Annotated in this window: 79 protein-coding genes and 2 tRNA genes; 35 read left to right on the top strand and 46 right to left on the bottom strand. The window is 44.2% G+C overall.

Going from position 1 to position 97,828, the window contains the following annotated elements; translation table 11 throughout:
- The coding region (locus tag A3738_RS02090; RefSeq protein WP_156503885.1) for a DUF4402 domain-containing protein at positions 1–268 on the bottom strand (268 nt) is incomplete at its 3' end.
- 605 nt (positions 269–873) lie between these two features.
- Between A3738_RS02090 and A3738_RS02085 the strand changes: the two genes are divergently transcribed.
- A complete protein-coding gene (locus A3738_RS02085) occupies positions 874–1,320 on the top strand; it encodes a hypothetical protein (RefSeq protein WP_068502845.1) in 447 nt (148 codons plus the stop codon).
- A gap of 58 nt (positions 1,321–1,378) precedes the next feature.
- On the opposite strand, the gene recD is transcribed toward A3738_RS02085, so the two are convergent.
- From recD to recC, 3 genes are read right to left on the bottom strand one after another with little or no spacing between them, the layout of a single operon-like run.
- Positions 1,379–3,337 (bottom strand): exodeoxyribonuclease V subunit alpha, encoded by a 1,959-nt coding sequence (recD, locus tag A3738_RS02080; RefSeq protein ID WP_068502840.1) that lies wholly within the window; start codon positions 3,335–3,337, stop codon positions 1,379–1,381.
- A complete protein-coding gene (gene recB / locus A3738_RS02075; protein ID WP_068502838.1) occupies positions 3,334–7,089 on the bottom strand; it encodes an exodeoxyribonuclease V subunit beta in 3,756 nt (1,251 codons plus the stop codon). The genes recD and recB overlap by 4 nt, the downstream gene beginning before the upstream one ends.
- The gene (recC, locus tag A3738_RS02070) at positions 7,089–10,703 is read right to left on the bottom strand and encodes an exodeoxyribonuclease V subunit gamma (RefSeq protein WP_068502835.1); all 3,615 of its coding nucleotides are present in this window, start codon (positions 10,701–10,703) and stop codon (positions 7,089–7,091) included. The genes recB and recC overlap by 1 nt, the downstream gene beginning before the upstream one ends.
- 292 nt (positions 10,704–10,995) lie before the next feature.
- Here recC and A3738_RS02065 point away from each other — a divergent pair, with 292 nt between their 5' ends.
- The 5 genes from A3738_RS02065 (at position 10,996) to A3738_RS02045 (ending at position 14,797) form a co-directional block, all read left to right on the top strand.
- A complete protein-coding gene (locus tag A3738_RS02065; protein ID WP_068482064.1) occupies positions 10,996–11,928 on the top strand; it encodes an SPFH domain-containing protein in 933 nt (310 codons plus the stop codon).
- 9 nt (positions 11,929–11,937) lie between these two features.
- Positions 11,938–12,411, top strand: coding sequence for an NfeD family protein (locus tag A3738_RS02060; RefSeq protein WP_068502832.1), 474 nt, complete (start codon positions 11,938–11,940; stop codon positions 12,409–12,411).
- Positions 12,412–12,911: 500 nt separating this feature from the next.
- Positions 12,912–13,463 carry a hypothetical protein gene (locus tag A3738_RS02055; protein ID WP_068500346.1) on the top strand — a complete coding sequence of 184 codons (552 nt, stop codon included), beginning with the start codon at positions 12,912–12,914 and terminating at the stop codon, positions 13,461–13,463.
- Positions 13,464–13,547: 84 nt separating this feature from the next.
- Positions 13,548–14,069: a Pycsar system effector family protein gene (locus A3738_RS02050; protein WP_068500344.1), complete on the top strand. Its 522-nt coding sequence runs from the start codon at positions 13,548–13,550 to the stop codon at positions 14,067–14,069.
- Positions 14,069–14,797, top strand: a complete 729-nt coding sequence (locus A3738_RS02045) for an adenylate/guanylate cyclase domain-containing protein (RefSeq protein WP_068502828.1) — start codon at positions 14,069–14,071, stop codon at positions 14,795–14,797. The genes A3738_RS02050 and A3738_RS02045 overlap by 1 nt, the downstream gene beginning before the upstream one ends.
- Before the next feature lie 219 nt (positions 14,798–15,016).
- On the opposite strand, the gene A3738_RS02040 is transcribed toward A3738_RS02045, so the two are convergent.
- Both A3738_RS02040 and A3738_RS02035 read right to left on the bottom strand, forming a co-directional pair.
- Positions 15,017–15,313, bottom strand: a complete 297-nt coding sequence (locus tag A3738_RS02040) for a HigA family addiction module antitoxin (protein WP_068502825.1) — start codon at positions 15,311–15,313, stop codon at positions 15,017–15,019.
- Positions 15,313–15,591: a type II toxin-antitoxin system RelE/ParE family toxin gene (locus A3738_RS02035; protein WP_068501247.1), complete on the bottom strand. Its 279-nt coding sequence runs from the start codon at positions 15,589–15,591 to the stop codon at positions 15,313–15,315. The genes A3738_RS02040 and A3738_RS02035 overlap by 1 nt, the downstream gene beginning before the upstream one ends.
- A 112-nt stretch (positions 15,592–15,703) precedes the next feature.
- Here A3738_RS02035 and A3738_RS02030 point away from each other — a divergent pair, with 112 nt between their 5' ends.
- On the top strand, positions 15,704–16,327 hold the full coding sequence (locus A3738_RS02030) for a tyrosine-type recombinase/integrase (RefSeq protein WP_068501250.1): 624 nt from the start codon (positions 15,704–15,706) through the stop codon (positions 16,325–16,327).
- 1,263 nt (positions 16,328–17,590) lie between these two features.
- On the opposite strand, the gene A3738_RS02025 is transcribed toward A3738_RS02030, so the two are convergent.
- The 3 genes from A3738_RS02025 to A3738_RS02015 all read right to left on the bottom strand — a co-directional run bounded on the left by A3738_RS02025 (position 17,591) and on the right by A3738_RS02015 (position 20,237).
- Positions 17,591–17,890, bottom strand: coding sequence for a hypothetical protein (locus tag A3738_RS02025; protein ID WP_068501252.1), 300 nt, complete (start codon positions 17,888–17,890; stop codon positions 17,591–17,593).
- Positions 17,891–18,016: 126 nt separating this feature from the next.
- Positions 18,017–19,231: an argininosuccinate synthase gene (locus A3738_RS02020; RefSeq protein ID WP_068479331.1), complete on the bottom strand. Its 1,215-nt coding sequence runs from the start codon at positions 19,229–19,231 to the stop codon at positions 18,017–18,019.
- Positions 19,232–19,328: 97 nt separating this feature from the next.
- Positions 19,329–20,237 carry an OmpA family protein gene (locus A3738_RS02015; RefSeq protein WP_068482024.1) on the bottom strand — a complete coding sequence of 303 codons (909 nt, stop codon included), beginning with the start codon at positions 20,235–20,237 and terminating at the stop codon, positions 19,329–19,331.
- A 143-nt stretch (positions 20,238–20,380) separates the two neighbouring features.
- On the opposite strand from A3738_RS02015, the gene rnt reads away from it, so the two are divergent.
- Positions 20,381–21,043, top strand: a complete 663-nt coding sequence (gene rnt / locus A3738_RS02010) for a ribonuclease T (RefSeq protein WP_068482021.1) — start codon at positions 20,381–20,383, stop codon at positions 21,041–21,043.
- Between the two features lie 65 nt (positions 21,044–21,108).
- On the opposite strand, the gene A3738_RS02005 is transcribed toward rnt, so the two are convergent.
- Together A3738_RS02005 and A3738_RS02000 are read right to left on the bottom strand one after the other, a co-directional pair.
- Positions 21,109–21,711 carry a peroxiredoxin gene (locus tag A3738_RS02005; RefSeq protein ID WP_068479869.1) on the bottom strand — a complete coding sequence of 201 codons (603 nt, stop codon included), beginning with the start codon at positions 21,709–21,711 and terminating at the stop codon, positions 21,109–21,111.
- 184 nt (positions 21,712–21,895) lie between these two features.
- On the bottom strand, positions 21,896–23,884 hold the full coding sequence (locus A3738_RS02000; RefSeq protein ID WP_068482091.1) for an SDR family oxidoreductase: 1,989 nt from the start codon (positions 23,882–23,884) through the stop codon (positions 21,896–21,898).
- Positions 23,885–24,151: 267 nt separating this feature from the next.
- Here A3738_RS02000 and A3738_RS01995 point away from each other — a divergent pair, with 267 nt between their 5' ends.
- The gene (locus tag A3738_RS01995; protein ID WP_068502060.1) at positions 24,152–27,007 is read left to right on the top strand and encodes an insulinase family protein; all 2,856 of its coding nucleotides are present in this window, start codon (positions 24,152–24,154) and stop codon (positions 27,005–27,007) included.
- A 6-nt stretch (positions 27,008–27,013) separates the two neighbouring features.
- Here the strand turns inward: A3738_RS01995 and acs are convergent, their stop codons facing one another.
- Positions 27,014–28,966 carry an acetate--CoA ligase gene (gene acs / locus A3738_RS01990; RefSeq protein WP_068482015.1) on the bottom strand — a complete coding sequence of 651 codons (1,953 nt, stop codon included), beginning with the start codon at positions 28,964–28,966 and terminating at the stop codon, positions 27,014–27,016.
- A 119-nt stretch (positions 28,967–29,085) separates the two neighbouring features.
- Positions 29,086–30,654 (bottom strand): P-loop NTPase, encoded by a 1,569-nt coding sequence (locus A3738_RS01985; protein ID WP_068482012.1) that lies wholly within the window; start codon positions 30,652–30,654, stop codon positions 29,086–29,088.
- A gap of 263 nt (positions 30,655–30,917) precedes the next feature.
- Between A3738_RS01985 and A3738_RS01980 the strand changes: the two genes are divergently transcribed.
- Together A3738_RS01980 and A3738_RS01975 are read left to right on the top strand one after the other, a co-directional pair.
- Complete coding sequence (locus tag A3738_RS01980) at positions 30,918–32,960, top strand: HDOD domain-containing protein (RefSeq protein ID WP_068502063.1); 2,043 nt, start codon at positions 30,918–30,920, stop codon at positions 32,958–32,960.
- 111 nt (positions 32,961–33,071) lie between these two features.
- The gene (locus A3738_RS01975; RefSeq protein ID WP_231876499.1) at positions 33,072–35,204 is read left to right on the top strand and encodes a bifunctional diguanylate cyclase/phosphodiesterase; all 2,133 of its coding nucleotides are present in this window, start codon (positions 33,072–33,074) and stop codon (positions 35,202–35,204) included.
- A 70-nt stretch (positions 35,205–35,274) separates the two neighbouring features.
- Here A3738_RS01975 and murI read toward each other — a convergent pair whose 3' ends face one another.
- Genes murI through A3738_RS01955 form a run of 4 tightly spaced genes read right to left on the bottom strand, consistent with a single transcriptional unit; the run spans position 35,275 to position 39,608 of the window.
- Positions 35,275–36,066 carry a glutamate racemase gene (gene murI / locus A3738_RS01970; RefSeq protein ID WP_068482003.1) on the bottom strand — a complete coding sequence of 264 codons (792 nt, stop codon included), beginning with the start codon at positions 36,064–36,066 and terminating at the stop codon, positions 35,275–35,277.
- Positions 36,067–36,074: 8 nt separating this feature from the next.
- Positions 36,075–37,937: a Gldg family protein gene (locus tag A3738_RS01965; RefSeq protein ID WP_068482000.1), complete on the bottom strand. Its 1,863-nt coding sequence runs from the start codon at positions 37,935–37,937 to the stop codon at positions 36,075–36,077.
- A gap of 10 nt (positions 37,938–37,947) precedes the next feature.
- Positions 37,948–38,682: an ABC transporter permease subunit gene (locus A3738_RS01960; protein ID WP_068481997.1), complete on the bottom strand. Its 735-nt coding sequence runs from the start codon at positions 38,680–38,682 to the stop codon at positions 37,948–37,950.
- Complete coding sequence (locus A3738_RS01955; RefSeq protein WP_068482087.1) at positions 38,679–39,608, bottom strand: ABC transporter ATP-binding protein; 930 nt, start codon at positions 39,606–39,608, stop codon at positions 38,679–38,681. Before A3738_RS01955 ends, A3738_RS01960 begins: the two co-directional genes overlap by 4 nt.
- Positions 39,609–39,843: 235 nt before the next feature.
- Between A3738_RS01955 and plsB the strand changes: the two genes are divergently transcribed.
- Entirely contained in the window at positions 39,844–42,321 is a 2,478-nt protein-coding gene (gene plsB, locus A3738_RS01950; RefSeq protein WP_068482084.1) for a glycerol-3-phosphate 1-O-acyltransferase PlsB, read from the top strand.
- 41 nt (positions 42,322–42,362) lie between these two features.
- Here plsB and A3738_RS01945 read toward each other — a convergent pair whose 3' ends face one another.
- From A3738_RS01945 to ppc, 7 genes are all read right to left on the bottom strand, one after another.
- Positions 42,363–43,175 (bottom strand): class I SAM-dependent methyltransferase, encoded by an 813-nt coding sequence (locus A3738_RS01945; RefSeq protein ID WP_068481992.1) that lies wholly within the window; start codon positions 43,173–43,175, stop codon positions 42,363–42,365.
- 5 nt (positions 43,176–43,180) lie between these two features.
- Positions 43,181–43,483 (bottom strand): hypothetical protein, encoded by a 303-nt coding sequence (locus tag A3738_RS01940; RefSeq protein WP_068481990.1) that lies wholly within the window; start codon positions 43,481–43,483, stop codon positions 43,181–43,183.
- Between the two features lie 49 nt (positions 43,484–43,532).
- Positions 43,533–44,360, bottom strand: a complete 828-nt coding sequence (locus tag A3738_RS01935; protein ID WP_068481986.1) for an undecaprenyl-diphosphate phosphatase — start codon at positions 44,358–44,360, stop codon at positions 43,533–43,535.
- 16 nt (positions 44,361–44,376) lie between these two features.
- On the bottom strand, positions 44,377–45,084 hold the full coding sequence (tsaB, locus tag A3738_RS01930) for a tRNA (adenosine(37)-N6)-threonylcarbamoyltransferase complex dimerization subunit type 1 TsaB (RefSeq protein ID WP_068481983.1): 708 nt from the start codon (positions 45,082–45,084) through the stop codon (positions 44,377–44,379).
- A 96-nt stretch (positions 45,085–45,180) separates the two neighbouring features.
- Positions 45,181–45,837, bottom strand: a complete 657-nt coding sequence (gene adk, locus A3738_RS01925) for an adenylate kinase (RefSeq protein ID WP_068481980.1) — start codon at positions 45,835–45,837, stop codon at positions 45,181–45,183.
- A gap of 215 nt (positions 45,838–46,052) precedes the next feature.
- Positions 46,053–47,447 carry an aminoacyl-tRNA deacylase and HDOD domain-containing protein gene (locus tag A3738_RS01920; protein WP_068502069.1) on the bottom strand — a complete coding sequence of 465 codons (1,395 nt, stop codon included), beginning with the start codon at positions 47,445–47,447 and terminating at the stop codon, positions 46,053–46,055.
- A gap of 146 nt (positions 47,448–47,593) precedes the next feature.
- Complete coding sequence (gene ppc / locus A3738_RS01915) at positions 47,594–50,269, bottom strand: phosphoenolpyruvate carboxylase (protein WP_082878452.1); 2,676 nt, start codon at positions 50,267–50,269, stop codon at positions 47,594–47,596.
- A gap of 194 nt (positions 50,270–50,463) precedes the next feature.
- On the opposite strand from ppc, the gene A3738_RS01910 reads away from it, so the two are divergent.
- A complete protein-coding gene (locus A3738_RS01910) occupies positions 50,464–50,811 on the top strand; it encodes a type 1 pili tip component (protein ID WP_068481974.1) in 348 nt (115 codons plus the stop codon).
- 40 nt (positions 50,812–50,851) lie between these two features.
- On the opposite strand, the gene serB is transcribed toward A3738_RS01910, so the two are convergent.
- Positions 50,852–52,066: a phosphoserine phosphatase SerB gene (serB, locus tag A3738_RS01905; RefSeq protein WP_068482079.1), complete on the bottom strand. Its 1,215-nt coding sequence runs from the start codon at positions 52,064–52,066 to the stop codon at positions 50,852–50,854.
- Between the two features lie 75 nt (positions 52,067–52,141).
- On the bottom strand, positions 52,142–54,439 hold the full coding sequence (parC, locus tag A3738_RS01900) for a DNA topoisomerase IV subunit A (protein ID WP_068481972.1): 2,298 nt from the start codon (positions 54,437–54,439) through the stop codon (positions 52,142–52,144).
- A gap of 171 nt (positions 54,440–54,610) precedes the next feature.
- Between parC and upp the strand changes: the two genes are divergently transcribed.
- The 7 genes from upp to A3738_RS01865 all read left to right on the top strand — a co-directional run bounded on the left by upp (position 54,611) and on the right by A3738_RS01865 (position 60,749).
- Positions 54,611–55,237 carry a uracil phosphoribosyltransferase gene (upp, locus tag A3738_RS01895; protein WP_068481969.1) on the top strand — a complete coding sequence of 209 codons (627 nt, stop codon included), beginning with the start codon at positions 54,611–54,613 and terminating at the stop codon, positions 55,235–55,237.
- A 40-nt stretch (positions 55,238–55,277) separates the two neighbouring features.
- Positions 55,278–56,519 carry a uracil-xanthine permease family protein gene (locus A3738_RS01890; protein ID WP_068481964.1) on the top strand — a complete coding sequence of 414 codons (1,242 nt, stop codon included), beginning with the start codon at positions 55,278–55,280 and terminating at the stop codon, positions 56,517–56,519.
- A gap of 260 nt (positions 56,520–56,779) precedes the next feature.
- Entirely contained in the window at positions 56,780–57,583 is an 804-nt protein-coding gene (gene minC / locus A3738_RS01885; protein ID WP_082869091.1) for a septum site-determining protein MinC, read from the top strand.
- 87 nt (positions 57,584–57,670) lie between these two features.
- Positions 57,671–58,489: a septum site-determining protein MinD gene (gene minD / locus A3738_RS01880; RefSeq protein WP_068481961.1), complete on the top strand. Its 819-nt coding sequence runs from the start codon at positions 57,671–57,673 to the stop codon at positions 58,487–58,489.
- Positions 58,486–58,734: a cell division topological specificity factor MinE gene (gene minE / locus A3738_RS01875; protein WP_068481957.1), complete on the top strand. Its 249-nt coding sequence runs from the start codon at positions 58,486–58,488 to the stop codon at positions 58,732–58,734. Before minD ends, minE begins: the two co-directional genes overlap by 4 nt.
- Before the next feature lie 69 nt (positions 58,735–58,803).
- Positions 58,804–59,280 (top strand): HPP family protein, encoded by a 477-nt coding sequence (locus A3738_RS01870; RefSeq protein WP_068474368.1) that lies wholly within the window; start codon positions 58,804–58,806, stop codon positions 59,278–59,280.
- A 71-nt stretch (positions 59,281–59,351) separates the two neighbouring features.
- On the top strand, positions 59,352–60,749 hold the full coding sequence (locus A3738_RS01865) for a PhoH family protein (protein ID WP_068481953.1): 1,398 nt from the start codon (positions 59,352–59,354) through the stop codon (positions 60,747–60,749).
- A 71-nt stretch (positions 60,750–60,820) separates the two neighbouring features.
- On the opposite strand, the gene moeB is transcribed toward A3738_RS01865, so the two are convergent.
- Genes moeB through hemA form a run of 4 tightly spaced genes read right to left on the bottom strand, consistent with a single transcriptional unit; the run spans position 60,821 to position 64,815 of the window.
- Positions 60,821–61,588 carry a molybdopterin-synthase adenylyltransferase MoeB gene (moeB, locus tag A3738_RS01860; protein ID WP_231876498.1) on the bottom strand — a complete coding sequence of 256 codons (768 nt, stop codon included), beginning with the start codon at positions 61,586–61,588 and terminating at the stop codon, positions 60,821–60,823.
- On the bottom strand, positions 61,581–62,426 hold the full coding sequence (prmC, locus tag A3738_RS01855) for a peptide chain release factor N(5)-glutamine methyltransferase (RefSeq protein ID WP_068481950.1): 846 nt from the start codon (positions 62,424–62,426) through the stop codon (positions 61,581–61,583). The genes moeB and prmC overlap by 8 nt, the downstream gene beginning before the upstream one ends.
- Positions 62,427–63,512: a peptide chain release factor 1 gene (prfA, locus tag A3738_RS01850; protein WP_068481947.1), complete on the bottom strand. Its 1,086-nt coding sequence runs from the start codon at positions 63,510–63,512 to the stop codon at positions 62,427–62,429.
- Between the two features lie 43 nt (positions 63,513–63,555).
- Positions 63,556–64,815 carry a glutamyl-tRNA reductase gene (gene hemA, locus A3738_RS01845; RefSeq protein ID WP_068481945.1) on the bottom strand — a complete coding sequence of 420 codons (1,260 nt, stop codon included), beginning with the start codon at positions 64,813–64,815 and terminating at the stop codon, positions 63,556–63,558.
- Positions 64,816–64,974: 159 nt separating this feature from the next.
- Here hemA and A3738_RS01840 point away from each other — a divergent pair, with 159 nt between their 5' ends.
- The 11 genes from A3738_RS01840 to A3738_RS01790 all read left to right on the top strand — a co-directional run bounded on the left by A3738_RS01840 (position 64,975) and on the right by A3738_RS01790 (position 75,174).
- The gene (locus A3738_RS01840; RefSeq protein WP_197472365.1) at positions 64,975–66,795 is read left to right on the top strand and encodes a tetratricopeptide repeat protein; all 1,821 of its coding nucleotides are present in this window, start codon (positions 64,975–64,977) and stop codon (positions 66,793–66,795) included.
- Between the two features lie 42 nt (positions 66,796–66,837).
- The gene (gene lolB / locus A3738_RS01835; protein ID WP_197473516.1) at positions 66,838–67,404 is read left to right on the top strand and encodes a lipoprotein insertase outer membrane protein LolB; all 567 of its coding nucleotides are present in this window, start codon (positions 66,838–66,840) and stop codon (positions 67,402–67,404) included.
- Positions 67,389–68,273: a 4-(cytidine 5'-diphospho)-2-C-methyl-D-erythritol kinase gene (gene ispE / locus A3738_RS01830; RefSeq protein WP_068502042.1), complete on the top strand. Its 885-nt coding sequence runs from the start codon at positions 67,389–67,391 to the stop codon at positions 68,271–68,273. Before lolB ends, ispE begins: the two co-directional genes overlap by 16 nt.
- Before the next feature lie 48 nt (positions 68,274–68,321).
- A tRNA-Gln gene (locus A3738_RS01825) sits at positions 68,322–68,396 on the top strand.
- 71 nt (positions 68,397–68,467) lie between these two features.
- Entirely contained in the window at positions 68,468–69,412 is a 945-nt protein-coding gene (locus A3738_RS01820) for a ribose-phosphate pyrophosphokinase (protein ID WP_068481080.1), read from the top strand.
- A 147-nt stretch (positions 69,413–69,559) separates the two neighbouring features.
- Positions 69,560–70,201: a 50S ribosomal protein L25/general stress protein Ctc gene (locus A3738_RS01815; RefSeq protein WP_068481083.1), complete on the top strand. Its 642-nt coding sequence runs from the start codon at positions 69,560–69,562 to the stop codon at positions 70,199–70,201.
- A gap of 53 nt (positions 70,202–70,254) precedes the next feature.
- Complete coding sequence (gene pth, locus A3738_RS01810) at positions 70,255–70,845, top strand: aminoacyl-tRNA hydrolase (RefSeq protein ID WP_068481086.1); 591 nt, start codon at positions 70,255–70,257, stop codon at positions 70,843–70,845.
- A gap of 96 nt (positions 70,846–70,941) precedes the next feature.
- Positions 70,942–72,036: a redox-regulated ATPase YchF gene (gene ychF, locus A3738_RS01805; RefSeq protein ID WP_068481088.1), complete on the top strand. Its 1,095-nt coding sequence runs from the start codon at positions 70,942–70,944 to the stop codon at positions 72,034–72,036.
- 123 nt (positions 72,037–72,159) lie between these two features.
- A tRNA-Met gene (locus tag A3738_RS01800) sits at positions 72,160–72,236 on the top strand.
- 333 nt (positions 72,237–72,569) lie between these two features.
- Entirely contained in the window at positions 72,570–73,322 is a 753-nt protein-coding gene (locus tag A3738_RS29040) for a cyclin-dependent kinase inhibitor 3 family protein (RefSeq protein ID WP_197472367.1), read from the top strand.
- A 37-nt stretch (positions 73,323–73,359) separates the two neighbouring features.
- Positions 73,360–75,174 (top strand): phosphotransferase, encoded by a 1,815-nt coding sequence (locus A3738_RS01790; RefSeq protein ID WP_068481090.1) that lies wholly within the window; start codon positions 73,360–73,362, stop codon positions 75,172–75,174.
- 112 nt (positions 75,175–75,286) lie between these two features.
- Here A3738_RS01790 and A3738_RS01785 read toward each other — a convergent pair whose 3' ends face one another.
- The 5 genes from A3738_RS01785 to A3738_RS01765 all read right to left on the bottom strand — a co-directional run bounded on the left by A3738_RS01785 (position 75,287) and on the right by A3738_RS01765 (position 80,918).
- On the bottom strand, positions 75,287–76,021 hold the full coding sequence (locus A3738_RS01785; RefSeq protein WP_068481093.1) for a Tim44-like domain-containing protein: 735 nt from the start codon (positions 76,019–76,021) through the stop codon (positions 75,287–75,289).
- 139 nt (positions 76,022–76,160) lie between these two features.
- The gene (locus A3738_RS01780) at positions 76,161–77,105 is read right to left on the bottom strand and encodes an NAD(+)/NADH kinase (protein WP_156502797.1); all 945 of its coding nucleotides are present in this window, start codon (positions 77,103–77,105) and stop codon (positions 76,161–76,163) included.
- The gene (locus A3738_RS01775; RefSeq protein ID WP_231876497.1) at positions 77,102–78,238 is read right to left on the bottom strand and encodes an SPFH domain-containing protein; all 1,137 of its coding nucleotides are present in this window, start codon (positions 78,236–78,238) and stop codon (positions 77,102–77,104) included. Before A3738_RS01775 ends, A3738_RS01780 begins: the two co-directional genes overlap by 4 nt.
- Before the next feature lie 140 nt (positions 78,239–78,378).
- Positions 78,379–79,797: a nicotinate phosphoribosyltransferase gene (locus A3738_RS01770; RefSeq protein ID WP_068481096.1), complete on the bottom strand. Its 1,419-nt coding sequence runs from the start codon at positions 79,795–79,797 to the stop codon at positions 78,379–78,381.
- 77 nt (positions 79,798–79,874) lie between these two features.
- Positions 79,875–80,918: a bifunctional nicotinamide-nucleotide adenylyltransferase/Nudix hydroxylase gene (locus tag A3738_RS01765; protein WP_068481099.1), complete on the bottom strand. Its 1,044-nt coding sequence runs from the start codon at positions 80,916–80,918 to the stop codon at positions 79,875–79,877.
- 273 nt (positions 80,919–81,191) lie between these two features.
- Here A3738_RS01765 and A3738_RS01760 point away from each other — a divergent pair, with 273 nt between their 5' ends.
- The 3 genes from A3738_RS01760 (at position 81,192) to A3738_RS01750 (ending at position 83,381) form a co-directional block, all read left to right on the top strand.
- On the top strand, positions 81,192–81,932 hold the full coding sequence (locus A3738_RS01760) for an NUDIX domain-containing protein (RefSeq protein WP_068481102.1): 741 nt from the start codon (positions 81,192–81,194) through the stop codon (positions 81,930–81,932).
- A gap of 31 nt (positions 81,933–81,963) precedes the next feature.
- The gene (locus tag A3738_RS01755; RefSeq protein WP_068503062.1) at positions 81,964–82,395 is read left to right on the top strand and encodes a methylglyoxal synthase; all 432 of its coding nucleotides are present in this window, start codon (positions 81,964–81,966) and stop codon (positions 82,393–82,395) included.
- A 65-nt stretch (positions 82,396–82,460) separates the two neighbouring features.
- The gene (locus tag A3738_RS01750; protein WP_068479459.1) at positions 82,461–83,381 is read left to right on the top strand and encodes an ADP-ribosylglycohydrolase family protein; all 921 of its coding nucleotides are present in this window, start codon (positions 82,461–82,463) and stop codon (positions 83,379–83,381) included.
- 356 nt (positions 83,382–83,737) lie between these two features.
- Here the strand turns inward: A3738_RS01750 and A3738_RS01745 are convergent, their stop codons facing one another.
- On the bottom strand, positions 83,738–85,186 hold the full coding sequence (locus A3738_RS01745) for a 2OG-Fe(II) oxygenase (protein WP_068479456.1): 1,449 nt from the start codon (positions 85,184–85,186) through the stop codon (positions 83,738–83,740).
- The gene (locus A3738_RS01740) at positions 85,183–85,818 is read right to left on the bottom strand and encodes a hypothetical protein (RefSeq protein WP_068479454.1); all 636 of its coding nucleotides are present in this window, start codon (positions 85,816–85,818) and stop codon (positions 85,183–85,185) included. The genes A3738_RS01745 and A3738_RS01740 overlap by 4 nt, the downstream gene beginning before the upstream one ends.
- A 124-nt stretch (positions 85,819–85,942) precedes the next feature.
- Between A3738_RS01740 and A3738_RS01735 the strand changes: the two genes are divergently transcribed.
- On the top strand, positions 85,943–86,539 hold the full coding sequence (locus tag A3738_RS01735) for a TetR/AcrR family transcriptional regulator (RefSeq protein WP_068481105.1): 597 nt from the start codon (positions 85,943–85,945) through the stop codon (positions 86,537–86,539).
- 15 nt (positions 86,540–86,554) lie between these two features.
- On the opposite strand, the gene A3738_RS01730 is transcribed toward A3738_RS01735, so the two are convergent.
- The 9 genes from A3738_RS01730 to A3738_RS30395 form a co-directional block, all read right to left on the bottom strand.
- A complete protein-coding gene (locus tag A3738_RS01730; protein ID WP_068481108.1) occupies positions 86,555–87,253 on the bottom strand; it encodes a hypothetical protein in 699 nt (232 codons plus the stop codon).
- A gap of 104 nt (positions 87,254–87,357) precedes the next feature.
- A complete protein-coding gene (locus A3738_RS01725) occupies positions 87,358–87,861 on the bottom strand; it encodes a TIGR00645 family protein (RefSeq protein WP_068474249.1) in 504 nt (167 codons plus the stop codon).
- Between the two features lie 374 nt (positions 87,862–88,235).
- A complete protein-coding gene (locus A3738_RS01720; protein ID WP_068474252.1) occupies positions 88,236–88,532 on the bottom strand; it encodes a hypothetical protein in 297 nt (98 codons plus the stop codon).
- A 17-nt stretch (positions 88,533–88,549) separates the two neighbouring features.
- Positions 88,550–88,789 (bottom strand): hypothetical protein, encoded by a 240-nt coding sequence (locus tag A3738_RS01715; RefSeq protein WP_068475591.1) that lies wholly within the window; start codon positions 88,787–88,789, stop codon positions 88,550–88,552.
- Between the two features lie 22 nt (positions 88,790–88,811).
- Positions 88,812–89,351 (bottom strand): hypothetical protein, encoded by a 540-nt coding sequence (locus tag A3738_RS01710; protein ID WP_068475589.1) that lies wholly within the window; start codon positions 89,349–89,351, stop codon positions 88,812–88,814.
- Between the two features lie 40 nt (positions 89,352–89,391).
- A complete protein-coding gene (locus tag A3738_RS01705) occupies positions 89,392–90,231 on the bottom strand; it encodes a zinc-dependent peptidase (RefSeq protein WP_068475587.1) in 840 nt (279 codons plus the stop codon).
- Positions 90,224–90,823 (bottom strand): rhomboid family intramembrane serine protease, encoded by a 600-nt coding sequence (locus tag A3738_RS01700; RefSeq protein WP_068475585.1) that lies wholly within the window; start codon positions 90,821–90,823, stop codon positions 90,224–90,226. Before A3738_RS01700 ends, A3738_RS01705 begins: the two co-directional genes overlap by 8 nt.
- Before the next feature lie 9 nt (positions 90,824–90,832).
- Positions 90,833–96,283 (bottom strand): DNA repair ATPase, encoded by a 5,451-nt coding sequence (locus A3738_RS01695; RefSeq protein ID WP_068503053.1) that lies wholly within the window; start codon positions 96,281–96,283, stop codon positions 90,833–90,835.
- Positions 96,284–96,373: 90 nt separating this feature from the next.
- Positions 96,374–97,828 (bottom strand): hypothetical protein (locus A3738_RS30395; RefSeq protein ID WP_068763310.1); only part of this gene is annotated, 1,455 nt, incomplete at its 5' end.

The raw sequence follows: 97,828 nt of genomic DNA, 5'->3' as shown, positions 1-97,828 counted from the left end.
TACCTGCTACGTCTATAACACCTTCTACACCGTTTGTTGCTGCATCAAAACAACCAGTACCTGAACGCGCACCACCTGCAGCTAGCGTACAAGTTACCGCATCAGCTGAAGGGTCGATTTGACCAAGGTTCATTTGCGTATTTTCAGTCAACTGAAGTGGCTCAACGATTTGAAGTAGAGCCTGGAAAGTATCAGCGTGAGCCATACCTGCGCCAAGACCTGAAACTAGAGTTGTTGCGATTGCTGCTTTTTTGAATACGTTTTTCATGGATAGTATCTCCGAACACTTATTTAGTTTTGAAATTGCTGAATTAAATTTTTATATCGTGACCTTAGGGCCATCTTGTTTGTCTCTCTTTCGAAAGACCTTTCATATTTACTACTTTCGCACTTACTGCTTGTACTGCTTGCTTCCTGCTCTTAACTGCAAGCTGCTTATATGCAGCTTTAAGCGAGGCTTGTGGCCTCTACAACATCACGATTAGATATTTCGTCACGTTGTAAGCAGCGCGTTTTTTAAAATGTTTTGCATTTCGTTTGCGCTTAATTTCAGCTTAGCTAGATCACAGAACTTGCACGCCGAAAAACAGGCCGTTTTGTAGCGAAGTGTTACAAGGTGTTTGCACAATGTGTCGATACTCGTCCGCGATGTAAAAAACGAACCTTTTTTACACAAGGTTCAGCAACAGATTGCAACAAAGCGCCGATTTATAAATTTTCGACAGACTGAATAATTACTGTTGAATGCAAATCAAGAAGAAGAGACACTGTTCAAAAATAATACTACCGCCCTTTTTAATCGTTTTTCTGAGTAAAGGTTCGACGTTGCAGCTTAAGTCTTTAACAACTTTCTTATTGGTATGTTGTCTTGCTATGTTCAACACAACGGCTAAAGCAGAGGTTACCATTACAGAGATAACCCCCATTCAATTTCCAGACGCGGTCTTAAATCCGAGCAAAACTGCTCGTCTGCGGGTGACATGGAAAGGCCAATTAAGAAATGTAAGAAACACTCAAGTACTTGGCGATGTGTATAATGAGGCGGAATTTCTAGTAACAAGTGATACGAACAATCTTATCACTGTTGATATGACGAGCGTTGGTGACGTGCCGGGCGTCATCCTCAAAACCTTTCAGTTCCGCTATAAAAACGAAACCTACACGAAGTTCCCAGTGACCGGGCTAGCTAACCCAGGGGTAGATGGCGAAATTGTGCAAGTAGGCATGCGAATTCAGTACACTAAGAACACAAGCACGGGAGGCATCACTCCCAGTTACGACATTACAATCACCGAAGAAGAACCGATCGTTGTGCCTTGATCGGCTGACGGGGACCATAATTTCCGAGGTCAGAGTACTTTTACTCCGACCCCAATATTTAATTCATTAATCTATCCAATGACTCATCATTAAGATACAGCGTGCATTTCTGCTTCGCACGCGTCACAGCGGTATATAACAAGGCGCGGGTCAGTAACTCTGGCGCATATGGCGCAAGCAACACACCAACGTGATCATATTCTGAGCCCTGACTTTTATGCACTGTCATCGCATATGCCAGATCGTACTTATCAATCTGCGAGGGCAATACTGTGATGTCGCGTCCTTCCCCACCTCGGTAAAACATCGCAACAAACTGGCTTTCGTGGTTTTGATTTACGTTTTCGATATAAAAACCCACGTCTCCATTGTACAAATCGAGTTTTGGATAATTACGCTCCAACATAATCGGCATACCGTGATACACACCAGTGCGGCTTGATGAAAATCGACTCTGTGCTTTTGTGTGAACGGCCTCGTTGAGCTGATCCGTCCCTAAAGGCCCCTGTCTCGTTGAACAAAGAATTTGGAACTGATCGAAGCATTTTTGCAGTTCAGCCAATGAGGCTTTTGTTTCAGCGAGCTCTACAAAGTCTTGATAATGAGCCATCAACGCACCGAGTTCTTGCTGGGCTCTGCCCTCAACCCAGTGGTACCTAATAGCTTCGTCAGTGTTCGTTGTCAGGAAATGACGCAAAGCCTCTACTGGCTCATCACGAATAAGGCGCGCAACATCCGCTAAAGCACCGTGAAAACGATAGCTCTTTTGCAATGTCACGAGAGGATTGATCTGTTCAGACTCCGATGGTTCAACATTCATATCAAACGGCAGTAGGTGAATTAGCTGCCCTAACTGCTCAGCAGATATGGCATTACGCTTACAGCGTTTTACCCAACGCGCAAAAAAATCGCCAGATTCCACCGCAGGCAACTGATAATGATCACCCAACAGCACTACGCACGTTTGCGGATGCAAAATCGTGCTTAAACGCTCCATTAAAGCTAAATCAATCATTGAAGATTCATCAATTACGAGCACATTTGGAATCGCTGAGGTTTCGAGCTTGCCAAACAAACGTTCGTTATCACTGAGGTAGTCATCGTCATCAAAGTCGCTCATCGACACATCGTTTTCAATCAAATATCGATGAACGGTTTTACCCCGTTTTGGCAGTGCAGAGCGTAAGTGTTGAATCAAGTCTTCTTCAAACGGCAAGCTAGACAATAAAGATTCAGCTTGAGAACTTAGCGACGATGCTAAGCGTTGTGCAGCCTTGCCAGTAGGTGCCAAGCAAACCGTCGATGACGCACGCCTACTTTCTATGCCCTTCTCTATGGCCCTCTCTATGCACTTCTCTGCAGACAAACGCGCTAAGATAATTTTTGCAGCCGTTGTCGTTTTACCCGTACCGGGCCCACCACTCACCAGCACAAGATTTGAAAGAAGTGATTGCGCAACCGCCCAAGCTTGATAATCAATGTCAGTAGAATCTAAGTCAGGAAATAAGGCATTCAATGCCTCCTTACCGCGAGCTAAATCAATAGATTCATTAGGATCCACATCAGAGGATATGTTTGACGATAGTTGATCCGACAACCATCGATCAGTTTTATCACAGAGATTCCAGAGTCGACGCAAATAGAGCTCCGCTTCATCGTTGAGAACTTTAACGAAAACACTTGAGCCCTCGCCTGAAATTAAGATCGATTCGGGCAAGGCTTGCGTCGAAGTCATCAAACTTTGATCACGATGAAACACCGTTAACGATAAATGCTCATCTAGCTCATCGAGCCTGACACACTGTTTGCCAAGGCCTGATGCGTAAGACAAAACTAAAGCTAAATCAAAAACCACTTCGAGCACAGTTGATGGCAGCGCAGAATCACTTGCGCTCAGCACTTCGTTTAATGCTGCGTCTGCCGCATAAAAATCAATCCACGACACCAACGACTCGCCGCGACGTAAACTCTGCTTTAAGAAACGTATACGCTGAGAAATGTTTGATGGAAGACTCATTGAGCACCTCCATCAGTAAAAAGCTGATCTAAACCTTCAATCAAACTCTGTTCTGGCTTTATAAAGTAAACGCCCGCTGGGTTATCTCCATCTGCGTCTAAACCAAGTCCTCTTAAAAACAAATACACTACACCACCAAAATGTGCCTGATAGCTATAAGCATTTCCCATTCGTGCTTTTAACAGACGATGAATGGCTAAGCTATACAGCAGGTATTGCACATCATAACGATGCTCATTGATCGCTGCTTCTAGTTTGTCGTGCGTATAGTTGTCTGCGCTAAAACCAAGATGATTCGATTTATAATCCAGCACAAAATAAGCGTCTTGCGCTCGGAACAATAAGTCGATCGCCCCTTTAATATGCCCTTCGAATGCTTCAAAACTCAAAGCGTCTGCATTCGGATTGTACTGACGAAGTAGCGAATTAAAGTTCGACAAAGAGAAATCATCTACCGAGAAATAAAACTTGGCTTCAACGCGATAATCGTTTTCGTCTAATTGTGCTAAAGCAATTGATGCTCCAGAAGCGCTGCCGATTTCTATCAGCGGCAGCGCAAGCACTTGTTGAACCCATTGCTCGAGATAAGCCGCCCATGCTTGTTCATGCCGCTCTGGCACTAAGGCATACTGCTGCAACAAATTACAGATGTGCTCTTCTAAATTAGTGGCTGGGACATTGGTGTTTAGCTCGCCCGTTGCGAATTCAATATCCTCGAATAAGCGGTGCAAGAAAGTACCTGCCTGACTACCCTTGGGGAAATTCATAATATCAATCGCGTTAGCTGGCGGGGCTTCGCCGAGATCATCCATTGATCGATGAGTATGCTCACTATGCGGGTTTAGTGCTCTGTGCTCATTAAGCAATCCGGTAAAGCTTTGGACCTTCCATGATTGTTTTAATTGAGGAGCGAATAACTCGTCTGAGAGCTCAGAAGCCGATTGAGAACTTTGATCAATCAACAATCGACTCGAGCGATTGAGCGCGTGTACTTCTTCAAACGTGAGATATTGATATGAAGTAGAAAAATCAGTGTGCTTCGTAAAACGAGAGATTGCGTCTTGCAGCCATCCTTTTTCAAGATCATCGGATAACTGGCCCTGTGATAACAAATAACCAAGCGCAGTGGAGTACATTTTGGGCGATCGACTCCCACTAAACTCCGCGGTGCCGATATAACAATGATATTGTGCGCGCGTTAAAGCGACATATAGTAAACGCATTTCTTCCGCTAAACGCTCTCGATCAGCCGCTGTTTGCTGTTGCTCGTTCGGCTCTAATGCTAAACATAAGCGTCCAGCCTCATCATAGAACCAAGCCTGTTGCGCATCTCTTGTCGTAAACAGAAACGGTAAAAACACAATTGGGTATTCCAAGCCCTTTGACTTATGAATCGTCACGATACGAACCAAGGCCTCGTCGCTTTCTAAACGAAGCTGATGCGTCGCGAGTTTTTCGGCTGATGGCTGCGCAGTCTGCCCAATGCACTGCCAATACCAACGTAACAAGGCGCTTTCTGATCGCAATGTGCGTGCTTTTTCTTGTAAAAGTTCAGCTAACTGACTGATGTTAGTTAGGCTGCGCTCCCAATCTAGCGTTACAGTGTCCTGTGACGTCGCCGCGTTATGCCAATGCTTTAGAATTGAAAACTCATCAATGGCTAAGCGCACCATGCTAAGCACACCAAAACGCTGCCAATGATGTTGTAGATTCTGAAAACGGTCTACCCATGTCTGTAAAGCAAACTCATCCTCTGTGATGCGAGACAGCTCGGCATCTGTTACCTGCCAAAATGGATCTTGCAGTACAGAACGTATCGCGCGCTTCTTTGTTGGGTTTTGCGCTGCCTCTAACAAAAATGCCAAAGACATAGCCTCCGCACTTTCAAACACAGAAGCATCGTCATCAAAGCAAGACTTAACACCGACCTGCGCTAGCACCTGCTTCACTTGTCGCGCTTCATTTTTAGTGCGCACAAGTATCGCTAAGTCAGAGCTATTCAGTCCTAGCGTTTTATCATTGAGTACTTCGCATACTTGCGAAGCCAACAACAAGCTTAAGCTATCCGATATATCAGCCTTTGATAAAGCCTTCCCCTCTTCATCAAATGCCTCAACTTCAGAATATCGTAAGGCACTGCCAAAAGGTGTTTCTGACGAGCCCTTTGCGGCATCGACATGAATATAGGGAATCTCTTTTTCAAGAAATGGATTGCTATGTGCACCAAACAAGGCATTTAAACTGGACACCATTTCTGTCGATGAACGCCAGTTCTTATCCATGGTAAATACACTGCCGAGCTCAGCGTTTTCTACATCATGCTTCGCACGCAGATAGGTCGCCATATCACCACCACGAAAACCATAAATCGCTTGTTTTGGGTCGCCGATTAATACAAGTGATGGAGCAATATCTAAATCATTGTTCGTGCACTCTGTGCCGAATAAGCGAGAAAATATAGGGTACTGATTCGCGTCGGTATCTTGGAATTCATCAATCAAAGCTACCTGATATTGCTTGCGCAAACTAAGCGTTAATTTCTTCGCTAGATGCTCATCATCTGTCGCCTGCTTGAGCTGCAAAATAAGATCATCAAAATCGAGTATTTGTTCAGAACGTTTGCGCGCCTCAAATATCTCATTTATCTGCTTAAACACTGCCTGAACAAATATTGGTTTCGGGTCTGCGGGTTCGTTTACAAAGTGTTTTTCTAGAAATACAAAAAAAGCATGCTCGGGTGGTTGCTTGCCCTTTTTCGTTTCACTAGGAAGATGACTTTCGAAGAATTTATCAAACTTAAGGGAGCTATCTGGCAGACCACTCGCACTATCTTCCGCCCAAGATCTAATTTTATTTAGCCAAGTTAATTTGTTGTTGAGACGAGTGAGGTCAGACTCCCCGACTAACTTCGTCGCATCATCAATATGCACCAGAACTAAGGTTTTTAAATCTTCAACCCACTGTTCTATTTGCGCATAATCATCTTGCCATTGACGTATGGGAGATAGTCCATCGTCATCAAAACTCACTGCTGGATAGATACGTTCTGGAATACGCGAGCTGAACACAGAAAGTGCCGACAGTAATGTAGCTGGGTTACCCCAATTGTTTAGCACATAGCGCAACACGCTTGGCTTCAGTTTTAAAATTTCACTACGCCAAACATCCTGACAAACCTCTAAACGCATTGGCTTAAGGTCTTCTTTAAGCTCTTGGTTCGAAGGAACATTCAAAAGCACTGAATTGTCGCGCCCGACCTTTTGACAGAAACCGTGAATCGTATGAATCTCGGCAAGATCGATACTCTGTTCGGCGATTTTTAAAGCCAATAAGCTTTGGTTTAGATTATCCAAGCGGCCAATAATATTGCGCGCTAAAGCGTCAGGAATAAGCGACTCTAATTGCGCAGCATCTATATCTGATCTGCTCTCACTTACTGCTTCACTACTGCCATCACTATCGACTTCCAGCTCATCATAAAACTCAATTAAACGCTCAAGATACTTAATGTACTGAACAATATTCGCCCGCACCCGAACACGGAGTTCTTGTGTCGCGGCATCGGTAAACGTCACTATCAAGATCTGCTCTATCTGATAGTTTTTCTCGAGAATGTAACGCAGAACCAAATTCGACAAGGCATAGGTTTTACCCGTGCCTGCACTCGCTTCAATTAAGGTAAGTCCCTCTAAAGGAAAGGTATTTAGATCTAGTGTTTCTGGCGCTAATGAGTTCATTGGAGTCTCATTCATTATCGATCCTCCTCTACCGTAATACGTTCAACGTCATCATTGGCCGCAATGTCAGAATCATCATCTTTCTTTTTGCTACGAGATTTTTTAACCGGCGCATGACGCAGAATTTGCTGCATCAACACATACTCATCTGGCTCTGGAATAAATTTGCCTAGCTCTGTGTCCTCACTCAACTCACCTAAACGATTCCATACCAACGCAGACTCATTACCGAGCTCGCATTCGTTATAAGCTTTTTCGGAACTATCAAAATACGCAAACGCTAGCTTGTAAGCCTGCTCAGGAAGAAACGGCAATGGGCTATTTGAGAATTGCACAAGGCATTGCACAAGCTCGCTCAAGTAGGTGCCAGCTTGCTCCGCAGTTAAGGCTGGGAACACAATTTGGCCCTTACGCCAGATGTTCGTTGTTTTTAGGGGAAGACTGGTCGGATTATTTTCAGCGCTAGCTTTATTCTTAGAAACGTCGTTGCCTGAATGCACATGTGCATTCCAAGCCACGTGTTTTGCCCAAGCACCGAATATCCATTTATGACAGTACTTTCCAAATCGCACATCGATGGCAGTCTCGGGGGCTAAGAACACATCTCCCTGCATTGAGCTGCCAGTTAGGTTTTCCGGTAACGTTAACTCAAATGAATAAGGAATAACTTTGCTAGCCTCAGCGTCGCATGAAGCCTTAGCAATGCGCTCGATAAAATTTCCATAACTAGATTTGAGACTGTCGAGTTTTAACTCAGCAACTAAGCCTTGTGGTAGTCGTCCAAGCAAGGCCAATTCTTTTTGTTTACGTGCTTCATCCTCTGCTCGATCGTGTAGCCAAAATGGCGCTAGCTCTTGCGCCACTTTATAAGCGTCTAAGCCAAACAAATCAAAGGGCTCGATTGCTTCCACCACCTCCTCAGCGTACGTCTTTGTAAGGCCTAACTGTGTACGATAGTAATGCAGTAAAGGGCTTGCAAAAGCTTGTTCCCAATCGCGTAAAGTGCAGTGGCCTGCGTCTTTTATTTGCGCAATAAATCTCGAAGCACTAGGTTCTGGTGACGCATCAACGTTCACATCACTGGTTTGTGGCGTGCTAAACATATCAATTTGTTCGGCCGCCTCATCCAAGATAATCGGAGCAATTTGGTCAGCAGATTCAAGGTACAACGATCGCCAAAGATTAGAGAAGCTGGGTGTCTCCGAAGTACTTTCAAAATACGAACGATGGAAAGGTTGAAGCCGATGCTCAAGGCTCAAGGCGTTTAAAAATTGCTCTTCACTTTGTTCTGAACCATCTGTAAACGTACGTACAAGTGCATCCTGTAATTCACTTACCAAAACCGATGGGAAGCGTTCGCTATTATCTTTCGCATGCTTGCCCTGATACGAAATATACAAACGATCTTGCGCAGCCAATATGGCCTCTAAAAACATATAGCGATCATCAAAACGGCGAGATCGATCTCCACGACGTTTAGGATATTGCGCAATTAAGTCGAAGCTTTGATTTAAATCATGCCGCGGATATTCACCCTCATTCATACCGAGCAAACACACCAAACGAAACGGAACAGTACGCATTGGCATCAAGTTGCAGAAGTTCATGCGCCCAGCCAGAAAACGCTGACTCACTTTCTCTTTATCAAGTTCAGTTTGAAGGATTCCGCGAATAATCGAGAACGGAATAGTCTGATCAAATTGGGTCAACATGACTTGCTCGCGGCAGCTATCTAAGGCGCGATCGATTAAGCGCTGTACTGACTCGTCTACGATATTCAAATCAAACCATTGTTGCCAAATAGCTTGAACTCGATTTATCCATATCATCGTTGGCTGTTTCCCAGAAAGCACTGACATACAGTCTTCAATCAAATCAATAATACTTGCTAGCATGCCCACTAAGTCTTGCGACTCACGTGTTCTTAGCGAAATCGGGACAAAGTCTTGCTCTACTTTCAACGCGGGCATATCACCTAGGAGATATGATTTGAGCGCACGCTGAATACCTTGCAACCAAGTATTATTGCTACCTGTTTGCTCACCACCAGACACTTGATCTCTATGTTTTTCAGACAAACCCCAACGCACATTTAAGGAACCTACCAAATGCTGCAAGCATTCTAATTGAGCATCATCCATCTCAAAGCGCGAACGCACGGCTTCGACGCTCATTAACTCTAAGAACTCATCAACGCCAAGTCGTGATTGATCAAAACTAAGCACTTTAATCAAAGACTCTAAAAGTGGCTGCTCGAAACTTAATGCATGATCAGATATGCCATACTGAATACGTTGGGTTTGGCCCGCTTTATTTTTTATCGGCTCGCCAAATACGGCATGCACTAAGGGCCCATATGACTGAATGTCAGGGGCCATTACGATGACGTCTTTGGAACTTAAGCTCGAGTCTTTATCAAAAGCGCTTAATAGATAGTCACGCAGACTTTCAAGTTCACGCAGCTTTGAATGACAGCTCGCAAACCGAATAGATTCATCATCTGAATCAAATTCGTGAGCATTGATTTGTCCATGCAATAAATCGTTTTTTAGCAAACATAGCGCCGAATGAGCATCATTCTCGGTATAAAAATCGGCATCAAATTCAGTTAAGCCGCTCTCTTCATCGTATTGATATAACTCCGCTAAATAGTTCTTCCCTAGCTGGCCGAGTGAAGCAAGAAGCGGGTGCCGATCTTCGACTTGTCCAATCGCGCCACCTTCGTTACCTATGACAGCCGACTGTTCGACCTTCATTTGTTCTTTTAGCGCATTCTTTTCAGACACAATATCTGCCCAATACGCTCTGCTCGGATTCTGAAATAAAAAATGGATATCGATGTGTTTCCCGAGCGCCAAAAACAATGGTAGCCATTGAGGAGGAATAGCCGCTAAACCAAAGATAAATAACCGTTTGGGAAGTGCTGCTTTACCTACACTGCTTTGTGCAAGATGTCTAGTTAAAGACTGCAGTTGTGCGGAACGATGATGTCGCTGATCTACGGGGATACCTGGATATAAATTCAACCAAAGTGAGCGTTGCCACGCTTCATCGCTTTCTTTGTTAATGCCACTACCAAAGTTTTTATCATTATCGATAAAACCACCCTGCTCCCAAGCATCAATCCAATCAGGCCGATAGTTTTGATAAGCATCAAAATTATCAGCGAGCAATTCACTCACCTGAAACAATATTGCTGGACTGAGTTCTGTTTGCTCGGATTCAGACCTACTTTCACGTGCAACAAGCGCTTGAATGTATTGGCGCACAGGCTGGAATTCATCGCGTTCAATTAAGTCGGGTAATTGCCGAAAAATCTCCCAACGCAGATTACTCTTCTCGAAGTGTTGAACGCTGTTTTGCTCTACAGCACCGGTGCCATCCTCTTCACCAGTAATATCTAGCTTATCCATCAAACTCCATAAAAACGCGCCGGGCATCATGCTGTCGATCATGCATGAGACACCCTGATTTGCAGAAATCTGCTGATTCAACCACACGCCCATACCATGACTCTGGGTAAGAATGATGTCGGACTCAAATGGGTCCGCGAGCGGATCTGCCCGCATAATCTCAGCAAGCACAGTCGCCAAGTTCGCAGTTTTGTTAGAGGGGTAAAGATAGAGCATGACAGTCCTTGCCGAATTGAACAGTCAGTATAACGAGATTGGACTGAAGTGTTCTATATCGAAGCAAAGGCGTAATGAGAAGTTAAGAAATGAGTGCCAACTTGCCTACTGCTTTTAGACAAAAGCAGAAGTACTTCGAGCTAAGCGATTAGAAATTCAATGGCAGGCCTATCACCTGCAGCCCCATTAATATATTCCCTTTAAAAAGCGCCCTAAATCTCCTTTTAGCAGAGCGCCCTAATTGTTATATTTAAACTAGCTACACTCATCGCAACAAAGGATTGCTCGCTCTATGAATATCGTTCTTGAATACCTTTTCTCTGTCCAAGCGGCTGTACTAGTCGCCATCCTTATTGTCTTAAAATTAGGCATCAAATTTGTACCTCAGAACAGAGCTTACATCGTCGAGCGCTTTGGTAAGTATAATCGAACGATCGAAGCTGGTATCAATATGATTGTACCATTTATAGATAGTGTAGCGCATGATCGCTCATTGAAAGAGCAGGCTGTTGACGTTCCTAGCCAAGGCGCTATCACCAAAGACAATATCTCTCTGACGGTAGATGGTGTGCTGTATTTTAGAGTACTCGATCCTTATAAGGCGTCTTATGGTGTTGAAGATTATGCCTTTGCGGTGACCCAACTTGCGCAAACCACGATGCGTTCAGAGATCGGTAAGATAGAGCTCGATAAAACATTTGAGGAACGTGATCAACTCAATGCCAATATCGTCAACTCTATTAACCAAGCGGCTGAGCCGTGGGGTGTTCAGGTTTTACGCTACGAGATAAAAGACATTGTTCCTCCACAAAGCGTGATGTCGAGTATGGAAGCGCAAATGCGTGCCGAACGTGAGCGCCGCGCTAAAATTCTAGAGTCGGAAGGTGATCGACAAGCGGAAATCAACCGTGCTGAAGGTGAGAAAAGAGCACAGGTTCTTGCTGCAGAAGCGGAAAAACAACAACAGATCTTAACTGCCGAAGGTGAAGCGCAAGCGATTATTCGCGTAGCCGAAGCGCAGGCTGCGGCTTTGCAAAAAATTGGTAATATCGCCGTCACCAATGAAGGCAGCTCAGCTATTCAATTAGAATTGGCGCAAAAAGCAATCGCAGCAAAAGAGGCGATTGCCAAAGAATCTTCTGTGGTATTGTTACCCGATGGGAATACAGAAGCGGCTTCTGTCGTTGCTCAAGTTCTGTCTATCGCGGATTCTTTGAAAAAGTAAGAGACTTCAATGCCTGAACTATTTACGAGTTTGCCAACATTATTATCTTTTGTTGGCGTTGCGCTGATCATCATAGAAATATTGGTACTGGGTTTCAGTAGTATTTTCCTGATTTTCGTGGCTGTTGCATGTTTTACTACGGCTGTATTAATGTCGATCGGTCTGTTTGAGCATTCGATTTTGAACGCCTCTGTCTCTGTCGCGATCTTCTCCTTTGTTTGGGCCTTATTTCTGTGGAAACCATTGAGAAAGTTGCAGCAACGTCAGCAAAGTCCTGAAGATCAGCCGAATAGTTTTAGTGGCGTTACGTTCTTCCTTTCTGAAGACTTGGCCCCAAGTACTTTTATAGTGCAAGAGTACAGTGGTATTAATTGGCAAGTATTCTTGACCCCAGATCAGTCTCAAGTTCTTGGGAAAGGAACGGAAGTTCAAGTGGTTAAATCAGAGGTCGGGAAGATGTACGTGAAGGCTATTACTCGCTAGTTTCTTTCGCCGCTTGCTGATGCTTGGAAAATGAAACGGATATATAAACTTCCATCCCCACTGTTGTACCGGACAGTGAAGCGTGTTCTCAATGCCCGAAAATAGACATTAGGCGACCTTGGTTCAGTTCCCTTGCCTATGCCTGCTTCAATAGGAAAGTAGAAATCATCGAAAGCTCTTTACTCACATAAGTCTTAGGTAATCAAAGCGCTATTGAGCGTGCTTGTTTAAACCACGCAAGGAAGTGAATTGTGCTCGTTTAGCACCCGAGGGAACATGAAAAATCGAATGAAATCAAAGTTTTGAGTTATTCTGTGGGTTACATACGAGACCCCTCACTATTTCTACATACGTGACCCCTCATATGTGTGATAAAGAAATGAGCGAGATTCGAGTTTTTTCTTTTAAAAACATCGTAGTATATGGGAAAGGAAAGAGACTACCTGTCATACATATGAGGGGGGGCTCACTATACAAATGTTAAATGCCAAGGAGGCACCGTGTATAAATCAGAGTTCGAAAAGGCAGTATTGAGAACAAAAGAGTTTAATTTGATATGTCCGGAAATCATATTTTCTGAGGGCGTACTGCTTACCCATGAGAAAATGCAAAAGTTTCCTTATGTATTGAGAGATACAGTTGGTGAAATTGGTGTTGAAGAAGTTGTGGCTCAATGCCTATCAATTCACTACCGGTTGGCTGATGTAATAGCAGAGTTATTTGATACAGCATGCTATTTTACAATCGGGTATGTAGAAACCGTTGAGCGCTTAATGTTCCATCAAAGCGAACAGGATCTTAAAACAGTATTACAATCAGGGGTCAATGGTTCATCTTTAAATATACATGCTTGGTTAACATTGCCCACTATGGAGATTATGGATTTTTCGTTACCTACCAGCTATGCAATCTTGAACAAGAAGGAAGAAGGTATTGGCGGCTTAATCGCGACCCATGCAGATACCCTTACTGGCGGCATGAAATATCATCCAATGTTGGTTGGCGAGGATTTTCTACGTAAATCTGGTGGGCTAGTTGAGTTCGGCATTTAACAAGCGCTGTTGGCGGACTGGTCTTCCGCTGCGCTCCAAACCAGCCTCAAATGCGGGCGTTAGAATTCACTGAAGAAATATAGTATGGACGAGAAACTACAAGATATATTCTCAAATATTAATGATTGGTTGAAGTTTGCCGAGGCAAAATCAGCAACACTCATTGCTTGCAATGGTGCTCTCATTTTCGGAATAAGCAGGCTTATAAACTCTTACGAGCCAAAAGGTGCATGCCTGATATATTTGATTGTGGTAGCAGTACTCTGCGTGTTGTCCATATCAATTTGCTTTCTCTCGATTATCCCCTCGCTTTCCATGCCTTGGGAGAAAAAACCAAGTGGAGTTAGCGACAAAGACAATCTGATGTATTTTTCTGATATTGCTAAATATACGCCATTGGCTTACTTAAACGTTTTGAAGACTAAATTGGAATTGAAGGATTTCGAGGTTACTGGATATCAGAAAGATTTATCTAACCAAATAATTATCAACTCAGTTATAGCTGATAGAAAATATCGAGCTTTTCAAAAAGCTATTTGGCTGACATTGGCGGCTGTAATATCTCCTGTGTTAGCACTTTTAATTTATCTATTTAGGGCGAAGTAATGAAGGAAGGGATTGTTTCAAAGGTAAAAGAGATTATTGATAACGCTTTTGAAGTTACGGATATTATTGATGTGCCTGACATTGACGATACTCGCCTGACATTTGGTAATAAAGGCCTTAGGTTTGAAGCAACAACACTTTATATTGATATGAGGGGCTCGACTTCGGTTCTAAATAATCACAACAGAACTACTGTTGCAAAGATACATAAAGCTTATTTCCACACAATCGTGACTGTCGCTAAAAGCCTAGGTGGTGAGGTAAGAAGCTTTAATGGCGATGGAATGCTGGTCTTTTTTCAAGGCACATCAAAAATCACATTAAGTAATGCTGTTGAGTCTGCCATGAAGATGAAATGGCTATTGTCATCTTCAGACTCCGAAGTAAAGAAGAAAATGGAGAAGTTCTCATCCGTTGATTTTGGCATAGGCATTGATGACGGAAAAATTGTTTGTGCAAAAGTTGGTATAGCTGGTGCAAATAATAGAGATTTGGTATGGGTTGGCAATGCAGTTAATAAGTCCGTAAAGGTTGGAGACAAATTGCATGGCAACATTGGCATATCCTCTTATGTATATGCCAATTTGCAAGATCGAGTAAAATACGCGATAGAGAAAGATATGTGGGGTAATGAGGTTCAAAAGGATATGTGGCAGTCAGCCTATTTTGAATACAATGGGAAGCAAGAGCTCTACTACTACACCACATACCATTGGAAAGTGAACTAATTCTAACAAGCGCATGTTGCCTGACTGGTTTTCCGCTGCGCTCCAAACCAGCCTCAAATGCGGGCGTTCATGTCTGCTTGCTAAATAAACCTGCCCAAATAAAGCCTGATATTTCTCCCAACTTGATGTCCGCAATTGTCTATTTGCGAATGGAAAACCAATGTCCGCTTTTCATTCTTTCCAGTCTATATCGGTGGCTTTAGATACTGAAGCAAAGAATCACGCCGCCTCTATATCAAACGGTGAAACATGAAGTGCATCTTTGTTCTGTCTCGCCAGCCACAGATCATAGGCGTTTTGTAGACGCAGCCAATGGTCTGCAGAAGGCTTTCCAAAAGCTAGCTCTAGCCTTACTGCCATTTCTGGCGTTAAAGATCCGCGTGCATTTAGAACCTTAGATAAAGTTTTTCGGCTCACATCTAGATGACTTGCCACGTCTGTTATCGTTAATCCAAGAGATTCGATAACGAGTTCTTTTAATACCTCACCGGGGTGAGCGGGATTAAACATAGACATTAGTGGTAATCCTCGTAATTCACGATCTCAACATCACGGCCATCAAAGCGATAAGTCACTCGCCAGTTGCCACTTACTCTTACTGACCACACACCCTTACGCGCACCTTTTAACGGGTGCATATGCAGACCGGGCAAATCCATATCATCGGGACATTCAGCCTGATCAAGGTTAGTCAGAATCAAACGAAGCTTCTTCTCATGTTTTTTCTGGATGCCGGAGGTACTTCCAGAGTCATAAAACTTCTGAAGCCCTTTGTGGAGGAAGCTTTTAATCATGGCGCAAGTGTAACCCAAAAGGTTTCAGCATGCCAAACTTTAGTATTGTCCATAATGTTTCTCGTGCTTGATCGATAAGGCACATTAATGAACGAAGTTTTGGAGGTAAGTTATGTATTTCTCTGAGAAAAAATCGAAACGCGAACCTTGGAACAAAGGGAAACTGGTAGGCCAAAAACTACCATTGAAACAAGAGCACATATGGGCAATCAGAACACGGCTGGAGATGGCTGGAAAACTAAGAGACTTAGCGTTATTTAACTTGGCTTTAGACAGCAAACTACGCGGATGCGACTTGGTTAAACTCATGGTTCGAGATATCGCCCGTAATTCCGAAGTGATGGTTAGAGCGCAAGTCATCCAACAAAAGACACAACATCCAGTCGTTTTTGAAATCACAAGAAAGACCCGAGAGACAATAGCGAACTGGATTGAAAGTCGTTCGCTAAGCTCCCTAGAGTATCTATTTCCTAGCAGATCAAAATTAGGAGGACATATTACAACTCGTCATTATGGCCGTATCGTAAAAAGCTGGGTGACTAGCATAGATCTCGATCCAAGCGCATACGGCACTCATAGTATGCGCCGTACTAAAGCGTCAATAATATACAAGCAAACTAAAAATCTACGCGCAGTTCAAATACTACTTGGCCATACGAGCCTTGAAAGTACAGTCAGATACTTAGGCGTTGAAGTTGATGACGCATTAGAGCTTGCGCAGAACATAGAGATCTAAATCCCCTCATTCCACAGGGCTATTTGCGGGTAGCCCTTTCTAACCCGATACTGAGTCAGGTCTGATCGAGATGCTGGACATAAGAAGCTCTTTCAACTCATCTTGGATGACTAACCAAAGTGTCTCATAGCTTAGAGAAAAACAAGTATGTAAAGACTACTATCGCTGCCACTGTTACTAAGCGTGTAAAAAATGCACATCTACCTTTAGCGGTCTCGTCAAAATCGCTGTATACCGGAGGTACTTTTTCGAACCCAAAACTTACATAGTAACCTTTGTTCAAAATGATTCCCCAAGCTGGGTAAATTACTGTACATAAAAGAAAAAAGACTCTAAATAGAAAGGACTTTAATTCAAAATCTAGGTACGAACGATAGAAGAAACTAGTTAATACGATGGTTGCTAAGAGTAAGAATAGTCCGTTGCGAAATTTTGGCGTGAAATTCATATTACAAACGAAATGTTAATTAAGATGGCTGACTCTGCGATGGATCGTTTAGTCTGACTTTTGGAGCAATCGTTTATAGTTTTGTTGGATAATTTCATTGTTTTTTTAGGCTTTTGAAATATAAGAGGTCTGCAGCTAGGACACTAAGGAATACGAGGGGCAAAGTTATCTGTGCGGGATAACCCCTTAGCGAAACTGTATTTCGAATCAATATCGAATCGTTTTCAATGTAATCGAAAGCCAGTACGAAAAACAATAGATTGAAACAGCATAAAATAAGCAGGGTGGAAAAAGATTTACTGCCTTTTGGTGTTTCGTTCACCCTAATTCCTCAATTTGTTGAACACATATTAACGGCAACTGAGTCTACCGAAGTGTTCCTCTTACTTGAATAAGCAGACCTACACGTAAGACTTGAATCAACAGCCGCTTCTGTCTAATTCCGTGCATTGCACTTTAAACCATAGATTGCCGCCTGCGCGGCAATGACGGATTGGAACGAAACTTAAATCCCGTTGAGCACGCAAGCGATTAAGGTGAATTGCTCGCAGAGCAAGAGAAGATGCCCTGGGGTACCGGGTCGCCTTTAGATGAGGGTGAATTGCGAAGCAAGAAAGGCTGGCATGTGCCATCTTAAGACCTTTGGCGAAACAAAGGTCTTAAGGCGCTGTAGGTTGCCACCGACAGGAAAAAAAGAATTAGCCTGTCTTTATCCCAGAAAAACTTTAGTGCACGCTTCTGTGTACGGAATGACGGTGCAGAGACAGACCGTTTCTGCCCAATTCCAAACACCCAGAATTAACTCAGAGCCTCCCTTAAGCCGTTTGCCACCAGCCTAATTCTGAATGTTCGTTTTCTGGCTGATCCCATCCACCGCGAACTAATTCGCCCAGGATTAAATCTGAATCTATTTGTTTCACGAATTGAGCAGCCTTAAGCGCATCGTCTCGGTTAATGTCGACAGCATCATCGTCCTCAGCATTTACATACGCAGATACCGAAGAGACTTTTCTTACGCCCGCCTCTGATGCAATAGCAATCTCAAAACAAACATCGCTACCTTGTATCACATAGCCATGCTCTTTCTCTTGCGTGATAATTTTGTATTCGCTCATATTTTGTTTAATTTCCTAACTCATCTTGATCAGCTAATGAAAAAAGCCCAGTTCCTTTCGGGACTGGGCTTTTTATTTTCAAAGTCTGTCTTAGCTTCTAACTTTCAAGACAGACATTTAGATCACTTACGACAAATCACGACCTTTGCCTGCGGCGATACGCAAACGAAGCGCATTTAGCTTGATAAAGCCATCTGCATCTTTCTGATCGTATGCACCAGCATCATCTTCAAATGTCGCGATGCTTTCGTCGAACAAGGTATCTTCTGACTTACGACCAACAACGATGACGTTGCCTTTGTAAAGTTTCAAACGCACAACACCGTTCACGTAAGTTTGTGTCTCGTCGATCAATGCTTGAAGCGCTTTACGCTCTGGTGACCACCAGTATCCGTTGTATACAAGCTCTGCATACTTAGGCATCACACTGTCTTTAAGGTGCGCAGCTTCTTTGTCTAGCGTGATTGATTCGATCGCACGGTGTGCTTTAAGCATGATGGTGCCACCAGGTGTCTCATAACAACCACGTGACTTCATACCAACATAACGGTTTTCTACGATGTCTAAACGACCAATGCCGTTTGCGCCACCCACTTCATTCAAGTGCGCTAGCACTTCTGCAGGAGTCATCGCTTTCCCGTCAACCTCAGTAATATCACCCTTCTCGTAAGTTAGGTCGATATAGGTTGCTTTATCGGGTGCATTTTCAGGAGATACAGACCAACGCCACATATCTTCTTCTGCTTCTGCCCAAGGATCTTCAAGAATGTCACCTTCGTATGAGATGTGAAGGAGGTTCGCATCCATTGAGTATGGTGATTTACCTTTCTTCGTTTCGATCTCAATACCGTGTTTTTCACAGTAAGCAAGAAGGCTTTCACGGGAGTTAAGATCCCATTCACGCCAAGGCGCAATCACTTGCACACCAGGCTTAAGTGCATATGCACCTAATTCAAAACGAATTTGGTCGTTGCCTTTACCGGTCGCACCGTGAGAGATCGCGTCTGCACCTGTTTCATTCGCAATTTCAATGAGCCGTTTTGCGATAAGGGGCCGAGCAATAGAAGTGCCTAGAAGGTATTCACCTTCATAGATGGTGTTCGCGCGGAACATTGGGTATACGAAATCACGTACAAACTCTTCACGGACATCTTCGATGTAGATTTCTTTAACACCTAGCGCTTCAGCTTTTGCGCGCGCTGGCTCGACTTCTTCACCTTGTCCCAAGTCTGCAGTATAAGTGACTACTTCGCAGTTATATTCTTCTTGTAACCATTTTACGATTACAGAAGTATCTAGGCCGCCAGAATACGCTAACACGACCTTATTTATACTCGACATAAAGGCTCCCAAAACCTGTTATAGATTTTGCTTATATTAAAAAAGGGGTGCGTATTCTACAGAAAGGAGTGATGGAAAAACAACCAAAAACAACAACTTAATTCAGCTCACCCTCAGGATTTTCTTTTGAAGGCAAAGAAAGCTGCTCTCCGCGCACTAAACGAACGGTACTTCGGCGGTTTTTCGCTTTATTTTTTGAGTTTTTATTACCTGCGACGGGATAGCGTTCGCCATGATAGCGAGTCTGTATCATCTCTGAATTGATGCCGCTTTTTGTCAGATAAGCTGTCACCGCTTCGGCACGCATTTTCGATAATCGACGATTATAAATCCTACGCCCCGTTGAATCGGTGTGGCCATCCACATAGACCGCAGTGACGTTGCTGTCGGCGCGAACATAAAGAACCACCATATCTAAACGCGCTTTATCTTCTTTCAGAAGAATCGCTTTGTCTGATTCAAAGTGCACACGAGTTCTCTCGACTTGTCGGAAGTTAACCGGCAGCAAAGATGATATGCAGTCTAAATAAGCTTCATAAACATTGGCAAAGCCGATACTACTTAGGGATAAACGCACTGAGGCATCGCTATACCACGACTGACGCGTGAACGTAGGCATCATTCCTTCTAACAGACCTTTCATTAGATCGTGTGAACGACGACTTTCTACTTTTAAAGGCTTATCGCCTTGCACAACGTCAACATAGCCTAAGTCGCGAATCGCCTGCCCCGGCCTCCAGTCTGAAGCTTCTACGACCAAAGCAGCCTTGCCTGGCTTCATTGGATTGGAATTGGTTTGCGAATAGAAATACAGATCTTCACCGGCCTCATGATAGAAAATGCCTTGGCCATAACGGGGAATATCATGAATCACGCTGCATTCAAAAATACTGGTGGAGATATACCAAGCACTGCGCTCCATAGGAGCAAGGTAACGCAATTCTTGTTCAGCGTAAGTTGCCGAGGAAAGCATTAAACCTAAGAGTATTGATAAATATTTAAACATCTAATTCATCTGTTATTGGGCGCGTTTACGCCGTAATAGGCAATTCTTTGCCGTGGAGATCCCAAATCTCAAATAAGCTCTGTTATACTCGTTTGCGCGAGTGACAGTAGTAAGGGCAAAGCGTGTCAGGATCTAATTCCACAATGCAAGAACATAATAACGATCAAGATAGCAATTCTCATTCCATTTCAGCGAGATTTCGCGGGTTCTTACCAGTTGTTGTCGACGTCGAAACAGCCGGCTTTAACTCTCAAACTGATGCTCTACTTGAAATAGCCGCTGTGATACTAGACATGAATAGTGACGGACAACTGTACTGCAAGGAGACCGTTCATTGTAATGTTGAGCCTTTTAAAGGCGCCAACCTTGAAAAGTCTGCGCTCGAATTCACAGGCATTGATCCCTACTCACCCTACAGAAACGCACAACCTGAAAAGCTCGCGCTCGACAAAATTTTTACGCCAATACGCCGCGCTGTAAAAAATACCGGGTGTACGCGTGCTATTTTAGTTGGCCATAATTCGTCGTTTGATCACAATTTTGTATTTGCTGCTGCAGAACGCACAGGCATCAAACGCAACCCGTTCCACCCTTTCTCAAGCTTCGATACCAACACTCTTTCGGCCTTGGCCTTTGGGCAAACAGTTCTAGCTAAAGCATGCTCTGCCGCCGGAATCGCTTTTGATGGACACGAAGCACACTCTGCAAAATACGACACAGAGAAAACAGCTGAGCTGTTTTGTACCATCATCAATAAATGGTCAAAACTTGGGGGTTGGCCACTTGATCAAAAGATCGGTATTTAAGAGTCTTCGACGCACAAAAAAGCCGAGCAATGCTCGGCTTTTTTATTCCCATATTTAAACAGGAATTACAAAGTGTCTGAGTTCTCAGAAAGGTAAGCTGCAACGCCATCAGGAGAAGCATCCATACCTTTGTCACCTTTGTTCCAACCAGCTGGGCAAACTTCACCGTGCTCTTCGTGGAACTGAAGAGCGTCAACCAAACGGATTAGCTCGTCCATGTTACGACCTAGTGGTAGATCGTTAACGATCTGCGAGCGAACCAAACCTTCTTTGTCAATCAAGAAAGCACCACGGAAAGCAACGCCGCCTTCTGACTCAACGTCGTATGCTTTACAGATGTCGTGCGCCATATCTGCAGCTAATGTGTAACCTACTTGGCCGATACCACCATCATTAACTGGAGTATTACGCCATGCGTTGTGCGTAAAGTGAGAGTCGATAGAAACACCGATCACTTCAACGCCACGCTCTTTGAAGTCAGCCATACGGTGATCAAGAGCGATCAACTCTGATGGACAAACAAACGTGAAGTCTAGCGGGTAGAAGAAAACAAGACCGTACTTGCCTTTGATAGCTTCAGATAGGGTGAACTCGTCTACGATAGAACCGTCGCCAAGAACTGCTGGAACAGTAAAGTCAGGGGCTTGCTTGCCTACTAATACGCTCATTTATTATCTCCAAATGTTGATTGCGTTTTTGATATTTGTCAGAGACGCTTTACGCCTCAAGCGATGTACAAAGTCGACTTATGGTACAACGACTAGGCTGGTTGTCCAATAAGAGATAGCGCTTATTTTTCAGAAACGAAAAAGCCCCTACCAAGGCAGGGGCTTTTTTCTTATACGCTGGATGCTACCAATGAATTCCTCGCATGATCGCAGCAAAGGCCATTTGCTCCGTCGAGACTTTTGGCATATCAGCTTTCTGGTCTTTACCTTGCGCCGCTGCAGAATCTGGGAACATTTTGTAACCCGTATTCATAATAATCTCACCCGCTTTTGGTACGAGAGCATGTAAGACTTGTGCAAAAATACCTAGTCGCGTCGCGATACGCTTCGGACGATGAACGATTGCTTTCGCAATTAAATCTGCTGCATCTTCTGGCGTTAGCGTTGGCACCGAGTCGTAGATCTTAGTTGGACCGATCATTGGCGTTTTTACCAACGGCATGTTGATGGTCGTAAAACTCACATTACTATCTGAGAATTCTGCCGCAGCACATCGCGAGAACGCATCCAATGCTGCCTTCGAGGCTACATACGAAGAGAAACGCGGAGCATTTGTCAAAACACCGATAGATGAGATATTTACAATATGACCTCGTCCCTGCTCAAGCATCTTCGGAGCAAAACCAAGTATCAAGCGAAGCGAGCCGAAGTAATTAAGCTGCATCGTTCTCTCGAAATCGTGGAAACGATCAAACGAAAGGTTTATAGAACGACGAATCGAGCGACCGGCATTATTGATTAAGAAATCAACCGCGCCGTGATCCTTCTCAACTTCAGCAACAAAACGATCACAGTCTTCCATATTCGAAAAATCACATTGGTACGCGTAAACAGTACCGCCGTTTTGCTCAAGCTCGTATTTAACTTCTTCAAGCTTGTCGAGTGTACGCGCTGCGATACAGGTAATCGCACCTGCTTCCGCTAAGACTTTTGCCGTTGCTAAACCAATGCCTGAAGTCGCACCGGTAATGACACATACCTTACCCTCAACCGTGCCACGTAAAGTGCGATCTTTATATAAGTCAGGATCAAGATTACGCTCCCAGAAATCCCAAATCGGTGCGGAATAAGACTTAAGATCTGGACATTCGATACCAGAGTCACGGAGCACTCGCTCTGTTTCACGCGAATCAAATTTGGTTGGATAGTTGATGAACTCCATCGCTGACTCTGGAACACCAAAGTCGTTTAAGAACGCCGAGGTTAAACGTTTAACTGGCGGCAAGTTCTTAACGCCGTTGCGAAGCATTGAAGGGATAAAGTTGAACATTTGCGCATCAATACGCATCGCCATCGTTGGAGCATGACCTGCCTTCGCAAAGATGTTCAAAACTTCACCCAACTTATATGGATCAGGATCTGTTAGATGGAAACACCCGCCATCTTCACCTTCAACATGCGAAATGTACTCTAAAGCATCAACGACAAAATCAACCGGCACGATATTCATTCTGCCGCCTTCAACACCAATCGTTGGCATCCACTGAGGTATTGCACGACGAACTTTTTGAAGCATTTTAAAGAAGTAGTAAGGGCCGTCGATCTTATCAATCTCACCCGTCTTAGAATGACCAACAACCATACCTGGGCGGTATACACGCCATGGCACTTTGCACTCTTCACGCACAATTGCTTCTGAATCATGTTTAGTGCGCAAGTAAGGGTTATTAAGCTTTTGCGCTTCTTTAAACATATCTTCACGGAACACACCACGATACAAACCGGCTGCCGCGATAGAGCTTACGTGATGGAAGCACCCTGCTTTCATTGCTTTTGCAGCAGCAATCGCGTTACGCGTGCCATCAATATTCACTGTTTGCTGCACTTCTTCAGAAGCATATAAATCATAGATCGCTGCAAGATGATAAAAATGGTCAACCTTACCTTTAAGCTCATCCATATCTGCTTTGGCAATACCAAGATTTTTCTTGGTCAGTGTGCCTTTCACAGCAACAACCTGCTTTGATGTTGCACCAATACGCTCAAGCAATGCATCGTATTTATGCATGCTCGACTCTTGCATTAAGAGGTATATAGTCTCGCCACGTGCTAATAACTTTTCTACAAGAAAGCGTCCAATAAAGCCGGTTCCACCGGTAATGAAATAACTCATCGTTTTATCCTTAGGCAGTGATCTCAACACGTATGCTGAGCTAATTCTTAGATTTATTAAAATTTGAGGAACAAAAATGCGCTCAATGATTCCTAATGCAATCAATATAAGTCACGTCCTCATAGAGCAACAACTCCAATTTTTTATAATTCAAATTTTGTTAAACGCACGATCAAACTATAGTAATCACAACCGGATCACTTTTCCGATAACAAGCAGTTGCTAAGCTACGCTCGGCTTTATTCCAGTTTCAAGGAGACCCACTCGGTGATATACCGTACGCTTCTCGCCTTTGGCACACTATTTTTACTCGCGCTCAGCGCAACTTCATCAGCAATTGAACTTAACTTCGATATTGAAAAGAGTCCTAACGACAAACGTGAATATACATCGTTCACTCTCGAGAACAAACTCGACGTTCTAATCATTTCTGACAAAGAAGCGGACAAAGGCGCTGCTTCTCTCGATATTAAAGTGGGAAGTTCACACGACCCAATCGAATTTCCAGGATTGGCGCATTTTCTTGAGCACATGCTCTTTCTCGGGACCCATAAATATCCAGAGCCTGACGCATATCAAAAGTTTATTAGCGAGCATGGGGGCGGTCATAATGCCTACACATCACTTGAACACACTAATTACTTCTTTGATGTGTCCGCCGAATACCTAGAGCCAGCACTCGATCGTTTCTCTCAACAATTCACTGCACCATTGTTTAACGCAGATTATGTGCAACGAGAAGTCAATGCAGTGCACTCAGAATACAGTTCAAAAATCCAAGATGATGGTCGTCGCTACTTAGAAAGTTTCAAAGCCATATTAAATTCCGATCATCCCTACAAAAAATTTGCAGTTGGTAACTTAGAAACCTTAGTTGATAAGCCTGACATTACTCTGCGTGAAGCGCTCTTAGAGTTTTACGACATGCAGTACTCAGCAAACCGAATGAAGCTCACTGTACTTGGCAAAGAAGACCTTGAAACACTATCCAGCTGGGTGGAAGAGAAATTCTCAAGCATCGCGAACAAAAATTTACCTGAACATAAAACCACGACACCATTTTTTAGCGGTGGTTTTTTACCAGCAAAAATTCAAGTCAAAAGTATCAAAGACACACGAAGTATTTCATTAAGCTTCCCTGTTCCGACGTCTCGTCCTTACATCAATACGCAACCTCTTGGATATATTGCCAACCTTATAGGGCATGAAGGAAAAGGCAGCCTGCTTTCCTCTCTTAAAAAGAAGCAGCTTGTTGATACGCTATCTGCTGGCCCTCAGTTCGACACAGATAATCAAGGGATGTTTATCATCTCTATGAGCCTTACCGAGAAAGGCCTAAAGCAACAAGATGAAGTCATCAATGCCGTATTTGCCTACATCAACCTGCTAAAACAAAACGACCTCAATGAAATGTATTTCACTGAACAAAAACAACTGTCAGAAATTGCATTCAAGTTCCAAGAAAAAGTCCCAGCGCTGTCCTACGTCAGAAGCTTGTCCTCAGCACTGCATGAGTTCTCGGCACAGGATATTCTCAGCGCGCCCTACAAGCTAAACAAGTTTGATAAGGAATTAATTAGCGATTACCTACACCTGCTTACATCCGACAATCTTTTAGTTAGCGTAAAAGCAAAAGATCTAGAAACCGATCAAGAAACACAATGGTTTAAGGCGCCCTACTCGGTTAAAAGCCTATCTGTGAGCTTGGTAAATCAACTTAAAAAGGCGGAAGCTAGCAAAGACTTAGCCTTGCCTGAGCCAAACAACTTCATCCCGAGCAACACCGAGCTCAGCAAAGCAGAAAACAACCCGATTCCAGTGCTGCTCTCGGCACCTAAAGGAATGGAATTATGGCACGCGACTGACACAGAATTCGGAACACCAAAATCAACATTCTTTGTCAGCATTCGCTCTCCTCATGCGGTCGATACTGTCGAACACTTGGTTATGACGCAGTTACTCGTTTCGATGCTAACAGATAAACTCGTGGAATTTTCTTATCCCGCTTATCTTGCTGGTTTGAGCTACGACCTATACAAGCACCTTAGAGGTGTTACGCTCAAAATAGCGGGATACAACGATAAGCAAGATGTACTTCTTGAAACGATCTTGAAGAAAATCAAACACAGTGAATTAAGAGATGAGCGCTTTGAAAACATCAAAGAGCGACTGAAAAGATCTCTTGAAAACGAAAAACAAAGAAAGCCATTCCAGCAAGCCATCACAGCGATTCAAGATGACATCCTTAGCCCGTCTTGGAACTCAGAAGAAAAGCTTGTCGCACTTGAAAAGATCTCTATCGAGCAGCTGCGAGAATTTAAAAATCTGTTTTTCTCGACCGTAGATACCGCAGTACTTAGCAACGGTAATGTCGAACAAGATAAAACCGAAAAGATGGCAAAACTTGTTGAAAAACATATTCTCGAGCCCGCTAAGATTCAGAGTGTGGAGCGCGCAAGTGTTCTTAATTTAGAAGGTGAAGAAGACTGGGCTAAAGCGCTAGATATTGACCACCCCGATTCGAGCATGGTGTTTTACATGCAAGGCGAAACTAAAAGCTATTCTGAACGCGCACTGTATTCACTAATGAGCCAGGCAATCGGCAATGACTATTATGCTCAGCTTAGAACCGAGAAACAGCTTGGCTATATCGTGTTCGCAACACCTTACCCATTACTTGAAGTTCCGGGAATAGCGTTCATTGTTCAATCGCCAAGTGCCAGCACAGATCAGTTATTTAATGAAACACGAACATTTCTGAACGCTCAAGTTGACCGTATTAATTCGCTTTCAGAAGAAGAATTCGCTCGTTATAAAAAAGCAGTGATCTCCCGCTTAGAAGAAAAAGAGACCAATATTGGGCAGCGAAGCAATCGATACTGGAGCGAGATAGACAAGAAAGCTGCCAAGTTTGATAGCAAAGAACAAATGATCGATGCGATCGAAGCAATCACTATCGACAACTTTAGATCTTTCTACACAGAGCGTGTAAAGAAAAAAGGTTCAAACTTGATTATGGTAAGCAAGCATCAAACGTCACAAGATGATGCCATCACCCAACTTCAGAAATTACTAAATAAAAAAGAGAGCGCATGGCTCTCTCTTTCAAACTTCGATAAGTAGTATGGTCTAACGATTCAGGCGTTCGTCGATCAAGACATCGACAACGCTTGGGTCTGCCAACGTAGACGTATCACCAAGACTGTCATACTCATTCGCTGCAATTTTTCTCAGAATACGACGCATAATTTTACCTGAACGCGTTTTAGGAAGACCTCCTGAGATCTGGATCAAATCTGGTGTTGCGACAGGGCCAATCTCTTTACGCACCCAATCTTTGAGCTCACTCACAAGTGCAGTAAGATCAGACAAATCAGCATCTGCCATCATCGAAACATAGACGTAGATGCCCTGCCCCTTGATGTCATGCGGAAAACCAACAACCGCCGCTTCAGCAACAGCGCTATGAGCAACAAGCGCGCTCTCTATCTCGGCTGTTCCCATGCGGTGTCCAGAGACATTCAACACATCATCGACTCGACCAGTAATCCAGTAGTACCCATCTGCATCACGTCTAGCTCCATCACCCGTAAAATACATTCCTTCATACGTCGAAAAATAGGTTTGAATAAAGCGCTCATGATCACCGTAGACGGTGCGCATTTGACCAGGCCAACTATCCATTAAGACTAAATTCCCTTCACATTCGCCTTCTAGAATATTGCCTTCGTTATCGACAATCGCAGGTTTCACACCAAACAATGGACGCGTTGCTGAGCCTGGCTTCAAAGTCGTCGCTCCCGGAATAGCGGAGATCAATACGCCGCCGGTTTCCGTTTGCCACCACGTATCAACAATAGGACAACGTTTTTCTCCGACTACTTCGTAGTACCATTCCCAAGCTTCTGGATTAATTGGCTCGCCCACCGAGCCTAAAAGACGAATGCTATCTCGGTTGTAGGATTGAACTTTATCATCACCAGCAGCCATCAACGCACGAATTGCGGTCGGCGCGGTATAAAATACGTTCACCTGATGTTTTTCAACAACCTGCCAGAACCTAGAAGCATCAGGATAATTTGGCACGCCTTCAAACAACACTGTTGTCGCACCATTACACAATGGACCGTACAAAATATAGCTATGCCCAGTAATCCATCCGAAATCCGCGGTACACCAGAAAACTTCGCCCTCGCGATAATCAAATACTTTCTCATGCGTAAAGGACGCGTAAGTAAGATAACCACCAGTAGTATGCAAAACGCCCTTAGGCTTGCCAGTTGAACCAGAGGTATACAGCATAAACAAGGGATCTTCAGCGCTCATCGGTTCAGCGTCACAATAAGCACCCTGACGCTCCATCAACTCATGCATCCATACATCACGACCTTCAACAAATGACACATCGCCACCGGTACGCTGAAGCATAACGACATTCTTCACATGCCCGATATTCCCTACTTCAAAAGCCTCATCCACGTTATTCTTTAATGGAATAGACTTCCCGCCACGAATACCCTCATCAGCCGTAATCAACCATTTAGACTGACCATCTTCAATTCTGGCTGCGAGAGCTTCCGGGGAAAACCCCCCAAAAACAACGGAATGCACGGCACCGATGCGCGCACAGGCCAGCATAGCGATGCCTGTTTCTGGAACCATCGGCATATATAAGGTGACGATATCCCCTTTCTCTACACCTAATTCTTTCAGGCCGTTCGCAAGACGACATACTCTCTCATGCAGCTGTTTGTATGAGATATGTTCAGATTGAGAAGGGTCATCACCTTCATAAATAATCGCAGTTTGATCGCCCTTATCAGCCAAGTGACGGTCTAAACAATTGTAGGACGCGTTCAAGATACCGTCTTCAAACCAACGAATATGCAAATCTTTCGATGCATAAGATACGTCTTTGACTTTGGTAAACGGCTTAAACCAATCGATTCTTTTGGCTTGCTCTGCCCAGAAACTCTCTGGGTCATCAATAGATGCCTTATATAGCTCTAAATATTGGTCTTTGTTAAGCGTTGAAAATTCTTCAAGTTCAGGAGAAACAGGATAAATATGTTGCTCTGTCATGGCGCTTCCTCTTATTTTTGTTAGGCAGCTTGGCAACATTTATAAGAACTTAGCACGGACTAAGTCGCAGCTTTTGCTACAAATGATGCCTAGATAATTTCAGCATCAAAAAGCTACGCTCAGTCCCGAGACGAGTCAACCAATGAGGCGTATTTTATAGACTCGAGTAACGTTTCAAGAGGGACGGTATTAGATGAGCTACGAATTTGCTCAGCCAACTTACTCTGAGAACCAAAACCTTTCTCATCGTAAACACTCTGCTCGGAAGGTTCATCAACACGAATTTCCTCACGATCCAAAGCATCTACTGAACTCGCTGATGGCGCTGGCATGCCAGTTGGCTTCGCCAACTCAAGACGCTCATATTCTGCGAGCAACAAAAGACGATGCTCTTCATTGATAGAGCTAGGCGTTAACGTGCTTAACAAGCCATGCAATAAATCGATTGCAGAATCACCTAACCGATCTCCGTAGGCATAAATACAACTAGAAATCAGTGTCGTGACTTGCTCAGGCGTTGTATTTGGATCGGTAAAGAAACGATTCATGCGAATACGCAGATCAACCCACGCATTTTCAGACTGATCAGAGAGTAATTCCTGACTGTCAGGCTTAGCGGTTTCCGCAGCGATTGTCTGTTTTTGTTTTTTGATCTGCTCTTGAACTTGGCTCAATGACTCTTTGTAGGAGCCAGAATTCAAATCCACAACCATGGCAGGCTTGTCTTCTCGGACACGCATACCATCAGGACGAGAAACGTCAGGACTAGAAACAGGAGGCTCTGGATGCGCAGTAAACGTATTGGTTTGTGCAGCTTCTTCGACTTTCTTTCTAGCAAGCTCTTGAGAACGATCTACAAGCTTTTTCCAATAACTACTAAATGCGAGTTTCGGTACTTTGGGGGCGTTAAATAAGTCATCAACGCGTTCCGCCAAGCGATAAAAACCGCGTGCTGATGGGTCTTCTTTCTGGAAGAGCGCGACAGGACGCTGCAACGCGACCGCACTACGCATGCTTTCGTCCATCCACAAAGCCCCTAGCTGCTCTGTACGTAAACCCAAATACTTCTTAACCGCAGCCTCGAAACGTCGATACACTTTTTCAGATTGTCGCGCATTCGTTGCCATATTTACGATGACTTCGACTTTGCGACGGTATCCACGACGACGCAACACTTTGAGCAAAGAGAACGCGTCCGTTAACGAAGTAGGCTCTGGAGTAATAACGACTGCTGCAACCTGCGATGCTGCAACAAAATGCAGCACTGTGGGAGAAATACCCGCTGCCGTATCAACCAGCAGATAATCGTAATTAGGTTCTAGGGTGCTAATTGAATCAACAAGACGAGATTGCTGTTGCAGATCTAGCTCAACACATTGAGCGAAGCCTGAGGCCCCAGGAATGATATGAATACCCTCGGGACCTTCAAGAACAATATCTTGAATCTCTTTTTCGCCGGTAAACAAATGCTCAAGCGTATAAGCAGGATGGAGACCCAACATCACGTTGATATTGGCTAGCCCAGTGTCTGCGTCAAACAAGCATACTTTCGAGCCATTCTTCGCGAGCGCGATGGCTAAATTTACAGAAACGCTTGTTTTACCAACACCTCCCTTACCGCCGGTAATCGCGAGAACACGAGGCATTGGTTTTTGAGACTTTGACTTATTCAAGTTAATGACGTTCATCGGGCTCGCTTTTCGTTGTTTCAAGCTCAAACGCGAACTAGGCAATATGGCCTATCGGTTGTGCTTTTATCGTTGTATTTCAGTAATTCTAAAGGCTTTGCGGAATCATAAAAAGGATTGACAAGCCACAAAACGCGCGAGCTTTGCTCACAATACGACCAGAAAATTCAAGCATCACATAAAAAAGAACGCGCAAACTTTTAATTTTTAAGGAATATTGTCTAAGCTTAAAAAAAAGCGATAAATCCTATTTTTTTGCGAACATGCCAGTCAATTCACAAAACATTTTAAAAGAACTTGAAGTCAGCAAACTACCTACTCTGCCTAGCATCTTGGCTGACGTATTGGATAGCTGCCAAAACCATGATTCAAGTTTTCAGTCGCTTGCAGAAATCATCGCACGTGATGCGAGCATCTCTGCACGCGTTGTGGCAATGGCCAATTCAACTTTGTATAACCGCGGCACCCCTATTCGTTCTTTAGATCGTGCTTTGCTAGTACTTGGCATCGACACCATTCGAACGATTGTAATCACGGCGTCTATCCACCAGTTTTTTTCAGGTTTAAGCCACGGAAATCATGAGTTTTTAAAAGAGTTCTGGCGACGGTCTTTGAGCTGCGCATTACTCGCCAAATCTCTCGCCATACTCACAAGCTACCCTAAACCAGAAGAAGCCTACTTGACCGGCTTATTACACAACATTGGAGAACTCGTACTCTCAAGAAACTTCAACAAAGAATATTTAACTCTGAGAGAAGAGCAGCCCGACGAAGATAAACGCTTAAAGCATGAGTTGGGTACATTCGGTATTGATCACGCAGAACTTGGTGCACAACTCGCAAACGAATGGGGGCTAAGCCCTTATGCAATCGATGCGATTCGTTATCATCACGCAAACACAGTCGACATTCTGGGCGCTCAGCATTTGGTCAAAATATTGTATACTGCAAGCGCTCTTAGCAATGATGCGCAACAGAGCATGCAGCAGAGTGTTGAAACGACGAACAGCTTATTTGAACTCAACCCATCCCTCATCTCTGAAATCTGTCGAAAAATAGATGAAGAAGTTATCCAAGTAGCTGAGAGCATGGGCGTGCAACTCGACAAACAAGATGATCAAGAAGCACATATATCTTTAGCACGAGCCATTAGAGACCAAAATCTTCAAAACATTTCTCGGGATCTTGTTTCAAAAGCCAAGACAAAAATAGAACTCGCAACCCAAATTCAGCACTCTCTGTCACTACTGCTTGGCACTCGCCAAACGGCACTATTTTGGAACGAAGACAACGAACTTGTTCTTATCGAAGACAGCTACGAAGCACCACTTTGTTTCCCTCTAAATGAGGGCAGTAGTCTTGCGGCGAAATCTGCACTGAGAAATGAAGTGCTCAGCTCAATCGATGATGACTCTGCCTTTGTTGCTGACCAACAAATTCTCCGGTTGCTCGATGCACAGCACATGCTCTGTCTTCCTCTACTCGATGGGGAGCGCATCATCGCAGTCATCGCTACAACATTGCATTCAAATAAGGAAAGACTTCATCCTAATTTCTTAAGCATTCTGATCAGCCAATTTAAGCGCCAATGCATAGATATAGAACAAGCCCACTGCGCAGAAAACACTGATTCTGAAATCAACTCATTAAACGCAAAGGTTCGCGAGATTGCACATGAGGCGAACAACCCTCTTAGCATCATCAATAACTATTTGAGCAGCCTTTCCCTGAAACTCAGCGAAGAAGACGAAGTACAAGAAGAACTACAAGTTCTTAAAGAAGAGCTAGAGCGCGCAAGCCAGATAATCTTTCGATTAAGGGATCTGCAGCAAGATATTACGCACGATGAAGGCGACGCCGACATCAACTTAGAAATCAAAAACCTTCTAACCCTGTACAAAAGTTCACTATTCTTGGCCAAGAGTATCGACAGCGAATACCTGCCAGATAGTAGCCTACGCCCAGTCGACATCAGCCCTGGCAGTCTGCGGCAAATATTAACTAACCTTATGAAGAATGCCGTCGAAGCAATGCCTGAGGGTGGTAAAATCAGTGCTGCTACAAAAAGCAGCATCAACGTCAACGGCCATAGCTTTTGTGAAATAAAAATCACTGACAATGGTCCAGGTATTCCAGAAGAAATACAAAAGAACTTATTTACGCCAGTTTCGACTACCAAAGGAGCAGGCCACTCAGGTTTAGGGTTGAGCATTACGAAAAACCTCGTAACGGAAGCGCGAGGAACAATCACATGTAGAAGTGATGGCAAGGGCACCCAGTTTCAAATATTGCTACCAGAGCAATAAATAAATTCAAACCGCTTAAATAGGAAGCGGTAGAACTGGATAGTTCCACTTTACAAACTACTATAGTGCGAGCGGTTAACAACTAGAATGAAAATCATAAAGTCGAAACAGGTGGCAAACCTGGATATTGAACAGGCAAAAATACTTGTAGTAGATGATGAGTATCGTCTGCTAACAAGCTTGGAGGCACTCCTCGTTGCACAAGGCTTTGATGTCACGACAGCCTTGGGCGGCTTAAATGCATGCGAAGCCTTGAAACAAGATAGCTTCGACTTAGTGTTGCTCGACTTAAACATGCCCGACATTGACGGTCATCAGGTCATGGATTTTGTTGCTGAAAACAACATGGATCCAGCCATTATCGTCGTTAGTGGCGAATCGTCATTCACAGCCGTCAGTAAAGCCCTCCGCCGCGGCGCATATGACTACCTCCGCAAGCCTTACGATTCTGCAGAACTGATCAATACAACACGAAATTGCCTGCAAAAAGTTATGCTTGAGAAAGCCCACCACCAAATGCAGGCACGCTTGCAAAAGTCAGAAGAATTGCATCGTTACATCGTCAATAGCTCACCTGACGTTGTATTTATGCTTGATCGCCAAGGTCGTTTCACCTTCCTTAACCGCAAAGTTGAAACACTGCTTGGCTACAGCAAACAGGATTTATTGGGCAAAAGCTACGAAACTATTATTGAAGCCGAAGATATCGACCGAGCCAACTACATCTTCACGGAACACGGCAAAAAAAGAGATGGCGCTTGGAGTTCTGAACTTCGCCTGAAAGTGAAAAAGAACGAGCACGCTTCACGTCACTTTGAAATTACCTTCTTCCCTATTGAGAGAAAAGTGAAAATCAATGGCGAAGAGTCTCTGCAGGTTGTCGGCACTTATGGCACGGCGCGCGACATAACAGAAAGAAAAGAAGCCGAAGAATTTATTAACTTTCAGGCATATCATGACCTGCTAACACGCTTACCAAATCGCTCACTATTTAAAGATCGACTCAACCTTGCCATGGCGCAAGCCAAACGCAATGACAACCAAGTAGCGGTCATGTTCCTCGATCTTGATCGATTCAAAGTGATTAATGACTCGCTCGGCCATGCAATGGGTGACCGTCTACTGCAAGCCGTATCAATGCGACTGGATAACGTTATTCGTAAATGCGACACCCTTTCACGGTTTGGCGGAGACGAATTTACGCTATTACTACCAAATATAAATAGCGCTGAAGATGCTCGCATTATCGCTAAGAAAGTCATTAACACCCTTAAAGAACCATTTATTCTGGGCGAACACGAAGTATTCGTTGGCGTTAGTATCGGCATTTCTATGTTCCCGACAGCTGGCGACACAGTAGATCAATTGATTCAAAATGCCGATGTAGCGATGTACCACGTGAAATCGCGCGGAAAAGACGGTTACCAGTTCTTTAGCCCTTCAATGGAAGTAGCTGACTCAAACCGCATTAAGCTCGAACGAGAGATTCGCAGAGCATTAGAAAACAACGAATTCAAGGTATTCTACCAACCACAGATTAATGCAAAAACGAACGATGTTATTGGTGTAGAAGCGCTAGTGCGCTGGCAACACCCTACTCGCGGTTTGGTATTCCCGGGTGAGTTCTTGCCTTTGGCAGAAGAAACAAAGCTACTCACGGACATTAGTGAGTGGGTATTAAATTCTGCATGCCAAGAAGTACAAGGCTGGATCAATAACGGACACCCAAACATTCGCCTTTCGGTTAACTTCTCACCCTTGCAGGTCGAGCACCCGCGATTTGTAGATCATTTGCTCGAGACACTTGAAAGAAACAACTTCCCTGCAACAAACCTAGAAGTTGAGATTACCGAAAACGCGATCATGAATGACCTTGATCAGATGACCAAAAAGCTCAATCGCTTATCTGAGCACGGAGTAACCATTGCGATCGATGACTTTGGCACTGGATATTCATCCCTCAATTACTTGCGTAAGTTGCCAATCCACACACTTAAGGTTGATCAAAGCTTTGTAAAAGACATTGAAGAGACAATGGGCGATGCCTGTATTGTTAACGCCATCGTCAATATGGCTCACGGCTTGAAGCTCAATATCGTCGCTGAAGGCGTAGAAACAGAAGTACAACTTCAATATTTGAAAGATTTAGGTTGCCAAGAACTTCAAGGTTTCTATTTCGGAAGAGCAGAACCTGGTGAAGTGATACTTAGTCGACTCGAAAGCCCTCACGCGAAAATTGCCTAGAGCTTTAAGCATTCACCTTACAAACAAAAAAGCGGCTCAATAGCCGCTTTTTTGTTTTCGATGTCCCGCTCTAAATATCAAACTTACTCAAAACAACATGGCTCATTCCGAGTTTCTTTAAGGCAGATTCAAACACCTTATTTTCTGGTACTGCACCCGTGAACATAACAAAGTGCTTATCGTCATTTGATGCCTTATGTGGCAAATCAACCAACAAAGACTCAGCCCTACGCGCAATTGCTTGCGCTGAATCGACAAAGCCCTTTCCTGGCAAAAACGGGGCTATCACATCCTTTAATAGAGGAAAGTGCGTACAACCCAGAACCACAGTATCAACCTGATCATCCGCAATGATTTCTTTTAACTCTCGTTCTATTGCATCCACATCCAAGACCAATCCGTTCAACAAGCGCTCTGCCTGATCCACAAGAACTCTGGAACCGACACGGACAACTTCACAATCGCTCGCAAAGTCATCTATTAACTGTTGAGTGTAAGGACGGGAAACAGTGCCTGGCGTTGCGAGTAATGCAATTTTTTTTGTTTGAGTTAGGGCCGACGCTGGCTTAATGGCTGGCACGACACCGATCACAGGAATTTTAACCAAAGACCGTAAAGCTGGAAGCACCAGCGTGCTTGCGGTGTTACAGGCAATAACGATCAAATCAAATTCGAAACGTTGCTCACTGAACTTTATTAACTGCGACAAACGCTCAATTAAAAAGGCCTCGCCTTTAACCCCATAGGGAAAGCAGGCGTCATCAGCGACATATCTAATCTGAACACCCTCTAGTTGAGACAGAAGAGCTTGGCATATCGACAGCCCTCCTACCCCAGAATCTAGAACTAGTATATTCGCCACATTAATCCTTAAGCATTTGCAATTCGACGCTGACGAAAGCCTAGCATTAAAGCAAAAAAGCAGATCAATACAGGTACTAAGAAGATGTTAATTAACTTCAATTTTGTACCTAGCGCGTCAATATCTTGATCTAGCTGATGTTGAACGTCTCGCAGCTGCTTGCGAATTTTTAACTTCTCTTCTTGGAAGCGAAGTAAAGCTTTATTCTGCTCTTCTGTCAGAGACACCACGTCACCGCCATCACGCATTTGCTCAAGCTCAAACATTTGCTCTTCCGTGGCAATTAATTGCGCCTCTAAGGCTTCTTGTTGCGCCAAGAATCGCTCTTCAGCATCTCGTTGCAAGGCCTCAACGCGCTCAAACGGACGGCTATATCGACCTTGACCCCGAATAGAAATCAGCTCTGACTGGCCCGACAAGTTCTCGACTGAATTCAACAGCAAGCTACCATTGTCAGCCCAAGGGCTAATAATTTGTTGTCCAAAGAAATTCTGCACTTGCACCCATAAGCGATCACTGAGCACATCACTATCTGCGACAATCATGATATTGATATTTTCAGAACTCAGTACAGATGGCTCTAACTTAAGGTCTACGCTACCCTCTCCATCGGCCAACTCTTCAGAAACAGTAATCCCATCAGGAAATGCAGATTCTGCAGAACCACCTACTCTTGCCGCAATGGTATAGCGCTGTTCAGTCGGAACAAAGTCATTCATCAAGGTCGAAGGATCATTCAAGGTCGTCAACACATTCACATCTGCCAAAGCACTTTGTGCAGAACTTTGAATAACAGGAGTAAACACCGTACTCGCACCTTCCGCCGCACTCATCGCACCGACTGAAGAAAGATTAATGCTTTCCAGCCCAAACAAAACAACATCATCTTGCGATAGTGCATTAGGACCAAGGCTCAAAAGCCCTAAATGTCGAGCTGGCTGGCCACCTTGCCCTAGCGACACGACCATTGAGTTTTCGAAATCAGTGATAAATTGTGATTCATCAAATGCAACGCCCCATGACTCGAACAAGGCTGAAATATTGGAGCTCTGAACAGTGGCCATTCCGTTCATCATCGCCATTGTTTCAATGTAAGGGTCAACAAAAACCATCACCTTACCACCAGACAAAGCATATTGATCAATCGCTAGCTGCAAGCGTTGGGATAAATCTTGGGGAGCGATAAGCAGCAGCATATCAACATCTTCGATCGCTTCGGCATCATCCTCAATCCACTCCAGATCGAAATTATCATTGATGAACTGCAATGCAGCCCACTCAGGCGTTTGTTGACGGGACATTACATCAAACCCACCACGAATATCAGCCCCCGAATAAATGCCGATCTTGGGTAAAGTTTCGCGTGATAAAGCGGAAATTAGACGCGTTAGGTCGTACTCAAGGAATGCCTCTTTATCAGGTTGGATAAACGGAACCACTTCTTCTCGACCCGCGGCGTTTTTAGCGACTAAGCCAAAGTAAATTTCATCGCCACGTGCGCCACCCGGAACGCTTTGCAAACCGGCTAAAGCCGCCTCATCCTCTTGTTCGGAAAATGGCGCGGGATCAATCTTGTTAATACTTAGCTTTCCGTTGCTCTTTGACTCGTATTCAGTCAACAACTCTTCAACACGCTTAGCATAGGTTCTTAGCGCTGGTAATTGAGATGTAGCTTGCTCAGAAAAGTAGTAATCGATCGTCACATCAGACTCTAGGTTTTCGAGTATTGACTCTGTGCCGTCAGATAAGGAATACAAACCTCCCTCTGACAAATCAAGTCGTACACCACTGAGCAAATTAGAAGACAAAAGAATGATTAAGAAGAGCGCTACGAACGCAGAAACGAGTTTTAAAATAATTGAACTATTCATGGCGGCCTCCTTAATCTGCTTTCTTCAAGTCAACAACGAGTGATGTTGCGTATAGCCATATACCTATCATGGCAGCAAAATACACAAGATCTCTGACGTCAATTACGCCACGAGATATCGCGGTAAAGTGGGTTAGAAAGCTCAAGTTCGCCACCGCATCAATTAGCCATAACGGTGCCCAACCTGAAAAAGCGTCTTGCACGATTGGAAATCCAGTCACAACGAGAACAAAGCTCACTACAAGTGTGAGAATAAAGGCGACAATCTGATTCTTGCTAAGCGCTGAAAGACATGAGCCCACAGCTAAAAAGCCACCCGACATAAGCCAAGCACCAATATAGGCACCAAGAATGACACCATTATCTGGGCTCCCAAGATAGTTAACCGTAATCCAAAGAGGAAAAGTTAGCACCAGTGCTAGACCAACAAACAGCCAAGCTGCGAGAAATTTACCTAGAACAACTTGCCACGTAGCAAGCGGCAAGGTCATCAACAATTCAATTGTTCCGCTACGTCGTTCTTCAGACCATAAGCGCATGGTGACAGCGGGAATAAGAACCAAATACAACCAAGGCACAAAGTTAAAGAAAGCGACTAGGTCTGCCTGACCGCGTTCAAAGAATTGACCAATGTAAAAAGTAAATACACCCGACAACATTAAAAAGATAACGAGAAATATATAGGCTACCGGCGTTGCAAAATAACTCGATAATTCACGCCCTAACACTACTTTTAAGGCGTTCATGAGTTCACCTCCTTTGAAGTCATTGCACGAAACACATCATCTAGCTTGCCTTGCTCAACATGCAGCTCATCGATCTGGTAAGAACCGCTATGCAAGACGGCATTCACGTCCGACAATATTGAATCTTTATTTTCAGACAGCACCTGTAACGCACCTTCAGAAAGTTCGTTCACCTTTGAAACGCGAGGCAATTGAATCAACTTAGCTTTAAGTTCCGAATGTCTTTCAGCAACGTGCACATGAATACTATTGTGATAAACCGATTTGGCCGCCAAGTCCTCAGGCGTGCCATCAAACTTAATTGCCCCATCAGAGAGAATCATTGCACGCGTACAAACCGCGCTCACCTCTTCAAGAATATGCGTGGAAACGATGACAATTTTATCTTTAGATAAGTTCTGTATGAGCTCTCGCACTTGATGCTTTTGGTTCGGATCAAGACCATCTGTAGGCTCATCTAAAATCAAAACCTGAGGATCATGAAGAATCGCTTGCGCCAAACCTAAGCGACGTTGAAAACCTTTGGAAAGAGTTTCAACACGTTTATTCAGCACACTATTCAGAGCGACTTTATCAACAGTTTCTTGAATACGCGTATTGAGATCAGACCCAGAAAAACCTCTAACTTTCCCGACAAATCTCAAGGAATCAAGCACAGTCATATCAGCATAAGCCGGCGCACCCTCAGGGAGATAGCCAATCAAACGCTTGGCCTCGACGGGCGTCTTCAACACATCAAACCCCATTACCGATACAGAGCCTGAGCTGGGTTGTAAAAAACCCGTCAGCATTTTCATCGTTGTCGATTTACCTGCGCCATTAGGGCCAAGAAAACCGAGTATTTCACCTGGTTCAACGGTAAATGTCAGTCCATTTACCGCAAAAAAATCACCAAATTGCTTAGTGAGTTTATCAACCGTAATCATGATGTTATTCGTCTCTAACTGGATCATTACTTATAAAAGAAGGCTCTGAACGATTCTAAGAGCCACACGCAAGGATATAGAGTCGACGAAGGGCACTTCAAGCGATCACTGCCAACATTTCTACATGGTCATGTTTGTAATATTTATTCAAAGTAATTCACTAACATTTAAGCTTTACGCCAGACAAAACCAAGCCTTACACTATGCGCTACTTTTTTAATGGATGAAGATCCGTATGAGTCGTTTTTTCAAACTTTCTACCCTTCTCTTTACGTTTTTCAGAAAAATTCTTTTTTTGTGGGTACGCGTTGATATCAAAGGCGCAGAGGCCGATGAGCTAGAACTAGACCCAGATAAGCCAGTCATTTATGTTCTGCAATACCGCACATTTTCGGGACGCCTAGTACTCGAAGAATCAACGATTAGACAAAAGCTTCCCTCATCACAAACTAAGCTCGCACTCGGCAACTCAGACGTGCGTCGCTCATTCTTCTTTCTTTACGAGCCTTTGGGCCGACTTTTCAAACGCAAACAACGTCCAACCGTAACAGGCCGCCTAAAACAATTAGCACAGCACGTTGCAGACGATGATGATAGCGACGTTCAGATTGTACCTGTATCAATTTTCTGGGGCCGTGCGCCAACACGTGAGCGCTCGTGGCTTCAATTGCTTTTGACTGACAACTGGTCCGTTGCGAGCCCTCTTCGTCAGTTATTTATCATTCTTCTTCATGGTCGCCGCACTTACGTGCAATTTAGCAAACCTATCTCATTGCAAGAGCTTTATGGCGACAGTGAGAAAGATGCAAAACGAACTCAGCGCATGGCCGCACGTATATTACGTGTGCATTTCAGACGCGTGCGTCAAACGGTTATTGGGCCTAACCTTAGTCACCGCCAAACGCTCGTTCAAACAATCGTGGACACTCCGACCGTTCGCGATGCGATAGCAAAAGAGTCCGAAGCATCAGGCAAACCAAAACAAGAACTCAAACAACAAGCTTTAAAATATGGTGATGAAATTGCCGCGAGCTTGCAGATTTCTACTATCCACTTTCTAGAACGAGTTCTTAATCGCTTATGGAACAAAATCTATAACGGTATTTACGCCTCAAATGTCGAAGCAGTAGAAGAGGTCACTAAAGACCATGCCGTTGTCTATGTACCCTGCCATCGAAGCCACATTGACTACCTACTTCTTTCTTCTTTGTTGTTCCGAGAAGGTATTATGGTTCCCCACATTGCTGCGGGTATCAATCTAAACCTTCCTGTTGTTGGCAGCATCCTTCGTCGCGGCGGCGCGTTCTTTATGCGCAGAAGCTTTAAAGGCAATAAGCTCTATGCAGCAGTATTTGCCGAGTACATACATATTATGTTCAAACGCGGCTACTCAATAGAGTATTTCGTAGAAGGTGGTCGAAGCCGAACTGGACGAACGCTGCAGCCTAAAGCTGGCATGGTCGCTATGACGGTTGCTAGCTACTTGAAAGACCAGCAAAAACCCATTGCTTTCATTCCCGTTTATTTTGGCTACGAGAAAGTACTCGAAGGCAGTACGTATATGGGCGAACTTCGTGGCAAGGAAAAGCAAAAAGAATCTGTATTCGGTCTATTTAAATCTCTCAAGAACTTACGAAAATCATTCGGTAAAGTTGCTCTGAATTTTGGCGAGCCAATTATTTTAGAGAACTACCTAGATCAAAATCAGTCATCTTGGAAAGATGATATTAAGAGCATTGAGAATATTAACGATCAAAAACCTGATTGGTTTAACGATGTCGTAGGTGGCCTATCAAAAGAAATCGCAACACGCATCAATGCATCAGCCGCGGTTAACCCGGTCACGTTGACAGCCACAGTATTGCTATCGACACAGCGACAAGCCATGGACGCCAACAAACTAGCAGACTTAACTTCATTTTTCGCAGCACTACTTAAAGAGCAAACATACTCTCCATATATCACCTTCCCCGAAGGTACTGGAGAAGAATGGATCGAATACACAGAAGATATGGGCTTACTAAGCCGTCAAAGCAATGAACTAGGCGACATCATTTCATTGAATGATCGCAACGCCGTTTTGCTCACCTATAATCGCAATAACACACTACATCTCTTTGCTATTCCGGCGTTAATCGCCTGCATTACGCAAAACAACCCTGCAATGAGCAGAGCCGAAGTACATCGGATCTTCCGTTCCGTTTACTCTTATATCCGTGCTGAATTATTTATTCAGTGGGAAAGCGCTGAAGTCGACAAAGAATTTGAAGCTTGGTTGAAACTCCTAGCAGAGAAGGGTTTATTAACACTTAAGGACGATGAAGTTCACAGGCCAAATACCGGCAGTAACGAGTTCGTAAAACTAACGACTCTAGCGAGCTTCATCATGCCGACCCTTGAACGCTACTATATTGTGATTGCTATTCTGACACGCAAAGAAAGTGGCTCAATGAACGCTGAAGAGCTCGAGAAGCTTAGTACGCTAATGGCAGAACGAATGTCTATTCTATTTGGCCTGAACGCTCCTGAGTTCTTCGATAAAACCTTATTCAGAAACTTCATTTCTATATTGAAAGAGAAAGGCATTCTGGAAGAGAACGAAACAGGCAAACTAAATTACAGCGAGTTGATAAACAAAGCCGCGGAAGACTCTATGTTTGTATTAAATGGCAATCTTAGACAAGCCATTGTGCAGGTTACATCTGGTCGCTAGACTCAGGCATCTAGGGGCTAACAGCCCTTAGCCCTTGCCCCTTACAACTCGGATAAGCTTTTGATCGTATATATATCGTAGCGAGAGCTTTTCCCTTCTAGTTTCAAAGAGGGTTTTTGCCCGGCAATTTCTTTACCTTTCCTGGGGCGTTTCACAACGACACGATATCGCGCATTGTCTAATGCCGCGGACAACAAACGATGATCATCTAAGTTCTCGCCCACTAAATCATGAAAGGCTCGCATTTCCTTTTTAACAGCTGCCGACTTCTCTTGGGATGGATACATCGGATCAAGATAGATAACGTCAGCAACTGGCTCAGAAGAGCTCTCTAGCTTAGTGATTGCATCACCGTATTGAAGCGTCATACGCTGAGCAATCTTTGCAATCTCCATATCATTAAACGACTGCGCTTCTTCTAAAGCGTGCTGCAACAGAAACTCAACAACAGGCACTCGTTCGTACATATCGACCTTGCACCCTAAGGTAGCTAAAACAAACGCATCTCGCCCCAAACCTGCTGTTGCATCTAACACATGTGGATAGACGCCCTTGTTTAGGCCAACAGCTTTTGCCACTAACTGCCCCTTTCCTCCGCCGTGGCGCATACGATGCGCATTCTTACCACTTAAAAAAGAAGCTGAAATCGGACCAGGAGCGCCCTTTCCCGTTTGATATAGCTTCGGGCCATTCTCATCAAAATAAAGAACGTATTTTGCCTGATCTAACAAAGGGCCTATGAAAAGTTCCAATTGATGGGATTGAGAAAAAGACTGAGCAGAGTCTGCAAACGGAGAAGCGTGATCAGAAACTCCAACCGCTAAGGCTGGCACAGAAGAGTTTGTAGACAGCATACAAATTAAACGTAGATATCAATACCGAGCAATTCGCCGCCCTGATATGACTGTCCGGCCTGCTCTGTTGCGAAGTATTCCTGTAGCGCTTGTTTGTTACGCCCCGTGAGATTTTCGCTTCGTTGCAACTGCTCTAAACGCTCTACTTGTCTCAACTCGGCTTCACGCAATACTTCTGGGGATGCGACGACGCGCGCATCGGCCTTAGGCGCTTCTAACACCTGCTGGGCTTGCTTTTGGTCTTGCCTCTTTTCAGTGGCGCCAGGCTGCAGCGATGTAAGATTAATTGAAGGGTTGCCGACTTGCATCGAATATCACATATTTATTGAGGTTGCTGAAGTGTAATGCAAAAACACACTAGGCGACAAATACTAGTACAAAAAGAACAAATCCCAAGGCCAGACGATAGATAACAAAAGGCAAAAACCCTATCTTCTCTAGCAACTTTAAGAAGAAATGAATACACAGATAAGCACTTATAAAAGAAACAAAGGTTGCAAAAGCAATCAACTGCAATTGGGCATCATGCCCTGTTTCTAACAACTCTTTAGTCTTCAGCAATCCAGCTGCAGCAATCAATGGGACAGAGAGCAAGAATGAAAAACGAGCAGCAGCATCACGCGTTAAGCCTAGCAATAGCGCTGCAGTCATTGTAATACCAGATCGCGAAGTACCAGGAATCAATGCAAGGGCTTGCGAACACCCAATAAGCAATGCCGTTTTGACGTTTACATCAGTCACAGACAAACGTCTTGCACCGCGATGATCAGAAACCCACAATAAGATGCCAAAGAATATAGTGGTACTAGCAATAACAAGTGTAGAACGAAGATGCTCAGACACGAATTCGTTGAGAAGAACACCCGCAAGCCCGGCAGGTATCGTTGCAAGAATAATCAACCAGGCCAAGCGCGCTTGCTGCTTTTTTTCAGCTAAAGCAGAAAACTCCGAACCGGGACGAAAAATCGAAGACAACCAAGCTTGAGCAAGCTCGATAAGCTCTTTACGAAAATATCCAACAATGGCAAGCAAGCTGCCAACATGTACCGCGACATCAAATGCTAGCCCTTGGTCTTCCCAACCCAGTAATTGAGACGGGAGGATCAAATGCGCCGAGCTTGAAATCGGCAAGAATTCAGTAAGCCCTTGAATCAGAGCAAGCACAAAGGCTTCTAACCAGCCCATTATTCGTCCTTTTTATTTATTCTCTTCCGGGAAGTTTCTTCCAAGCAACTTGATCACGGATATAAACGGGCGCTGCTTGCTCGGCCGACACAGCTTTGCCTTGCTCAAAATCAATCAAGGCCAACTCTGCGATAGCACGACTTGGATGCTCAAGCACAGCCTCACATTCAGGCCAATTACTGATCGAAGAAATTCGATCCTTATAAGCTAGGCCGCTACCAAACACAGGCATGTTTGTATGATCTTTCAACGCATCCGCGACACGTTCCGGCTTGTCGACAGATTCAGGCAACTGCTCTTTAGGGAATCCTTCGATATCACGCTCATAAACAGACCAATAAATTTCATCCATTCTGGCGTCAATTAAAACGAAGCACTCGTTCTGCTCAGACTCATTCTGCAAAACATGATGCGCAAGCGCCCTCAAGTTAGAGACGCCTACAACAGGAATATCCTTACCGAATGCAATACCTTGAACAAAACCTGTAGCAATACGAAGCCCGGTAAACGAGCCGGGGCCTTGGCCAAACGCAAGTGCATCGACATCCTCCAACTTAAGCCCCGCCTCCTCCAAAAGCACCTTCACCATAGGAAGAACATGCTGCACATGACTTCTTGCGGCTTCTAGCGTTTTAGAAAAAAGCTCAGTACCGCACTCACCTTTCAGTAACAAAGTCACTGAACACAATTCAGAAGATGTATCTACAGCTAGGATTGCTGTCATTCTTACCTGCCAAACAAAAATTTAAAAACATATGATAAACGCCAAGCAATAAAAAAGGCAGCTCAAGGAGCTGCCTTTCTTTCAAAGATTATTCGCTTATGCGTCTAACCCAGCAACAATCTGATCACGGATCTTAGACATCTCACCAACGCCATCTACACGAACGTAATTTGGCGCAGCTGCTTCACCTGACTCAGCCCACGCAGAGTAGTACTCAACAAGTGGAGCTGTTTGTGAGTGATAAACATCTAGACGCTTACGTACAGTCTCCTCTTTGTCATCTTCACGCTGAACAAGCGCATCACCAGTAATGTCATCCTTACCTTCAGTTGCAGGCGGATTGAACTTAACGTGATAGACACGACCACTCGCCTCGTGAACGCGACGACCGCTCAAACGACTAACAATCTCTTCATCAGCTACATCAATTTCAACAACGGCATCGATATCAATACCCTGCTTTTTAAGCGCTTCTGCTTGAGGAATTGTGCGTGGGAAACCATCGAACAAGAAACCATTTGCACAATCGTCTTCTTTGATACGCTCTTCGATCAAAGCAATAATTGTCTCATCAGAAACTAGACCACCAGACGCCATGACTTCTTTCACTTTCAAGCCTAGTGGAGTGCCCGCTTTAACAGCTGCACGAAGCATATCGCCCGTTGAGATCTGAGGCACGTCATACTTCTCAGTAATGAATTGAGCTTGAGTTCCTTTACCGGCACCTGGTGCGCCGAGCAAAATAACCTTCATAGATTACTCCAACAATATAGAAAAAACGGTTTGGGTATAGATACAGGCACTAGCTCACGGCTAGCTAAATCATGAGTGAACCGCACTCAACCTGTTATATTTTTACGATTGATACCACTGAAAGGCGGCCATTATAGGGCAATCAGATTGCGGGGCAAAGTCTTGTGCCCCGAGCCACTGAGAATAAAAGGTATTCACCCTGAAAATAATCTGATTTAGGCGACTAATTCGTTCACTAAACCATCAAGAGATTCACATTGCGCGACCGTTGTATCGGCTAAGATAAGCGCTTGTTCCGGGTCGATACCCAAAGCACTGCAACATCCTTCAAAATCTATCGAGCATGGTTCATCACCAACACCATGAAGAGAAAGCAGATAATTAGATAACTGAACTAGCGACACTAGTTCCTGATGCTCACCCTCGTAACTTGGAGATTGATGCATAGCAGCAACTTTAATACAGGACTCTGGCAAGCCCCAAAGCTTCAATAAAATAGCACCAAGGGAGCCATGCCCCAATGAGATAAACTCTTGAGCTGCGCCCATTCCAAATACTTGCTGTTCAATATCACGCATGGTTCTCTCTGGCTCAGCGACACGAAGCTTATTGAGCATGCGATACTCAGGCGGGAAGAGCTGCCCGATGAGCAGTAGACCAAAATTGTGGAGTAAACCAGACAAGTATGCCCCGTGCTCGTCTACACCCAAATCAGGGTTGACCATGACAGAGAGCGCTTGAGTTAACACAGCAGAATGCAAAGCATGACGCCATAATGCATTTAGCCCTAATGGACCATCGAGAGGTAAGGTAAAAGCACGAGCGGATGCAATGCCAAGGGAAAGTTTAGCGACGCGTTCAAAACCTAAGACAGCATTGATCGCCTCTTTCACATCAGTCAAATTGCCACGGTAATTGAACAATGCCGATCTTGCATAACGCATAATTTGCGCAGATAAACTTGGATCTTGCTCCACAAGCTGGGCCAATTCCTGAACACTAGAATTAGGATCAGACGTAATATGCATGACGCGCACAGCGGTTTCAGGCATCGGAGGCAGACGATAAAGTGTTGTTAGCTTTTTAGCCACATCATCAAGCGAGTAGCCTTTCTCGATATGAACTACTAGCTCTGGCGCGCTTAGACTTTCAGAAAAGTCGCCTTTATTGCATTGGTGAAATGCCGCTCGAATCGATAAGCGAGGCAAGTTTAACAAGGTGTTTGCACAACCGCTCGAAGCAAAAATAGCATCAAGTTCGAATACTGAGTGATCAACGTAGACCGTTAAACCATAAGACTGCGCGAGAAGTGGCAAATGCCCATGATCGCAGTCAGCAAACAATTTCCCAGCCTGCTCATCATCAATAATCTGAAATTGTCGACCTGAGAAACGATTTACTGCATCAACATCAGGTCGGCTTTGAAAAGGAATAATTAAAACCGCAGGCCCATCTCGATCGAGTATTAACTGAGTTCTAACCGTGCATTCTGCAACAGCTCCTGCCAACAAAACAGCATGGGACAAATCCCTTGCTCGGGCATGATGAACAAGTTGACACTGGATCGCATTTTCATCGATGTATTTACTTAAACGACTGGCAAGTGGCACGGTACTTCTCTCTAACTAAACTACTCTAAAAATCTGAAGCCTCAATTTGAGGCTTATAGATCAAGTTTAGCGAAGCTGATATTGAGCACTTGTACCGCGTCACAAATGCGGGTTACACAAGGTAGCAATATGTAACGTTGTATGTCCTACCCAGTATTTCGGATCCCCGCCGCGATACCCGCCATCGTTACTTTTAAGGCCGACTCAACTTGTTGTGCCTCCGCTTCAGAAGCATGAGACTGACCGCGACTTCGGTGCAATAATTCCGCTTGAAGATAATGAAGAGGATTTGTGTAGGTTGCACGTACACGCAGCGACTCACCAAATTCGGGACTATCTTCAAGTAGATCTTTTTGCCCCTTGAGCTGATTAACCAACTTCACCATTTTACGGAAGCGACCTCTTAAACGTTTTCCTAATGGCTTTAAGTCCTCGTCCACGAGCATTTGCTCATAGTATCGCGCGATACGCGGATCAGCCTTAATCAAGACCATCTCTAGCATATCCACTTGCGCCCTGAAAAATGGCCACTGCTCAGACATCTCTTTCATCAGTGCATCTTGGTCATTATTTAACGCCTGTTCAAAGGCATCATCACTACCAAGCCATGCCGGCAACATTAAGCGAATTTGCATCCAAGCAAATATCCAAGGGATGGCGCGCAATGTTTCAACGCCACCTCCACTTTTTCTTCGCGCAGGGCGGCTGCCAAGCGCTAATTTTCCTAACTCTTGTTCAGGCGTCACACTCCTAAAGTACTCAACAAAATTAGGCTCATTGCGCACCACGTCTCTATACGAATTCACAGACACGGCCGTCAAAGCATCTAAGGCTTCGCGCCATTGCGGCTTGGGCTCAGGAGGTGGCAACAAGCTCGCTTCAATCACAGCGCTCGCGTATATCCCTAGACTCTTACTTGCAAGAGAGGGCGATCCAAATTTAAATCGAATCATCTCGCCCTGCTCTGTAATCCTAAATCGCCCATCAACAGATCCCGGAGGCTGAGACAGAATCGCCTTGTTAGCAGGACCTCCACCGCGACCTACCGTTCCCCCCCTACCGTGGAACAGGCTCAACTTCACGCCGTGTTTCGCTGCCACTTTTACTAAGGATTCTTGCGCTCGATATTGCGCCCAACCCGCGGCTAATTGACCTGCATCTTTAGCCGAATCAGAGTAACCAATCATCACCTGCTGATAGCCATCACAGTAATCTGCATACCAAGGCACACTCAACAATCTATCAATGCTTTCTGACGCGCTATTCAAGTCATCCAAGGTTTCGAACAAAGGAACAATACGCATCTTTCGATTCATGCCTTGCTCGCGCAACAATAAGATAACGGCCAATATGTCAGAAGGCTTAGATGCCATAGAGATTACATAGGACCCAAACGCCTCCTCTGACTCACCAGCAATCACTGCACAAGTATCGAAGACCTCTTGAGTCTCTTCGCTCCAAGTCATGCCCTTTGCAATCAGAGGGCGTTTGCCCTGCAACTCTTTCAACAAGAATGCTTGTCTCTCTTCCTCTTTCCAATCGTTATAGGTGCCGATACCCAAAAATTCCGTGATCTCGTTTATCGCATCAGCATGGCGCTCAGAGTCTTGTCTTACGTCTAATTTCAGCAGCTCTAAACCGAAGCATTGAACACGGCGAATCACATCAAGTAAGGCACCGTCTGCCACACGCGCTATTCCTTTTTCATGCAATGATCGATAACAAATCAATAAAGGCTCGAGTAATTCACTTGTCAACAAGAGAAGTTGATCTTGGGAGAAATTTGAAACATCACCACGCGCGACCTCTGCCGCCCAATCACGAGTGTTAGATAAGCGTTTTCTCAACGAAGACAACACAATCCGATAAGGCTCGCTTTGATTGCGACCCGAACCTGAATCTAGCTGCTCTGCTAATTCGACAAGCTCCGCGCTCGCTTCCCACATCGACAAATGCGTCATCAACGAAGCCAAGTCCCTCAAATATAAATCCGCTGCCATCCAACGACTCAGAGCCAATACTTCTTTTGTTACAGTAGAAGTGACATTGGGGTTTCCATCGCGATCGCCTCCCATCCAAGAAGCAAACCGAATAGGCCTAGATGATAGAGGCAAACGTATTTGATAACGCTCATATAAAGCCATATCAAAGTCTCGAAGAAATTCGGGAAGAGCCTGCCAAAGACTGTTTTCGACAACAGCAAAACCCCAACGGGCTTCATCAACCGAGCTTGGTCTTTGTTCACGAATTTCGTTCGTATGCCACGCCTCACAAACAAGGGTATTAAGCCGATTATCAATTTGCTGCTGCTCTCTCTCATTGAGATCACTGCGATCTTTGCTGTGAAGCACGGAGGTAATAGCATCGTACTTCATGATCAGCGTTCGTCGCGCTACTTCAGTAGGATGTGCCGTCAGAACAAACTCAATTGATAAGCTCTCAAGCAGACTGGCAAGTCTCTCTTTCTGCACGTTATGCGCATCGAGATGGTCAAATAGCTCTTCAAATAACACTGAGGCATCTATTGCTTGCTCATCACTTCGTCGAACGCCGTGATATTGCTCAGCAATATTAGAAAGGTTTAAAAACTGGTTGAATGCACGCGATAAAGGAACAAGTTCTTCATCTTTAAGATTAGAGAGCAAACTCACGAGCTCTGGGCTTGCATCTCCCGCTGCAACATCTCGATCTAGCTTTGCGGCTCGGCGAACCTTCTCCACTAATTCGAATAAGTCATCTCCATGCTGCTCTTTGACATTCTCTCCTAGCAACGTACCAAGCAAACGAACATTTTCACGTAACAACGGATGTAATTCGGACAAGCTATTCTCCCTTCCTGAACAGAACAACGAAACTTCGTTTCTACAACGGATTTATCCAATATATTTACAATTTCATACAAAGCAACGACATGCAATCTCTTACAGAGTTCTAAACTCAATATTGTAATGACGAACAAAATAGACCTTGCTTGCGGAGACAGGGTCTTTAGAAAAACGATTAGGTGTAAACAATTATGAGAATTAAAGAACTAACAGCGCAATGGGAAAAACAAGCAAAAGCAATCATGACCGAGAACGAATATTCGTTCCGTATTCCAATCGAAGATGCCGCTAAAATTGAAGCGCTCGCCGAGATGTACCCTAAACGCAATAAAAACGAAATTCTTTGCGAACTCATCTCCTCTGCATTGCAAGAGCTAGAGACCGCCATGCCTTACATTGCAGGCACAGAAGTCGCCGCTATTGACGAGCAAGGAGACCCTTTGTATCAAGATGTGGGCCCAACGCCTCGCTTTTTAGATCTAAGTAAAAAGCACTGCACCCTACTAAAACAGGCTGGAAAAAAAGCCGCGAATGGATAAGTAAATAAGGGTCAGCGACTACAGAACTGACCCGATCCTTTTATGCTTCTGATTCGCGATCGCGGAAGCCAATCAAATAAAGAATGGCATCTAGGCCCAAATTTGAAATGGAGTGTTTGGCACTCTCTTTCACCAAAGGTTTGGCATGAAACGCAACACCTAAGCCGGCTCGACTCAACATTGCTAGATCATTTGCGCCATCTCCCACCGCAATAACCTGAGCACGACCAATACCCTCTTTCTCAGCTAACTCATCCAGCAAATCGGCTTTACGTTGACCGTCAACCACATTGCCCGTGACACGGCCTGTTACTTTTCCATCTTCAATCTCAAGATTGTTGGCATAGACGTAATCTATTCCAAGCTTTTCTTGAAGCCCTTTAGCAAAGTAAGTAAATCCGCCCGACAAAATAGCGGTTTTATATCCAAGACTGCGAAGCGTTGAAATTAGCTTTTCAGCACCTTCGGTCAATTTTAAACGTGCAGCGATTTTCTCGAGAACTTCTTCGCTCAAACCCTCAAGCAAACCCACTCGACGAGCAAAGCTCTCTTTAAAATCAAGTTTACCCTGCATCGCAAATTCTGTAATTTCAGCCACTTGATCTCCAACACCCGCTTCGATCGCAAGCTCATCAATTACTTCAGCTTGAATCAAAGTCGAGTCCATATCGAAGACAACTAAACGACGATTTCTACGGAAGATTGAATCTTCTTGGAACGCAATGTCCACACCTAACTCGTTGCCGATAGCAAGGAAGTCTTGTCGCAAATCATCTAAGTTAGGCGGCGTGCCACGCACTGAAAACTCAATGCATGCCTTAGTTTGTTCAATGCTCTGCTCAACGGCGGGACGACCAGACAATCGCGTAATGTTGTCGATATTCAAACCGTGACGAGCGGTGATCGCAGACACATGAGAAATCTGTTCCGCAGAGATAGATCGTGATAAGAGTGTAACGATGTATCTAGCCTTACCTTTGCCTTCCACCCACAGGGCGTATTCTTCCTTGCTAACAGGCTTGAAACTCACATCTTGCTCGAGTTCGTGCATACGGAACAACAAGTCCTTCAGCACACTACTTGATTCTTTATCACCAGGAACCTCAACCAAAATCCCCCAGGTCAAATGCTCATGAATAACGGCCTGACCAATATCCAAAATACGGATATCGTATTGCGCCATGATTGCGGTCATTTCTGAGGTCAAACCAGGCTTATCAATACCAGACACGTTAATTAATATAATTTCGCTCAAAGCTAATCTCTTTCTGATTAAAATGAATTCTTGGATAACAAAAAGCCGTTGTAACAACGGCTTTTATTCTAGTGACTATTCTGCTTGCTGCTCTGCTTCTGGCTCAGCGTCAGCCTTACCCGTTTTAATAATTTCAATACGGTCTACACGCTGCAATCCTCTTGGCAGTTTTTGCCCTCTTCGTCCGCGTTCACCAACATAGTGCTGCAAATCACTGTATTTAAGCTTCAAGTGGCGTTTACCAGAGTGAATGACCACAAAATCGGCTTCTGAGAAAATCGCAACATTGGTCATCAGCTCATCTTTACTCTGAGCTCGCGCTGAAGGAATGCTGATAATCTTATTACCCTTACCTTTCGCCAATTCAGGAAGGTCTTTCACAGGGAACACCAGCATTCGGCCTTCATTAGTCACTGCAGCAAGCAACTGACTCTCTACATCATCGATGACCATCGGATGCATCACTTCAGCATTCTTAGGCAATGTGATCGCAGCTTTGCCCGCTTTATTCTTACTTTGAAGTTGATCAATGCTTGAAACAAAGCCATAACCGGCATCGCTCATCATGAGCAATTTTTGCCCCTCTTTACCCATTAGCACCGCTCTAAACTCTGCACCAGATGGTGGGTTTATTTTACCGGTTAAGGGTTCACCTTGGCCTCGAGCAGACGGCAGAGTATGTGCTGCTACCGTATACGCCCTACCAGTAGAATCTAAGAAGATGACACCTTGTTGACTACGACCTTTTGCCGACAAACTAAAACTATCGCCAGCTTTGTAGTTCAAGCCTTTTGGATCAATGTCATGCCCTTTCGCAGCGCGTACCCAGCCTTTTTCAGATAACACGACGGTCACTGGCTCAGAACTGACTAAATCAGTTTCGGAATAGGCTTTTGCATCACCACGAACAACCAACGGAGAGCGTCTATCGTCACCATATTTTTCAGCGTCAGCGAGCAGCTCTTTCTTGATGAGCTTTTTCATCTGCGCTTTTGAGCCAAGTACTTTTTGCAAGTAAGCACGCTCTTTTTCGAGCTCTTCTTGCTCCGCCTTGATTTTCATCTCTTCAAGACGTGCTAACTGTCTCAACTTGGTATCGAGAATGTAATCAGCTTGCACTTCAGTTAAACCAAACCGCGCCATTAAGACGGCTTTAGGTTCATCTTCAGTACGAATAATATGAATGACTTCATCAATATTAAGAAAGGCGACCAATAAGCCTTCCAATAAGTGTAAGCGACGCTCAACTTTATCTAAGCGATATTGCAGCCTGCGTGTAACGGTATCAGTACGGTAACTCAACCATTCACTAATGATCGTACGCAAGTCTTTCACTGCAGGACGACCATCAATACCAATCATATTAAGATTAACGCGATAGCTTTTTTCTAAATCAGTCGTCGCAAACAAGTGCGCCATCAATGAATCGATATCAATACGATTTGAGCGGGGAACAATCACAAGACGCGTTGGGTTCTCGTGATCGGACTCATCTCTCAAGTCCGCAACCATCGGTAGCTTCTTGGCCTGCATTTGAGACGCAATCTGCTCAAGCACTTTGGCTCCAGAAGTCTGATGAGGCAATTCGGTGATCACGACATCGCCACTTTCAGTGTTATAGACAGCTCGCATCTTGATCGAGCCTCGGCCTGTTTCATAAATCTTCTGAATATCTGCCGGCGGAGTGACGATCTCAGCACCCGTTGGATAATCAGGCCCGCGAACATGCGTCATTAGATCTTGAGTTTGAGCCTTAGGTTCATCCAGCAAATGAATACATGCACTCGCGACTTCTCGAAGGTTATGAGGAGGAATATCAGTGGCCATACCGACCGCAATACCCGTTGTGCCGTTAAGCAATAAATTCGGCAATCTAGCGGGTAAGGTTTTTGGTTCATCAATCGTGCCATCAAAGTTAGGCATCCAATCAACAGTACCTTGACCCAACTCGGCAAGAAGCACATCTGCATAAGGCGCTAATCTTGATTCGGTATATCGCATTGCCGCGAATGACTTAGGATCGTCAGCCGAACCCCAGTTACCTTGCCCATCAATCAATGGATAACGATAACTAAACGGTTGCGCCATCAACACCATCGCTTCATAACACGCGCTATCGCCATGCGGATGAAACTTACCCAGAACATCACCCACCGTTCTCGCGGACTTCTTATACTTCGCCGATGCTTTTAAGCCAAGTTCCGACATGGCATAAACAATTCTGCGTTGAACAGGCTTTAAACCGTCCCCGACGTGCGGCAACGCACGATCAAGAATGACGTACATTGAATAATCGAGATAGGCTTTTTCGGTATATTCTCGAAGCGAAATCTGCTCGACACCATCTTCGAAACTAGGCGTGTCTTGACTCATAAAACTTAGAGTTCCCTTTTAGAGTTCCCTTAAGGAAAAATTTGACTATGATTGTGAAGCTGTTGTTCATTATATGGAGCGTGCACACAACTGCATAGAGCTAATCAGTAATGTGCCCTTTTCTTAATGTTTTAAGCGCCCTTTTTTTACGTATTAATCAAAGGAAGATGCATGAACGTCATCGAAATCAAACACCCACTCGTTCGTCACAAGTTAGGCTTACTTCGCGAAAAAGACATCTCCACCAAAAGCTTTCGCGCACTCAGTAAAGAAATCACGACCCTCCTCACCTACGAAGCAACCAAATCATTCCCTCTCGAACCGAAACAAATTGAATGCTGGTCGGGCATGACAACCGTTGAGCAAATCGAAGGAAAGAAAGTCACTGTCGTTCCAATCCTACGCGCCGGTATTGGTATGCTTGATGGTGTTTTTGAATTAATGCCTAACGCTAAGGTCAGTGTCGTTGGGCTATATCGAAATGAGGAAACACTCGAGCCGGTTACTTATTTTGAAAAGCTCGTAAAAGACATTGAAGATCGAACAGCAATGATCATAGACCCAATGCTTGCAACTGGCGGAACTCTGATTGCGACAATTGACCTTCTTAAAAAAACAGGCTGTAAAAAAATCATTGGTTTGTTTTTAGTTGCAGCGCCCGAGGGCATTGAAAAAGTTCTAGCTGCACACCCTGACATGGAAATTTATACCGCCGCTGTCGACGAAAAGCTAAACGACAAAGGATATATATTACCCGGGCTTGGCGATGCAGGAGACAAGATCTTCGGGACCCAGTAGCAACAACTCACCCTAAACATAGCGAAAAGGAAGATTCACGATGTCAGATGAAAATGCATTCAGCCCAAAGACTGCGCTAATTGGCGCACAAATGCTGTTCGTTGCCTTCGGCGCCCTCGTTCTTGTCCCCTTACTTACAGGGTTAGATAGTAACGTTGCTCTATTTACTGCGGGTGTTGGCACGCTCATCTTTCAACTTATAACTAAGCGCAGCATTCCGATTTTTCTCGCTTCCAGCTTTGCCTTTATCGGCCCTATTATTTATGGCATCCAGACATGGGGCATAGCCTCAACGATGGGCGGACTAATGGCCGCAGGTTGCGTATATATTTTGCTCTCGGGCATTGTTGCGTGGCGCGGAACCGAGATCATCGAACGCGTCTTGCCGCCGATTGTTGTCGGCCCGGTTATCGTTGTAATTGGTTTAAGCCTTGCACCAGTCGCTGTGAATATGGCACTCGGTAAAACGGGTGACGGTTCAGCAGAGCTAGTCAACCAGAACACTGCCATTCTTATCTCAATGAGCGCATTGCTTGTTACCGCCATTGCATCTCTTCTAGGCAGCGGCATTATTCGCTTAATCCCTATACTTCTTGGAGTCTCTGTCGGCTATGTCGTCGCCCTGCTCTGTGGAATTGTTAGTTTTGACCCAATCAGCAACGCGGCTTGGTTTGCGAATCCAAGGTTTACGCTCCCCGAATTCAATGCCAGCGCAATTCTATTTATGTTGCCCGTCGCCATTGCACCTGCGGTTGAACACATCGGAGATATGATGGCAATTAGCAGCGTTACTAAAAAAGACTTCCTAAAAAAACCTGGACTTCATAAAACCTTACTTGGCGATGGTGTAGCGACAACCGCAGCCGCAGTGGTTGGTGGACCGCCAAATACTACGTACTCAGAAGTGAGCGGCGCCGTCGCACTAACCAAAGCATTTAACCCAATCTACATGACCTGGGCCGCAGTGTTCGCAATTATCTTATCTTTTTGCGGCAAGCTCGGCGGCTTTCTTGCCACGATTCCAACCCCTGTGATGGGCGGCATTATGGTTCTACTATTTGGTGCCATTGCAACAATTGGCATAGGAACAATAGCCCGTTCAAATGCTGATTTACACGACCCTCGCAACCTAGCAATTATCTCAATCCCCTTAGTATTTGGAATTGGCGGAATGAACTTTGGCGGTGAAGGCTTCGTCGTTCAAGGGATAGGATTAGCAGCCATCTCGGGCATTCTTCTCAACCTTGTTCTACCGAAAACAAAACCAGAAACCGAGCAATAAAACCAGACCATCGCTCTGATCTCTCACAACCTATTAAATCGAAGCTGAGAGGTCAGTGGAAATCCTCGATAATTAATTCAACACATTACTAAAAAATCAGCTTTTAACATAAGCATGAGCTTCAGGCTCTATGGTATGATCGAAAGCATTAGAGGGCTGTCAGAATCTGTTTGTTGACTATTGCGAAACAGACCCAAAATAAGTAACTATTTAGTACATGCTCTGCAAACAAAAAAACAAAATAGAAAATTAGGGTAATCATGAGTTCGGACACAGGCACAACCATCGCTCCAGAAGCACACAAGTCAGCAGAAAACCCGCCTGTTCAGCCAAGCATCAAACTTAAAGCATCCTTAGCTCCAATGACTGCCTTAGAGCTCACCAGCTTTGAACCAAAGCAATTCAGCGAAGAACTCGCAGCGAAAGTCGCTCAAGCCCCTAGTTTTTTTGAAAACCTTCCTGTCGTGATTGGCCTAGAGAAGTATGAAGAACCAAGCCTCGACTTTGAGCGTCTCATCGAGATATGCCAAGCACACCAAGTGAAGGCAATCGCTGTAAGAGGCGCCAGCGCATCACTTCAAGACGTCGCGCGCAATCATGGCTTAGGAATATTAGCCAAACAAAAAGAACGTAACGCAGCGATCGATACAGACACTCCAGCAGCTAGCGAACCTGCGCCGCAGGAACCCAAAGCAGATGAGCCTGCAAAGGTCGAAATCAAAACTGAAACACAGATTAGTAAAATTGTCCATCATCCTATTCGATCAGGACAACAAGTTTACGCAGCAGATGGTGACTTGATCATTCTAGCCTCTGTAAGTGCCGGCGCAGAAATACTAGCCGACGGAAACATTCATGTTTACGGTACATTGCGCGGACGCGCGCTAGCTGGGGTTAAAGGCAATACCAAAGCACGCATCTTCTGCCAAAGCATGGCAGCAGAACTTGTCTCCGTCGCAGGGCAATACAAAATAAGCGAAGACATTCCAAGCTCAACCATAGGCAAGCCCTGCCAAGTATATTTGGACGAGCAAACTCTGAATTTTAAAAAACTAGAGCTCTAAAGAGCCCATTAAGCGCCGAATAAGAGCGCAAGAAGTAAAGAGGCTTAAGCCCAACTTCAAACAACATAGCAACATGGGAATAGAACATTGGCAAAAATAATTGTTATCACTTCAGGTAAAGGCGGCGTAGGTAAAACAACTAGCAGCGCGTCCATTTCCACAGGTCTTGCCCTGAAGGGACACAAAACCGTCGTTATCGATTTCGATGTAGGTCTTCGTAACCTAGATCTAATCATGAACTGTGAACGTCGTGTAGTGTATGACTTCGTAAACGTAATCAACGGCGAAGCGACGCTAAACCAGGCTCTTATCAAAGATAAGCATAATGAGAATCTTTACATTCTCCCCGCTTCTCAAACTCGCGATAAAGATGCACTCACTCAAGATGGCGTAGAAAAAGTTCTTAATGAACTTTCTGAGCGCTTCGATTTCATCATTTGTGATTCGCCTGCAGGCATTGAGCACGGCGCTCAAATGGCTCTCTATTTCGCAGATGAAGCCATTGTCGTAACGAACCCGGAAGTATCTTCGGTTCGCGACTCAGATCGAATTTTAGGTATCTTACAAAGCAAGTCTCGCCGCGCTGAAAATGGCGAGTCGGTAAAAGAGCACCTTCTTCTAACCCGCTACAACCCTAGCCGTGTTGAGAAAGGTGAAATGCTGAGCGTAGATGACGTTAAAGAGATTCTAGCCATCAAACTTCTTGGCGTTATTCCTGAATCACAATCCGTTCTTTCTTCTTCAAATTCAGGCGTTCCTGTTATCCATGATCAATCAACTGATGCAGGACAGGCCTACGATGATGCTGTAGAACGCTTACTTGGCGCCGAAAAGCCACAGCGTTTTATCACGAATGAAAAGAAAGGTTTCTTTAAGCGTATGTTTAAGGGGGCTGCAACAGCATGAGTTTTTTAGATTATTTTAAAAGCACCAAGAAGAACACCGCATCTATCGCGAAGGAACGCTTACAAATAATTGTTGCTCATGAACGTGGGCAGCGCGAGCAGCCCGATTACCTGCCAATGCTTCAAAAAGAAATTCTTGAGGTTATTCGCAAGTACGTATCTATCAATCAAGACCAAGTACAGGTCCAACTTGATAAAAATGATGACTGTTCGGTTCTTGAACTGAACGTCATGCTCCCAGAGTAAGATAATGAGTGCCAGTGGACGGCACTTTCTCTGAGTCATAAGAAATACCGTATAAAGGCGAAAAGAATAATGTCAGTAAAATCGCTCACCGCAAAAGACATCATGACTCCCAACGTAAAGTCAGTACCGCAGTCTTGGACAATGGAACGGTTCAAGAAATTCCTAAGCGATAACGATATTATTGGTAGCCCTGTTGCGAACGATGAAGGCAAAATCATCGGCATTGCAACGCTCAAAGATATTGCAGAATTCCATTTCGATGGCTCGAGCTCTCCCTACGAAGCTGAAATGAGCGAAGAAGAGCAGCAAGAAGCTCGCCGTTTAAGAATGATGATTTTCGAAGGCCTTGCCAATATGCCTGTCGAAGTTAACGACATCATGACCCCTATCTTAGTGTCCGTACCTGAAGATACTCCCATTACAGAAGTATCAAAACTCATGATGAACGAACACCTTCATAGAGTATTTGTAAAACATGGTGATGACGTAAGCGGCATCATTACGACTTACGATTTACTCAAAGTTATTGTCGAACAACTCAACTAAGTTAATGATGCGCGCAAACAACTCGGAGGGCCGCGAAACCTAAATGCACATTCACTTCGAAGGAATTCAAGATGGTTATAAGTAACAAAAAAACCGATAGTAAAATTTATGTACTTGATACCAATGTTCTGCTCCACGAGCCTGAATCAATATTTAAATTCGAAGAACAAACTGTTTTTATCCCTCTTCGCGTCTTAGAGGAACTTGATAGCCACAAACGTGGCCAACGAGATACCGCCAGAAATGCGCGACAAGCACACCGCTATCTCGACGAACTCCTTTCACAAGCAGATATAGACCAGCTCCCTGAGGGGATTGCCCTAGACGGAGGCGGGAAGCTTATATTCCAAACCTTCGAAAAAGATAGACAAACGGTTGCTGATAACGAAATCATTGATGTCGCTAAACAGTTACGCGACGACTTTGAGAATACCGATACAAGCGTCGTTCTTGTCACGAAAGACATCAACATGCGCATCAAAGCTGTCGTCCGTGGAATCATCTCAGAAGATTATCGTAACGACCAAGTAGCAAGCATTGGTGATGAATCTCTATTCTCCGGCCAAATAGAAATCACTGAAGAGATGTGGGAAGCTGAAGGTGTTGAAATCCGAACCGAACGCGAGGACTCTCAAGATGTCGGCACCATCATTATCTATTACATAAAAGCGCCTTGGGTCGGAAATTGGCCGATCAACACGCACATTTACTCAAACTCAAATAACCAACAAAACTTTCGCGGCATTCTTCGCGCCACCAATGGCAAAGAAGCTATGATCGAAATACTCCCTGATTTCGAGCAACATTATCATTGCTGGGGTATTCAAGCGCGTAACCAGGAGCAAAACTACGCGCTTTCTATTCTTACCGACCCCGAAATTGATTTTGTAACGATAGCTGGCGATGCAGGTACGGGTAAAACCTTGTTAACCCTCGCTGCAGCGCTACAACTTGTGTACGAAGATAAATTCTACGATGAGATCATTGTCACTCGCGCAACCGTTCCGATGGGAGAAGATATAGGCTTTTTACCAGGCGAAGAAGAAGCCAAAATCGAACCTTGGATGGGTGCAATTACGGACGCACTCGAAACCTTAGCGGCGAACCCAGAAGGCAATGAGTTTGAGCGAAAATCAGGGCTCGAGTTTCTTAAGAATCGCGTCAAAATAAAAAGCTCAAGCTTCATGCGAGGTAGAAGCTTCTCAGGAAAGTTCTTCCTAATTGATGAAGCCCAAAACCTGACCGCGGCGCAAATGCTTGGCCTCATCTCACGCGCAGGCCCAGGAACTAAAGTTGTCGCGATCGGCAACCTCAAGCAGATCGACACACCTTACCTCAGCGCCAATACAAGCGGATTTAGTTACGCGATCGACCGCATGAGAAATTGGGAGCACTACGCTCACATCACACTCACAAGCGTTGAACGATCTCGTCTAGCAGATTACGTCGCGAATAATTTTCATGATTAAGTAACTAGCATCACCCCATAACAAAAAAGCCGGAGCATTTAATCTCCGGCTTTTTTGTTATTCAATCGCAACTACGCACACTCGGGGCACTCAGGATCCTTGCGCAATTTCAAGGTACGCCAGTCTAAAGACAGAGCATCATAGATCAACAATTTCCCGGCACTGCGCTCACCATATCCAGACACCAGCTTTATAGCCTCCAAAGCCTGCATTGAGCCAATCACCCCAACTAGCGGCGCCATCACACCATTGGTTGAACAGTTAAGGTTTTCGTTACCTTGCTCATCATATAAGCATCGATAACAAGGCGAATCATCCTCTCTAGAATCATATATCGCCAACTGCCCTTCCATACGAATTGCAGCACCTGAAACTAGCGGAACCTTCGATTTCACGCAAAGGCGGTTTACTGAAAAGCGCGTCTCAAAGTTATCACTACAATCTAACACCACATCAAACTCAGAAAGCTTTTCCGCCCAATCAGACTCTACAAACCTTTGTTCTAATGCAATAACCTCGCAATGCTTATTCAATGCCTTGAGACTATCTTTCGCAGACACAACTTTTGACTGCCCTATGGCAGACTCACCATGCGCAATCTGACGCTGCAAGTTACTCAATTCAACGATATCGTCATCCACAATGGTAAGTCGCCCCGCGCCAGCGGCAGCCAGATACAACGCCGCAGGAGACCCCAAGCCACCAGCCCCAATAATCAAGATACGCGCATTGCTTAAAGCTAACTGCCCTGCCACATCAAATCCCGGTAGCATTAACTGTCGGCTATACCGCAACAAAGCCTCATCATTCATTTTATTATCCATAGAAGCCTTATCCATAGAATCGTCCGATCGTGAACCGGTCGTTGCTACCGTAATCCTGCCGAGTTTCGATACTCTCGTAATCAAACTGACTCAAAATACGTCGAACATCATCTCCCTGATCATAACCATGCTCAAGTATCAGCCACGCACCGTTCTTAAGGTGAGATCTTGCTAATTTCGAAATAAGCTTTATATCAGACAAACCATGCTCTGCCGCAACAAGCGCTGACAAGGGTTCGTATCGCACATCACCTTGAGACAAATGGACGTCATTCTCGTCGATATAAGGTGGATTGCTCACGATCAAATCAAACTGAGCATCTTTATCGATCGGGTCAAACCATGAGCCTTGAACAAAATCGACGTTTCGAATTTGGTTTTTAGCTGCATTTGAGCGCGCTAAAAGAACCGCATCCGACTGTAGATCTGAACCTAGCACAGTCCAATTTCGCTGTTCACTTGCTAGAGCTAGTGCTATGGCGCCCGTACCCGTCCCTAGATCAAGTACACTCGCTGCCTCAACATCAGCAAATAAGTCTAACGCCGCTTCAACCAAGCATTCGGTATCAGGACGAGGAATGAGAGTACTTTCATTAACAATAAGATCGAGCGTCCAGAAACCTCGACTACCCGTCAGGTGTGCGACAGGCCGCCCCTTAAGACGCTCTTGCAATAAATGACGGTAGGTTTGAGATTGCTCTACGCTGAGGGACTTTTCGGGCCAAGTACGAAAATAACTTGGCTCTACCTGCAAGACATGCGCTAACAACAATTGGACATCAAGTTCAGGTGTTTCGCTTTGAATATCGGCACTCATTGCGAGTGCCTGCTCTATTGTTATCTGAGCACTCATTTATGCGTCATTCATGCTCGCAAGAAGCTCGGCTTGATGCTCATGCAACAAAGGATCGATCACAGTCCCGAGATCACCTTCCATCACCTCAGCAAGCTTATACAAGGTAAGATTGATGCGATGATCCGTGACACGCCCTTGCGGATAGTTATATGTTCGGATTCGCTCTGAACGATCTCCACTGCCTACCAAACTCTTGCGCTGAGACGATTGCTCAGCTGCAGCCGCCTCTTGTTCTGCACTCAATAACTTAGACGCAAGCAAGGTCATCGCCTTAGCTTTGTTTTTGTGCTGGGAACGTTCGTCCTGACACTCAACAACTACGCCTGTTGGCAAGTGAGTAATACGAATTGCAGAGTCAGTTTTGTTGACGTGCTGACCACCCGCACCCGATGCACGGAAAGTATCAATTCGAAGATCAGCCTTATTAATCTCAACATCATCAACAGATTCGATTTCAGGCATAACCGCAACCGTACATGCTGACGTATGAATACGACCTTGCGATTCAGTTTCAGGAACGCGCTGCACACGGTGCGCACCGGATTCAAACTTCAACGCGCCATAGACACCATCACCAATCACACGCGTAATGATTTCTTTGTAACCACCATGTTCACCAAGGCTTTCACTTACAACTTCAATCTTCCAACGCTTTTGCTCCGCATAACGAGAGTACATGCGAAACAAGTCACCTGAGAAAATCGCAGCTTCGTCACCGCCTGTACCGGCACGAATTTCCAAAAACACGTTATTGCCATCATTCGGGTCTTTCGGCAACAAGAGCATTTGTAACTCATCCGATAAGACCTCCATACTTTTCTCAGCTTCGCCTAACTCTTCTTGCGCCATTTCTCGCATCTCGGCATCACCGTCTTCCATCAACAGCTTCGCCTCTTCAATATCATCTTTCGCTTGGTTAAAGCGAGCAAAACACTGCACGACAGGCTCGATTTCTGAATATTCTTTGGAGTAGGCACGGAATTTATCTTGATCAGAAATCACTTCTGGGTCACTCAACAACGCGCCCAACTCTTCATATCGCTCCGTAATTTCTTCAAGACGGAGTAGCAAAGACTCTTTCATATATATGTTTCACTAAAAATAAAGTACGAGAAGTGTAGCAACGCTACTCTTCATCAAGTTTAAATAAATTCAATAACAACTGTGCCGTTTCAGCTTTTCCGGCTGCAGCATCATCACGAACAGAGACGGTCGGTTCGTGCAATAACTTTTGCGTGAGAGTTCGAGACAAACTCCTCACGACTTTCTCAGGGTCAGCTCCTTGCTGCAAAGCACTAACCGCCTTTTCTACTTCGTTTAGGCGGATATTTTCAGCATGCGCTCTGAATCGTCTTAAGCCGTCCCCCGCTTTTGAAATACGCAAATCACTCGTAAATCGGCGTACTCCAGCGTTAATAATCGACTCGGCATCGTCAGCAGCCCTTTCTCTCGAACGCTTATTCTCATCAATCACATTGGCAAGGTCATCAACCGTATATAAATACACATCCGCCAATTCACCCACTTGCGGTTCGATATCTCTAGGGACCGCGATATCCACCATGAAAAACGGCCGATGTTTCCTTAACTTTAATGCACGCTCAACAGCGCCCTTACCTAGAACTGGCAGTGGACTCGCAGTAGAGGAAATAACAATGTCTGCATCGACCAACAAATCAGGAATATCACCTATTAAAGCTGCTTGACCACCGACTTCATCTACCAAATCTTGCGCACGCGCCAAAGTACGATTCGCAATAGTTAAGTCTTTAATGCCAGCTTGACGTAAGTGTTTCGCTACAAGCTCAGTTGTTTTACCCGCTCCGACCAACAACGCTTTGCTCTGACTCAACTGACCAAATAACTGCTTTGCCAAAACCACTGACGTCGCTGCAACCGATACTGCACTCTCGCCAATCGCCGTCTCTGTACGCACCTGTTTAGCCGTCGAGAAACTCGTTTCAAGGAGACGCCCCAACCGCCCAGTAACTGAGCCCGCCTCAAGCGCACTAGCATACGCAGATTTGAGCTGCCCTAAGATCTGCGGCTCACCCAAAACAAGTGACTCCAACCCTGCCGCCACACGCATAACGTGTCGCACTGCATCGTCGTTGCCATAACAGAAGCAATTTCGCTCAATAAGGTCGACATTAACGTGGTGAAATTTCGCGAGCCAATCTGAAACATCACGTTTTCCGTAACCGCCATCAACCGAACAATATATCTCCGTCCGGTTACACGTAGACAAAATAACGCCCTCGCTCACCTGATGCTGCGCGACGAAAGACGACAAGGCATCCATAAGCGCCAAAGGGTCGAAAGCAACTTTCTCCCTTAACTCTATGGGAGCTGTTTTATGATTTATGCCAAAGGCAAGGATGGACATTGATTACAGAATTTGAGAATTAAACCCCTATTTTACAAAGAGCGTGAGAAATATTCCATGCGAATTACACAATGTCTTATCGACAACATTGACAGTATTAAGCGGTATGTCATCATAACGACGTTTATGCCTCATCTAGTAACGATAAAAGAGACACCTTTGAATTCATTTCGCTTCGCATTTGTTTTAAGCGCGCTCATCACTCTTAGTGGTTGTGCGAGCCTTCTCAACACACAAAACACAGCCTCGACTGACGCAGAGGTTAAGTCCAATTCAGCAGAAGAAGACGTCACTTACCAAGACTTTTCTGTCGAACAAGACACGCTATATGATTTACTGGTTGCTGAAATCGCATCTCAGCGAAACCAGTTTGACATAACACTTGTGAATTATATTCATCAAGCACAAGTCACCCGAGACCCTGCTGTCATTTTACGCGCAATAAATGCCGCACAAATCGCCAAAGATGGTGAAGCAATTCAAGAGCTGGCAATGCTCTGGCTTGAAGAAGATGAAAACTCGATCGCCGCACACCAACTGCTTGGATATCAATACGCTCTCGACAAAGACTACACGCAAGCAATGTTTCACACCTCAGAGATTTTGCGTCTAGGAGGCAACACATCTGTTGAAGCACTTGCTATCAATTCAGCACAAGAAAGCGAAGAAGGAAAACAAGCACTTCTTACCCTGTATAAAGATTTATTTGAACAATATCCAGAGAGCTGGGAGGTGCAGTACAGCATTGCATTAGTTCAACGCAACTTGAAGCAATGCGATGAAGCGATTGCCAACCTAGACGCTGTGTTAAAAGTACAACCACGATTCCAACAAGCAGCTATCGTCAAAGCTAACTGTTTGAACGAGAGCGGAAAGAAACAAGAAGCGCTTGAATATTCAGCTGATGCGTTTGACGACTTTCCAGATAACAATGCAATTGGGAGACTATACGCAAGCCTCCTTATTGAGCGTGAGCAAACAGAAGATGCAGCAAACGTGTTTGCTCAACTTATAGAATATTACCCTGAGTCTCCAAGCTTAAAACTTTCGTACGCTCTTCTACTTTTAGAAATTAACAAACCAGAAGAAGCAACTGTCGTCTTCGAGCAATTGAAAAATTACCCTGCGCACAAAAACGACGCAAACTACTACCTTGGTCGATATTCAGAAGAACAGGAACAACTTGAAGAAGCACTTAACTACTTCAAAGCCGTCTCACCTGGAACACATTACAATTCGTCTGTTGAACGTCAGGCCTACATACTTACCAAGCTTGATCGCCAAGATGAAGCGATCGAATTACTTGCAAGCCTGCGCAAAGAACAGCCAAATAACGAAGTCAGATTATGGCTCATTGAATACAAGCTATTGAACACATTTGAACAACGTGACGCAGCATTAGAGAGCCTCGACAAAGGTATTGCTGATCATCCAAATGATGAACAACTCGTCTACGCACGAGCAATGCATTACGAAGGCGACGATCGGCTTGAAGAAATGGAAGCAGACCTGCGCCACCTCATCGACCAAAACCCAAATAATGCGATTGCCCTGAACGCCCTAGGTTATACCTTGGCTGATCGCACAGATCGACTCGAGGAAGCTGCGCAACTCATTGGCAAGGCGCTTGTGCTAAAACCAGATAATCCAGCCATCATGGATAGCATGGGCTGGGTCCTTTTCCGATTAGGAAAAGCCGAAGAAGCGGTACAGTTACTAGGTGCAGCGTACTTAAAATATCCAGACGGAGAAGTAGCAGCACACTTAGGCGAGGCACTTTGGTCACTCGACAAAAAAGACCAAGCAAGAACTGTTTGGAGCAACAGTTTGCGTCAACAACCAGATCATAAGGTATTAATAGAGACGCTACAGAGACTTGCACCCGAAATGCTTGAACCCAACGCTGACTCTGAAGATAGCACTACAAACTCTGCCGAAGACCAACCAGAGCCTGAGTTAGAAACAAACTCAGAGTCTTAAAAGAAAATGCCTCAAACCATATCTCGCTGGACTTTCACGATAGTGTTCAGCTTATTACTGATGAGCTGCTCTAGTAGCTATAAAAGCTTCGAAAACGACGGCTCAAAAGAACTCCGCGCTAAGCTTTATCAAATTGAGACCTTTCAATTTAATGGCAAACTAGGCTTTCGCAATAGCGAAGAAGCTTTCAGTGTCGCCATCAACAACTGGCTTCAAGACGCTGACAAATACCAAATCGAATTAAGTTCTGCATTCTTTGGATTAGGCGCCATCGAACTGAAAGGCACCGCCGCCTGGATTGAGGCTAACGAACCCGGCCAAGAACCAGTTAGATCAGACTACCCTAACTACACAATCAAAGAGTTACTAGGCAGCCCCTTACCTATACAAAGAATTCGCTATTGGCTGCGCGGCATTCCAGCACCGCAATCTAAATCCCAAGAAACGCTCAACGACCAAGGCCTACTATCTACACTTGAACAAGATGGCTGGACAATACACCTAGATCGCTACCACGATGTATCAAACCTTCCCTTACCTGGCCGAATCAAAATCGAACAAAACGACACGCGTATTACATTGGTAGTTGCACAATGGTCCATTCTCTAAGCCTTCCAGCCCCCGCCAAGTTAAATCTATTCCTACATATCAATGGGCGCAGACCAGACGGCTACCATGAACTTCAAACAGTTTTTCAACTTCTCGATTTTGGGGACGAACTACATTTTGAACTGAACTCAAGCCAAGCTATTACGATCAAACCTGAGTTCAACGACATTCCTGTCGAAGACAATCTAATTTACAAAGCTGCAAAATTTTTGGAACCTTTCGCCACGTACTATAAAGGGGTCGACATCACGCTAAATAAACGTCTACCCATGGGTGGAGGTGTGGGCGGTGGCAGCTCTGATGCAGCGACGACATTAATTGCTTTAAATTACTTATGGCAATGCAATTTAAGCAACGAAAAACTTTGCGACTTAGGGATTCAATTAGGTGCCGATGTTCCAGTATTCGTAAACGGAAAAACATCATGGGCAGAAGGCATTGGCGAGCAATTATCGCCTATAAAAACACCAGATTGTTGGTATGTTGTACTAGCACCAGAAGCACACATTAGCACGGTAAAAATTTTTTCAAATGAAGTGTTGACAAGAGACACTCCAAAGATGAGAATAGCGCCCGCTTTAGAGGGACAGGCACTAAACACGCTTCACAACGATTGCGAAGCACTAGTTAAGCAGCTCTACCCTACTGTTAAAGAAGCAATTGATTGGTTGAGTAAATATGGACCAACAAAGCTAACAGGAACTGGAGCATGTTGTTTTTGTCGACTTTCAACTGAGACAGAAGCAAGACAGGTTTTGAACGAGGCTAGCGCCAAATTCAAGGGCTTTATAGCCAAGGGAGTTTCACTCTCTCCTGCTCATCAAAAGCTAAATGAAGTTGAGACGTTCGCAAAGGATTACTCAAGGTAAAAGTTCAAAATTGAACTATATTGCAGACTTTATTTAGGTACAGATTACTGGGGTATCGCCAAGCGGTAAGGCAACGGGTTTTGATCCCGTCATGCGGAGGTTCGAATCCTCCTACCCCAGCCATTATTCAATACCCATATATAAGCCAAACATTGATCGCCACAAGCAGCTCTGAAACGAGGTAAGCTACCCACATGTCTAAAATGATGGTATTCACCGGCAACGCAAACCGTGATTTAGCACAGAAAGTTGTCGACAATTTACGCCTACCTCTCGGTAACGCTAAAGTCACTAAATTCAGCGACGGCGAAGTAGCTGTTGAGATTAACGAAAACGTTCGCGGTAAAGACGTTTTTATCATCCAACCAACCTGCAACCCAACCAACGACAACCTTATGGAACTCGTGGTCATGACCGACGCATTACGTCGCGCATCTGCAGGCCGTATTACAGCGGTTGTTCCCTACTTCGGCTATGCACGACAAGATCGTCGTGTGCGTTCAATGCGTGTACCGATTACAGCAAAAGTTGTGGCTGACATGATCACTGGCGCAGGCATCGACCGCGTATTGACTGTTGATCTGCACGCTGATCAGATTCAAGGCTTCTTTGATATTCCAGTAGACAACATTTACGCAACACCTATTCTGGTCGACGATATCATGACGCGCTTTAAAGAAGACTTTATCGTTGTCAGCCCAGACGTTGGCGGTGTTGTTCGCGCACGCGCAATGGCTAAGCGCGTTGGCGATGTAGATTTAGCAATTATTGACAAACGTCGCCCTCAAGCGAACGTTTCTCAAGTAATGCACATTATTGGCGATGTAAAAGGCAAAACATGCTTACTCATCGACGACATCGTTGATACGGCAGGCACGCTATGCAAAGCCGCAGAAGCATTGAAAGAGAATGGCGCAAAAGCAGTTTACGCTTACATCACCCACCCAGTTTTGTCGGGCCCAGCGATTAAAAACATCGAAAACAGCACATTGGACGCATTGATTGTCACAGACACCATTCCATTAAGTGACAACGCTGAAAAATGTGGTAAGATTCGCCCCCTTACGATTTCCGGCCTAATTGCTGAGTCGATTCGACGCATCAGCAATGAAGAGTCAATTAGCGCACTCTTCGACTAAACGAAGCAGCGCGTTAGAAAAATTTGCCTATTCCTTTCAAGGGCGTAGGCAAACTATCGAAAAGCACATAAGTGCTTTTTTTCGTTTTAAAATGCGTGTTATGAGTCTGGTCGCGGACTTGTTTCAACGCTTATTGAGGAATCAATAATGAGTGATTTATTTACTGTCGAAGCAGAACTTCGCGAAGACCAGGGGAAAGGTGCGAGCCGCCGCCTGCGTCGTCTAGAAGGCAAAGTACCTGCAATCCTATACGGCACAAAGTCTAAGAAGCCTGTTTCTCTTTCTATCGCTGCGAACAAACTTCGCCGCGCACTAGAAGAAGAAGCATTTTACTCTCACATCCTTACTATCGCTTTCGATGGTAAAGAAGAGAATGCAATTCTTAAAGATCTTCAACGCCACCCAGCAACGAATGAAGTAATGCACGCTGACTTCCAGCGCGTTACTAAAAACCAAGCTATCCACGTTAACGTACCACTTCACTTCACTAACGAAGAAGCATGTGTAGGCGTTAAACTTGGCGGCGGCAAGATCCAGCACCAAATGACTGAAGTTGAAGTTATCTGTCTTCCAGCAGATCTTCCTGAGTTCATCGAAGTTGACATGACTGAAGTTGAAGCGGACCAAATCGTTCACCTTTCAGACATCGTTCTTCCTAAAGGTGTAACGATTGCTGCACTTCAGCAAGGTGAAGATCACGACCTTTCTGTTGCATCTGTACACAAGCCGAAAGGCTCTGCTGCTGACGAAGCAGAAGATGCTGCAGCTGAAGGCGAAGGTGACGAATAAGCCCCCACCGGAGCTTATTACGTTGGCACCAGCTAGGGAATGCACATTCAGCCATGACTCAACAGATCAAGCTGATTGTCGGTTTAGGTAACCCCGGAGCCGAATACGCAAATACCCGCCATAACGCGGGTGCCATCTTTGTAGAAGCGCTTGCACAACAAGCGCTTCAAACCCTCAAACCAGAGAAGAAATTCCACGGCCTTTACTGTAAAGCCAACTTCTCAGGAAAAGATATCCACCTCTTAGTTCCCACTACGTTTATGAATCGCAGCGGCCAAGCCGTTCAAGCGATTGCTCAATTTTTTAAGATTCAGCCAGAAGAAATTCTTGTCGCACATGACGAGCTCGATATTCCAATGGGGGCAATGAAACTTAAAAAAGGCGGCGGACACGGCGGCCAAAACGGACTTAGAGACATCATCGCCAAACTTGGCGGCAATAAAGAATTCTCACGACTAAGACTCGGCATCAGCCATCCAGGCCACGCAAGTAAAGTAACCGGCCATGTACTCGGAAAACTTGGTAAAAAAGAAACAGAAGAACTCACTGCAGTCATCGACGAAGCGAGTCGATATTTGCCAGAGATCATTTCTGGAGATACCGCTCGAGCAATGAACGCACTGCATAGCTTCAAAGCAAGTTAAACATCGTATCTTTGTCACCCAACAAGGTGACCACCCTCGCCCTTCTCTATATAATACGTCCAATTTTTTAAGACCAGACACACTAGGATTCAGACCATGGGTTTTAACTGCGGCATCGTAGGACTTCCAAACGTTGGCAAATCAACGCTATTCAATGCATTAACTAAAGCTGGTATCGGCGCAGAGAACTTCCCTTTCTGTACGATCGAGCCCAATGCAGGCGTAGTCGCCATGCCAGACCCACGACTGGACAAACTATCAGCCATTGTCGAACCTGAAAAAACACTCGCAACGACAATGGAGTTCGTCGACATTGCAGGGCTTGTTGAAGGCGCCTCTAAAGGTGAAGGTCTAGGTAACCAATTCTTAGCCAACATTCGTGAAACAGACGCTATTGCGCACGTAGTACGCTGCTTTGAAGATGAGAACGTTGTGCACGTCTCAGCAAAAGTTAACCCACAAGCTGACGTTGACGTTATTAACACAGAGCTTGCTCTTGCCGACCTAGATACCGTAGAAAAAGCGGTAAAGCGTTACACGCGTACAGCTAAAAGTGGCGACAAAGATGCTAAGAAAGCACTAGCGCTTTTAGAGAGCAAATTACTCCCTCACCTCAACGAAGGTCTGCCAGTTCGCGCATTAGGCTTAGATGAGGACGAACTTAAAACCATCAAAGAGCTATGTCTTCTAACGATCAAGCCAACCATGTACATCGCTAACGTAGATGAAGACGGTTTTGAGAACAATCCACACCTCGATGCCGTGCGCGAAATCGCTGAAAAAGAAAACGCTGTCGTTGTACCTATCTGCAATAAGTTAGAAGCTGAAATTTCAGAGCTAGAAGATGAAGAGCGTGATGAGTTTCTTGCAGACTTAGGCATGGAAGAGCCAGGCCTTGATCGTGTTATTCGTGCAGGCTACGAACTACTAGGATTACAAACCTACTTCACTGCTGGTAAAAAAGAAGTGCGTGCATGGACAATGAAAGCCGGTGACACTGCGCCAAAAGCAGCTGCCGTGATACACACAGATTTCGAAAAAGGCTTCATTAGAGCTGAAGTAGTCGCATATGACGACTATATCGAATTCAACGGTGAAAACGGTGCGAAAGAAGCCGGAAAATGGCGCTTAGAAGGAAAAGATTACATCGTTCAAGACGGCGATGTTGTGCACTTCCGCTTCAATGTTTAGTCAAAAACTTAAGTAAGAAAAATAATGTATTTTTCTTACTTTTAGCTGTTGACATAACAAGGTAAAAGCAAGAAAATACGCGCCTTCTTGAGCAGGGCTACCGCTAAGTCCTAAGACTCAAATGGCTACATAGCTCAGTTGGTTAGAGCACATCACTCATAATGATGGGGTCCCTAGTTCGAATCTAGGTGTAGCCACCAATTATTTCAAAAGCCCAGTTTTTTAACTGGGCTTTTTTATTTCTATGCTCTAAACAAGCCCCATAAAAACATCGGTAAGATCAAACTTTCTAGTAGATCCTGCAAAATGGTGCTCTCTTCTTCATACTCGATAAGATGTAATCTAGACTTTGGCCTTATAGTGCCTTCAACATAAAGTTGCGGAGCAAACGGACTAGCACATTATTTATACCTTCATTACCAAACTCTTCACCTATGAAACTGACACCCATAAAAACCCAAGACCTTTTTGCAAACGAGCTTATCGCTTCACCGCTAACGATCGCAGCCAAAATAGGTAATAAGTGCGTGTATATGAAATTACTGTCCGATGGCACAGTTAAGGGTGATTTAACGACCTACACCTCAATAAACTCGGCAATGAATACGATGCCTATCGCAGCCAATAGCACTAGCAATGCATGGCAGTTTTGGAGCTTTTTCGATCATGAACGAAACGCTTGGAGCCCTCTCGAACACCTTCGTGCAAAACTCGAAACTCAACAGCGACCAAACGAAATTAAAACGAGTAAAACACACCCCCTTCGAATTGATGAAATACACCCTCCAAACGCCAAAGGTAAAATTGGTTTAACCTTCTGCCCCGGTAAAATTTGCGACGGATTATATGGAGGCAGATGGGAGCGTGATCTAAACACAGATATAGAAGCGATCTTGGCCTGGGGCGGCAAAACGCTTATCACGCTAATGGAAACGCACGAATTTGAGATTCTTGGCGTAACTCAATTTCCTACGGCGCTCAAAAACTCACAACTTAACTGGTTACATATACCCATTAAAGATATGCAAGTACCTGATAGCACCTTCGAAGCCACTTGGGCAGAAAACAAAGCGCAATTATATGAAGCTCTCAAACATGGTGATTCTTTTGTTATTCACTGCCGCGGCGGACTAGGCAGAACAGGCCTATTGGCAGCACGTATATTAACTGAACTAGGGATAAACCCCGTAAAAGCTATCCAGTACGTTCGAGACGCGAGACCCAACTCTATAGAAACCTATGACCAAGAATGCTATGTTCTTGCTCAGGCTTGGAAGGCCATATAACAATAAATCTAGAATAATACTAAAGAGTAGATAAAGGATGTCAGCTGTACTTATTACTCAGTGTTTACAGAACGATTTCGTGAAGCCTCTTGCTTCGGGTGAACCACTCCCAAACCAACTACATGTCGGCCACGAAGAATCAAAGCGCTTAATCGGCGAAGATATCGATACAGGCCCTATCGGTCGTTTTATGGATTGGGCGAATGCTCAACCGAGCAACCAGCTAAACACAATTCATATTCGGGACTGGCATAATCCAGATTGCCCGGATCAGGCCAGTCACCTAGCCCAGTTCAAACCGCACTGCATTCAAAATACTAAAGGCGCCGACTTTATATTTAGTGCCAGCTCTTCCGAATCTACAATCATTAACAGCACCACGCTCAACGATTTTGAGGGCACTGAATTAAAAGCAACTTTGGACGAGTTTGATAAGGCCAATACTGACAGGCTTCGTATTGGGATCATAGGCGTATGGACTGAGGCAAAGGTCCTTTTCCTAGCCTACGAACTAGCAACTAGATACCCGAAGGCAGAGATCGCTATTTGCAGTGCCCTCACCGCTAGTTCTTCTCGCAGCCAACACTTTTTGGCATTACAACAATTAGAGCGTTTGGTGGGTGCAACAGTCGTTAATAGCATCGGCGAATTTATTCGCTTCCTAGGTGGCACCGGAACCACCATAACTAACAAATCAATAGACACATCACTCACGATCAAAACGTCTGGCGAGATGAATCTCGATCCCGAGTATGAATTTTTGATTCGCTATCTATTTAGAGATTGCCAACAGCTTTCTCTGAAAATTCTCGATGGTGGATTTTCTGGTAATCTCGTCGCAGGCTCCAACAGCATTGACATGCATAGCCATGAACAAGCCCCTCACGTTATCAAAATTGGCCCTCGTGACTTGATGGCTAAGGAACGAATGGCCTTCGAGCAAATCGAGCAAGTTCTTGGTAATAATGCACCGGCGATCGCACAATACGCCGACTCTGAAAACCTAGGCGCGATCAAATACCGCTACGCCTCAATGGGCTCTGGAAAAACACGCTCACTTCAGGATTGTTTTCAGCAGGGCGAAAGCACAGATAAACTGCACCAGTATCTGAACGATATATTTGAAACCCAGCTTGGTCGCTTTTACAGAGCAGCCACTAACGATAAAGCCGATCTGCTCGAATACTACTGCTTCGATTCTTACTGGGCTGAATCAGTCAAAAGTAAGATAGAAGAACTTATTGGCGATTACCCTACCGAAGGTCCCATCACCCTGCCCGGCAATAAACAGGCACCTAACCTATATCAATTCTACAAAGAAGAGTTGGATAAATTACCTCCGCTCACTGGAGACTACCCCTTTGCCTTCGTGCATGGCGACCTCAATGGTGCAAACGTCATTATCGACGAGCGCGACAACGTTTGGCTGATCGATTTCTTTCATACCCATCGCGGACATGTACTAAAAGATTTCGCCAAACTTGAGAACGACCTTCTCTACATCTACACACCAATTGAGTCTGATGCAGATCTTCAACTAGCTTATGAGTTTAGTGATTTTTTACTTAGGTTTGATGACCCTTTTGATTATCTGCCAAAGTTGTCAGAACAATTTCTTGGGACACAATTTGAACGCACTTATGAATCTGTTTGCCACATAAGAAAGTTAGCTAGCCAACAAATTGAAAAGAATGATCCGTCGAGAAAGATTCAATGGCTAATACCGCAGCTAAGGTATGCTGTGCATACTATTGGGTTTGATGAGCCAAACGAACTTCAACGTATCTGGTCTGCTTACCTAGCCTCAAATTTAATATTATTACTTAAATCAATGTGCTCCCTTAATTCTTGAAATGGACTGACTAACGATAATAAAAAATCGGCTGCCTATAGAACCAAAAGTACTTGCATCAAGCAGTTTCAATAGAGGCAAGCCTATTAGCTAACTTGCCTCTATTTGCGTTTTAAGGCATTGGAGTTGGAACAGTTGATTCAATTGGTGGCATATCTTTAACCGCTTTAACGAAACTCATTAAAGTAGCAACTTCCTCAATAGCAGACACCTTCCATATACCGTCTTCTAATGTGAACATCCAGATTGTCTCTACATCTTTGTATTTCTTACTGCCTTCAACGACTTCCCCTGTTTTTAAATGCTCAAGATAGTCGTTCATATTTGCAGTCATTGAGACGACTAACTTAGATCCTTCATGATTATCTGAATGATTTTTGTGTTGAAAAAGAATCGGCGTGATCGTTTTTAGTTTCTTAACATCACAAATGTTTTTGACGCCTTGGCTTTTCCAATTCTCCAAATACACTTGCTGCTGATTTTGCAAATACCAATCCGTCATCCACTTCGAAGCATCTGACAAATCTTCGTTTGCCCAACCTTTGTGGACTCGCAAAAAGGAATCCTTGAATCGTTGCTGCAAAGATAGCCAATCAAAAACATCGCTATATCTAGTCATATAGGCTAAGTCTTTACGCGCACGCTTCTCTGCTAACTTCTTTTTAATTGTATTGAGGATTATCAAAGGTAGAAACGCGATAAATAATACAACGAGTAAGACTTTACCCCAGAACGACTCGTATATTGTTGAGGCTATTTTACCGCCCGGACCAGCCAATGCGGGATCGGCCATCACACATAGAGACACCGCAATAATACCGGCCATAAATACAGATACATTTTTCATTCATACTTCCTTTTAAGTTTCTACCAGCCTAGCTAGCCGTAAAGCGCTAAAAATACAGACTTAACCTTATCAAAACAGCGATTAATAACTGATTACTCAGCACTTTTAATGAGGGAAGAGTCACACAAATATTTCATAACTAACACGCTAAGTTTCCAATCATGGCGGCAACTCCAATATTAAGAAAAGCCCCACTATTAAACTCCAAATAATCATCCACCATTCCGTCGCTAAAGATCACTCCGTTCCCCGACATAAGCGATGAAACTGTCATCGACGATTCTGTTTCTACGGAACCATAAACCAACTCAGTACCTGTTGTTTGACTCGGAAAAGGCTCTCTAACAGCAAACTTAAGTTGATTCGTATCCCAAGCAAAAGAAGCATCGATTTCTCTGCTCCCACCAATGACACCAGAGGCTCCAGCGACAACACTTTTTAACCAACCCGTACTGCCTAATCCCGTTGAGATGATAATTCCACTGGAAGACTGAACTTCGCGCTTTCCGTCTACCTGAATCTCATATCGAGCAGAGGTTTGGTAGCGAGGTCCGATAAATAGATCGTTTACGGCCAACAACTCTTGCCCGTCGTTTAGCGTGGCCTTTGCCATTGTGATTTGCTTTGACTGGTAATTGCTTTTAACAACGTCACCGAATATCAAAGGCGCGTCTTTTACTTGGAACGGTAGCAGCAGACCATCAAACCTTGCTGGATCCGGGTTCACTCCTATTACTGGCTGACCAACTAGATACTTAAGCGTATTGGCTACGAGACCATCTTGACCAACGACCACAACGATATCGTTAGGACCAAAAATAAAGTTCGGTAAAAACTCGCGATCCAAGCGTTGAACTCGGGCAGCGCTAAAAAGCGCCGCCTCTACTTGTTTAACTGCTTGCGTATAAGTTTGATATTCAAGCTTATAGTCTTCGAAGTCAGCTCCCCTGCTCTCAATCACAAACTTGGCCTGCGCTTCCGTATTGTACTGAGCTATTAGTTCTTCGAATCGGGTTCTTCGAGTGACAACAATGGCTTTGGCATCTTGTTGCTCTCTCCTATCTGTTTTTGGCAAAACGCTCATTGCTGTAGCCTCCCAGAAATAGACTGAAGGAGATCAGGCGCGATATTCAACTGGCCTATCTTATCTGCACCGCCAGCTAACTCTCTGAACGCTTGTGCGAGTAGCTGCTGCGGATCTAGATTACCCATTGTCATGGCTTCGAGCACTTTCGCATCCACTTTTGACAAAGCTTCCATGGTGGCGGCGATATCATAAGCTTTTGCGTCCGCTTGCTTGCGACTGTTCTCGGTTGCCAGTTCTACGAGTTCTTGTCTCTGTTCCTCTTGTTCAACTTCCGCAACTAGTTGCTCTTTCTTCATCTGGCGTCGTTGTTCTTGAAGAGAACGTTCTGCCTTAAGTTTTTCTTCCTTGATTTCGCGCTGTTTGGCTTCCACTGCCAGCTCAGTGCTTAGCTCGTTTTCTTTAACAACTCGCTCTTGTTCAATCGAGGCATTTCTACGTTTGTAGATTGCATCGTCTGCTTGTTCAAGGAGCTGTTCTCGAACAGTTGCTTCTAAAGCTCTAGCAGTTTCTGGAGCAGGTTTGATTGCAACGATAGAAAAATCGATCACTTCGAGCCCCAGTGTATTGATCACCTCTGAACTGGATAACTCACTCTTGATAAGTCGAACCAAGTCTTGGGAAGCAGCTAAAGACTCTCGCAATTCCATTTGTTCTATCGCCGCACTCATTTTCACTTGGATCAAATTAAGAATTCGATTGCGCAATTTATCAGGATCGTCAGATTGATAAGAAAGGTCTTTAGACGTCGCTTCGCTTTTTAAAGTGAAGTTCATTAGCGAAGACAGTTTTTCGGGTTCCGCAATGCGGTAAACCAATTGACCTTGCACGGTGACTTCTTGATAGTCCTTTGTTGTTTCTTTGAATATGAACGGAAGATCACTCGTTCCAGTTGGAATCGCCACCAGAGAAGTACTGGGTGCGTAATACCATAGTGCTAGGCCTGTACCTTTACGCTTAACCTGGCCTTTTTTGAACTGCATAAGATAGGTTGTCGGTGCAACCTTAATGTATTTGATATTTAACATGACAAACTCCTTGCCTGTTTCGGAAGCCGTCTTAACCTCACCTAGCGCATCTTCGCTTCGTTGCATCCTCGCTCGCACTTCGCCTATCCATGAGATATGTGTCATCACTCATTGTCGGGCGCCTTGCGGAATCTGCATTAGGTGAACTTAATCCAAGCTACCTTAAGTTGTGTTTGAAAGGCCGGTCTATCCAGGCCTTTCGTTTAGTGCTTTCTGTTAACACGTTTTGGTTATCGATGAGGCTGTTAAGCCGCGCTTGAAATAGTCTCCTTAACTTGATTTTCTTCAGCTGCATTAGCACGTACTTCTTCAAAGCTATAGTCCTTAAGCAACTTTCCATTTCGATAGACAGGCTGAAGCAAGTTTTCCTTATCACCCAACTCCTGGGCTCGGATGGTTTGCACTTGCCCCTTGTCATCTTTGATCACGGCTAATCGCCCTTTCTTCGATCGCTTTCCTGAATCGGTAATTGGATCCTTGAACACATCTCTCCATAGACCATCTACTTTTGCCGCTGAAGCTTTCATTGCAAATTTCATCGTGTCACGATTTACTTTTTGCAATAACTCACCACCCATTCCAAAGGCGATGTTTTCAGCACTTTGCTTTCTAAGTTTCATTGCATCCAAAATCGCTTCGATGGTTTGCAATGAAACACCATCACCTTGAATCACTCGAATGTATGAAGGTAAAACGCGATACCCTTTATCATTCACTTCGTAACCAAAGTTATTCATTAACCTTTCAATCGTTTCTGTGACGATATTGATTGGATCACCACTGTCTGGCCTTACAATCAAAGTGCCACCAGTGCGTTGCACTTTATCCTTCAACTCTTCACCCCAGATGTTATCGATAGCATTCCACAAATCATAGGAATCACTAACAACGGCCACTAACTTGTCTGGGCCACTGAACTGATCAAGCATATTGGCGTAAGCCTCTTTTTCGTTATCCTTACCCCAGCTCGTAATCGTGCTGTGTTCTGCGGCTGGAATCGAGAAGCCTGCAATTTCAGCCCCGTAATATTTTCTTGCTGCCAAAATACCACTGATAGTATCCGTACCCATGAAGTTGACTAAGTTTGCCGCACCACCTATAGCTGCGGCTTCTTCAGTCGTTGCTCCGCGAGCGCCAAAATCGTGTAATTTAAAATCCAACCCTTCGACACTATCGGCAGTTTCTTCCATAAAGCGCTTAATTACTTGTCTGCAATTCCAAGAAACAGTTGCCACCGTTGTTGGATACCAGACAGCTCGCAACAATGCCGTTTCAACATAGCTGGTTAACCATGCGCAGTTTGGATCGGTATTGATTACTTGAACCATGGCGTTTTTAACTGGCGCCACATAACCTTCTGGCAACGCTTCAATTTCAACAGGAAGATAACCATCGTATTTATTGACGATATAGCGCCAGCCTGCTTCATTGAACGGTAAGCCGTGTGCTTCGATGATGACTTTCGCTTCATCGATATCTTCATTTGTAATGGGGTTAGCTAAATATTCTTTGATGAACATTTGCAAACCAAAGAAGACTGCCTGTTTGAATTGCCCGCCCCTCGCTTCGATGTAACTAGACACCTCTGTCGTATTGGGTGGGTACTGTAAGTAGTGAGACGCTTTATAAGAGTCTACATTTAAGATGATATTTCTATTAGTCATGATGGAAATCCTCCAATCAGTTTTTCTCTTTTAAAAACAGGGCTGGGTCTATCCCGGCCCTGGGGTATGCTTAGTTTTTACATTCCAATCATTTCCTGGATGATGAAATAGTGATCTTCAAAAATCTGGGTTGGATCCAATTCCGCCAGTGGCATCCACTTCGCGTGTTTTGCATCGTCCCCGCCTTTTACTTTGGGTAACTCCTTGTTCGGAGCTAATTCAAAGTAGAAAGCATGTGTAATCGTTCTTCCTCGTGCCGAGCGGTAAGGGTCATCAAATACTTCTTGGGATTTGATTGAGCCTTTAAGTACCGGTGCAGGCACTTTCAAACGCGTTTCTTCTCTTAGCTCCCTTAAGCAAGCATCTACCAATTTCTCTCCGTGATCCACGAAGCCTCCAGGTAATGCTAGTAGCCCTTTCCCTGGCCTTGCTTTCCGTTCCACCATCAAGACATGTCCGCTTTGTATCACCACTGCATCAACTGTTACGAAGGTCGGTGGATACGGTGCAGCACTCCATGCTTGCTGATACTTAGCGACAAACTCCTGTTCACTTTTTACTTCACTGAATTCAGGTGTCGCGTAGAACTTCTTCAATTCTTCTTGCACGTTCACTGGCAAGAATTGTTTTAAATTACCTTGGCTATCTTTCGAACCAAAAACCAATTCTCTAACCGGTGTTGCGCTAATTCCTTGGTAGTTCTCTACTTCAACTGCCCCCCATTGCGGGAACAAATTTAAGTAGTATGAACTCTGGTCTTTACTGTGCCCGATCAACCCAACTTTTGGTTGCTTGTGCGGTACACCGTGGTGTGCCGTTACATAACCATTTACAGTTGCTTGTACGTTTCGAACCCAAGATTCATCGTTGTAAACAATATCCATCAATGGAGCGACGTGCATTCGATCGCTCTCTTCTTGAGACACTGAACCGCGAATCATGGCTTCGCGTTCTGCTATCGTCCAAGGGTTACGTGTTGATCTAGGTTGGTGTGCTGAGCCCGCTAAAATGATTAGCTGTCTCGCCTTTTCCAAACCTTCTCGGACCACTTGTAAATGTCCATTATGGAAAGGCTGGAAACGCCCAATAAAAACTAAAAAGTCGAATTCTTTGTTACTCATATCAGCAAACCCCTTGCTGTTGGTGACAGGAAATTGGTCTATCCAATTTCGTGCTAATGCTAACTGGTGAATCCCACCTGATTTGTTAGCCTGAATACATAGTGGCTTACTGCCACTTATATGTCAACACCCTATTTTGACTTAATTTAAAAACTCTCAGTTTGACATAGTGTTTTTGCGCCACTATCTTAGTGGCTTATTAACACTTATGTGTATGTTGTTCTTTATCACGGAATAAATGAAAGCCAGTAGACAACTGGAGATGAGTTAGAAATGACAAAACAAATATCCGAAAAAGAGTTCCTGAAGAACTACAACATTCATGACTTTGACATACCACTCACATCAGTGGATATGGCGATTTTCACTATTAAAGACGAATCGTTACACGTGCTTTTGGTCAAAAGAGCTCAATATCCTTCGCTTGGGCAATGGGCTCTCCCAGGCGGATTTATCGACGTAAATAAAGACAAAACATTGGATGACACTGCAAGGCGAAAACTAGTAGAGAAAACAGGCGTTGATACGCCGTACTTAGAACAAGTCGCTAGCTTTGGTGGAGCAAAAAGGGATCCTCGCGGATGGTCGGTTACTGTGGCCTATTTTGCTCTAATCAGTTCAGAAGAAGTTACGCTCGAAGCAAATGAAAGCTCTGAAGAAGTTACATGGGTTCCGGTCAATAAGGTAAACAAAGCGTTCGAGCTGGCGTTTGATCATCAAGAGATTTTGGATCGGTGCTATGAACGACTGCAGGGTAAAGTCCAATATACCGCCTTGCCCGTTAACTTATTGCCGGACGCTTTTACGCTAACCGATTTGCAAAGTACTTTTGAGCTAATTCTGGAAAAGGATGTGGAAAAGAAATCATTCAGACGTCGAATACTCGATGCTGATATTTTGGAAGAAACCGGGGAAATGAGAACCGGTAGCAATCGTCCCGCTAAACTCTATCGAGTTAAAGAAGGATCAAAGAACCATTATTTTAACCGAAATATTGAAGGCCAGCGGGTATAAGCAATTCGTTGAGAAACAAGGGAGAAAAATTATGGCAGGAATCAAAACTATCGCCGTCGTAGCACACGACAACAAAAAATCTGAACTAATCGAGTGGGCAGAACGACATATAACTAGTTTGAAGGGTTGCCACTTTGTGGCTACAGGAACAACTGGCAAGCTCTTCGAAGAGAAGTTAGGGGCGGAAGTTACAAGGCTACATAGCGGTCCTCTAGGCGGCGACCAACAAATTGGTGCAAAAATCTCTGAAGGAAAAATAGATATGCTTATCTTCTTCTGGGATCCACTTGAACCAATGCCTCATGACCCTGATATCAAGGCGCTTTTACGTATCGCATCTCTCTGGAATATCCCGATTGCATGTAATGAGAGTACCGCTGATTTTCTGGTTGCATCACCATTAATGACAAATTTCGAAAGAGATAAACCTGACTTTTCAGATTACCAAAACCGAAAGCTCTAACAGGTAATAACTTTAGTGCCGCATAAAAGATGACTGCTTCAAAGGAATACGGAATTTAGATATTTATGTTAAGCCTACTAGACCGTTATGAAGGGTGCCTTCTTGGACTCGCCGTTGGTGATGCAATTGGAACAACACTCGAATTTATGCCAAAGGGAAGCTTTACGCCTATTGATGACATGATCGGCGGAGGACCCTTTGGTCTTAGAGCGGGCCAATGGACAGATGACACCTCTATGGCACTTTGCCTTGCGGAATCTCTTATTCAACGGAATGGATTTGACCCTATTGACCAAATGAATCGCTATTGTAATTGGTGGCAGTGGGGTTATCTGAGCAGTACTGGCGAATGTTTCGATATCGGTTCCACTGTTGTTGAGGCACTCAATAAATACTTGGAGAATAAAAAGCCCTTCGCTGGTTCAATAGAACCTGATTGCGCAGGCAATGGTTCCCTAATGCGTCTAGCACCTGTTCCAATGACTTACTATGGGAATATCGATAATGTGATTAAGTATGCTGGAGAAAGTTCAAGGACGACTCATGGAACAGCAGAGTGCATCGATGCGTGCAAATACTTTGCAGATCTGCTATGTCTTACGCTAGATGGAGTTGATAAAGGCGATTTATTGAATAGCTCTTCATATAAACCTTATACACAAAAGATTAACTTAATCTCAGATGGAAGATTCCTGAACAAATCAGAACAAGAAATATCAGGAAGTGGCTATGTCGTTCATTCTCTAGAAGCGGCTCTGTGGTCATTTTTCACAACAGATTCTTATGAGTCCGCAATACTAAAATCTGCAAATTTGGGCGATGATGCCGATACCACTGCCGCAATTTGTGGACAGATTTCTGGAGCATATTACGGAGCGAGTAACATTAAGAAATCTTGGCTAGATAAGTTGCATATGCATGACGAAATTAAGGCCACAGCAAACCAACTTCTAGAACTAAGAGACAAACTGAATCAACCTTCCTAAATGTCAGACGCCCCCGATACTGGTAAATAAATCCATATGGCGTTCAGCCAATGGGTTTATGCGCAGCTCGCCTACGAGCGGAGTCGGCAGAGAGCGAATTCCACAATTCGCTAATGAAAGCTTTGTCCAAACAAAGATTTCATGGCTCTGTTTTGATCGACTCTCTCGATCAAAATTGACGTTCGTCCAGAACAACAACTAAGCATTTACTTGCCGCTCCAACGACAATCAGAAACTGAATTCCCCTGCGCTTTGTTTGACATTCAAAGCGCTCTACGTTGAGGGGCTGCTGTCGAGGAGGGGGAATCAATTAATGCGGATAATATTGCTAATCGAAAGCCTAACTGAAGTGTACGCTAACCCAATTGATGTATTTCTATTCGACCAGCATAGGAAGCAGAAGCAAGAAGATTATCTTCTAGCCAGCACAGCGAAGTTGCAAAATTTTCATGCCTAAACAGTTCATTCCATTTATCCAGAAAGCCAACTATATGAACAACTCTCCCATCTTCTCCACAGGAATATAAACCATACTCATCAAGCACAATGTCTCTTACGATCCCCATGTGAATATTCCAGGTTCTCACGAGTTTTAGAGTATTTTTACAAAGTTGATGAATATTTCCTTCCTCCGACCCAGCAAACAAAAACTTGTCGTTAGAAGCTAAGCAACGAATCGATTCTGATAAACTTATTTTCTTGATGCATGCGCTAGAAGAAATCATCCCCCACTTCTGGACCTCCCCCACGGATGTGCAAACAATAAACTCCTTATTGCTTATGCATTCAATATCCCAAACCCAACCATCCGCAATTTTATAAGTTTCCTGTATTTCAGCTTTGGCATCCCATCGCCTTACAATACCGTCCGCGCCACTAGTTAGAATGTCATTACCAATAATCTCAACACTCAATGCCGATCCATGGAAGGTATCTTTCCTTGCTTGGAGCTCGTAACCAGAATTTTCCTCTATCCAAAGGTTTAGATACCCATCTCGAGAAACGGTAAGTAGATCATTATTATTAACGACCATATCAAAAATAGAATTTTCATGACTCACTAAAACCTGGTCAAGCGACAACGAGTCATTCCATATTTTTATAGATCTGTCTCTAGAAGCAGAAGCAAGCTTTCCGCCTGGAAGCTTCGCCAAACTCCATATATATCCATCATGATGCGTTTGATTTAATCTCTTACGATTACTTACCTGGTAGACAAAGTCACTTCTCAGAATATATTTACTGTTTTGAAAAACCGGCTTCCCGCTGTGCCAGATTCTGTGATCAAAAACGAGAATATCTCCAGCACTTCCCCAATAACTTGTTAGCATTTTCTTACCGGAGCCGTCTTCAAAAAAAGCAGTCTCCCCTCCAACGTATTCATCGCAATCATTTAGATACAGCAAGAACGTTAATACTGACTCTTCTCCAGCCTTTGGATAGAAAACACCGTCTTGATGAATGGAAAAGCTTTGTCCTCCAGAGTACTTACAGAATCTTAGCCTTTCGTTAAGGCGGCACAATCTATAATTCGTTTGATCAATCTTTAGTTCACTTGGTATTTTTGTCCGAACCTTTTCAAATAGATCGCTTGCTAAACTTGGATCATCAATCTGTACACGTTCGTTATTTCTATAGCTCTTTGGGTACTTATCGTTTGCTGAAACAAATCCTTCTTCTAACGCTTTATCGAGCAATTCTGCGCATTCAGATTTCGAGAACAATCCTTTTATGACAAAACAGGTTTCTGATCTTTCTGGAAGTAGATCAATGATCCCTGAGTTAAATTCGGAACAAACATTCATAACAACCCCCCGTTTCTTAATATTTCCATTTCGTATGAGATATTTGACCTAGCGTTGGCTTCCAGCTCTTCCCAGAAACAGTCAGATTTGTAGATTCTTTTTTTATTCAAAAATTTTCTTAGCAGCTCAATCCTTCCTTTTCGATATAGCCAGTTGGGTATATTGAATTCTTGTCTGCATTGGTTAGCGTAAGCACTGTATTCTTTTCTTGGAGCGCCTAATATCGACAAATCCAGATCTACGAAAAGCTTCACGTCACCCGAATAGTCTTGATCATGAGATTTCGTCGCGAGAATTAGGCGAGCAGCTCGATCCGCTGCTGACTTGTCTAATCCTAACTCCAACATAGCCATACAACACTTCTCTGCACTTAACATTTCAGTAGCTAAGAGCTTGTCTTGAATAACATCGTGAAACCAAATTGCGAAGTAGAAAGAGTCCCAATCTTCTACCTTACTTTTGATTTTTTCAGCAAGCTCTAACATATGATGAATATGCCCTAGGCCGTGATATTTCCTAGGCTCTGACGTATATTCTTGGACGAGATAGTCAAACCATTCGCCCATCTTATTCGGATGAGAACCCATCTCCTCCAGATTAAATATCCACTGAATCCTAAGCTCATCAATCATAATTCCCTCTTCAATTAATTTGGTTGATTAACCAATTTAAAAAATACATTACATAAACAATTCGCCAAAATCAAAGTAATTTGGTTAAATGACCAAATAAATATTTTGATCAAAGAATCTCACAATGGGTCGTCCGTCAAATACGCAACAAAGAAAACAAGAAATAGTCGACGCTTTACTGCGCGTAATGGCAGTACATGGGTACGAAAAAGCCTCAATCCAAGTTATTGCAAAAGAGGCAGGCTTGGCACCTGGTTTGATTCACTATCACTTCAAAACAAAGCAAGATATTTTGCTTGCTTTGATTAATTGGATCGCTACTTCAGCAAGCGATAGACTAGAGAAGCTAAATTCAATGGATAAGGATCCCTGGCACAAGCTCGAAGCTTTCATTAACGCCCGTTTGGCAACTGGTGACACACAAATGCCAGAAGTAGTTTCCGCTTGGGTCGTTATCGCGGGAGAATCACTAAAACAGCCTGAGATTAAGGAAATCTACCAAGACCTGATTGGACAGCAATTAACCTTACTTAGACAATTATTAGCAGATGTATGGGACGGTAAATCCTCAAAGAATAAAGAGGTTATTCATTTAAGCGCTACCGTGATGGCAGCAATGGAAGGGGCATTCCAGCTTTCTGCGACAGCCCATGATGTGATGCCAAAGAACTACGCAGCTGAATCTATCTTGGAGCTAATTAAGAATAGAGTTGGGCTATAGAATAACATAATCTTTTTAAGATCTTTCGCCCTTTCCAAACTTATCGCCATATTCAAAATATAACCAAGCAGATAGTGATACGATTCCTACAGAATAGCCGTACCCAGCGAAACTATTGAGTAGGATATTGAACAGCCAGTTATCATTTACATAGCCATAAGTTGATAAAGCTGTCGCTATCGTGATTACTGAAGAAATCACCATAGGTCTCCCACCCAATTTCTCAGATCGGGTACACCCGAAGGCCGCGATAAATAATGCGACTACATTAGTAACCAGAAATATTCTTATATCAGTGATAAGTTTCGAAAAAGTACCGTCTAAATAACTTTTTAAACTTTGCTTCCAAGAGAAGACCTTCTCGAACAATGCCGCCTTGAGAGGATTATTTGTCTTAAACTCTAATGGCAAAGCGCTAACGTTAGCATCTTGTTGAGTTATCGAACCAACATACAAGTGTGGATCTCGTTTAAACTCTGAGATTTCTTTCTCGATAACTTCGATCTGGTATTCTTCCAAGTAATTCTTCGCGGCTTTTGAATTTAGCACTTCTTCCGCAAATCCCACTTTTGGTAATGTACCTGCGATAACTTTATCAGTAACAAGATCCCTAGAGCGCTCTTGGATTTCTTCGACAACAAAAAGGCTAACGACGAAAGATAAAAGAAAAAACAGGCCAAAGAATACTTGGAGTGACAGCAATACTTTTTTCACGACTAGTCCTTGTTAATTGTTTACTGGTAAGACCTAAGATCTGTAGACAACGCATAGCTGCATAATGGCAACGAGTATTTGACGAGGAATAAAACTACCCGCGCCTAATGACTTCCACTAGAAAATTTGTCCATCAGGGCTAAGAGAAGCCCGGAGAAGACAAAGGTAAGTAGGATGAGAACTTTCCACATTAGTTGCTGCTCTGTGTAAGCTCCTATATTAATAAAGGCTTTAAGCAACTCTATGGAAGAAATCGCAACAATAGAACTGATCAGTTTCAGTTTCAACGCCGAAAAGCCTACCTTCCCCATCCATCCAGGCTTATCCGCATCATGTTGTACTTCTATTTTGGAAACAAAACTTTCATAGCCACTAAAGATTATAATAAATAGCAAGTTGGCAATTAATGCTACATCGATCAAAGTTAATATACCAATGATCATTTCACCTTCACTCAGAGTTAAAGAGTGAGAAAAAAGATGCAGTAATTCAGCAAAGAATTTAAATATCAGAAGAAAAACTGCGACTACCAAGCCAACGTAAAAAGGGGTTAACAACCAGCGACTAGCAAACAAAGCTTTTTCAAAGCGCGTTTCAAATTGGTTCATATTGATTCTCTTAAATTTTTTTGTGATATCCACTTATCATGATGTAAAACTAATACTAGTGATCGATTGGATAAAATTAAGTCTGTAATAATCCTGAAGTCACCTGACTTAGTAGGCCTTAAGGTAGCTAGACATTGAGGCCCTAGACTTAACGAGAAGCACAATCTCAACTATTTCAATTAATGCACAGAGCAACTTTTTCGGGGACTTTCATTGATAAAAAATAGGCTGATCAAAGAGTTTTAAATACCTCTAAAAGCCTTCCAAAGCGGATGATATTTTTTATAGTTTGGTTAGTTCTTTTCAGGTTGATGATAAAAAAGGCTAAAACAATAGTTTGTCTATCCTTAACGATTCAGGCGCACCACCAGCACCTAAAAATCCAAATCAACGCCATCACCTTTTCCTCCTGCAAGCCTCCCTAAAAAGCGCATAATCCAAACGAACAACTCTATAGGAAACTCAATTAAAACTTCAATCATGTCGACTACTCGCCCGCCGTCTTGCCTCTGGCCTTTTCTCTTACTAGGCCAAATTACATAAGCGGCAATGAACGAAACCAAAGTGGCTGCTAACACAACACCATCGAAGCCATCCCAAAATAGCGTATAAACACCAGCGATTGCAGCAAGGAATACTATACCAGCAGACCACTCTCTCAACTCGATCATGTTTAGCCCCAATACGATTAACTAAGATACTCAGTCTTAATCTCTTCGACTTTCGACAGCATCTCAACATCTAATTCTGCTTCGTTCAAACGGCCAATGATGTTTGAAAGGACACGTTTCTCGTTGTCATCAACCACCCCATCCTTCAAAGCAATTGCTAGAATTTGGTTGATCTCATTCACATCTAATTTTCCGTCATCTGCAAAGCAGTTAATCGAGTGGAAAGTCATTTCTAAATAATCTCTGTTTTCACTCATGCTCTTTCTCCTTCAGTGAGTTTTAATCCAAGTTTGTGATTAGATATTGCTTAATTTGTTCTCTCTCAGGATGCTGATCTAGCCATTGCTTAAAGGTATCCAGTTGAGCGAAATCATTCGCTCCCAGGAGATTCGCGTAACGCTTTTTATGTAGCTTTTCTTGTCTTTCAATGCGGATGTTTCTCTGCCAAGCATCGGTAAATATCTTAGGTAGTTTGTCTGCCATATCTAGCGTCTTGAGAAGCTGCCATTCACCTTTATCCAGCCACGCTTCATCACACCCGTTGCACATATCAAGTCGATTTACGGATTCTGTTCCTATCTGGAATTTGGTCATAAATTTCGAACACTTCGGGCATACTTGAGCTACGTTGTTGTCCTCAGCCTCTGCAACCTCAACAGTGCTTACGACTTCGCAAGTTTGTGACTGCTGATCAGCCCAAAATCGATAGTTCATTAGTGAAATTAAAGCGCCATCACATTTTGTACAGGCGCCTACAATCAAACCCGGTTCAAGCTCTCTGGGTTCAAGTTCGTATCCTTTGCATTGTGGGCATTTCATATTTATTCCCTTTATTTTTTTGCTCGCTGCTTAGCTAAGACTAATTCTCGGGCATACAGCAATGTTTATAGCGCTTCCCACTACCACATGGGCAAGGTGACTTTTTCTTTGGTTTAATATCGTCAGCAATACGCATTACATCCTGCTGATAGAAATTCGACAACGCCGCAAATAACTTAGGATGTTTATCCTTCATCATCTTCGGTCTTTCAAAAAAGTATTCTGAAGCAACCGCTAAGAATTCAGCTTTATTTGTCGCGCCGTAATCTCTTATATTGCTCTCATTGTTTTCGATCCCTGATATTTTTTGTTCCACTAACTCAAACCACGGTATTGAAAAGGCAAATTTCTTGAGCCGTTCAGGGAAGCCATCGCAGTCCCCATCGGCCATATCAACCAGATGAACAAATTCGTGAATACCCACATTCTGTTTATCTTTTGTATTTTCGAAACCCAAATGCAATGCTGGCTTACTCAGGGCAAGTTTTCCCGCCATTGGTCCCGTACCCACCATTCCTGTAATAAGTGAGTCTGGCTGACCGCATTCAAATTTTTCATTGAAAGACGCCGGCAATAAGAAAACTTTTTGGACATTAAAGTAATGCCAATCTGGAAAGCCCCATACTGGAATTACCGCACTTGCCGCCACTAGCAGCCGATCTTCATCCGTGACTTCAAACTGACCCGCCTCGAAAGTCGTCGTTTCGAGAAACAGCCTGACGCGCTCTTCAAATAAGCCTTTGTCTTCAATACATAGCGTTCGGTAAAACACTACTTTGTCATTCAAGTAAGCTGACCATTCTGGTTGCCATTGAATAGCATCCACTTGAACATTCTGACTTGTGAGAGTCTTGAGCTTTTCCAACAGCCAATTAACCATCTGATAACCCTCTATTTTTCTCCTGTTCATTTCTGTTGCTCCGTTTCAAAAAAAGCGAATGAAGAAATGCGAACAGCGCGCCTGATATCGCGCCAAATAGATGCGCCTCAAACGAAATTTTCGGGTCATTTGGCAACAAACCATAAATCATTCCGCCGTAGAGAAACACAACGACAAATCCACAAAGAATATTTATAAGCCTTCTATCAAACCAAGCAATGGCAATCGAGAAACTCCATAGCCCGAATATCCAGCCACTAGCACCAATATGTATAACCCCTCTTGCAAAACACCAAATCAATACCCCGGTTAGCACAATGACAAAAATGCTACATGCAACATAAAGGGAAGTTGACCTAAATAGGCATAGAGCACTGAATATAGCTAGGCCAAACAGGTTATTGATGAGATGACCCAAATCGCCATGAATAAATGGTGAGGTAAAAATATGGAACCAATGCGCCACAGATCGAGGAATAATTCCATACTGATTCAGCTGACCATCAAGCACTACATTGATCACATGAACAAGGATCATAATCAGCACCAGACCAACTATGATCTTGCCCCCTGTCCAAAGGCTTCGCAGCATATGACCGGACTAGCCTTCTAAATCTGTCGAATCTGAGTCGATTACAGTAGGATTAATCCCGGAGGCTCTTTCTAGATTCCTCAACTGCTTAGACACATCTCGGAGCTTATAATGCGTTCGAAGATCAATATCTAATTTCTTATCCATGCTCTTAACAACCGGCGTCAAACTGTGTTCGATCGTATCGGCCAAAGCCGATAAGATACGATCAATCCCTGGAACCGGCTGGTTAACCACTTCAACATTAGGCTGATTGCCCTCAAGTGCCGAAATTAGCTTATTCATCTCCTCAGAGAACTGATCAGAAGATACGTTATCTACTGGTTCGACCTGCATCGCTTGAGACTCTATCTCTCGCTGCAAGGCAAGCTCAGCCAATTCCCTTTCGGTTGCCGTTTCAGCCACATTCTTAAGGTCCTTGATCCCAGAGACAAGGTCTACCAACTGGGCAACAACTTTACCGCCAACATCACCGTCGTCACCTCCCATCGCTTTGTTTCGCAAGAAGTCGCGCTTGATTTCTTCCCAGCGCGACGACTGCTCTTCGGTCATGTTGCCTCGAAGCTCTGCAAGCTTAAGCAAATTATCTTCAGCCCCTGAGGTTAATAACTGCGCCTCACCAAGGTAGTGATCCTGAATCATTTGCATCAGCTCATCTTCATTCATCACCGCAGAGAGTTTCTCAGCCATCTTGTTCATATTCCGATAACTACCTTGAAGCTTAAAACTAGGCTCCGTTCGATACTTATCGTTTTGTGCTGCAGAGGCGATGTATTGTTTGTTAATTTTGAGTACTACATCTTGAATTACGAACATCTTCTTCAAGATCTCTGTGATCTCATTAATCTCAGCACCACTGTATTGATGACTCAAATCTGTGGCGGCGACATCCTTGCCTTTTGCCATATCGATCAACTTGTAGATGTCATCCATTTCTCTCACCGCAAGAGGTGCGAGCACATTATTGGAGGTCATTGAGTTCTCGATATAACTCAGCGCAAACTGCTCGTCCATACCACCCAAAATATCACCCAAGTTGTAGATATCAGCACGGTTAGCAAGCATGTCCGGTACTTTGAACGCTTCCCCTGATTCGGTATAAGGGTTACCGGCCATCACTACACAGAACTTGCGGCCACGCATGTCATAGGTTTTTGTTCTGCCTTTCCAAACGCCTTCGATACGACGCGTTCCATCACAGAGTGAAATGAACTTCTGCAAGAACTCAGGATGGGTATGCTGAATATCATCCAGATACAGCATCACGTTATTACCCATTTCCAAGGCCAAGTTAAGCTTTTCCAACTCTTGCCTAGCGGTGGCGTTAGGCGCTTGCTGAGGATCCAATGACATAACGTCATGCCCCAGTGAAGGACAGTTGATCTTCATAAAGATCAGACCCAATCGATTCGCCACATATTCCATCAAGGTTGTTTTACCGTAACCGGGAGGCGAGATCATCATGAGAAGCCCCATGAGATCAGTACGTTTGTTTTCGCCCACCGTTCCCATTTGCTTAGCGAGGTTATCCCCGATCAAAGGCAAATAGGATTCGTTAATTAAACGGTTTCGAACAAACGAACTCAGCGGACGCGCTTTAAACTCTTCAAGACGCAATGCATCGCGCTCTTCTGAGATGACTTGCTGGCGAACCTTTAAGTAGTGATGATAGCTTGGTACAACCACATTGAGATGGTGAGACAGTCTCTGTAGAAAAGCATCTAAGCCAAACTGGATAGTCTGATTGGAAATTAAACGATGATCTCCCAATAAGCCTTCAATTTTAAGCTCTAGATCCACACTGCTTGTTCTGCGATTTACTTTATCGCCAACATTTAGCAGCACGATTGCTTCGGGAATATAACGTTGAAGTCGATTAGTTACGGATGCGTTATCAGAATTTCTATTTGAAGAACCTCTAGAGGCCTCATCGGCGCCTGTTTTGTCTTCTAATAGAGCATGTAACCATGCTTCCGTTAGTTTCCACTGCTCGCTTGGCAAGCCATCTAGCTTATCGAGCGATATCGCGTATTGATCCCAAGTTTTATCATCCAAAGTACGCTTTAGCTCATCCACTAAATCAATTGCGTATTGACTGCCAACAAACTCTACTTGATCGCGAGCGAGCTCTTCTACCAAATAGGATGCAGCATGTTCAATCATCAATGAATCGGTATCGATTGGATGTCTTTGAACAAACAAACCGATATAAGATCGAACCTCTTCTGATAGAAGCACCAAAGCTTTACTGCTAGAAAATACAGACCGCATATGGACTGCAGACCGAGCTCGCTCGGGCCAGGTCAGCAATGCTTCTTTAAAGGAAGTTTCATAAGTATCTGCTCTAGCATTCACTTTGTCCTTCTGTGGATGAGCTTTTAGATTCGTTAACAATGCCTGAGCATGTGCCCAGAACGTCTGTGCAAGCGCACGTGCACTAGGATCAAATTTCAATAAATCTGCCTGCGCCAACGCTGGAAGAATATCTAGTAGAATAAGGGTTGCATCGTGGTCATGAACCCCCTTTTCGTAACCTTCTTTATAACGAGGGGCAGCAAACTCACGAACTATTTTTTCCAACTCACCTTCGGCATGTACTGACGAATGCAATTTCTCAAGGCTGAAACTATCAGTCTCTTTCTCCGCCGCATCAAGCACTTGGAACGCCAAGTATTCTGCTCGATAAACCTGCGGCGTCTCAGACTCCAAAGACATCTCCCAGTAATCTCTCAACTCTAAAAGAGCTTCACTGGTGATTGATTCAAAATAGTCCGTGCCCGTTAGATGAATATTCAATTCACCATCACGAGGAATAATCGTTAGATCTAATTCTTGCGTATTAACTGAGAATTTATGACGAGGACCAAGCTTAATAACATTGCCACCCTCCTCATAAATGTCTGTCTTATCTCGCAAGGAACGCAGTGCTTGCTCTTTAATCGCCTTAAATCGCGACTCAATATCATCAGCTTTAACCGCACTATCTAAGCCTCGAAGATCTTCAACAAGCTCTCTTACCTTCAATACAAGCGCATCAGACGCGAAGTACGTGTTTAATTCATCCGTTTCTGTAAACTTCAAGGAGCGTTTCTCAATGCTCGATAGAATTCGTCCGGCTGCATCACAGATAGTCTGAGCTTTGCGCTGACGCTCATCGAGAAGCCGCTGTTTGTGACTTTCAAAGGATTCGTAAATTTCTTCACGCTTATCCATGATGTCAGTTAGGAACTGATCGAAGTTGCTAAACTGGCTTTCCAACTCCTCTAACTGAACCAATAAGCGAGACAATTGTTCATCACATTTTTCAGGTATCGTCGCTAACCCTAAAGCGTTGGTGATACTCTGCGAGAACAACTTAAACTGAGCCCCAAATTGGGCAATAGCTTCCTCTGAGCCAAGGTTTTTACGCTTTAAGTTTGCGGAAGCTTTGCTTTGATTTAGTTTGGAATAAACATGCGAGATTGCATCAATAATACGGGTACGAACCGTCGCATCATCAACCTTCAAAGATCCCATCAACTCAGACAGTAAATCCAAGCCTGAAGCGGTGTTTTCAATCGTTTCAACCAGAGGCTCCAACAAAGCATTTGTATTCGCTTTTTCGACCTCGGTATTTAACTGATCAATCTTCTCAATATAAGGATCAAGCGCTTGTTCATCTGACAGGAACTCAACAGTCTGATCACTTAATGTTGCTTCGACTTCCTGAAGCGCTTCGTCCATTTCGTTGATGCGATCGACATTGATGTATCGCAGATCTTTGATTGTAATTAGGTGTCCACGCTGTCTGCGTAACTTACCTAAAGCATCTACATACTGTTCCGCCGTTTCCCAATTGTCGGGTCTTACTTCGATTAACAAATCTTCTTGCGCTGCTTCAGCCTCAGCCATTGTTTTAGCTGACTGCTGGCGAATGCTTTCAACCTTTTCGAATTCATCAATCACAAGCTCTGATGTATCCAAAATTTCTTTGATGATAGTCGCTAAAGACTCTGTCTCGGGCTCTGAAATCCAATAGTGGTCGTCAAATACTTTCTTCGCAGCCTTACTTAGCTCCTCATAAAGACGAGAAGAAACAGATTGGTTGTCTATCATTCTGCACACGCTGTACAGATCAGACACGCCACGAACGAGCTCTGCATTCCCTATTCGACCATAAAACGTCTGACTTGGAGACGCTTTACTCGCAAATTCGGCGCTCTCGTAAGGAGTCTTCCAAACCTGCATTGGATGCACGCGGGTCGGCTCAGCCTCAGCTGAGAAAATCACCAAACGCCCGTCTTCGGCCAACGCATAGCCATGCCCATATACAGGGTTCTGAAGTTGTTTTTCGATCATGTTGTAGGCGAATAGGCCTACCATCCCCTCTTCCGGCTGATAAAAGACGTAAAGCACATCTTCACCATTTGGAGAACGGTACATTCGCTTAAACTGGAGGCCTTCAACTTCATCATCAAAAGTTTTGAATTCACCCGTTTGAAGGTAATAGCCACCGGGGAAAATTATGCCGTGATCTTCGGGCAATTGGACACAAGATTCGCCAATCGCATCCACTCGTAATACGTCTTGGGTCATCGTATTAAAAATCAGGTATCGCCAATTCTCTTCGCGATAAGGCCTGATTTTGAGAAGAATTAAGCTGCCAACCTGAGCGTAGTCTATTTGCCCATCATCAAGAGATTGAGTTTTGTCTTCTACGGGCTCACGGTAAATGCCTAATCCGTCTTCAGTGTTGTTCTCAACCTTAATGGTTAGATCGCCACCGACGGTCTCAACGAAAACTGTATCTAGAATGTTGATGTGTGGATGCCGACCATTGACGCTGTCTTCACGAGAGGTAGTAATCCACTCAAAATCATAAGGTGAAGGCAATTGGATATCACGCTCACCACGATTATCAATATACTTGATCTCTTTTCCGTCTGGGGAAACGCTCCAGCGGAATACACGAATATCTTCAAGCCGTTCGCCAATTTGAAATCCGGCAAGTAGCTTGCCGTCTTTGACTCTTAATTGAACGAGTTTTGTGTGCTTGTAGTAGCGATATAGCTCATCAAAATCATTTACAAAGCTACTTTCAGATAGGAAAGAACCGTCATAGCTAGCGGCTTCTAGTTCGATACCAGAGTCTGTTTGAACTGTATTGAACAGAGCAAAAACATCTTCTATTTTCGTCTCTTTTTTTAAGCCAATAAAGACGTTGTAACCAAACAGGAGTTGGCCACCTACCTGGACAATATCCCGAGCAATGCAGTTATTCTCGGTACGAACACGAACCCGCGCCGTGACACTCATATCTGAGCTGCCAAATTCTTCTAAACGCGCTTCGTTTAAGCCCTTAGCCCCCTGATAAAGTCGATCACCTTGATCTACCAGACGCTTCCGAATGATCTCGTAAGCACCACCTTCGGCTACGGCATTATCTACAATGCTCTCATCGTTCTCGACGTTCTGAACCATGTCATCATCCTTTTAAAGAAATCTAAAGGAGCTAGGCCTGAGCCCAGCCCCTCGTTATTAACCGGTTAGTTCAAACCTGGCGAATAAACATTAGGCTTCTTCATTCTCGACGACAGTCGGTTTCTTTCCTTCGATCAGACGGTTAACCAAAGATGAGATCGTATCACTCTTATCTGCGAGGCCATCAACGGCTTTACCAATTGATAGGGATTTCGCAAAATTGTTAAAGAAGTGATCTTCTCCACCCACGATATCGATCTTCGCTTTCTGTAGAGCAACAGCTAAGACTTCTGCATTTTCACGAGCGATGTCTTTACCAGCATCAATTGCCGCCAACGCTTCTTTCAGAGCTGTCTCTAGGCTCATACGGAATTCTTCATGCTCTCGTGCGTCTTCGCTCATTGTGTTCATTGCTTCGAACTTATCTACTAAGCCATCTGCTTCAGCCTTGAATTGCTCTCGGGTCACTTCAGCACCTGCCAAGCCAAGTTCCCGCGCAGCTTTCGCTTCAGCATCACCTTGTGCAGCAGTAACGTCTGCTTCTGCTTTACCTGTACCCAACAATGCATCAGCTTCAGCATCACCTTTAGCACGTATAACAGTCGCCTCTGCCACACCCTCTTTCTCAAGAGCTACTGCTTTTGCTTCCTGAACCTTAGCGTCCGCCAATCCAGGGGCTGCGCGCTCTGCCTGCGTACCTTCTGCTAGCTTTTTCTTCGCGTCGGCTTCTTTAGCTGCAGCCTCAAGCTCAGCTTGAGCAATAGTCGTAATCTCAACAGATTTATGTTTTGCAGATAACTCTTCTGCTTCTGCAGCCTTAACTTGTTTAACCTTGTCCTCTTCAGCTTTAGCTTCTGCTGCTAACACTTGAGTTTGCTTAGCGCGGTCCGCTTCAGATACTTCGCGAACTTCCTTGATCCTTTCTTCTTCGATCGCAACAGTTTTATCAACTGCTACACGCTCACGAATAACATTTGCGATTTCTTTCTTCTCAATTTCAACAGCTTTCTCAGCCTCAATCTTCTGAAGTTCAACTTCACGTTCACGAGATACAATCTCAAGATCACGCGCTCGTGTCACCTTCTCTTCTTCAATCGCTACAGCACGTTGACGATTTTGTTCTGCAACCTCAATTTCTCTCTGTTGATTCTCTTTCTGGACCTGAAGGTCTTGCTCAACCTGAATAGTCGTCGCTTCTGCTTTTTTTCGTTCTTCCTCCTGAACCTTCTTCGTCTCTGCTTGTTCGCGAGCACTAATGGTTGCAATTTCGCGCTTCTGTTTTTCTTCGGCATCCGCTTGCTGACGCTCTAGCTCAAGCATTGCTTCAACGGTCTCAACATTTTTCTTTTTTATCGCCAAAGCTTCATCTTGCTCAAGAATATTCGTTCGAACGTTCTGCTCTGCAGTTAGCGCTGTAATCTTTTTAATCCCTTCTGCATCAAGAATGTTGTTTGGGTCAAGGGACGCTTTAGGCGTTTGCTCTAAGTAATCAATCGCCACATCTTCGAGAACGTAGCCGTTCAAATCATCACCGATGACTTCAAC

The sequence above is a fragment of the Oleiphilus sp. HI0066 genome (genome assembly GCF_001635725.1).
This window is presented reverse-complemented; position numbering and strand designations above follow the sequence as displayed.

What these genes read in the sequence shown, in the direction of transcription:
- A3738_RS02085 (WP_068502845.1), top strand. Translation starts at nt 874, where the DNA reads ATGTTCAACACAACGGCTAAAGCAGAGGTTACCATTACAGAGATAACC.
- recD (WP_068502840.1), bottom strand. Translation starts at nt 3,337, where the DNA reads ATGAGTCTTCCATCAAACATTTCTCAGCGTATACGTTTCTTAAAGCAG.
- recB (WP_068502838.1), bottom strand. Translation starts at nt 7,089, where the DNA reads ATGAATGAGACTCCAATGAACTCATTAGCGCCAGAAACACTAGATCTA.
- recC (WP_068502835.1), bottom strand. Translation starts at nt 10,703, where the DNA reads ATGCTCTATCTTTACCCCTCTAACAAAACTGCGAACTTGGCGACTGTG.
- A3738_RS02065 (WP_068482064.1), top strand. Translation starts at nt 10,996, where the DNA reads ATGAATATCGTTCTTGAATACCTTTTCTCTGTCCAAGCGGCTGTACTA.
- A3738_RS02060 (WP_068502832.1), top strand. Translation starts at nt 11,938, where the DNA reads ATGCCTGAACTATTTACGAGTTTGCCAACATTATTATCTTTTGTTGGC.
- A3738_RS02050 (WP_068500344.1), top strand. Translation starts at nt 13,548, where the DNA reads ATGGACGAGAAACTACAAGATATATTCTCAAATATTAATGATTGGTTG.
- A3738_RS02045 (WP_068502828.1), top strand. Translation starts at nt 14,069, where the DNA reads ATGAAGGAAGGGATTGTTTCAAAGGTAAAAGAGATTATTGATAACGCT.
- A3738_RS02040 (WP_068502825.1), bottom strand. Translation starts at nt 15,313, where the DNA reads ATGTCTATGTTTAATCCCGCTCACCCCGGTGAGGTATTAAAAGAACTC.
- A3738_RS02035 (WP_068501247.1), bottom strand. Translation starts at nt 15,591, where the DNA reads ATGATTAAAAGCTTCCTCCACAAAGGGCTTCAGAAGTTTTATGACTCT.
- A3738_RS02030 (WP_068501250.1), top strand. Translation starts at nt 15,704, where the DNA reads ATGTATTTCTCTGAGAAAAAATCGAAACGCGAACCTTGGAACAAAGGG.
- A3738_RS02025 (WP_068501252.1), bottom strand. Translation starts at nt 17,890, where the DNA reads ATGAGCGAATACAAAATTATCACGCAAGAGAAAGAGCATGGCTATGTG.
- A3738_RS02020 (WP_068479331.1), bottom strand. Translation starts at nt 19,231, where the DNA reads ATGTCGAGTATAAATAAGGTCGTGTTAGCGTATTCTGGCGGCCTAGAT.
- A3738_RS02015 (WP_068482024.1), bottom strand. Translation starts at nt 20,237, where the DNA reads ATGTTTAAATATTTATCAATACTCTTAGGTTTAATGCTTTCCTCGGCA.
- rnt (WP_068482021.1), top strand. Translation starts at nt 20,381, where the DNA reads ATGCAAGAACATAATAACGATCAAGATAGCAATTCTCATTCCATTTCA.
- A3738_RS02005 (WP_068479869.1), bottom strand. Translation starts at nt 21,711, where the DNA reads ATGAGCGTATTAGTAGGCAAGCAAGCCCCTGACTTTACTGTTCCAGCA.
- A3738_RS02000 (WP_068482091.1), bottom strand. Translation starts at nt 23,884, where the DNA reads ATGAGTTATTTCATTACCGGTGGAACCGGCTTTATTGGACGCTTTCTT.
- acs (WP_068482015.1), bottom strand. Translation starts at nt 28,966, where the DNA reads ATGACAGAGCAACATATTTATCCTGTTTCTCCTGAACTTGAAGAATTT.
- A3738_RS01985 (WP_068482012.1), bottom strand. Translation starts at nt 30,654, where the DNA reads ATGAACGTCATTAACTTGAATAAGTCAAAGTCTCAAAAACCAATGCCT.
- A3738_RS01980 (WP_068502063.1), top strand. Translation starts at nt 30,918, where the DNA reads ATGCCAGTCAATTCACAAAACATTTTAAAAGAACTTGAAGTCAGCAAA.
- A3738_RS01965 (WP_068482000.1), bottom strand. Translation starts at nt 37,937, where the DNA reads ATGAATAGTTCAATTATTTTAAAACTCGTTTCTGCGTTCGTAGCGCTC.
- A3738_RS01960 (WP_068481997.1), bottom strand. Translation starts at nt 38,682, where the DNA reads ATGAACGCCTTAAAAGTAGTGTTAGGGCGTGAATTATCGAGTTATTTT.
- A3738_RS01955 (WP_068482087.1), bottom strand. Translation starts at nt 39,608, where the DNA reads ATGATTACGGTTGATAAACTCACTAAGCAATTTGGTGATTTTTTTGCG.
- plsB (WP_068482084.1), top strand. Translation starts at nt 39,844, where the DNA reads ATGAGTCGTTTTTTCAAACTTTCTACCCTTCTCTTTACGTTTTTCAGA.
- A3738_RS01945 (WP_068481992.1), bottom strand. Translation starts at nt 43,175, where the DNA reads ATGCTGTCTACAAACTCTTCTGTGCCAGCCTTAGCGGTTGGAGTTTCT.
- A3738_RS01940 (WP_068481990.1), bottom strand. Translation starts at nt 43,483, where the DNA reads ATGCAAGTCGGCAACCCTTCAATTAATCTTACATCGCTGCAGCCTGGC.
- A3738_RS01935 (WP_068481986.1), bottom strand. Translation starts at nt 44,360, where the DNA reads ATGGGCTGGTTAGAAGCCTTTGTGCTTGCTCTGATTCAAGGGCTTACT.
- tsaB (WP_068481983.1), bottom strand. Translation starts at nt 45,084, where the DNA reads ATGACAGCAATCCTAGCTGTAGATACATCTTCTGAATTGTGTTCAGTG.
- adk (WP_068481980.1), bottom strand. Translation starts at nt 45,837, where the DNA reads ATGAAGGTTATTTTGCTCGGCGCACCAGGTGCCGGTAAAGGAACTCAA.
- A3738_RS01910 (WP_068481974.1), top strand. Translation starts at nt 50,464, where the DNA reads ATGAGAATTAAAGAACTAACAGCGCAATGGGAAAAACAAGCAAAAGCA.
- parC (WP_068481972.1), bottom strand. Translation starts at nt 54,439, where the DNA reads ATGAGTCAAGACACGCCTAGTTTCGAAGATGGTGTCGAGCAGATTTCG.
- upp (WP_068481969.1), top strand. Translation starts at nt 54,611, where the DNA reads ATGAACGTCATCGAAATCAAACACCCACTCGTTCGTCACAAGTTAGGC.
- A3738_RS01890 (WP_068481964.1), top strand. Translation starts at nt 55,278, where the DNA reads ATGTCAGATGAAAATGCATTCAGCCCAAAGACTGCGCTAATTGGCGCA.
- minC (WP_082869091.1), top strand. Translation starts at nt 56,780, where the DNA reads ATGAGTTCGGACACAGGCACAACCATCGCTCCAGAAGCACACAAGTCA.
- minE (WP_068481957.1), top strand. Translation starts at nt 58,486, where the DNA reads ATGAGTTTTTTAGATTATTTTAAAAGCACCAAGAAGAACACCGCATCT.
- A3738_RS01870 (WP_068474368.1), top strand. Translation starts at nt 58,804, where the DNA reads ATGTCAGTAAAATCGCTCACCGCAAAAGACATCATGACTCCCAACGTA.
- A3738_RS01865 (WP_068481953.1), top strand. Translation starts at nt 59,352, where the DNA reads ATGGTTATAAGTAACAAAAAAACCGATAGTAAAATTTATGTACTTGAT.
- moeB (WP_231876498.1), bottom strand. Translation starts at nt 61,588, where the DNA reads ATGGATAAGGCTTCTATGGATAATAAAATGAATGATGAGGCTTTGTTG.
- prmC (WP_068481950.1), bottom strand. Translation starts at nt 62,426, where the DNA reads ATGAGTGCTCAGATAACAATAGAGCAGGCACTCGCAATGAGTGCCGAT.
- prfA (WP_068481947.1), bottom strand. Translation starts at nt 63,512, where the DNA reads ATGAAAGAGTCTTTGCTACTCCGTCTTGAAGAAATTACGGAGCGATAT.
- hemA (WP_068481945.1), bottom strand. Translation starts at nt 64,815, where the DNA reads ATGTCCATCCTTGCCTTTGGCATAAATCATAAAACAGCTCCCATAGAG.
- ispE (WP_068502042.1), top strand. Translation starts at nt 67,389, where the DNA reads ATGGTCCATTCTCTAAGCCTTCCAGCCCCCGCCAAGTTAAATCTATTC.
- A3738_RS01820 (WP_068481080.1), top strand. Translation starts at nt 68,468, where the DNA reads ATGTCTAAAATGATGGTATTCACCGGCAACGCAAACCGTGATTTAGCA.
- A3738_RS01815 (WP_068481083.1), top strand. Translation starts at nt 69,560, where the DNA reads ATGAGTGATTTATTTACTGTCGAAGCAGAACTTCGCGAAGACCAGGGG.
- pth (WP_068481086.1), top strand. Translation starts at nt 70,255, where the DNA reads ATGACTCAACAGATCAAGCTGATTGTCGGTTTAGGTAACCCCGGAGCC.
- ychF (WP_068481088.1), top strand. Translation starts at nt 70,942, where the DNA reads ATGGGTTTTAACTGCGGCATCGTAGGACTTCCAAACGTTGGCAAATCA.
- A3738_RS29040 (WP_197472367.1), top strand. Translation starts at nt 72,570, where the DNA reads ATGAAATTACTGTCCGATGGCACAGTTAAGGGTGATTTAACGACCTAC.
- A3738_RS01790 (WP_068481090.1), top strand. Translation starts at nt 73,360, where the DNA reads ATGTCAGCTGTACTTATTACTCAGTGTTTACAGAACGATTTCGTGAAG.
- A3738_RS01785 (WP_068481093.1), bottom strand. Translation starts at nt 76,021, where the DNA reads ATGAAAAATGTATCTGTATTTATGGCCGGTATTATTGCGGTGTCTCTA.
- A3738_RS01780 (WP_156502797.1), bottom strand. Translation starts at nt 77,105, where the DNA reads ATGAGCGTTTTGCCAAAAACAGATAGGAGAGAGCAACAAGATGCCAAA.
- A3738_RS01775 (WP_231876497.1), bottom strand. Translation starts at nt 78,238, where the DNA reads ATGACACATATCTCATGGATAGGCGAAGTGCGAGCGAGGATGCAACGA.
- A3738_RS01770 (WP_068481096.1), bottom strand. Translation starts at nt 79,797, where the DNA reads ATGACTAATAGAAATATCATCTTAAATGTAGACTCTTATAAAGCGTCT.
- A3738_RS01765 (WP_068481099.1), bottom strand. Translation starts at nt 80,918, where the DNA reads ATGAGTAACAAAGAATTCGACTTTTTAGTTTTTATTGGGCGTTTCCAG.
- A3738_RS01760 (WP_068481102.1), top strand. Translation starts at nt 81,192, where the DNA reads ATGACAAAACAAATATCCGAAAAAGAGTTCCTGAAGAACTACAACATT.
- A3738_RS01755 (WP_068503062.1), top strand. Translation starts at nt 81,964, where the DNA reads ATGGCAGGAATCAAAACTATCGCCGTCGTAGCACACGACAACAAAAAA.
- A3738_RS01750 (WP_068479459.1), top strand. Translation starts at nt 82,461, where the DNA reads ATGTTAAGCCTACTAGACCGTTATGAAGGGTGCCTTCTTGGACTCGCC.
- A3738_RS01745 (WP_068479456.1), bottom strand. Translation starts at nt 85,186, where the DNA reads ATGAATGTTTGTTCCGAATTTAACTCAGGGATCATTGATCTACTTCCA.
- A3738_RS01740 (WP_068479454.1), bottom strand. Translation starts at nt 85,818, where the DNA reads ATGATTGATGAGCTTAGGATTCAGTGGATATTTAATCTGGAGGAGATG.
- A3738_RS01735 (WP_068481105.1), top strand. Translation starts at nt 85,943, where the DNA reads ATGGGTCGTCCGTCAAATACGCAACAAAGAAAACAAGAAATAGTCGAC.
- A3738_RS01725 (WP_068474249.1), bottom strand. Translation starts at nt 87,861, where the DNA reads ATGAACCAATTTGAAACGCGCTTTGAAAAAGCTTTGTTTGCTAGTCGC.
- A3738_RS01720 (WP_068474252.1), bottom strand. Translation starts at nt 88,532, where the DNA reads ATGATCGAGTTGAGAGAGTGGTCTGCTGGTATAGTATTCCTTGCTGCA.
- A3738_RS01715 (WP_068475591.1), bottom strand. Translation starts at nt 88,789, where the DNA reads ATGAGTGAAAACAGAGATTATTTAGAAATGACTTTCCACTCGATTAAC.
- A3738_RS01710 (WP_068475589.1), bottom strand. Translation starts at nt 89,351, where the DNA reads ATGAAATGCCCACAATGCAAAGGATACGAACTTGAACCCAGAGAGCTT.
- A3738_RS01705 (WP_068475587.1), bottom strand. Translation starts at nt 90,231, where the DNA reads ATGGTTAATTGGCTGTTGGAAAAGCTCAAGACTCTCACAAGTCAGAAT.
- A3738_RS01700 (WP_068475585.1), bottom strand. Translation starts at nt 90,823, where the DNA reads ATGCTGCGAAGCCTTTGGACAGGGGGCAAGATCATAGTTGGTCTGGTG.
- A3738_RS01695 (WP_068503053.1), bottom strand. Translation starts at nt 96,283, where the DNA reads ATGGTTCAGAACGTCGAGAACGATGAGAGCATTGTAGATAATGCCGTA.